At 67.2% G+C, this 113,919-nt stretch carries 95 protein-coding genes, 1 tRNA gene and 3 pseudogenes (2 of these 99 only partly in view); 52 read left to right on the top strand and 47 right to left on the bottom strand.

Annotated elements, in window-relative coordinates; genetic code table 11:
- A protein-coding gene (locus tag AC3FOF_RS11530) for a DASS family sodium-coupled anion symporter (protein WP_017228862.1) crosses the window boundary here: on the bottom strand, positions 1–1,133 show its 5' portion. Its footprint begins 388 nt before the window's first position; 1,133 of the gene's 1,521 nt are visible here — the first part of the coding sequence; the start codon lies at positions 1,131–1,133; its stop codon lies off the left edge, out of view.
- 404 nt (positions 1,134–1,537) lie between these two features.
- Between AC3FOF_RS11530 and AC3FOF_RS11525 the strand changes: the two genes are divergently transcribed.
- Positions 1,538–1,792 carry an RNA-binding protein gene (locus tag AC3FOF_RS11525; RefSeq protein ID WP_276266714.1) on the top strand — a complete coding sequence of 85 codons (255 nt, stop codon included), beginning with the start codon at positions 1,538–1,540 and terminating at the stop codon, positions 1,790–1,792.
- 160 nt (positions 1,793–1,952) lie between these two features.
- On the opposite strand, the gene AC3FOF_RS11520 is transcribed toward AC3FOF_RS11525, so the two are convergent.
- Both AC3FOF_RS11520 and AC3FOF_RS11515 read right to left on the bottom strand, forming a co-directional pair.
- Positions 1,953–3,656: an ATP-binding cassette domain-containing protein gene (locus AC3FOF_RS11520; protein WP_488726649.1), complete on the bottom strand. Its 1,704-nt coding sequence runs from the start codon at positions 3,654–3,656 to the stop codon at positions 1,953–1,955.
- Positions 3,657–3,667: 11 nt separating this feature from the next.
- Complete coding sequence (locus AC3FOF_RS11515; protein WP_488726648.1) at positions 3,668–3,910, bottom strand: lasso peptide biosynthesis B2 protein; 243 nt, start codon at positions 3,908–3,910, stop codon at positions 3,668–3,670.
- Between the two features lie 298 nt (positions 3,911–4,208).
- Here AC3FOF_RS11515 and AC3FOF_RS11510 point away from each other — a divergent pair, with 298 nt between their 5' ends.
- Entirely contained in the window at positions 4,209–5,030 is an 822-nt protein-coding gene (locus AC3FOF_RS11510) for a tyrosine-protein phosphatase (RefSeq protein ID WP_017228864.1), read from the top strand.
- 138 nt (positions 5,031–5,168) lie between these two features.
- Here AC3FOF_RS11510 and AC3FOF_RS11505 read toward each other — a convergent pair whose 3' ends face one another.
- From AC3FOF_RS11505 to AC3FOF_RS11495, 3 genes are all read right to left on the bottom strand, one after another.
- The gene (locus tag AC3FOF_RS11505) at positions 5,169–5,753 is read right to left on the bottom strand and encodes a cysteine hydrolase family protein (protein ID WP_488726647.1); all 585 of its coding nucleotides are present in this window, start codon (positions 5,751–5,753) and stop codon (positions 5,169–5,171) included.
- Positions 5,754–6,018: 265 nt separating this feature from the next.
- Entirely contained in the window at positions 6,019–7,257 is a 1,239-nt protein-coding gene (locus tag AC3FOF_RS11500) for an acetate/propionate family kinase (RefSeq protein ID WP_276266716.1), read from the bottom strand.
- Positions 7,258–7,294: 37 nt separating this feature from the next.
- Positions 7,295–8,236: a phosphate acetyltransferase gene (locus tag AC3FOF_RS11495; protein ID WP_488726646.1), complete on the bottom strand. Its 942-nt coding sequence runs from the start codon at positions 8,234–8,236 to the stop codon at positions 7,295–7,297.
- Between the two features lie 290 nt (positions 8,237–8,526).
- On the opposite strand from AC3FOF_RS11495, the gene AC3FOF_RS11490 reads away from it, so the two are divergent.
- The 4 genes from AC3FOF_RS11490 to AC3FOF_RS11475 all read left to right on the top strand — a co-directional run bounded on the left by AC3FOF_RS11490 (position 8,527) and on the right by AC3FOF_RS11475 (position 13,119).
- Positions 8,527–10,995 carry a DUF3141 domain-containing protein gene (locus AC3FOF_RS11490; protein WP_488726645.1) on the top strand — a complete coding sequence of 823 codons (2,469 nt, stop codon included), beginning with the start codon at positions 8,527–8,529 and terminating at the stop codon, positions 10,993–10,995.
- A 61-nt stretch (positions 10,996–11,056) separates the two neighbouring features.
- Complete coding sequence (gene fabI, locus AC3FOF_RS11485) at positions 11,057–11,836, top strand: enoyl-ACP reductase FabI (protein WP_035806265.1); 780 nt, start codon at positions 11,057–11,059, stop codon at positions 11,834–11,836.
- Between the two features lie 127 nt (positions 11,837–11,963).
- Positions 11,964–12,206 carry an RNA recognition motif domain-containing protein gene (locus AC3FOF_RS11480; protein WP_017224492.1) on the top strand — a complete coding sequence of 81 codons (243 nt, stop codon included), beginning with the start codon at positions 11,964–11,966 and terminating at the stop codon, positions 12,204–12,206.
- A gap of 109 nt (positions 12,207–12,315) precedes the next feature.
- Positions 12,316–13,119 carry a TOBE domain-containing protein gene (locus AC3FOF_RS11475; protein ID WP_488726644.1) on the top strand — a complete coding sequence of 268 codons (804 nt, stop codon included), beginning with the start codon at positions 12,316–12,318 and terminating at the stop codon, positions 13,117–13,119.
- A gap of 43 nt (positions 13,120–13,162) precedes the next feature.
- Here the strand turns inward: AC3FOF_RS11475 and AC3FOF_RS11470 are convergent, their stop codons facing one another.
- Positions 13,163–13,660, bottom strand: coding sequence for a GNAT family N-acetyltransferase (locus tag AC3FOF_RS11470; RefSeq protein WP_488726643.1), 498 nt, complete (start codon positions 13,658–13,660; stop codon positions 13,163–13,165).
- A gap of 134 nt (positions 13,661–13,794) precedes the next feature.
- Between AC3FOF_RS11470 and AC3FOF_RS11465 the strand changes: the two genes are divergently transcribed.
- The gene (locus tag AC3FOF_RS11465; RefSeq protein WP_035812910.1) at positions 13,795–14,319 is read left to right on the top strand and encodes a class IV adenylate cyclase; all 525 of its coding nucleotides are present in this window, start codon (positions 13,795–13,797) and stop codon (positions 14,317–14,319) included.
- 20 nt (positions 14,320–14,339) lie between these two features.
- Here AC3FOF_RS11465 and AC3FOF_RS11460 read toward each other — a convergent pair whose 3' ends face one another.
- The 3 genes from AC3FOF_RS11460 to modA all read right to left on the bottom strand — a co-directional run bounded on the left by AC3FOF_RS11460 (position 14,340) and on the right by modA (position 16,665).
- Complete coding sequence (locus tag AC3FOF_RS11460; protein WP_276266721.1) at positions 14,340–15,062, bottom strand: ATP-binding cassette domain-containing protein; 723 nt, start codon at positions 15,060–15,062, stop codon at positions 14,340–14,342.
- Positions 15,063–15,069: 7 nt separating this feature from the next.
- The gene (modB, locus tag AC3FOF_RS11455) at positions 15,070–15,741 is read right to left on the bottom strand and encodes a molybdate ABC transporter permease subunit (RefSeq protein WP_035812907.1); all 672 of its coding nucleotides are present in this window, start codon (positions 15,739–15,741) and stop codon (positions 15,070–15,072) included.
- Positions 15,742–15,849: 108 nt separating this feature from the next.
- Entirely contained in the window at positions 15,850–16,665 is an 816-nt protein-coding gene (modA, locus tag AC3FOF_RS11450; RefSeq protein ID WP_488726642.1) for a molybdate ABC transporter substrate-binding protein, read from the bottom strand.
- A gap of 241 nt (positions 16,666–16,906) precedes the next feature.
- Here modA and AC3FOF_RS11445 point away from each other — a divergent pair, with 241 nt between their 5' ends.
- Positions 16,907–19,042, top strand: a complete 2,136-nt coding sequence (locus AC3FOF_RS11445; RefSeq protein WP_488726641.1) for a bifunctional 2',3'-cyclic-nucleotide 2'-phosphodiesterase/3'-nucleotidase — start codon at positions 16,907–16,909, stop codon at positions 19,040–19,042.
- A gap of 7 nt (positions 19,043–19,049) precedes the next feature.
- The gene (locus AC3FOF_RS11440; protein ID WP_488726640.1) at positions 19,050–19,898 is read left to right on the top strand and encodes a tetratricopeptide repeat protein; all 849 of its coding nucleotides are present in this window, start codon (positions 19,050–19,052) and stop codon (positions 19,896–19,898) included.
- 117 nt (positions 19,899–20,015) lie between these two features.
- On the opposite strand, the gene AC3FOF_RS11435 is transcribed toward AC3FOF_RS11440, so the two are convergent.
- A complete protein-coding gene (locus AC3FOF_RS11435) occupies positions 20,016–20,210 on the bottom strand; it encodes a DUF1059 domain-containing protein (RefSeq protein ID WP_017226121.1) in 195 nt (64 codons plus the stop codon).
- 216 nt (positions 20,211–20,426) lie between these two features.
- Entirely contained in the window at positions 20,427–21,368 is a 942-nt protein-coding gene (locus tag AC3FOF_RS11430) for a 2-hydroxyacid dehydrogenase (protein ID WP_017226120.1), read from the bottom strand.
- Positions 21,369–21,718: 350 nt separating this feature from the next.
- Between AC3FOF_RS11430 and AC3FOF_RS11425 the strand changes: the two genes are divergently transcribed.
- Entirely contained in the window at positions 21,719–22,258 is a 540-nt protein-coding gene (locus AC3FOF_RS11425) for a nucleoside 2-deoxyribosyltransferase (RefSeq protein ID WP_276268359.1), read from the top strand.
- 40 nt (positions 22,259–22,298) lie between these two features.
- On the opposite strand, the gene AC3FOF_RS11420 is transcribed toward AC3FOF_RS11425, so the two are convergent.
- The 6 genes from AC3FOF_RS11420 to AC3FOF_RS11395 all read right to left on the bottom strand — a co-directional run bounded on the left by AC3FOF_RS11420 (position 22,299) and on the right by AC3FOF_RS11395 (position 28,635).
- The gene (locus AC3FOF_RS11420; RefSeq protein ID WP_488726664.1) at positions 22,299–22,961 is read right to left on the bottom strand and encodes a PqiC family protein; all 663 of its coding nucleotides are present in this window, start codon (positions 22,959–22,961) and stop codon (positions 22,299–22,301) included.
- Positions 22,961–24,604 (bottom strand): PqiB family protein, encoded by a 1,644-nt coding sequence (locus AC3FOF_RS11415; RefSeq protein WP_488726639.1) that lies wholly within the window; start codon positions 24,602–24,604, stop codon positions 22,961–22,963. Before AC3FOF_RS11415 ends, AC3FOF_RS11420 begins: the two co-directional genes overlap by 1 nt.
- Positions 24,591–25,337: a paraquat-inducible protein A gene (locus tag AC3FOF_RS11410; protein WP_276268356.1), complete on the bottom strand. Its 747-nt coding sequence runs from the start codon at positions 25,335–25,337 to the stop codon at positions 24,591–24,593. Before AC3FOF_RS11410 ends, AC3FOF_RS11415 begins: the two co-directional genes overlap by 14 nt.
- Positions 25,334–25,996, bottom strand: coding sequence for a paraquat-inducible protein A (locus AC3FOF_RS11405; RefSeq protein ID WP_276268355.1), 663 nt, complete (start codon positions 25,994–25,996; stop codon positions 25,334–25,336). Before AC3FOF_RS11405 ends, AC3FOF_RS11410 begins: the two co-directional genes overlap by 4 nt.
- On the bottom strand, positions 25,993–27,117 hold the full coding sequence (locus tag AC3FOF_RS11400) for an AI-2E family transporter (RefSeq protein WP_276268354.1): 1,125 nt from the start codon (positions 27,115–27,117) through the stop codon (positions 25,993–25,995). The genes AC3FOF_RS11405 and AC3FOF_RS11400 overlap by 4 nt, the downstream gene beginning before the upstream one ends.
- Before the next feature lie 348 nt (positions 27,118–27,465).
- Positions 27,466–28,635, bottom strand: a complete 1,170-nt coding sequence (locus AC3FOF_RS11395) for an HPP family protein (protein WP_488726638.1) — start codon at positions 28,633–28,635, stop codon at positions 27,466–27,468.
- A gap of 193 nt (positions 28,636–28,828) precedes the next feature.
- Between AC3FOF_RS11395 and AC3FOF_RS11390 the strand changes: the two genes are divergently transcribed.
- Positions 28,829–30,568, top strand: coding sequence for a chloride channel protein (locus tag AC3FOF_RS11390; RefSeq protein WP_488726637.1), 1,740 nt, complete (start codon positions 28,829–28,831; stop codon positions 30,566–30,568).
- A gap of 10 nt (positions 30,569–30,578) precedes the next feature.
- Here the strand turns inward: AC3FOF_RS11390 and AC3FOF_RS11385 are convergent, their stop codons facing one another.
- Positions 30,579–31,001, bottom strand: a complete 423-nt coding sequence (locus AC3FOF_RS11385) for an Lrp/AsnC family transcriptional regulator (protein WP_017226490.1) — start codon at positions 30,999–31,001, stop codon at positions 30,579–30,581.
- 193 nt (positions 31,002–31,194) lie between these two features.
- On the opposite strand from AC3FOF_RS11385, the gene AC3FOF_RS11380 reads away from it, so the two are divergent.
- Complete coding sequence (locus AC3FOF_RS11380) at positions 31,195–32,103, top strand: dimethylarginine dimethylaminohydrolase family protein (protein ID WP_488726636.1); 909 nt, start codon at positions 31,195–31,197, stop codon at positions 32,101–32,103.
- A 60-nt stretch (positions 32,104–32,163) separates the two neighbouring features.
- On the top strand, positions 32,164–33,243 hold the full coding sequence (ocd, locus tag AC3FOF_RS11375; RefSeq protein WP_276264191.1) for an ornithine cyclodeaminase: 1,080 nt from the start codon (positions 32,164–32,166) through the stop codon (positions 33,241–33,243).
- A gap of 225 nt (positions 33,244–33,468) precedes the next feature.
- Here the strand turns inward: ocd and AC3FOF_RS11370 are convergent, their stop codons facing one another.
- The 5 genes from AC3FOF_RS11370 to AC3FOF_RS11350 all read right to left on the bottom strand — a co-directional run bounded on the left by AC3FOF_RS11370 (position 33,469) and on the right by AC3FOF_RS11350 (position 43,582).
- Positions 33,469–34,074 carry a helix-turn-helix domain-containing protein gene (locus tag AC3FOF_RS11370; RefSeq protein ID WP_017226487.1) on the bottom strand — a complete coding sequence of 202 codons (606 nt, stop codon included), beginning with the start codon at positions 34,072–34,074 and terminating at the stop codon, positions 33,469–33,471.
- 773 nt (positions 34,075–34,847) lie between these two features.
- A complete protein-coding gene (locus AC3FOF_RS11365) occupies positions 34,848–36,176 on the bottom strand; it encodes a sigma-54-dependent transcriptional regulator (protein ID WP_488726635.1) in 1,329 nt (442 codons plus the stop codon).
- Entirely contained in the window at positions 36,166–38,067 is a 1,902-nt protein-coding gene (locus AC3FOF_RS11360) for a sensor histidine kinase (RefSeq protein WP_430869730.1), read from the bottom strand. Before AC3FOF_RS11360 ends, AC3FOF_RS11365 begins: the two co-directional genes overlap by 11 nt.
- A gap of 203 nt (positions 38,068–38,270) precedes the next feature.
- Positions 38,271–39,581, bottom strand: coding sequence for a dicarboxylate/amino acid:cation symporter (locus AC3FOF_RS11355; protein ID WP_276263737.1), 1,311 nt, complete (start codon positions 39,579–39,581; stop codon positions 38,271–38,273).
- Positions 39,582–40,198: 617 nt separating this feature from the next.
- The gene (locus AC3FOF_RS11350; RefSeq protein WP_488726634.1) at positions 40,199–43,582 is read right to left on the bottom strand and encodes a diguanylate cyclase; all 3,384 of its coding nucleotides are present in this window, start codon (positions 43,580–43,582) and stop codon (positions 40,199–40,201) included.
- A 494-nt stretch (positions 43,583–44,076) separates the two neighbouring features.
- On the opposite strand from AC3FOF_RS11350, the gene AC3FOF_RS11345 reads away from it, so the two are divergent.
- Complete coding sequence (locus tag AC3FOF_RS11345; protein ID WP_276263735.1) at positions 44,077–44,535, top strand: (2Fe-2S)-binding protein; 459 nt, start codon at positions 44,077–44,079, stop codon at positions 44,533–44,535.
- Between the two features lie 12 nt (positions 44,536–44,547).
- On the top strand, positions 44,548–46,803 hold the full coding sequence (locus AC3FOF_RS11340) for a xanthine dehydrogenase family protein molybdopterin-binding subunit (RefSeq protein WP_488726633.1): 2,256 nt from the start codon (positions 44,548–44,550) through the stop codon (positions 46,801–46,803).
- Positions 46,804–46,818: 15 nt separating this feature from the next.
- On the opposite strand, the gene AC3FOF_RS11335 is transcribed toward AC3FOF_RS11340, so the two are convergent.
- Together AC3FOF_RS11335 and AC3FOF_RS11330 are read right to left on the bottom strand one after the other, a co-directional pair.
- A complete protein-coding gene (locus AC3FOF_RS11335) occupies positions 46,819–47,706 on the bottom strand; it encodes an anti-sigma factor family protein (protein WP_488726632.1) in 888 nt (295 codons plus the stop codon).
- A complete protein-coding gene (locus tag AC3FOF_RS11330) occupies positions 47,693–48,391 on the bottom strand; it encodes an RNA polymerase sigma factor (protein ID WP_488726631.1) in 699 nt (232 codons plus the stop codon). Before AC3FOF_RS11330 ends, AC3FOF_RS11335 begins: the two co-directional genes overlap by 14 nt.
- Positions 48,392–48,564: 173 nt before the next feature.
- On the opposite strand from AC3FOF_RS11330, the gene AC3FOF_RS11325 reads away from it, so the two are divergent.
- From AC3FOF_RS11325 to AC3FOF_RS11315, 3 genes and pseudogenes are all read left to right on the top strand, one after another.
- Entirely contained in the window at positions 48,565–49,446 is an 882-nt protein-coding gene (locus AC3FOF_RS11325) for a metallophosphoesterase (RefSeq protein WP_017227193.1), read from the top strand.
- Between the two features lie 85 nt (positions 49,447–49,531).
- Positions 49,532–49,906, top strand: a complete 375-nt coding sequence (locus tag AC3FOF_RS11320) for a cytochrome c oxidase subunit II (RefSeq protein WP_017227192.1) — start codon at positions 49,532–49,534, stop codon at positions 49,904–49,906.
- 443 nt (positions 49,907–50,349) lie between these two features.
- Positions 50,350–51,347, top strand: a pseudogene (locus tag AC3FOF_RS11315) (IS256 family transposase).
- Between the two features lie 497 nt (positions 51,348–51,844).
- Here the strand turns inward: AC3FOF_RS11315 and AC3FOF_RS11310 are convergent.
- Genes AC3FOF_RS11310 through AC3FOF_RS11300 form a run of 3 tightly spaced genes read right to left on the bottom strand, consistent with a single transcriptional unit; the run spans position 51,845 to position 57,849 of the window.
- The gene (locus tag AC3FOF_RS11310; RefSeq protein ID WP_488726630.1) at positions 51,845–55,048 is read right to left on the bottom strand and encodes an efflux RND transporter permease subunit; all 3,204 of its coding nucleotides are present in this window, start codon (positions 55,046–55,048) and stop codon (positions 51,845–51,847) included.
- Positions 55,045–56,265: an efflux RND transporter periplasmic adaptor subunit gene (locus AC3FOF_RS11305; RefSeq protein WP_488726629.1), complete on the bottom strand. Its 1,221-nt coding sequence runs from the start codon at positions 56,263–56,265 to the stop codon at positions 55,045–55,047. The genes AC3FOF_RS11310 and AC3FOF_RS11305 overlap by 4 nt, the downstream gene beginning before the upstream one ends.
- A 33-nt stretch (positions 56,266–56,298) precedes the next feature.
- Positions 56,299–57,849 (bottom strand): efflux transporter outer membrane subunit, encoded by a 1,551-nt coding sequence (locus tag AC3FOF_RS11300; RefSeq protein WP_488726628.1) that lies wholly within the window; start codon positions 57,847–57,849, stop codon positions 56,299–56,301.
- A 641-nt stretch (positions 57,850–58,490) separates the two neighbouring features.
- Here AC3FOF_RS11300 and AC3FOF_RS11295 point away from each other — a divergent pair.
- Positions 58,491–58,775, top strand: a complete 285-nt coding sequence (locus AC3FOF_RS11295; protein WP_017225474.1) for a helix-turn-helix domain-containing protein — start codon at positions 58,491–58,493, stop codon at positions 58,773–58,775.
- A 226-nt stretch (positions 58,776–59,001) separates the two neighbouring features.
- Positions 59,002–59,610, top strand: a complete 609-nt coding sequence (locus tag AC3FOF_RS11290) for a 2OG-Fe(II) oxygenase (protein WP_488726627.1) — start codon at positions 59,002–59,004, stop codon at positions 59,608–59,610.
- A 98-nt stretch (positions 59,611–59,708) separates the two neighbouring features.
- Here AC3FOF_RS11290 and AC3FOF_RS11285 read toward each other — a convergent pair whose 3' ends face one another.
- Positions 59,709–59,987, bottom strand: coding sequence for a hypothetical protein (locus tag AC3FOF_RS11285; RefSeq protein WP_488726626.1), 279 nt, complete (start codon positions 59,985–59,987; stop codon positions 59,709–59,711).
- Between the two features lie 309 nt (positions 59,988–60,296).
- On the opposite strand from AC3FOF_RS11285, the gene AC3FOF_RS11280 reads away from it, so the two are divergent.
- Entirely contained in the window at positions 60,297–60,812 is a 516-nt protein-coding gene (locus tag AC3FOF_RS11280) for a hypothetical protein (protein ID WP_488726625.1), read from the top strand.
- Positions 60,813–60,902: 90 nt separating this feature from the next.
- Here AC3FOF_RS11280 and pstS read toward each other — a convergent pair whose 3' ends face one another.
- The gene (gene pstS / locus AC3FOF_RS11275) at positions 60,903–61,967 is read right to left on the bottom strand and encodes a phosphate ABC transporter substrate-binding protein PstS (protein WP_488726624.1); all 1,065 of its coding nucleotides are present in this window, start codon (positions 61,965–61,967) and stop codon (positions 60,903–60,905) included.
- A 1,687-nt stretch (positions 61,968–63,654) separates the two neighbouring features.
- Between pstS and groES the strand changes: the two genes are divergently transcribed.
- Together groES and groL are read left to right on the top strand one after the other, a co-directional pair.
- Positions 63,655–63,945: a co-chaperone GroES gene (gene groES / locus AC3FOF_RS11270; protein WP_017225479.1), complete on the top strand. Its 291-nt coding sequence runs from the start codon at positions 63,655–63,657 to the stop codon at positions 63,943–63,945.
- A gap of 41 nt (positions 63,946–63,986) precedes the next feature.
- Positions 63,987–65,630, top strand: coding sequence for a chaperonin GroEL (gene groL, locus AC3FOF_RS11265; RefSeq protein ID WP_017225480.1), 1,644 nt, complete (start codon positions 63,987–63,989; stop codon positions 65,628–65,630).
- A gap of 136 nt (positions 65,631–65,766) precedes the next feature.
- Here the strand turns inward: groL and AC3FOF_RS11260 are convergent, their stop codons facing one another.
- Positions 65,767–66,555, bottom strand: coding sequence for a metallophosphoesterase (locus tag AC3FOF_RS11260; RefSeq protein ID WP_017225481.1), 789 nt, complete (start codon positions 66,553–66,555; stop codon positions 65,767–65,769).
- A 555-nt stretch (positions 66,556–67,110) separates the two neighbouring features.
- Between AC3FOF_RS11260 and AC3FOF_RS11255 the strand changes: the two genes are divergently transcribed.
- The gene (locus AC3FOF_RS11255) at positions 67,111–68,121 is read left to right on the top strand and encodes a YjgN family protein (RefSeq protein ID WP_488726663.1); all 1,011 of its coding nucleotides are present in this window, start codon (positions 67,111–67,113) and stop codon (positions 68,119–68,121) included.
- Positions 68,122–68,152: 31 nt separating this feature from the next.
- Positions 68,153–69,307, top strand: a complete 1,155-nt coding sequence (locus AC3FOF_RS11250; protein WP_488726623.1) for a M48 family metallopeptidase — start codon at positions 68,153–68,155, stop codon at positions 69,305–69,307.
- Between the two features lie 33 nt (positions 69,308–69,340).
- Here the strand turns inward: AC3FOF_RS11250 and AC3FOF_RS11245 are convergent, their stop codons facing one another.
- A complete protein-coding gene (locus AC3FOF_RS11245) occupies positions 69,341–70,339 on the bottom strand; it encodes a LysR substrate-binding domain-containing protein (RefSeq protein ID WP_488726622.1) in 999 nt (332 codons plus the stop codon).
- 77 nt (positions 70,340–70,416) lie between these two features.
- Here AC3FOF_RS11245 and AC3FOF_RS11240 point away from each other — a divergent pair, with 77 nt between their 5' ends.
- The gene (locus AC3FOF_RS11240; protein ID WP_488726621.1) at positions 70,417–71,712 is read left to right on the top strand and encodes an MFS transporter; all 1,296 of its coding nucleotides are present in this window, start codon (positions 70,417–70,419) and stop codon (positions 71,710–71,712) included.
- Between the two features lie 11 nt (positions 71,713–71,723).
- Here the strand turns inward: AC3FOF_RS11240 and AC3FOF_RS11235 are convergent, their stop codons facing one another.
- Genes AC3FOF_RS11235 through AC3FOF_RS11225 form a run of 3 tightly spaced genes read right to left on the bottom strand, consistent with a single transcriptional unit; the run spans position 71,724 to position 73,758 of the window.
- Positions 71,724–72,227, bottom strand: coding sequence for a TPM domain-containing protein (locus AC3FOF_RS11235; RefSeq protein ID WP_017225027.1), 504 nt, complete (start codon positions 72,225–72,227; stop codon positions 71,724–71,726).
- 6 nt (positions 72,228–72,233) lie between these two features.
- Positions 72,234–73,100, bottom strand: a complete 867-nt coding sequence (locus AC3FOF_RS11230; protein WP_488726620.1) for a TPM domain-containing protein — start codon at positions 73,098–73,100, stop codon at positions 72,234–72,236.
- 34 nt (positions 73,101–73,134) lie between these two features.
- Complete coding sequence (locus AC3FOF_RS11225) at positions 73,135–73,758, bottom strand: LemA family protein (protein ID WP_017225688.1); 624 nt, start codon at positions 73,756–73,758, stop codon at positions 73,135–73,137.
- Positions 73,759–74,189: 431 nt separating this feature from the next.
- Between AC3FOF_RS11225 and dapA the strand changes: the two genes are divergently transcribed.
- Complete coding sequence (gene dapA, locus AC3FOF_RS11220) at positions 74,190–75,116, top strand: 4-hydroxy-tetrahydrodipicolinate synthase (RefSeq protein WP_488726619.1); 927 nt, start codon at positions 74,190–74,192, stop codon at positions 75,114–75,116.
- A gap of 41 nt (positions 75,117–75,157) precedes the next feature.
- On the opposite strand, the gene hemL is transcribed toward dapA, so the two are convergent.
- Positions 75,158–76,450 (bottom strand): glutamate-1-semialdehyde 2,1-aminomutase, encoded by a 1,293-nt coding sequence (gene hemL, locus AC3FOF_RS11215; protein WP_276265610.1) that lies wholly within the window; start codon positions 76,448–76,450, stop codon positions 75,158–75,160.
- A gap of 215 nt (positions 76,451–76,665) precedes the next feature.
- Here hemL and AC3FOF_RS11210 point away from each other — a divergent pair, with 215 nt between their 5' ends.
- From AC3FOF_RS11210 to AC3FOF_RS11185, 6 genes are all read left to right on the top strand, one after another.
- Complete coding sequence (locus AC3FOF_RS11210) at positions 76,666–76,836, top strand: rubredoxin (RefSeq protein WP_017225880.1); 171 nt, start codon at positions 76,666–76,668, stop codon at positions 76,834–76,836.
- 421 nt (positions 76,837–77,257) lie between these two features.
- On the top strand, positions 77,258–77,752 hold the full coding sequence (locus tag AC3FOF_RS11205; protein ID WP_035809521.1) for a response regulator: 495 nt from the start codon (positions 77,258–77,260) through the stop codon (positions 77,750–77,752).
- Positions 77,753–77,778: 26 nt separating this feature from the next.
- Complete coding sequence (locus tag AC3FOF_RS11200; RefSeq protein ID WP_017225882.1) at positions 77,779–78,147, top strand: response regulator; 369 nt, start codon at positions 77,779–77,781, stop codon at positions 78,145–78,147.
- A 52-nt stretch (positions 78,148–78,199) separates the two neighbouring features.
- Positions 78,200–78,769: a chemotaxis protein CheW gene (locus AC3FOF_RS11195; protein ID WP_276265611.1), complete on the top strand. Its 570-nt coding sequence runs from the start codon at positions 78,200–78,202 to the stop codon at positions 78,767–78,769.
- 91 nt (positions 78,770–78,860) lie between these two features.
- Positions 78,861–81,026 (top strand): methyl-accepting chemotaxis protein, encoded by a 2,166-nt coding sequence (locus tag AC3FOF_RS11190; RefSeq protein WP_017225884.1) that lies wholly within the window; start codon positions 78,861–78,863, stop codon positions 81,024–81,026.
- 97 nt (positions 81,027–81,123) lie between these two features.
- Positions 81,124–87,246, top strand: a complete 6,123-nt coding sequence (locus tag AC3FOF_RS11185; RefSeq protein WP_488726618.1) for a hybrid sensor histidine kinase/response regulator — start codon at positions 81,124–81,126, stop codon at positions 87,244–87,246.
- A 366-nt stretch (positions 87,247–87,612) separates the two neighbouring features.
- On the opposite strand, the gene AC3FOF_RS11180 is transcribed toward AC3FOF_RS11185, so the two are convergent.
- From AC3FOF_RS11180 to AC3FOF_RS11170, 3 genes are all read right to left on the bottom strand, one after another.
- The gene (locus AC3FOF_RS11180; protein ID WP_017228703.1) at positions 87,613–88,917 is read right to left on the bottom strand and encodes an MFS transporter; all 1,305 of its coding nucleotides are present in this window, start codon (positions 88,915–88,917) and stop codon (positions 87,613–87,615) included.
- Between the two features lie 184 nt (positions 88,918–89,101).
- Complete coding sequence (locus AC3FOF_RS11175; protein WP_017228704.1) at positions 89,102–89,344, bottom strand: hypothetical protein; 243 nt, start codon at positions 89,342–89,344, stop codon at positions 89,102–89,104.
- Positions 89,337–90,773 carry an aldehyde dehydrogenase family protein gene (locus tag AC3FOF_RS11170; RefSeq protein ID WP_276263793.1) on the bottom strand — a complete coding sequence of 479 codons (1,437 nt, stop codon included), beginning with the start codon at positions 90,771–90,773 and terminating at the stop codon, positions 89,337–89,339. The genes AC3FOF_RS11175 and AC3FOF_RS11170 overlap by 8 nt, the downstream gene beginning before the upstream one ends.
- A 188-nt stretch (positions 90,774–90,961) precedes the next feature.
- On the opposite strand from AC3FOF_RS11170, the gene ppa reads away from it, so the two are divergent.
- Both ppa and AC3FOF_RS11160 read left to right on the top strand, forming a co-directional pair.
- Positions 90,962–91,489 carry an inorganic diphosphatase gene (ppa, locus tag AC3FOF_RS11165; RefSeq protein ID WP_017228479.1) on the top strand — a complete coding sequence of 176 codons (528 nt, stop codon included), beginning with the start codon at positions 90,962–90,964 and terminating at the stop codon, positions 91,487–91,489.
- 214 nt (positions 91,490–91,703) lie between these two features.
- Positions 91,704–92,258 (top strand): cytochrome b, encoded by a 555-nt coding sequence (locus tag AC3FOF_RS11160; RefSeq protein ID WP_017228480.1) that lies wholly within the window; start codon positions 91,704–91,706, stop codon positions 92,256–92,258.
- A 15-nt stretch (positions 92,259–92,273) separates the two neighbouring features.
- On the opposite strand, the gene AC3FOF_RS11155 is transcribed toward AC3FOF_RS11160, so the two are convergent.
- Entirely contained in the window at positions 92,274–93,452 is a 1,179-nt protein-coding gene (locus AC3FOF_RS11155; protein ID WP_488726617.1) for a GNAT family N-acetyltransferase, read from the bottom strand.
- 280 nt (positions 93,453–93,732) lie between these two features.
- Between AC3FOF_RS11155 and glnK the strand changes: the two genes are divergently transcribed.
- Complete coding sequence (gene glnK, locus AC3FOF_RS11150) at positions 93,733–94,071, top strand: P-II family nitrogen regulator (RefSeq protein WP_006162803.1); 339 nt, start codon at positions 93,733–93,735, stop codon at positions 94,069–94,071.
- A 67-nt stretch (positions 94,072–94,138) separates the two neighbouring features.
- Here glnK and AC3FOF_RS11145 read toward each other — a convergent pair whose 3' ends face one another.
- The 3 genes from AC3FOF_RS11145 to trxB all read right to left on the bottom strand — a co-directional run bounded on the left by AC3FOF_RS11145 (position 94,139) and on the right by trxB (position 96,621).
- Entirely contained in the window at positions 94,139–94,780 is a 642-nt protein-coding gene (locus tag AC3FOF_RS11145) for a trimeric intracellular cation channel family protein (protein WP_017228481.1), read from the bottom strand.
- Between the two features lie 12 nt (positions 94,781–94,792).
- Positions 94,793–95,467, bottom strand: coding sequence for a Smr/MutS family protein (locus AC3FOF_RS11140; protein WP_017228482.1), 675 nt, complete (start codon positions 95,465–95,467; stop codon positions 94,793–94,795).
- Positions 95,468–95,673: 206 nt separating this feature from the next.
- A complete protein-coding gene (gene trxB, locus AC3FOF_RS11135) occupies positions 95,674–96,621 on the bottom strand; it encodes a thioredoxin-disulfide reductase (protein WP_017228483.1) in 948 nt (315 codons plus the stop codon).
- A gap of 168 nt (positions 96,622–96,789) precedes the next feature.
- On the opposite strand from trxB, the gene AC3FOF_RS11130 reads away from it, so the two are divergent.
- From AC3FOF_RS11130 to AC3FOF_RS11115, 4 genes are all read left to right on the top strand, one after another.
- A complete protein-coding gene (locus AC3FOF_RS11130; RefSeq protein WP_035813868.1) occupies positions 96,790–99,117 on the top strand; it encodes a DNA translocase FtsK in 2,328 nt (775 codons plus the stop codon).
- 132 nt (positions 99,118–99,249) lie between these two features.
- Positions 99,250–99,888, top strand: a complete 639-nt coding sequence (lolA, locus tag AC3FOF_RS11125) for an outer membrane lipoprotein chaperone LolA (RefSeq protein WP_017228485.1) — start codon at positions 99,250–99,252, stop codon at positions 99,886–99,888.
- An 8-nt stretch (positions 99,889–99,896) separates the two neighbouring features.
- Positions 99,897–100,322 (top strand): hypothetical protein, encoded by a 426-nt coding sequence (locus AC3FOF_RS11120; RefSeq protein WP_488726616.1) that lies wholly within the window; start codon positions 99,897–99,899, stop codon positions 100,320–100,322.
- Positions 100,323–100,571: 249 nt separating this feature from the next.
- Entirely contained in the window at positions 100,572–101,606 is a 1,035-nt protein-coding gene (locus tag AC3FOF_RS11115; protein WP_017228487.1) for a Fe(3+) ABC transporter substrate-binding protein, read from the top strand.
- 99 nt (positions 101,607–101,705) lie between these two features.
- On the opposite strand, the gene AC3FOF_RS11110 is transcribed toward AC3FOF_RS11115, so the two are convergent.
- Positions 101,706–102,359, bottom strand: a complete 654-nt coding sequence (locus tag AC3FOF_RS11110; protein ID WP_017228488.1) for a hypothetical protein — start codon at positions 102,357–102,359, stop codon at positions 101,706–101,708.
- A gap of 232 nt (positions 102,360–102,591) precedes the next feature.
- Entirely contained in the window at positions 102,592–104,244 is a 1,653-nt protein-coding gene (locus AC3FOF_RS11105; protein ID WP_488726615.1) for an ABC transporter permease, read from the bottom strand.
- A 212-nt stretch (positions 104,245–104,456) separates the two neighbouring features.
- Here AC3FOF_RS11105 and AC3FOF_RS11100 point away from each other — a divergent pair, with 212 nt between their 5' ends.
- The 5 genes from AC3FOF_RS11100 to AC3FOF_RS11080 all read left to right on the top strand — a co-directional run bounded on the left by AC3FOF_RS11100 (position 104,457) and on the right by AC3FOF_RS11080 (position 108,936).
- Positions 104,457–105,518 carry an ABC transporter ATP-binding protein gene (locus AC3FOF_RS11100; protein ID WP_488726614.1) on the top strand — a complete coding sequence of 354 codons (1,062 nt, stop codon included), beginning with the start codon at positions 104,457–104,459 and terminating at the stop codon, positions 105,516–105,518.
- Between the two features lie 138 nt (positions 105,519–105,656).
- Entirely contained in the window at positions 105,657–105,812 is a 156-nt protein-coding gene (locus AC3FOF_RS11095) for a hypothetical protein (protein ID WP_488726613.1), read from the top strand.
- A 127-nt stretch (positions 105,813–105,939) separates the two neighbouring features.
- Positions 105,940–107,304, top strand: a complete 1,365-nt coding sequence (locus tag AC3FOF_RS11090) for a replication-associated recombination protein A (protein ID WP_488726612.1) — start codon at positions 105,940–105,942, stop codon at positions 107,302–107,304.
- A gap of 159 nt (positions 107,305–107,463) precedes the next feature.
- Positions 107,464–108,768, top strand: coding sequence for a serine--tRNA ligase (gene serS, locus AC3FOF_RS11085; RefSeq protein WP_017230351.1), 1,305 nt, complete (start codon positions 107,464–107,466; stop codon positions 108,766–108,768).
- A gap of 78 nt (positions 108,769–108,846) precedes the next feature.
- Positions 108,847–108,936, top strand: a tRNA-Ser gene (locus AC3FOF_RS11080).
- Between the two features lie 350 nt (positions 108,937–109,286).
- On the opposite strand, the gene hpaH is transcribed toward AC3FOF_RS11080, so the two are convergent.
- Positions 109,287–110,096 (bottom strand): 2-oxo-hept-4-ene-1,7-dioate hydratase, encoded by an 810-nt coding sequence (gene hpaH / locus AC3FOF_RS11075; protein WP_276266120.1) that lies wholly within the window; start codon positions 110,094–110,096, stop codon positions 109,287–109,289.
- A 162-nt stretch (positions 110,097–110,258) separates the two neighbouring features.
- Between hpaH and AC3FOF_RS11070 the strand changes: the two genes are divergently transcribed.
- The 7 genes and pseudogenes from AC3FOF_RS11070 to AC3FOF_RS11040 all read left to right on the top strand — a co-directional run.
- The gene (locus AC3FOF_RS11070; RefSeq protein ID WP_488726611.1) at positions 110,259–110,738 is read left to right on the top strand and encodes a VOC family protein; all 480 of its coding nucleotides are present in this window, start codon (positions 110,259–110,261) and stop codon (positions 110,736–110,738) included.
- Between the two features lie 50 nt (positions 110,739–110,788).
- Positions 110,789–111,466, top strand: coding sequence for a flavin reductase family protein (locus AC3FOF_RS11065; RefSeq protein ID WP_488726610.1), 678 nt, complete (start codon positions 110,789–110,791; stop codon positions 111,464–111,466).
- Between the two features lie 39 nt (positions 111,467–111,505).
- A pseudogene (locus AC3FOF_RS11060) lies at positions 111,506–111,736 on the top strand (aldehyde dehydrogenase family protein); the annotation flags it as partial.
- A gap of 427 nt (positions 111,737–112,163) precedes the next feature.
- A complete protein-coding gene (locus AC3FOF_RS11055; protein ID WP_488726609.1) occupies positions 112,164–112,700 on the top strand; it encodes a MarR family winged helix-turn-helix transcriptional regulator in 537 nt (178 codons plus the stop codon).
- Positions 112,701–112,733: 33 nt separating this feature from the next.
- A pseudogene (locus tag AC3FOF_RS11050) lies at positions 112,734–113,143 on the top strand (lysophospholipid transporter LplT); the annotation flags it as partial.
- Between the two features lie 217 nt (positions 113,144–113,360).
- Positions 113,361–113,516, top strand: coding sequence for a hypothetical protein (locus AC3FOF_RS11045; RefSeq protein ID WP_017230345.1), 156 nt, complete (start codon positions 113,361–113,363; stop codon positions 113,514–113,516).
- A 106-nt stretch (positions 113,517–113,622) separates the two neighbouring features.
- Positions 113,623–113,919: the beginning of a DUF1653 domain-containing protein gene (locus AC3FOF_RS11040; RefSeq protein WP_488726608.1), read on the top strand. Its footprint extends 573 nt past the window's final position; only the first 297 of its 870 coding nucleotides appear in the window; its start codon is at positions 113,623–113,625; its stop codon lies off the right edge, out of view.

The raw sequence follows: 113,919 nt of genomic DNA, 5'->3' as shown, positions 1-113,919 counted from the left end.
CACTGGCCGGCCTGCGTAGTGAGCAGCGCGGTGCCCAGGCTGATGCCCACGCCGAACACGATCAGGGTACCCCACGGCGTGCGCTGCTGCATGGTCTTCCAGTCCATCACGCCGATGCGCGGCATCATCAGGATCACCAGGCCGACGAAGGTCACGGTGGCGGTATCGAACTGATGCAGCTTGCCCTCGGTGGCCCAGAACAGCAGCAGGCCGATGGATACCGCGGCAAGCCGTTTCTGCGGGCCGCTCATCGGGCCCAGCCCGGCCAGTTCGCGCTGCACGGCTTCCTTGCCGCCGGGGATGGCCTCGGTCTCGGCGGGCAGCAGGAAACGCACCAGGAAATACAGCACCACCGACATCGCGACGGCCCACGGCGCGCCGGCGATCAGCCATTGCAGCCAGGTGATGCGCTCGCCCAGCAGCTTGTCCATGAAGCCCGCCGTCAGCAGGTTCTGCGCGGCGGCGGTCTGGATGCCGACGTTCCAGATGCTGGTGGCCTGCGCCACCGTGATCATGATGCCGGCCGCGATGTTTGACTTCTTGTCGACACCGAAGGCGGCGATGATGCCCATCATGATCGGCACCACGCAGGCGCTGCGCGCCGTGGCGCTGGGCACCACCAGCGACAGCGCGATGGTGACCGCGATGCTGCCGATCAGGATGCGCCGGGTGCTGGTGCCGATGGCCGAGAGCGTGACCAGCGCGATGCGCCGGTCCAGCCCGGTCACGGTCATCGCGGCCGAGATGAACAGGGCGGCGGCGACCAGTGCCAGCGCGGTGTTGGAGAAGCCCGCCAGCGCCATGCCGAGTGCCCTGGAGGTACCGTACTGCGTGGCGGGATCGCCCACGGTTGGCGCGAAGCCGATCAGCGCTGCCATCAGCGAGGTGATCATGACCGCGCTGGCCTCGTAGGAGACGGCCTCGGTGATCCACACCACGATGGCGAAGGCGAGGATGGCCAGCATGCGATGGCCCGCCACCGGCAGGTCGGCGGGCACTGGCAGCCAGAGTATGCCGATCAGCACCACCACGGCGGCATAGAGCCCCCACGGTTGCGAAATTTTCGGTGTGGCCTGGCCCGCGGCGGCCGCGGCAGTGGGGACGGTCTGGGTCGGATTGCGCGGATCTGTCATCGCTTTCCCTTTGCTTGTCTTGTTGATGTTGGGGTCAACACGGGATGGCGGACGTCACGCGCGGGCAAGATCGGTAGCCTGCGGCTGGCTTGAGGGCGGTGTCGTTCGTCGGGCTTCCGTGAAGGCCTGGCCGATGCGCAGGCCGGCTCGTGGCCGGGCTGCCGAGTTCGACATGGGGAAATTATGGTGGCGGCCGGCGGCGCGTGTCGAGGCCGGATCCGGGGAACTTCTGACCAGGATCAAGGAGGGTGCGGGTGCGGGGAAATTCCCGGGGGTGCAAGGCGTCATACTTTCGGAATCCTCGCGCCGTACAGGTTTGCTGTCGGCGCATCGCGGGCCCGGGGCCGGGCAGTATGCGCATCGGCCCTGGACAGCGAGGCGATCTGAAATCATTGGAGCGCGTGATGAAGGTTTTGGTAAGAGGACTACGTGCCGGAGTCGGCGCAGCGCGGCTGCGCGAGGCCCTGGCCTCCTATGTGCGGGTGAAGGAGGTGGAGTTGATCGACGAGGGCGACGGCGCCCATCCCTGGGCCTGGGTCGACCTGGACCTCGACGATGTCGATCCGATGACGGTGTGGAAGCTGGTGGCGAACCTCGATCGCCGTTATATTGCCGGCTGCCATACGCGCTGGCATGTGCCGGCGTATCGCGCACGCTGAGGGGGGCGAATGCGCTGGCGCTTGTGTCCCCGGGTTGATCTGATTTAGATCTGCAGGGCCTAAAGGCGGAGTGGTGTCGGGGTCTTCGGCTTGGATGGGTTGGGACAGGTCTGTCTACATACGAGGCCGTCGCCATCGGGCGGCGGGAAGCTATCGCGGACTACGCTAGCCACGAAGCTTGCGTTTCGCGCGCCTCCTCCTCCCGGGATAGGAAAAGGACGCTATCCGCCATGTCGAATACCGCCTGCCGATGGCTGACTACGATCAACGTCTCGACCCGCTCGCGCAGCGCAGCCAGCACGCTTGTCTCGGTAGCATGATCCAGCGCCGAGGTTGGCTCATCAAGAATGATCGTTCGCACATCCCGCGCCAGCGCCCGGGCGATGGCAATACGCTGCCGCTCCCCGCCGGAAAGAAGAGGGTCGGCAGGCGAGATCTCGATATCGAGCGGCGATCCACTCGTATCCTGCTTGATGCCTCCGAGTCCCAGGGCATCCACAATTTCCATTAATCTTGCATCCGGAATGTCCACGGCGGATCCGTATGTCAGGTTGTCGCGCAGACTTCCTGAAATCACGACGGCATCCTGCGGGACCATTGCGACATGTGCAAAAACATCATCGGGCCCGATGTCGGAGAGCTTCACGCCAAGGAACCGTATTTCACCGCGTGTGACCGGCACCAGGCCCAGCATCGCCTGAAGCAGCGTCGTCTTGCCCACGCCGGACGGACCGCCGATAGCATGCATGCGCCCGGCATCGAAGCAATAGGTAATGCCCCGCGACGTCGCAGCAGGAAGATGAACGACGTTCAGTTCGAATACCGGATCGCGCGTCCGCGGAACAAGACCGTTGCCCTCCCTGTCATGCTCCTTGTCCATATACGCGAGCCCGACATTCAGTGCCGTATAGCTCTTCTTCAAATCGATTAGCGAGCCGGCGATCATCATGAATGGTGTGGTGAGCTGGGATATATATCCCACTACCATCACGAAATCCCCCACCGTTCTTTCCCCCGCAAGCGTCTCTCGTGTCATGTAGAGCGTAAACGCCGTAAGGATCAGGCCAATACACACCGTTTGCAGGCCCATCATGCAGCCCATCCGCAAGTGAGCGCGCGTCACGGTACGCACGTACGTGCCCATGCGGACTCTCGCTAGTGCCTCTTCCCTGACGTACGCATTGTTGTAGCGGATATCATCGAGCATGCGCATTCGTTCGCTCAGATGACTCGATATCGAATTCCGGGCCGCGAAGATATCCTGGTGAATCGATACCGTTCTGTTGGCCATGGAATACGCGACCAGGAACAGCACGACGATTGCCGCCGTAAACGCCGCTGCAAACGCCAGATCGATCCTGGACCACAGGATCAGATACACCACACACAGCTCGAACATAATCGGCAAGATGGCCCAGAAGACCGAAAAATTGATATACCCGAAGCTTTCACGCGCCCGCTCGATCTCCGAGAGCACGACACCCGCATCGAGTTGTTTCTGTTCGCTGCGTCGAAGACGGATCAGATGATGAAAAAGGCCCTGGTATAGCGCATCCTCGCACCTTGCCTGCAGCGCGGCCGAAGCCACCCCTTTTACCCAGATGAACACCTGTGTCGACGTCCAGGTTGCAGCATAAGCGCACGCCATGCCCATGATCATGGCCGGAACCCGTGCCTGCGCCGGAAGGCTGAGCATGTTGGTCAACTGCCCCAACAGGAATGGCACGGCGGTGTTTGCCATGCTGATGCTCAGAAAGAAGACAGACACCAGAAAGAAATGCAGGAGGTAGCGTGGATAGTATTTCCTGACTAGCTCGGTCGCGCGCACATATGGTGTCACCCATTGACTTGTGAAACTGTTCATCGGCTGTATTCCTATATAGAAACAATCGGCACGATTTTGCGTGCGAGGTACTGCAAGTCTCCAATGACTTTTCCATCGATCTCCACCCACGCATGCGCGAGGAAGTCATAGCGCTGCACGCCTATTTTGAATTCACCCCGGATGCCGGAGCGAAAAAGTAGCATGGCGAGCGCTATTGAAGATTCTAGGCATTCGACGCGTCCGGGAAAATACGTCGCAGCATGATGGATAGCCATTGCGTATGTCCGCGCCACTCCGCTTTTAGGTCCTGCAACCCCAAGTCAGGCCCATAAATTCGGCTAAACGTTATCAAAAATGGAAGCCTCGATCCTCGCTCTCCTTCGAACTTGGGCTTTCGCCCAGGGCATGGGGCATACAACGGGCCGGAGGAGGGGGAGCGTATCATTCCAGACGGTTTTGGCACATCCTGACAGCTTCGTCTAGCGCACCCAAGGTCTGCGCCCCTCTCCCGCTTGTGCGAGTGGGTCGCAGCACAGCGGTGGATCAAGCCATACGGAAGTTCGACGAATTCCAGGAACAGGACAGAGATCGATGCAATATTTGTTTGCGTGGCGCCGCCACGCCGTAGTGGGCGACGCGCCGTCGCTGGCGCCAGGCGCCGCCGGTCATGGCCAGGCACCGCTGGTGCTGGAGACCGTGGTCAATATCCGCGACCTGGGCGGCCTTGTCACCGCCGATGGCCGCCAGGTGCGCGCCGGCAAGCTGTTTCGCAGCGGCAATCCGGGCCTGGCCAGCGCCGCCGATATGGCGCGCCTGCGCGCGCTGCAACTGGACCTGGTGATCGACTTCCGCTCGTCTGGCGAAAAATCGCCGGCGGAGAGCGGCTTTGGCCAGGTCTTCCGCTGGGTGGCTTCGCCGGTGCTGGAAGGCAGCATGTCGATGGCGGAGCTGATGCCGCGCCTGCGCGGCGGCAGCGCGCCGGAGACGGAGGCCTTCATGCTGGAGGTCTACCGCGATTTTCCGCGCAGGTACCAGGCCGCCTTCGGCGGCTTCCTGAAGACCGCGGAGCAGGGCGGCAACCTGCTGTACCACTGCACCGCCGGCAAGGACCGCACCGGCTTTGCCTCGCTGCTGCTGCTCGGGGCGCTGGGGGTCGGGCGCGACGCCATCATGGCCAATTACCTGGATTCGAATCGCTGCAACCAGGGCTTCAACCGGCAGATGAGCGACCGGGCCGCGCAGTCCGGCGTCGACCCGGCGGTGATGTGGCCGCTGCTGGAGGTGAAAGCGTCCTATCTGGAGGCGTCCATGCACGCCATCGAGCAGGATTACGGCGGCATGGAAACCTATCTCGGCGACGTGCTGGGCGTGGATGCGGAGCGCCTGCGGCAGGCTTACCTGGTGCGAGCCTAGGCAGTGTCCCTGGCCACGGATTCGTTGCGCCGGCAGGCCGGCAAGCATGCGCCATGCGCCGTCGCGAATGCGCGCAAGGCGCCAGCCCTGCCGCGCGTCGTTCCCGGGCCCGCACGCCTTCCCGATCCGCCTGGTTCCTCAACGCTTTTCGGATTCAGGCCGCCGGGTCGCCGGGAGCGGCTGGAACAGGCAGTCCGCTGTGCTGGCCAGTCGCACGAACGGTCCGTTCAATACCAGGTTGTGATGCGCGGTGATCGCCCGCGCGGACAGGGCCGGCGTGTCCATGGTGGTATGCGCGTCGGCCACCAGCACGCCCCTGAAGCCGAGGTCGGCGACGGCGCGGCAGGTTGTGTCGATGCAGTACTCCGTTTTTACCCCGGCGATCACCAGCTCGGCCACGCCGGCGCCGGCGAGCCAGCCGGCCAGCCCGGTGCCGAAGAAGCAGTTGGGCCGGGTCTTGTCGAACACCGTGTCCTGCGCCGCATCCACCATCAGCCCGGGCAGTAGTTGCGTGAGCGCGCTTCCCGGCGCGATGGGCGATCCCTGCGGCCCGGTGTGCCGCGCCGCGAAGACCGGGGCGCCGGCCTGGCGGGCCTGACGAATCAGTGCGTTGATGTTGGCGAGTACGCGCTCGCCTTCATATGGCTGCTGCGGGCCGTTGAACATGCCGCATTGCATATCGACGATCAGAAGGGCGGACCGCCCTGCGCCTGGATCCTGCATGGTGTTTCTCCTGTGATGCCGGCGCTGGCGGAGAAACGGCAGGTCCCCATCCATTGCTGGCGGGGCCTTGGGGCAATACGCTGATGCTACTTCGACTCCGGGCTCGCGTACCGGCCGCACGACCCGCCGAAAGCGGTCGTGGTGGTAGCGGTGGTAGTGGCAGAGGCGGCCGGGCGCTCGATGAAGTGCATGCGGGCATCATGCAGCAGGCCATGCGGCGCGTCAACCTCCATCCGGCCATTGATGGCGGCCGCCTGCCGGCCTCTTAACGGGCTGCCTGCGCCGCCCCTGCCTGCTCGCGCAGGATCCGCGCGGTATTCAGCGCGATCATGCCTTCTTCGTCGGTGGGCAGCACCAGCACCGGCACGCGGCTGTTGTCGCGGCTGATGCGCTGGCGGTTCTCGCCGTTCGCGGCGGCGTCCAGGCTGATGCCGAACAGGTCCGCGAGCCGCGCGCAGATGCGCTCGCGCACCGGCGGCGAATTGGCGCCGATGCCGGCGGTGAACACCAGCGCATCGAGGCCGCCCAGCGTGGTGGCCAGCTTGCCGATTTCCTGCGCAGCGCGATAGGCGTAGAAATCGATGGCCAGGCGCGCGCGCGGCGCGTCGCTGGCCAGCAGGGCGCGCATATCGCTGCTGACGCCGGACAAGCCTTTCAGCCCCGACTCCTGATACAGCATGGTCTCGATATCCTTGCTGCTCATGCCTTGCTGCGACAGCCACAGGACGGCGCCGGCATCGATGGCGCCGCAGCGCGTGCCCATCGGCAGGCCGTCGAGCGCGGTCAGGCCCATGGTGGATTCGATGCTGCGTCCCTCGCGCATGGCGCACAGGCTGGCGCCGTTGCCCAGGTGGGCCACGATCACGCGGCCGGCGGCAAGATCGGGCGCGACCTGTTGCAGCCGGCGTGCGATGTATTCGTAGGACAGGCCGTGAAAACCGTAGCGGCGGATGCCGCGTTCGAAGTATTCGTAGGGCAGCGCCAGCAGTTGCGCCATCGCATCGTGGCTGGCGTGGAAGGCGGTGTCGAAGCAGGCCACCTGCAGCAGTGCCGGCGCGGCTTCGCGCACCGCGCGGATCGCCGTGAGATTGTGCGGCTGGTGCAGCGGCGCGAGTGGTACCAGCGCCTCCAGTTTGGCGATGACCTCGTCGTCGATCTTCACCGCTGCGGCATAGTCCGCGCCGCCGTGCACCACGCGATGGCCGATCGCCACCGGCGGCGTATCGCGCAGGCCGATGCTGAGCACCAGCCGGATCAGGCGGAAGGCGGCGTCGTGATCGGCCACCTGCGCCACCGGGAACCGTTCGTCGGCGACCGCACGGCCGTCGGCCATGCTCGCGGTGAGGCGGGGCGCCACGCCGATGCCTTCGATCTGGCCATGCGCGCTCAGTACCGGATTGATGTCGGTGTCGGCGTGCGCGGCCTCGGGCACGGCGTACACCGAGACCTTGACGCTGGATGAACCGGCATTGACGACGAGGATGGTGGGATGGACAACGCTCACGCTGGCAAGCCTCCTTCGGGGCGGGGGGATCGGACGCTCAGACGCCGGTGGCGGCCTGGGCGGTGCGGCGCGCATGCGCCACCAGTACGGCAATGGCGCAACTGCCGATGCGCGCGCGCACGCTGTCGGCGCGGCTGGTGAGGATGATCGGCACGCGCGCGCCCAGCACGATGCCGGCGGCTTCCGCGCCGGCCAGGAAGGTGAGCTGCTTGGCCAGCATGTTGCCGGATTCGAGATCGGGCACCAGCAGGATGTCGGGGTCGCCCGCCACCTCGGAGACGATGCCCTTGGTCACCGCCGCTTCGCGGCTGATGGCGTTGTCGAAGGCCAGCGGGCCGTCGAGGATGCCGCCTTCGATCTGGCCGCGCCGGCTCATCATGCACAGCGCCGCGGCGTCGATGGTGGAAGGGATTTTGTCGGTCACGGTTTCCACCGCCGACAGGATCGCCACCTTGGGGCTTTCGATGCTCAGCACGCGCAGCAGGTCGATCGCGTTGCGGCAGATATCGGCCTTGTCGTTGAGCGTGGGGAAGATGTTGACCGCGGCGTCGGTGATGAACAGCGGCTTGTGGTAGCTCGGCACGTCCATCGCGAACACATGCGAGAGGCGCCGGCCGGTGCGCAGGCCCGTGGCCGAGGCGGTGACCTCGTGCATCAGTTCGTCGGTGTGCAGGCTGCCCTTCATCAGCAGCTCGGCCTCGCCCGAGCGTATTGCCGCCACCGCGCGCGCGGCGGCGGCGTGACTGTGCGGCGCGTCGATCAGCACGCTGCCGCCGAGGTCGAGCGCGTTGGCGTCGGCAACCTGGCGGATCCGCGCCTCGGGCCCGATCAGCAGCGGCACGATCAGGCCAAGCCGCGCGGCCTGCAGCGCGCCGCCGAGCGAGGAGGCATCGCAGGGATGCGCCACGGCGGTGGGAATGGCTGCCAGTTCGGCGCAGCGGGCCAGCAGGACGGAGTACTTGTCGAGCGTCTTTGTCATCGGCTTTCCAGTGCGTCGGGAGGGGCGGCCGCAAGCAGCGTGCGGCACGCATGCTGCGTCGCGCAAAAAAACAAGGCCCAGTATAGGGCAAGTTTCCTGCAGAACGATGACGGCGCCGCCCCGGCTTGCGCCAGGTCATGCCGGTTGGGCGATCCCCTCCAATGCGGGTTGTCAATACGGAGCCTGGCTGGTAGATTAGCCTGTGCTGCAAGGCAGCAATTTCGTATGGCGGCTCGCGCCGCCACGGGAAATCGACTGCCTCCAACGCCATATCGTAGAGGGGAAGCCGAGTGAACGCACGAGTACCCGTCGCCCATGCCGGCAGCGCCGCCGCCGGCATGCCTGAGTTGGCCGTGAACGTCCCGCCGCTGTTGTCCGATGCGTGGTCCTACGCGCTGGATGCCTGGCAGCGCTCCATCCTGTTGCTCGATATCCTGCGCGAGCGCGGCAACCAGACCTTCGAGCACGAACGCGAGGGCATGCCGCCGGTGCTGGTGTTCGATCACGAGGTGCTGATCGACGGGCGCACGCTCGAGCAGCCCGCCAACTATGCCTTGCTGCGCATCCTGCCGCCGCCCGGCATGGTGACCGACGAGGCCAAGCGGCCTTTCGTGGTGATCGATCCGCGCGCCGGCCATGGCCCCGGCATCGGCGGCTTCAAGATCGACAGCGAGATCGGCATCGCGCTGCGCCGCGGCCACCCGTGCTACTTCGTCACCTTCTTCCCGGTACCGTGTCCCGGCCAGACCATCGAAAGCGTGGCGCGGGCCGAAGCCGTGTTCCTGGAGACCGTGGCCGGGCGTCACCCGCAGGCGCAGGGCAAGCCTTTCGTGATCGGCAATTGCCAGGGCGGCTGGGCGCTGATGATGCTGGCCGCGGCCGCACCCGAACTGGTCGGGCCGATCCTGCTGGCCGGCTCGCCGCTGGCTTACTGGTCGGGCGTGCGCGGGCGCAATCCGATGCGCTACAGCGGTGGCCTGCTGGGCGGCTCGTGGCTGTCGTCCCTGGCCGCCGATCTCGGCAACGGCCGCTTTGACGGGGCCTGGCTGGTGCAGAATTTCGAGCAGCTCAATCCGTCCAACACCTATTGGAAAAAACTCTACGAGGTTTATGCGCGGGTCGACACCGAGCGCGAGCGGTTCCTTGAGTTCGAGCGCTGGTGGGGCGGCCACTTCCTGCTCAACCGCGCCGAGATCGACTGGATCGTGCAGAACCTCTTCGTCGGCAACCATCTCACTGCAGGCGAGGTGCGCAGCGCGGACGGCAGCGTGGCGGTGGACCTGCGCAACGTGCGCTCGCCCATCGTGGTCTTCGCCTCCTGGGGGGACAACATCACGCCGCCGCAACAGGCGCTGAACTGGATTCCCGATCTCTACGCCAGCGTCGACGAGATCGTCGCCAACGAACAGGTGATCGTCTATTGCCTGCATGAGAAAGTCGGGCATCTTGGCATCTTCGTGTCGGCCGGCGTGGCCAATCGCGAACATACCGAACTGTTCTCCGCGCTCGACCTGATCGATGTGCTGCCGCCCGGCCTCTACGAAGCGCGCATCGAAGATATCGCACCCGGCACCTCGCATCTCGAGCTGATCGACGGGCGCTACCTGATGCGCTTCGAGCGCCGTACCATCGACGATATCCTCGCGCTGGACGACGGCCGCGACGACGAGCGCCCGTTCGAGGTGGTGCGCCGCGTGGCCGAGGTCAACCAGCGCCTGTACGATACGTTCGCGTCGCCGGTGGTGCAGGCGCTGTCCAATGAGCTGGGCGCGTACGCCATGCGGCAGATGCACCCGGCCCGCCTCGAGCGCTCGCTGGCGTCGGATGCGAATCCGTGGATGGCGTGGGTGGCCGCCTTTGCGCCGGCGGTGCGCGAGGCGCGCCAGCCGGTCGCGCAGGACAATCCCTTTGTCACGCTGGAACGCGCCGCGTCCGACTACATCGTGCGCACGCTGGATGCCTGGCGCGACCAGCGCGACGCGCTCTGCGAGCAGACCTTCGAGGCGCTGTACAAATCGCCCTGGTTGTCCGCGATGATGGGCTTCGCGCCCGGTGCCGAGCGGCGCGGGCCGCCGCCCGAGAACGCGGCACTGCGCAAGGAACTCGCGGCCAGGCGTATCCATGACGCCGAGGCGCAGATCGGGCAGGGCACGCCGCTGGATGCCTTCATGCGCATCGCTGCCTATGTCGCCGACGAAAACACCAGCATCGAGGAGCGGCCCTTCAACCTGATGCGGCAGATGGCGCGCGAGCACCTGGAGCAGCAGCCCGACATCGCCATGCTCAAGGATGCGGTGAGGCGGCAGAGCCTGATCGTCGGGCTCGACGCCGCGCGCGCCATTGCCGCGCTGCCGTTGCTGGTGCCGGACAGTGCGCTGCGCCATCGCATCATGATGGCCATCCATCGCATCATGACCGTGGCCGGACCGCTCGACGGCGGGCGCCTGGCGCGCTACCGCGAGGTGGCGCGAGTGCTGGGTACCGACCATACGGCGCGGGAGCCGGCCGCTGCCGCGGTGGCAACCGTGGCGGCGCCCACGGCCTTGCCTGCTGCGCCGGTCCCGGCCGGCACGCAGGCCGAAGCGCCTGCGGCACCGCGTGCCGGGCGCGAGCCGGAAGCGCCGCAAGCCAGCGCCTCCGCCACCCGGAGCAAAACCGCCGCGGCGAAGCGTGGCGGCGCCGGCAGGCCGGGCCTGGCGGAGAAGCCGGCAAGATCCGCCAAGGGCGCGGCGCGGCGCGGCGGCAAGACGGGGCGTTGATCACCGCATCCCGTGCCGTGGGGCGCACGCCGGCCAACCGCATTCGATGAGCGAGGATGTCATGGTGCAAGTACTGAATCCGCCCTTGCTGGGCGCGCGCGTGCTGGTGGTCGGCATTGCCAATGCGGACTCCATCGCCTGGGGCTGCGCACGCGCTTTTCGTGAACTCGGCGCCGAGCTGGCGATCACCTATCTCAACGACAAGGCTTACCCGCATGTCGCGCCGCTGGCCGAATCCGTCGGCGCCACCATCCTGATGCCGCTCGATGTGGAGGATCCCGCGCAGGAGCAGGCGCTGTTCGAGCGGATCACCGGGCAGTGGGGCGCGCTCGACGTGCTGGTGCATTCGGTGGCCTTCGCGCCCAAGGCGGATCTGCAGGGCGGCCTGCTGAATTCTTCGGCGGCCGGCTTCGCGCGGGCCATGGATGTCTCCTGCCATTCCTTCGTGCGGCTGGCGCGGCGCGCCGTGCCGCTGATGCGCGCGGGCGGCAGCCTGTTCGCCATGAGCTACGAGGGCGCCAACCGGGTGGTGCCGAACTACGACCTGATGGGGCCGGTCAAGGCCGCGCTGGAAGCCGCCTGCCGCTACCTGGCGCACGAACTGGGCCCGAGCGGCATTCGCGTGCACGCCATCTCGCCGGGACCGCTCAAGACCCGCGCCGCATCGGGCCTGAAGGATTTCGATCACCTGCTGGCCGAGGCCGCGGGCCGCGCGCCGCTGGGCGAGCTGGTCGATATCATGGATGTGGGGTTCGCCACCGCCTACCTCGCCACGCCTTATGCGCGCCGCATTTCCGGCAATACCGTTTATGTCGACGGCGGCGTGCATATCATGGCCTGAGGCCGCCGGCAGCACAAACGCGCCACGGCTTGCCACCAGGCCCGCCGCGCGGCGCCTACACTACCTACAGTGGATACCGGAGGCTGCCGCCCGCCGCGTGCGCGCTGCCTCATATCGGGAGCGAGACATGAAGGTACTCATCCGGGGGCTGCACCGCGATGTGACCGAAACGATGCTGCGCGACAAGCTGGCGCCCTATGCGCCGGTCAAATCCGTGGAACTGGTGCGCGAAGGCGATCCCGACCATCCGTGGGCCTGGGTCGACCTGGATGTCGATCCCTTCAGGGCGTGGCGTCTGCTGCGCCAGCTGGACCGGCAGTACTTCGCGGGCAGCATGATGCGCTGGTACATTCCTGCCCACCAGGGATGACGCGCCCGGGCTGCCGCCGCGTGGCCCTTGGGCTCCTTCGGCATTGCGCATTAAGATTAGCGGCATCTGTCACTTTGCTGCGCTGCCATGCGGCAGCGCTTTCTTCCGCATGCTAGAACTCGACGGCGCGATCTGGTTCCGCGCAGGCTCCCAGGACTGGGGCGGCGGCGAACGCATCGCCCTGCTAGCCGCGATCGGCGAGCACGGCTCGATCACGGCGGCGGCCAAGGCGGTCGGCCTCAGCTACAAGGGCGCCTGGGACGCCATCGACGCGATGAACAACAGCGCCGGGGAGCCCCTGGTGGTGCGCGCCGCCGGCGGCCGCGGCGGCGGCGGCACGGTGCTCACCGAGCGTGCCGTCAGCCTGATCCGCACCTATCGCGCGCTGGAGCGCGAACACCGGCTTTTTATCGCCCATCTCGCCACGCTCGGCCATCTCGGCGAGAGCGCGCAGGACGACCTTCACCTGATGCGGCGCTTCATGGTCAGGACCAGTGCCCGCAACAAGCTGTTCGGCAAGGTCGTGGCAATCCGCGCCGGCACTGTCAACGACGAGGTCGCGCTGGCGCTCGCGGGCGGCCAGCAGGTGGTCGCCACCATCACCCGTGAAAGCGTGGAGACGCTGGGCCTCGCGCCCGGTGCCGAAGCCTTCGCGCTGGTCAAGGCCTCGTCCGTGCTGCTCGGCCTGCCCGAGCCTGGGCTGCGGCTGTCCGCGCGCAACCAGTTGCCGGGCACCGTGACGCGCGTGCTGCCAGGCGCGGTCAACGCCGAGGTGGCGCTCGAACTGGACGGCGGTGGCACCGTGGTGGCGATCGTCACCAACGACAGCGTGACGGCGCTGGGACTGGCCGACGGCAGCCGCGCGCTGGCAATCTTCAAGGCATCGAGCGTGATTCTCGGCACCCTGGGTTGAGCGCTGCGCGCCGGGTATCGGGTTCAGGCGGCTTCAGGCGGGCTCAGGCGGGTGTCAGCGGCTTGCTCAGCAGTACCGTGGTGAAGCCGCTGTGCCAGCTTTCGTCGGGGTAGAATCCCACCTCGGCATAGCCGTGGCGCCGGTAGAAGGCGCGGCTCGCCTCGTTGAAGGTGTCGGTTTCGAGCCGGGCCTGGGCATGGCCCGCGACAGCCATCGCGGCTTCCGCGTGGGCCAGCAGCGCGCTGCCCAGCCCGAGGGACTGCCAGCGTGGCGACACGTGCAGCGCCCAGACAAAGTCGTTCTCCCAATCCACCATGCCGGCCACGGTGCCGGCCACGCAAGCCAGGTGGAATTCCGCCAGCCGGCTACGGACATAAGCGGCAATCTTGTCTTCCTGCTCGAAGCGGGCGATCGCATCGGCCGTGAGCTGTGGCTTCCACGTGGCGAGGTAGGTGTCGGTGAGGATGGTGGCAACGGCCGGCGCGTCGGACGGCCCGGCGCGCCGGATCTGGATCTGCGGGTTGGGGGGTGACGTGTTCATGCCCGCAAGCATAACCGGACGGGCGAATTCCGTGCGATGCGTTGCCGCGCAAGCAGAGCGCTGCCGTCCTGATCGATGTGAAGCGACATAACGCGAAATCAAGCGAAATCAAGCCCTTGCACCGGAGTATCGCCATGCCAAGAAACATAGAGATCAAGGCCCATATCAACAGTGTCGAATCGCTGCTGCCCCTGGCGGCGCCGTTGTCCGACCATGGCCCCGAGCAGATCCTGCAGGACGACACGTTCTTCGCCTGCCCCAACGGCCGGCTGAAGCTACGGGCGTTTCCTTCGGGCGAGGGGCAGCTGATTTTCTATGCGCGCGCGGACCAGGCCGGGCCCAAGGAGAGCCGCTACATCATTTCGCCCACCACGTCGCCCGACACCCTGCGCGCGGCATTGACGGCGGCCTGGGGCGAGAGCGGCCGGGTGCGCAAGGCGCGCACGCTGTTCCTGGTGGGCCGCACCCGCGTGCATCTCGACCGCGTGGAGGGGCTGGGGGATTTTCTCGAGCTGGAGGTGGTGCTGGCCGATGACGAACCCGCGCAGGCGGGCGTTGACGAGGCGCATGCGCTGCTGGCAAAGCTCGGCGTGACGGCAGGGCAGTTGATCGAAACCGCTTACGTGGACCTGCTGCGCGCGCGTACGGCGGCAGGCTGAGCGGCGCGCCGGTAGCGCCGTCAGACCGCTCGCGCGGAGACGGGAGCATATACCTGCGGATGCCCCTTGACGGGAGCGGAGCCGAAGATACGGCCCTCGCGGACTTCCAGCACGTGGTCGCCGAGCGCCTCCACATCGTCGGGGTCGTGCGAGATCACCAGCATCGGCACTTCCAGGCTGCTTTGCAGCGCGCGCAGTTCGGCGCGCATGCGCACGCGCAGCGCCGGGTCGAGTGCGGAAAATGGTTCGTCGAGCAGCACGATATCCGGCTGCGGCACCAGCGCGCGCGCCAGCGCGGCGCGCTGTTTCTGGCCACCGGAGAGCTCGGCCGGATAACTGCCGGCGATCGCGCCCAGGCCAAAGGCGTCGATCCAGCGCTGCGCTTCCGGATGGCTGGCGCTGCGGCGCGGATTGCGCCAGCCGCGCGCCAGCCCGAAGGCGATATTCTGCGCCACGGTCAGGTGCGGGAACAGGGCATAGTCCTGGAACAGGTAAGCCACGCGCCGCTCCTGCGGACGCACGTCGACGCGCGCCTCGCTATCGAACAGCGTGCGGCCGTTCAGCGCGATGTGGCCGCTGTCCGGTGTCAGCAAGCCCGCTATGGCGCGCAGCGTCAGGCTTTTGCCCGCGCCGGAAGGCCCGAACAAGGCGATGCGCTTGCTGGCCGAATCGAAGGCGATATCCAGCGCGAAATGGCGCTCGGCGCTGCCCAGGCGCTTGCGAACGGTGACTTGCATGCTCATGGCTGGCCTACCGTAGCTGTTTGCGGGTGGGTGGCACCAGCCGGCCGGCCGCCACCAGCAGCAGCACGCAGGTGAGCGAGGTAACCACCACCAGCAGGTTGGCGGTATTGTCGTCGCCGGCCTGCACGGCTTCGTAGATGGCTACCGACAAGGTCTGCGTGCGTCCCGGCAGGTTGCCTGCCACCATCAGCGTCGCGCCGAATTCGCCCAGCGCGCGGGCGAAGGCCAGCAGCACGCCGGCGATGATGCCGCGCGCCGCCAGCGGCAAGGTGACGCGAAAGAAGATGCCTGCCTCCGGCGTGCCGAGCACGCGCGCGGCATCCTCCAGCTGGGTGTCCACGCCTTCGAAGGCGGCGCGCGCCGACTTCAGCACCAGCGGGAAGGCCACGATGGTGGAGGCCAGCACCGCGCCCTGCCAGGTGAAGACCAGTTCGATGCCGAGCCGGCCGAGCCACTCGCCGAAGACGCCGCGGCGCCCGACCAGCACCAGCAGGTAGTAGCCGAGCACGGTGGGCGGCAGCACCAGCGGGAGTGTGAGCAGGGCATCCACCACGTCGCGCGCGGCCGAACGCCAGCGCGACAGCGCGAAGGCTGCGCCGACGCCGAGTACCGTATTGAGCACGGTGGCCCAGCCTGCCACCTTGAGCGACAGCGAGAGCGGTACCCAGACAGCTTCCAGGGTGTTCATCGGGATGGGCGCCTGCCGGCCAGGCCGGCCAGGCGCGGAAACGGGTTCAGGTTGGCGGCGCTGCGCGCAGGTTCGGGCGGCAGCGTTCGAGGCTCGGGATCAAGGCTTCAGGAAACCATACTTTGCCAGTACCGCCTGGCCTTCCGGCGACATCACGTAGCCAAGGAACGCCGCGGCTTCGGCGGGCTGCTTCGACTGCGCGGTGACGGCGATCGGATACGTGACCGGCTGGCGTGTCGGCACCCGCAGCGCCACCTTGACCTTCTCCGGCATGATGGCCGCATCGGTGGCGAACACGAAGCCGGCATCCACCTCGCCGCGCGCCACATAGTCCAGGCTCTGGCGCACGTTCTGCGCCATCACGCCCTTGGCGGATACCGCATCCCACACGCCCGCTGCTTCCAGGGCGCCCTTGGTATAGCGGCCCACCGGTACCGACGCCGGGTTGCCAAAGGCCACCCGCTTGAAGTCCGGCCGAGTCAGGTCCTGCAGCTTGTCCGCAACCAGCTTGCTGTCCGCGGGCAGGATCAGCGCCAGCTGGTTGGCGGCGAAATCGCGGCGCGTGGCGGCCTGCACCACGCGTTCGGCGACAGCCTTGTTCATCGCGTCCTGGTCGGCCGAGGCAAACACGTCGGCCGGCGCGCCATTGACGATCTGCTGCATCAGCACGTCGGAGGCGCCGAAATTGAGCACCACCTTGGTCTGCGGATGCGCGCGCTCGTAGGACTCGGCCAGCGACTTGAAGGCATTGGTCAGGCTCGCCGCGGCGGACACCACCAGGTCGGCGCCAAAGGCGGCCGGCGCGGACAGCGCCAGCGTGGCGGACAGCAGCAGGCCAGCCGCCAGCGAGACGGTCCGGCGGGCGCGGCGGGATTGGCGGGGCAGGGCAGGCAGCGAAGCGGTGATCGGTTGCATGGGCGTGGCGGAGCAAGGTTGGAAAGCGTGGCAGGCAAGCCGGTCAGCCTGCCAAATGCGCAATATATGACGGTATATAACGCGGCGTCAATGACACAGCTCGTCTGTTCAGCTTATCGCGACAGGTCATCCGAGTGATTTGCAGTCGTCATCTTAATGCAACGTAAACGTCACCTTGCTGCCATTTGCGCTCGGGACAATGTCCGGCTCCAGGCACAACAAGAAAGAAGGGAGCCACCAAATGAGCAGCCATCCGACCGGCGCCGTGCGAGCACGCACGGCATCCGCTTCGTCACCGATCTTCGCCGCATCCACTGTATCCACCGTCTCCGTCCTGGCCGCCGCCGTTGCCGCTACCGCGCTGCTTGCCGCCTGCGGCTCGGACGACAGTTCCGCCGGCGCCGGCGCCGGCACTGTCGCCACGCCCCAGGCCGGCGCCGTCTCGGCGGGCACCAAGGCGACGCTGGCCTTGCTGGAGACCACCGATCTGCACACCAATGTGCGCAGCTACGACTATTTCAAGCTGGCGGAGGACAAGTCCTTTGGCTTCGAACGCGTGGCCACCCTGATCAAGCAGGCGCGCGCCGAATTTCCCAACAACCTGCTGCTGGACAACGGCGACACCATCCAGGGCACCGCGCTGGCCGACTACCAGGCCCAGGTCAACCCGCTGAAGTGCGGCGACACGCTGGCCATGTACAAGGTGATGAACGCCGCCAGGTTCGACGGCGGCGGCATCGGCAACCACGAATTCAACTACGGCCTGGGCTACCTGAACCAGGTCACCGGCAACCGCTTCAACGTCGACGGCCTGCCTGACCCGAGCGTGCAGACGCCGTGCGCGGGCCCGGCCTTCCCGCAGGTGCTGGCCAACGTGTACAGCGTGCGCACGCGTGCTCCGCTGTTCCAGCCCTATACCATCATCACCCGCCAGATCGCCGCCACCGGCCCCGACGGCAAGACGGTCACGGTGCCGGTCAAGGTCGGCATCATCGGCTTCACGCCGCCGGCCATCATGAGCTGGGACAAGCGCTGGCTCGACGGCAAGGTCTACACGGTGGGCGTGAAGGAAGCCGCCGAGAAGTTCGTGCCGGAGATGCGCGCCAAGGGCGCCGACCTGGTAGTGGTGATCTCGCACGGCGGGCTCGACGCTTCCGCCTACTCGCCCACCATGGAGAACGGCAGCTGGCACCTGTCCAAGGTGGCCGGCGTGGATGCCATGCTGATCGGCCACTCGCACCAGGTTTTCCCGGATGCCACCAGCACGGTGGGGCAGTTCAACCTGCCGGGCGTGGACAAGGTGCGCGGCACGGTCAATGGCGTGCCTACGGTGATGGCCGACTACTGGGGCCGCCGTCTCGGCGTGATCAAGCTGCAACTGGCGCATGACGGGAACCGCTGGACGGTCGACAAGAGCGCCACCAAGGTGGAGACGCGCTCGGTGCAGAACGCCGACAAGAGCTTTGTGGCTCCAGATGCCAGCGTAGCGGCAGCGGTCGATGCGGAACACCAGGCGACCATCGCCTATGTGAAAACGCCGATCGGCACCACCGACTACCGCATGAATACCTACTTCGCCGACGTGGGCGATCCGGGTGCGATCCAGATCGTCAACCAGGCACAGGCCGCCTACGTGAAGGATTACATCGCGGCCAACCTGCCGTCGCTGGCCTCGCTGCCGGTGCTGTCGGTATCCGCGCCGTTCAAGAGCGGCTTCGGCGGCGGCAACGACTACACCGACGTGCTGTCCGGCAACCTGGCCATCAACAATGCGGCCGATCTCTACCTCTACCCCAACACCATCTATGCGGTGAAGGTCAGCGGCAGCGACGTCAAGGCCTGGCTGGAGACCGCGGCCAAACGCTTCAACCTGATCGATCCGGCCAAGACCACCGACCAGCCGCTGATCAGCGGCTTTCCCGGCTACAACTTCGACATGTTCACCACGCCCGACCTGCAGTATGAGATCGACGTGACGCAGGCCGAAGGCAGCCGCATCAAGAACCTGACCTACAAGGGCGTGCCGCTCGACGCCAGCCAGCAGTTCGTCGTCGCCACCAACAACTACCGCGCCAGCGGCGGCGGCAACTTCCCGGGCCTGGACGGCAGCAAGACGGTCTATGCCTCGCCCGACGCCAGCCGCGACGTGCTGATCGCCTACATCAAGAAGGCCGGCTCGATCACGCGGGCGGCCAACGGCGCGGCCCGCAGCTGGCGCTTTACCAAGGTGGCGACGGCCGGCAAGGTGGTGTTCGCCTCGGCCCCGGACCAGCTTGCGCAGGCACAGGCTGCCGGTCTCGCCAATATCGCGCTGGTGCAGGCCAATTACGACACCACCAAGAACCTGTCGCTGTACAGCGTCGACCTTAACCAGTAAGGCGGCCATGAGCACGTCGATCAGCACGTCAGCTAGCGCGGCAACGAAGGAAACGATGGCGCCGCCGCGCACCGCGCCGCGCCGCCGCCGCTTCCGCCTGCATCCCGTCCTGGCCGTCGCGCTGGTGGCGGTGGCGGTGGCGGCAGGCTGCGTGGGCGGCGCGTCGGCGTGGCGCGAGCATGCCAGCGCGCGCCGCGTGCAACTGGCCCAGTGGCAGACGCTCGCCGGCGCGGCCGGCGACGCGCGCGCCCTGGCCGCGCTGCGCGCGGCGGCACAGGGCGGTGAAGCCGCGGCGCAGGCCGCGCTGGGCGAGGCCCTGTGGCCGAGCGCGGATGCGGCGCTGCGCGCGGAGGGCGCCGGCTGGTTGCGCAAGGCCGCGGCGGCGGGGGATGCGCGCGCGCATTTCCTGCTGGGCAAGGCCGCTTTCCAGGGCGGCGTGGGCAGTGCAGGCGCACCCGACGCCGAAGCCGCCTGGCGCCATCTCACGCTTGCCGCCGAGGCTGGCAACACCGGCGCCGCGTATTACCTCGGCTTGCTGTACCGCGGTGGCTATGGCCGCGCACCCGATCCGGCGGCTGCCGCGCGCTGGTTCGGGGTGGCCGCCGAGGCTGGCGTGCCGCAGGCCATGTTCATGCTGGCCAATGCCTACCGCGAAGGCGCCGGCGTGCCACGTGACGAAGGGCGCGCCGTGGCCTGGTACGAGGAAGCGGCCGAACGCGAGCATCCGGAGTCGATCCAGGCGCTGGCGATGGCGTATCGCTATGGGGAATTGGGGTTGAAGCGGGATGAAGGGAGTTTCCGGGCGCATCTCGCGGAGACCGCGCACGCGCTGAAGCATCCCGCGCTGAGTCCCTGAGCCGGCAGCCGTCCCGTCCGGGGCGGTTGGCCGATATCGCGCGCTCTGGAAGCGGGCAAGGCGATGCCGGCGGTTGCCGGCATCGTTCAAGTCTCCCTGCCGGGCTGGTCCGCTCGCTCACGCAGGCGGCGGGGCGTCCTTGAAGGCGCCCTTGAGCATCTGGCGCAGCTCGGGACTGTCCTGATGCTTGTGCACCAGCACCGCATGCTGGACCGCGACCTCGATCAGCTCGTCTTCGCTGTCGGCGCTGATGGCCACACTGCACTTCGACTCGCTCGGAAATTCGCGGCAATCGATATATTTGCGTCCCATGCTTGCCTCCTGACGCGTAAGGTTTTTCGGGCAGGGTGCCACTTGCACCCCGGGCAGGCGCTTTCCCCATGCGGCGCCCGTGCGCGGCGATGTCCTCCGTCATCGGGGATCGGGATGAACGGCGCCGCCACGGTGGCGGGCGCCTGATCCAGTATAGGGCGCGCCTGAGTCCGCCGGCGTGCCGGAATCCACGGCGCTCGCCGGCTGTCGGCCGCATCAGGCCACTGGCGTGATCACCTTGCCGGTGCAGAGGAAGGCATCCAGGTTGTCGAACACCAGCCCGGCCATGGCCGCGCGGGTTTCATGCGTGCCGCTGGCCATGTGCGGCGCAAGGACGACATTGTCCAGCGCGAACAATGCCTCCGGCACCTGCGGCTCGGCGCGGAACACATCCAGCCCGGCGCCGCCCAGGCGGCCTTCGCGCAATGCCGCCACCAGCGCGGCCTCGTCCACCACGCTGCCGCGCGAGACATTGACCAGGATGCCCCGTGGGCCCAGCGCCTCGATGATGGCGGCAGAGACCAGCCCCTCGGTCTCGGGGCCGCCCACGCAGGTCACGGCCAGGAAATCGGCCCAGCCGGCCAGCGCCTTCAGGTCCGGCTCGTGGCGCCACGGCGCGGCTTCGCGCGGGCGGCGGTTATGGTAGGCGATCTCCATGCCGAAGCCGGTGGCGCGCTGCGCCACTTTCTCGCCGATGCGGCCAAGGCCCAGGATGCCCAGCTTCTTGCCGGACACGCGCGTGGTCAGCGGAAAGCTGTCCTTGCCCCATTGGCCGGCGCGCACGAAACGGTCGCCATGGGCGATGCCGCGCGCGGCGTCGAGCAGCAGGCCGAATGCGAGGTCGGCCACGCAGTCGTTGAGCACGTCGGGGGTGTTGCTGACCTGGATGCCGCGCGCACCGGCCGCGTCCAGCGCGATCGAGTCATAGCCCACCCCGAAGCTGACAACCGCTTCGAGCTTCGGCATTGCCGCGATGGCCTCGGCCGTGATGCCGTGGCGGGCGGACGTCACCACCACGCGGGCCTGCTGCGCATGCTCGCGCAGCCACGCCAGCCGGTCGGCCTGCTCCCACAGCGGAACGGCCTGGTACTGCTCCCGCAGGCGGGAATTGATCTGCGGCGCGAGGGGGCCGATCTGGACGAGCGAGACTTGGGACATGGAAGCGGCGAAGGAAAGAGTGTGGGGGAAAACGCGCGCAACGGCGCGGGGCCGGCCAGCCGCTACCGGTTCTTGCGCGGGACGGCGTTCAACGAGAGGGCAATCATAGCGCTTGCGCCGGGGCGTTGCAGCGCCTCCCGTGGACAGCGCGGGGCAGGCGGGCCGCCGATAAAACAACCCGGCCGCAGTCGGGCCCGCCTGCCGGATGGCCCTCGCGCGCAGAGGGGCGATCTGGCCAGGAGCCAGGGAAAGCGAAAGCAGCGGATTTGTCCAGCGCCCAATCCGTCGTCTTGGCTTCAAACAGATCGGCTATCCTCAACCACGCCAACGTCCGTTCCAAGATACCGAACATGAAAACCATCTACCTGGCCGGCTTCGACGTATTTCGCAAGGATGCCATCGCCCACGGCGAAACACTGAAGGCCCTCTGCGCCCGGCACGGCTTCCACGGCCTCTATCCCCTCGACAAAGCCGCCCCGGCCGGCCTGCCGGGCCCCGATACCGCCCGCTGGATCTACGAAGCCAATCTCAACCTGCTGCGCCGCGCCGACATGGTCATGGCCAACCTCGACGATTTCCGCGGGCCGGGCGAGCCGGATTCGGGGACGGCCTTCGAAGTGGGATTCGCGATTGCGCTGCAAAAGCCGGTATGGGGCTATTCCAGCGATCCCGGCACCTTGCTGGAGCGCGTCGCGGTGGCGCAGGGGGCAAACGGCGAAGCGCTCGATGCGCGCGGCTTCGTGGTGGAGGACTTCGGCCTGGGCAAGAACCTGATGCTGGCCTGTTCGGTAAAGCTGGTGGAGGGCGGCGCGCAGGCGTGCCTGGCGGCGATGGCGGAGGCCGAGCGGCGGCGCAGTTGCCGGGGCGCCTGCGCGCCGGCGGAGGATTGATGGCGGCGAGGGCGGGGCAAAGGCTCCGCTGCATTGCGTCTCAGCGGCGCAGCCCTTCCACCCCGGCCGCGATGTCGGCCGCCGCGCTTGCCACGATCTGGCGGTAGGCCGCCACCACGCCGTCGATGGCGCCCGGCGCGGGCAGTTCGGATTGCGTGCGGCCGGCGCTGACCTTGCCGTCGGGCAGGCGGCGCACGGTCCAGTTGATGACGGCGCCGGCGCGTTGGCCAACGTCGGCGTCGAGCCGGACCACCTCGGTGGTGATGCGGTACACGGGTTCCACGCCGGACAAGCCTTGCTGGTAGGTATCGACCGCGCCCAGCCTGGCCTGCAGTTGCTGGGAGAGTGCGTCGCGCAGTTCGTCCGGCAGGGGCGCGGACCAGCGCGCCAGGTCGATCAGCTTGAGTTCGCCGCTGTCCTTGCCGTCGCGCACCACCAGTTGCGGCCGATTGAGGCGTTCGGGCACGCGCACCGGTGCCACCTCGATCCATAGCGGCTGCGCCTGCGGCGGGCGGGCGGGGGCCGCGGCCTGGCCCGCCGCGGTATCGGGGCCTTGCGCCAGCGTGTAGTAACGCGGATCGGGCGAGGCGCAGCCGGCCAGCAGGACGGCCAGGAGCACGGCCGGCAGGGCCGCGGGCCGCGCCCGGCTGGCCAGGCGCGCCAGCGGGTGCGCGGAGGAAGGCGAAGGGATCTGGCGGTTCATCATTGTTTCTCCGTCTTGCCGCGCACCAGCGCTTCGGGATGGCGTTCGAGGTAGTCGGTCAGCGTGCGCAGCGATACCGCGGTGCGCGTGAGTTCCTGCATCATGCGGCGCGTGTCCTGCTGCAGCGGCGCATCCGAGGCGAGCGTGCCGTTGGCGGCATTCAGCGTCTTGCGCGCATCCTGCAGCGCCGCCGTCACCTGCGGCGCCACGTCGCCGTTGAGCTGGCTGACCAGTTTGTCGGCGCTGCTCATCATGGTGTTGAGCGTTGCCATCGAGGTGCGCAGGTCCTGGCCGATCTGCTCGAACGGCACCTTGTCGATCTTGCTGACAATCTCGCCGAGCTTGGCCTGGAGTTCATCAAAGGCCGCGGGCGTGGTCGCCAGCTCCGGAATCGGGCCCTCCGGGTTGACCTTGGCCGGCGGCGCCTTGGGGAAGAAATCGAGCGCCACATAGAGCTGGCCGGTCAGCAGGTTGCCGGTGCGCAGCTGGGCGCGCATGCCGCGCTTGATCAGGGTCTGCACGATACCGCGAGCGCGGTTGGCGTCCTCCAGGTCACGCTGGCGGAAGCCCATGCGCGAGGGATACAGTTCCACCACCACCGGCAGACGGAACGCTTTCTTTTCGCTCAGGTATTCGATGCCGATCGATCTGACCTGGCCCACCACCACGCCGCGGAAATCCACCGGCGCGCCGGGCGAGAGCCCACGCACCGACTGGTCGAAGTTGAGCACGGCCAGCGAGGGTGCCAGTTCCTCGGGTTCCTTCATCGCCTCGGTCTGGTCGCTGGCCAGCAGGAACTGGGTGTTCTCGTTAGCCGCGGCGGTCGCCTTGGAATCGTCGGGCGCCTGGAAGGCGACGCCACCCAGCAGCACCGTCACCAGCGACTGGGTATTGAGCTTGAAGCCGCCGGCGTCGAGCTTGATGTCCACGCCGCTGGCATGCCAGAAGCGGGTGTCGGGGGTGACCAGCCCGTCGTAGGGCTTGTTGACGAACACGCGCAGCGAGAGATCGCGCCCGTTCGGCTCCAGCTGGTAGGCCACCACCCGGCCGACCTGCACGCGGCGGTAGTACACCGGAGAGCCGATGTCGAGCGAGCCGAGATCGGCGGCGCGCAGCAAGAACTGCTTGCCGGACGCATCGGTGGTGACCGCCGGCGGTGCTTCGAGGCCGGTGAAGTTGCGCACGCGCTCGTCCGACTTGCCGGCGTCAACGCCGATATAGGCGCCGGACAGCAGCGTTTCCAGGCCGGAGATGCCGCTGGTGGCAAAGCGCGGGCGTACCACCCAGAAGCGCGTGTCCTTGGCCGAGAAGCTGGCCGCGTCCTGGGTCAGGTCGATTTTTGCGATCACGTGCGAACGGTCGGGCGCGAGGCGCACGGACTTGACCAGGCCGATGTCCACGTCCTTGTAGCGCACCGCTGTCTTGCCCGGTGTAAGGCCCTCGGCGGTGCGGAAGGACACCGTGATCTCGGGGCCGCGCTCGGTGAGCGTGCGGATCAGCAGCGACAGGCCGACCACCGCCGCCACGATCGGGATCAGCCACACCAGGGAGGGCAGCCAGCTCGCGCGCCGGCGCCGCTCCGGCGCGGGCGGCAGCGAGGACGGCGGCGGGGACGAGGGGGGGGACTGATCAAGGTCGGGCATCTTTTGCATCCAGCGAATCCCACAACAGGCGCGGGTCGAAACTTAATGAAGCCATCATGGTGAGCACCACCACGGAAGCAAAAGCCATGGCCCCGGCACCGGGGATGATGGTGGCGAGCGCGCCGGCCCGTACCAGCGAAGCCAGCAGCGCGACCACGAAAATATCGAGCATCGACCAGCGGCCGATCACTTCCACCAGTCCATACAGCCGGGTTTGCTGGCGTATCCGCCAGCGTGAGCGGAAGTGCACGGAGAGCAGCAGCAGCGTGAGGATCATCATCTTCAGCAGCGGCACCACGATGCTGGCGACCAGCACCACGATGGCGAGCAGGTTGGAGCCCGAGAGCCACAGGTAGATCACGCCCGACAGGATGGTGTCGCGCTGCGTGCCCAGGATGGACTGGGTCACCATCACCGGCAGCAGGTTGGCGGGGATATACAGGATGTAGGCCGCCAGCAGGAAGGCCCAGGTGCGGGTCAGGCTGTGCGGCTTGCGGTGGTGCAGCGTGGCGCCGCAGCGCGGGCAGGGCTCGCCCTCCAGCGCGCGCGGGCTGAGCGCGTCGCAGGCATGGCAGGACAGCAGCCCCATCGAAGTGGCGGTGGGTACCTGCGGCAGCGGCACGCGCTCGTCGTCGTCGGTCAGCTCCGCCACGACTTCGGAGGCCAGCCGGCGCGAGCGCGCCAGCGCGGAGGCGGCCTGCTTCGCGGTGGGCCTGGGCGCGGGCGTGCTCATCGGGGCGGCTCCTTTTCCAGGTACTGCCAGAGGTCGCGCGGGTCGAAGGACAGCATCGCGGCCAGCACCACCACCAGCGCGCCGAACGACCACAGCGCGATGCCCGGCAGCACCTGGGCCATGGTCGAGAGCTTGACCAGCGTGACCAGCACGCCGATCATGAAAACCTCGATCATGCCCCACGGCCGGGTCTGCCGGATGCCGCGCACGATGCGCTCGAAGCCCGGCGGCATGCGGCGCCGGGCCATCGGCACCAGCAGGTAAAGCATCATCAGCATCTCGCACAGGGGAAAGAGGATGGTGGTGCCGAACACCAGCATGGCCACCAGCGCCATGTGGTCGGCGTTGAGCGCCTGCACGGCGCCCCACAGCGTGGTCTCGGTGCGCACGCCCTTGAGATCCATCTCGACGATGGGATAGGCGTTGGACACCAGGAACAGGATCAGCGCGGTCACCACCAGCGGCAGCAGGCGGGTGTAGGCGCGCGTGCTCTCGCGGTAGAGCTGGCCCCCGCAGCGCAGGCACAGGGCGCGCTCGCCGTCGGCCAGTTCCGTGCGCTGGTAGACCGCATCGCAGTATTCGCAGGCCACCAGCCGGCTGAGTTCGGCGGGCGGGGCGGGCTCTGCCCGGAGCGGCTCGGGACGGCTGGCTTCGCTCATGCCTGGCCGGAACCCGCGACGTCCTCGGGGGTGGTGATGGGCCTGCCCTGGGCCAGCTCGCGAGGCGGATCGGAGGGATGCTGCGAGCCGATGGTCCAGTCGCGCAGCAGGGCATAGGCCACCGCCAGCAGCGTGGGACCGATGAACACGCCGAGGAAGCCGAAGGCCAGCGCGCCGCCGAACACGCCCAGCATCACCCAGATCAGCGGCATGTCGGTGCCCTTGCTGATCAGCAGGGGCTTGATGACGTTGTCGGCCATGCTGACCACGCCTACGCCCCACACCACCATGAAGATGGCCCAGCCGAGCGAGCCGGTGTGGTACAGCCACAGTGCGGCGGGAATCCATACCAGCGGCGGTCCCACCGGGATCACGGACAGGAAGAAGGTGACAAAGCCGAGGATGGCGGCCCCGGGCACGCCGGCGATCCAGAACCCGAGGCCGGCCAGCACGGCCTGCACGAATGCCGTGCCGAGCACGCCGTAGACCACGCCTTTGACGGTATTGCCGGCCAGCGCCAGCAGGTGGTCGGCGCGCTCGCCGGCAATGCGGCGCATGCCGGCACGCAGCCAGGCCACCGCGAATTCGCCGCCGGTATAGAAGAAGAACGCCAGCACGATCGACAGCGCCAGCTGGCCCAGCCCGGCGCCGATCGACAGTCCGGCGCCCAGCACCACATGGCCCACCGGCGCGATCAGCTTGCGCAGGTTGGCCACCATCTCCGAGTCGGCATGGATGACCTTGTCCCAGGAGCTTTGCAGGTAGGCGCCCGCATAGGGCAGGGTGCCCACCCAATCAGGCAGTTGCGGGGCGCCATGCTCGACGAAGCGGTCGACCAGGCCGGACAATTCGTCGATATGGGCGGAGATGCTGGTGCCGGCATAGACGAAGGGTCCCAGCACGGTCACCGCCGCCAGCAGCACGCAGATCATGGCGGCCAGGCTGCGCCGGTTGCCCAGCCAGCGCGCCAGCAGCGTATAGGGGTACCAGGAGCTGAAGGCCAGGATGGCGGCCCACAGCAGCGCGGTGGTGAAGGGTGCGAGAACCAGCAGCGAACCGCCGATCAGGACGATCAGCGCGAAGATGGCAGCGAGTTTTTCAATCAGTTGGCCGGAATTCATCGGGCGCATCTCCTAGACTGCCGCTGTGACATGAACGGCGACAATATATAGGAAAACGCGAGGGGTGCCGGACGCGGGCGGCCTCGGCGATGGACAAAATGCTGCACTGCGGCCCCTCGGGGGGCCTGGCCGGACTGCGAGCCGTCCCCGAACGTCCCCGGATGCCATGGCTCGGTGACATCTCCCGGCAGCGCGAGAAAGCGGTCCAGTGCCGGCCGGTGCCCGCGGGCACGGTGGCGCACAGATCCGCCGCCGGCCCTGGCTCGTCCAGGGCGACGAAGGCCATATCGTCGCGCAGGGCGCCCGGCAGCGTGCGCTGCAGCGCACTGACGCCCGCGCCGGCCAGGCTCAGCTTGCAGGCTGGGCCGTCGCCCCGGCCTGCACCGGCGGACCTTGCTGCAACAGTGCGGCGATCAGGTCGGACTGCGTGACGATGCCCAGCAGCCGGTGCTGCGCATCCACCACCGGCATCTGGTGCAGGCCGCGGTCGGAGATGGCGCGGGCCAGTTCCACCATGGGCTGTTCGGGCCGCGCCGTCACCACGCCGGTGTGCATCAGGTCGGCGGCGGTGCCGGCGCGCTGCCGGTCCTCTGTCCCGCCGCGAACGGCGAGCAGGTCCGGCAGGCTGAGCATGCCCAGCAGGCGGCGCTGCCCGTCCACCACCGGCAGCGACTGGACGCCGTGCCGCACCAGCAGCGCTCGCGCCTCGCTGCCGCTCTGGCCGGGTTGCACCGTCACCACGTCGCGCGACATGATGTCCGCGCAGCGCACGTCGCCGAAGCGGCGGCGATAGGCGCGCAATTGCGCGGCCACCAGGATTTCCTCGAGGTCGTCTTCCTCGATGTCGAGAAATTCGCCGCGCGCCTTCAGCACTTCGTCAAGGTCGGCCCGGTTGAAGCCGACCCGTTCGCTGGGCAGCGGATCGGCGGTGCGATGCGGGTTGGTGTGCTCGACCGGGCGGTGCGGATAGCGCCGCCGCATCAGGTTGTTGAACAGCAGCGCCACCAGCAGCAGCAGCATCGAATTGAGCGCGACCGGGAATACCACGAAGCCAAAGCCCAGCTGGCTCACGGCCGGCCCGCCGAACACCGCGGTGATCGCCACCGCGCCGCTGGGCGGGTGCACGCAGCGCAACTGGAACATGGCGGCGATGGCCAGCGCCACGGCGGCCGAAGCGGCCAGCCCCGGCGCGGGAATCCAGCGCGCGCAGGCCACCCCGATCAGCGCCGCTACCAGGTTGCCGCCGATGATGGACCACGGCTGGGCCAGCGGGCTGGCCGGCACGGCGAACAGCAGCACCGCGGATGCGCCCATCGGCGCCACGAACCATGGGTTGAAGCCGCCAAGCAGGTGGCGGCTGATCAATTCGGTGATCAGCAGGCCGAGGAGCGCGCCCAGGCAACTCTTGAAACGCTCGCGGCGGCCGGCGGTAATCGGGGTAGGGACGAAGGCGCGCAGCCATGCGCGCGCCCGTTCTGGCGTGAACTCGGCTAGGGAAGGGGCCTGGGATGGCGGCATGGTTCTGGGCTTGGTCAAAGGGGGCATGGGCGGCGAACGGTGGAGAAACACGCGAAAAGTGAGTATTCGTCACCTGGGTTTTTTCGCCGAAAGCCAGCGCGCAAATATATCATGACGTGATACATTTCGTTTCCCGCGGAAAACCCCTTGCCGCAATAGCGCGACATCCCGCGCTTCTTGCACGAGTCCCATCATGCACTTCGAGAAAAGCGACTACTCGGTCAACCGGCGGCTGCTGCTGCTGGCGGCGCTGGCGCCCCTGATCGGGGCCATCAGTACGGCGGCGGCAGTGCTGCTACTGAACCTGATCCGGTTCTTCACCAACCTGTTTTTTTACCAGACGCTGTCGCTGGCGGAACGCTCCCCGGCCCAGCATGCGCTGGGGGCGTGGGTCATCGCCGTACCGGTGATCGGTGGGCTGCTCGTCGGACTGATGGCGCGCTACGGCAGCGACAAGATCCGCGGCCACGGTATTCCGGAGGCCATCGAGGCGGTGTTGTTCGGCAAGAGCAGGATGTCGCCCCGGGTGGCGGTCCTCAAGCCACTCTCGTCGGGCATCGTGATCGGCAGCGGCGGGCCGTTCGGCGCCGAGGGGCCGATCATCATGACCGGTGGCTCGATCGCCTCGCTGCTCGCGCAGTATCTCCATCTCACCGCGGCCGAGCGCAAGACGCTGCTGGTGGCTGGCGCCTGCGCCGGCATGACGGCGATCTTCGGCACGCCGGTGGCGGCGGTGCTGCTGGCGGTCGAGCTGCTGCTGTTCGAACTGCGCCCGCGCAGCCTGCTGCCGGTGGCGCTGGCCTGCGCCGTGGCGGGCTTCCTGCGCGCGTGGGTGTTTGCCCCCGGCCCCTTGTTTGCGCTGCATACCGCGCCGGCCACGACCGCGGCACTGGGCTCGTGCGTGATCGCGGGCCTGCTTTGCGGCGTGCTGGGCGCCGTGTTGACACTGGCGCTGTATCGCACCGAGGACCAGTTCTCCAGGCTCAAGCTGCACTGGATGTGGTGGCCGGCGATCGGCGGGCTGGTGGTCGGCATCGGCGGCTTTTTCGAGCCGCGCGCGCTGGGCGTGGGCTATGACGTGATCGGCGACCTGCTCAACAACCGGCTGGCGCTGGAAGTGGCGGTGGCGTTGCTGACGGTCAAGGCGATCATCTGGGTCGCCGCGCTGGGTTCCGGGACTTCCGGTGGCGTACTGGCGCCGTTGCTGATGCTGGGCGCGGGGCTTGGCGTGGCGCTGGCGCCGCTGCTGCCCGGCGGCTCGCCACAGCTCTGGGCGCTGGTGTGCATGGCGGGCGTGCTGGGCAGTGTGCTTGGCGCGCCCCTGACCGCCATCGTGTTCGCCTTCGGCCTGACGCACGACAGCGACGCGCTGCTGCCGCTGCTGCTGACCACGGCGGTGGCGCACGGATTCACGGTGCTGACCATGAGGCGCTCGATCATGACCGAGAAGATCGCGCGCCGCGGGCTGCATATCTATCGCGAATACGGCGTCGATCCGCTGGAGCGCCAGCACGTTGGCGACCTGATGACCACCGCGGTGCTGAGCGTGGACGGCGAGCAGCCGGTCAGCGCGCTGTGGCCGCAGTACTTCGGCGAGCACGCGCCGCATCGCGGTTATCCCGTGGTGTGTGGCGCACGCGTGGTCGGCATGCTGGAGCGCAATGCCTTGCGCGGGCGCGAGGCTTCCCCGCAGGCCGGCCGCGCGCTGATGGCGCCGCTGCAGCCGCACCAGGTGCTGCTGCCCGCGCAGACCGCGCGCATCGCCGCCGGGCGCATGGCCGAGCTGGGCGTCAGCCGCCTGCCGGTGGTGGCTGACCTGGATTCCATGCGGCTGGTCGGCGTGGTCTCGCTGCGCGACTTGCTGCGCCCGAGCGGGCAGGTGCTGCATGAGGAAACGCGCCGCGAGCGTCTGCGCGGCGCGGCGGCAGCCTGAGGGCTTTCCTTCAGAGTTTGTAGCTGGACAGCAGGATGCTGGTTTCCGTCGCGGCGATGCCGTCGATCAGCCGGATGCGGTCCAGCGTACGGTCGAACGCCTCGAGCGTGTCCGCGCGCAGCTCGGCGATGATGTCCCAGCGCCCGTTGGTGGTGTGCAGCGCCTGCACGTTCGGTTCGCCGCGCAGCGCCTGCAGCACCGCGCGGGCCTTGTTGCCTTCCACCGCTATGGTCATCCACGCACGGATGCGATGCGCCTCGGCTTCCGGCTTGAGCCGCACCGTGTAGCCGACGATCAATCCCTCCTTTTCCAGTCTGTCGATGCGGTTCTGCACGGTGGCGCGCGATACGCGCAGCGCCTTGGCGAGTGCCGTGGCGGGCATGCGGGCGTTGTCGCGCAGCAGGGCGAGCAACTGTCGGTCGGTGTCGTCCATTGCAGGTCCTGTCGGGCGCAGGGATGCGCCCTGGTGATGTCGAAAGCGCAATTGGCGATTTGCCAGTCGTGCTTGGCATTTTGCCATGTGAGCCGCGCAAATTGCACAATCTGCTGTCTTTAGGTTAGCACGGCACTACGCCAGAATTCAGGCATTCACTGACCCCGTAGCCAACCACTCCAAAGGAGCCAGCGTGATCCACCAGCCCACCATCCTGCTTGTCGAGCCCACCCACTACGACGTGTCCTATAGCATCAACCCGTGGATGGATCCGGGCCTTTGGGCGAGCGATCCGCGCGGCATGCATCGCAATGCCGTGCGCGCTTTCGAGTCCCTGCGCTCGGCGTTGCGGGCGGCTGGCTTCGCGGTGGAAGTGGCGCCCGGCACCCTGGGCCAGCCTGACATGGTGTTCCCGGCCAACGCCGCCGTGGTGCTGGACGGCCACGCCGTGCTGGCACGCTTCCGCTATCCCGAGCGGGCGGGCGAGGAGGCGCCTTTCGCGCGCATCTTCGAGGGGCTGCGCGAGCGCGGCCTGATCGACTCCGTCAGCCTGCTGCCCGAGGGCTGCTACCAGGAAGGCGCCGGCGACTGTATCTGGGATGCCGTACGTGGCCACTTCTGGGCGGGCTTCGGGCCGCGTTCCTCGCGCGCAGCGGCCGATGTCATGGCCAGCGAGTTCGGGCGCGAGGTGGTGGCGCTGGAACTGGCTACCGAACAAAGCTATCACCTCGACGTGTGCTTCTGCCCGCTGTCCGGCGGCGAAATCCTCTACTACGCGCCCGCCTTCACGCCGCAGGCGCTGTGCACGCTGCGCGAGCGCGTGCCAGCCAGCCTGCGCATCGAGGCGAGCGAGGACGACCTGCGCCACTTCAGCGTGAATGCGGTCAACCTGCACGACCAGGTAGTGATGACGCGCACCACCCCGCACCTGCGCGCCGAACTGGGCCAGCGCGGCTATCAGCTGCGCGAGGTGGACCTGTCGCCGTTCATGCTGTCCGGTGGTGGCGCCTACTGCATGACGCTGCGTCTCGATCGCAGCAGCGCGGCGCGACAAGCGGCGGGTTCGTCCGACGGCGCCGCGCAGGCCGCGGTTGCCGCCTGAGGAGCGGACCCGAGGCCCGGCGAGAAAAAGAGAGAGCCGCAACATACCAGGGAGAACACCATGAAGGAGATCGCCATGACCCGCTTTCTGGATGCCGACGATGTGGCGGCGCTGGTGCGCGAGACGGGCGTTGCCAATGTGATCGTGCAGATGGCGCACCATATTCGCCAGGACTTCGTGCGCTGGGATGCGTTCGACAAATCGGCGCGGCTGGCCTCGCACTCTGCCGGCGGCGTGATCGAGCTCATGCCGGTGAGCGACGGCGTGCAGTACGCGTTCAAGTACGTCAACGGCCATCCCCGCAATGCGCAGAATGCCATGCCCACCGTGATGGCCTTCGGCGTGCTGGCCGAAGTGGCAAGCGGTTTTCCCTTGCTGCTGAGCGACCTGACCCTGGCCACCGCGCTGCGCACCGCTGCCACCTCCGCGCTGGCGGCACAGGCGCTGGCGCGGCCCGGGGCCGCCACCATGGCGCTGATCGGCAATGGCGCGCAGGCGGAGTTCCAGTCGCTGGGCTTCCATGCCATGCTGGGCATCCGCGAGATCCGCGCCTACGATATCGATCCGGCCGCGAGCGCACGGCTGGCGCGCAACCTGGCCGGTGTGACCGGGCTCAAGGTGGTGGTAGTGGACTCGGTGCGGGCCGCGGTGCAGGGTGCGGATATCCTCAGCACGGTGACTGCCGACAAGACGCGCGCCACCATCCTGACCCCGGACCTGGTGCCGTCCGGCGTGCATATCAATGCGGTGGGCGGGGATTGCCCGGGCAAGACAGAGCTGCATGCGGACATCCTGCGCCACGCGCGCATCGTGGTGGAGTACGCACCGCAGACCCGCATCGAAGGCGAAATCCAGCAATTGCCGCCGGATACACCGGTCACCGAGCTTTGGGAAATCCTGTCGGGCCGCGCGCCAGGGCAGGACGGTAGCGGGCGGGTTACGGTGTTCGATTCGGTGGGGTTTGCGCTGGAGGACTACGCTGCGCTGCGCTGGCTCCATGCGGCGGCGCATGCGCGCCATCGCGGCAGCCATGTGGAGCTGGTGGCGACGCCGCCGGATCCGCGCAATCTCTACGGCTGGATGATGGATGCGGGCGTGGCGCCGCATGCCGAGCGGGAACCGCTGGCAGCGCTGGCCTGAGCGCTGGTTTTGCCGCAGTGCGGGCGTTCCATGCAATGACGCCGCAGTTGTGCTGGCACAACTGCGGCGTACAAGCGCGCGGATGTCGGCGGAGGCGGTGCCCGCGGGTGGCGGGCGCGTCGGACCGGACGGCCGGGTGACGGCCGGGCAGTTGACTGCCGATGAAACTGTGTGTGCGCGGCTTATGAAACGTTGGCGGACGGCCTGGGCACGCCGGAGGTCGGGTCAGCCAGCGGCGGCGCCGCGGCTCATCATCAGCTGCGCGCGCAGGAAGCCTTTGACTTCTTCCAGGGACGGGGTCTTCAGGAAGACCATGATGCCCCAGTGCTGCAGGGCATCGGCTACGCCGTCATACGCTTGCCGGTTGGTGATCACGGCGAAGATGACATTCTGGCGGGCAAAGAAATTCTGCAGCTTCTCGATGGTGGCCGATTCGGCGTCGCTGAGTTCTTCGACGTAGTACAGCACCACCCGCGGATGCGAGCTGACGGAAGTAATGATGGTATCCACGACGTCCTCCACCACCACGCTTTTGAGAGGCAGGCCCCATTTGCCCAGTTGCGCGTGGATGCGCTGGGCTTCCTGATGATTCGGGTGGAATACCACCAGGTCGAGTTCGTGCACCGAGGGCACTTCCTGGCCGACCCGGGTGGCCAGCAGCCGATGCACGGTCTCCTTGTGTATGCGGCGATGCCCGCCATTTGTCTTCCAGGCACCGAGTTCGCCGCGCTCCACCATTTTCTGCACGGTGCCTAGCGACACGTTGAGCAGCTTCGCGGCGGTTCGCGTGCTGTAGTAAGGCTTCTCAGCCAGTTCAGAATCCAGTTTCATCCGTTCACCCGTTAACTAAAAACACACCGCGGCTTGATACGCAGTGGCAGCGCGCGCACATCGCACCGATTGGACCCCCGGTTCCGCCGACGCTCGCCATGTTGGCGGTCGTCCGCTGGCACTCTTGCACCTTCTGCGCAGCATGCCCCGAGATCGGGGAGAGAGCCATGTAGCTCCTTGTCTCGCATTGGTGTGATCTTTGTCACAAGTGCCTTTTCTTCCCTACAGGAGAAGGACCGGTCCCGAATAATATGCGTTATCGAACACAATTCACCATGCCAGATGGCAAATATTTCGAGATTGCTCTGAACGCTCCCAGTTATGTGTTTAAACGCATATTGTCGTCTTTTGGCAGACACGCAAATCAGGGAATTTATTGCAAACATTGCAGACATCCGAGCCCCATCATGGGGCGGCCACGCGGATGCCAATAGACTGGACAGCCATGTGTGCCGTGGGTTCCCGCGCCGTCCGTTCCCATCCGGGCGGGCATTATTGCGGCGGCTAGGGGAATTCCCGATGCCGGTTCAGCGCGTCGCATATCCGGGGCGCCAGGATTTGCCTGACGCGCTTAAATGTCAAAATTGTTCTGTATCAAAAATGCGCTGGCTGGTGCGCTGTGGCAATTGCAGCCGCGCGGCCCGGGAGCGAGAGGCGTGAGGCAAGCGAGGTTGCCATGGTCGCACGGCGCGCGTGCCGCCTTTGTGCGGCAACTCGCATAGGGGCGGGAAGAGGAGGCGCTCGGGGGGGGCGGTGGGCGGCCCCGCCCAGGCTCAGAGCTTGTACTTGCGCACCTTGTCGAACAAGGTGGTCTTGGCGATGCCGAGCGCTTCGCTCGCGCGGCTCAGGTTGCCCTCGTGCCTGCGCATGGCGTCGGCGATCAGCGCGCGTTCGAACTGCTCCACCGCCTGCGCCAGCGGTAACGCAGCAGGCTCCGCCGTACCTTGGTCCGGGTTGCAGCCCAGCCCCAGCACGTGACGTTCCGCCAGGTTGCGCAGTTCGCGCACATTGCCCGGCCAGGGATAGGCCATCAGCGCGGCCAGCTCGGTCGGGGTGGCGGGCAGCGCCTCGCGCTCGAAGCGCAGCGCGGCCTGGGCGACGAAATGTTCGAACAAAGGTGGCACGTCCTCGCGGCGCTCGCGCAGCGGCGGCAGCTCCAGGGTGACCACGTTGAGGCGGTAGTAGAGGTCGGCGCGGAATTGGCCGGCCTGGGAAAGCGCTTTCAGGTCCGCTTTGGTGGCGGCCACCACGCGGGTATTGACCGCCACCGGGGTATTGGAGCCCAGCCGCTCGACCACGCGTTCCTGCAACACCCGCAGCAGCTTGATCTGCATCTGCATTGGCATGCTCTCGATTTCGTCGAGAAACAGCGTGCCGCCCTCGGCATGCTCGATCTTGCCGATGCGGCGCCTTGCCGCGCCGGTGAACGAACCGGCTTCGTGGCCAAAGATCTCGCTCTCGAACAACTGCTCGGGCAGGCCGCCGCAGTTGATGGGGACGAAATGGCGCGCACGGCGCGAGCTGGCTTCGTGCAGGCAGCGCGCCACCAGTTCCTTGCCGGTGCCGGTCTCGCCGTGGATCAGCACGTTGGCCGCGGTATCGGCCAGGTCGGCGATCAGTTTGCGCAGCCGTTCGATGGCCGGCGAATGGCCGATCAGGCGCGCATCCAGCGTATCGCGTCCGGCCAGTTTCCTGCGCAGCTCGGCGACTTCCAGCACCAGGCGGCGCTTTTCCAGGGCGCGCTGCGTCACCTCGACCAGCCGCTCGGGCGAAAACGGCTTCTCGATGAAGTGATACGCGCCTGCCTTCATCGCCTGCACGGCCAGGTTGACGTCGCCGTGGCCCGTGACCATCACCACCTGCAGCCCGTCGTCGCGCACCCTGAGCTCGTGCAGCAGCGCCATGCCGTCGATGCCCGGCAGGCGGATGTCGCTGATCACCACGCCGGGAAAGCAACTGCCGACTTCGCGCAGCGCGGCTTCCGCGCTGCCCACGGCGCGCGTGGCGATGCCTTCCAGCCGCAGCGCCTGCTCGCAGCCCAGGCGTACGTCGGGATCGTCCTCGACGATCAGTACCGTCAGATCGCTTGTGCTAGGCGCCATGTCCATTTACCTTTTCTGTTTCCTGACGGGCCAGCGGTAGCGCCAGCGTAAAGCAGGCGCCGCCGTCGGGGTGGTTGCTCGCGTCGAGGCTGCCGCCGATCTCGTCCAGGATGCCGGCCGACAGCGTCAGGCCAAGGCCGAGTCCCTGGCCCGTGGGCTTGGTGGTGAAGAAAGGCTCGAACAGGCGCGCGAAGGCTTCCTCGGACAGCCCGGGGCCGCTATCGCGGATGGTCAGGCGCACGTTGCCGCCTGTCAGGTGGGTGCGCAGTTCCAGCCGCGGTCCGGTGCTGCCGGACAGCGCGTCGAGCGCATTGCCGATCAGGTTGACCAGCACCTGCTCCAGCCGGTTGGGGTCGCATGCCACCACCAGGCCGGGGTCGATTTGCCGGACCAGTTCCGGACGCACCTCCTGCAGGCGCGTGTCGAGCAGGAACAGGGCGTTGTCCAGCGCGTCGTCCAGCGGCGCGGTGCGGCTGCCGTTGCCGGGCTTGCGTGCAAATGACTTGAGCGCGCCGGTGATGCGCCCCATGCGCTCCACCAGCCCGATGATGGTGCCGAGGTTGGCCTGCGCGGTGGCATTGTCGCCGCGCGCCAGGAACTTCTGGGTATTGCCGGAGAGTGTGCGCAGGGCCGCCAGGGGCTGGTTGAGCTCGTGGGCGATGCCGGTCGACATCTGGCCCACGGCGGCCAGCTTGCCGGCCTGCAGCAGGCCGTCCTGGGCCTGGCGCAGCGTGGCTTCGGCGCGGATGCGCTCGCCGATCTCCGCCTGCAGCTGCTGGTTGGCGGCGGACAGGTCGGCGGTGCGTTCGGCCACCTTGCGTTCGAGTTCGCCGTTGGCGGCTTCCAGCGCGGCGCGCGCGGCCAGCCGCTCGCTCGCGATGCGCCGGCGTACGTTCCAGGCAGCCGCCAGCAGCAGCAGGAATGCCGTCAGCACGCCCGCCAGCGCGGCCGTGTTGAGCGCGGCCACGCGGGCCTGGGAGGTATTGGTGAGCAGCGTCAAGTGCCAGTCGGTGCCGACCAGCTCGGCGTTCTGCGCCAGCATGGGGGGGCCGCGCCGCAGGCGCACCAGCGTGTCGCTGTCGGATAGCTTGCGCACCGTCGTCAGTTCCAGCTGCGGCAGCGGCGCGCGGTTGTACTGCAGGTTGCGCAGCAGCCGTTCGCGCAGCTCAGGCGCGAGCGGCTTGAGCGTGGTCAGCTTCAGGGAGGGATCGGAGGCCAGGATCACCACGCCGTTCTCGTCGGTCAGCAGCATCTGGGTGTCGGCGCCCTGCCAGCGGTTCTCCAGGGGCTCCAGGCCGACCTTGACCACCGCCACGCCGCCCGGCTTGTTGCGGTCACCGAGCGGCGCGGAGAGGTAGTAGCCGGCCTCGCTGCGCGTCGTGCCGACCCCGTAGAAGCGGCCCAACTGGCCTTCCATGGCGTCGGCAAAGTAAGGGCGGAAGAGGAGGTCTTCGCCCATGTAGCTGTCGGGGCGTTGCCAGTTGCTGGTGGCGAGCACGCGGCCACTGGCATTGAGCACGTAGATGGTGCGCGTGCCGGCGCGGGCGTTGAGCGCGGCCAGGTACTGGTTGGCGGCCTCGACCCGTGCCCGGTCTTCCGGGTGGGCCAGCAGCGCGGCGATCTTGTCGTCCAGCGAGAGCAGGCTGGGCACGTAGTCGTAGCGCGCCAGCTCGCTCGACAGGGCCTGTCCATACAGGTGCAGCTGCACCTGGCCTCGCTCGCCTTGGTGCGTCAGGGCGTTGTCGTAGCTGTAGCGGTAGCCCAGCGAGCCTGCCAGTCCGACCAGCACCGCCAGTGCCAGCATGGCCAGCAGGGGCACCCACTGGCGCAGGCGGCCTGGGCGGCTGGGGGAGTCGTGCGGGGTACCTTGGGTATCGAGCGGGCCGGTCATGGGGCGGGCGGAGTGCGCAAAGCGAAGAGGGATATCGAGCGCGGGCAATCAATCCGACGGGTTAAGGCTGGGGCGCGGGCAAAAAAGTGCGGTGGCGGCGCCCGCGGCGAGCCGTTGTTTTACCATATTGCGCAATCCGGGCGCCGGAAAGCAAAAAGGCCCGGCCACCTGATCGGTGGCCGGGCCTTGGCGCGCTGGCAGTATTACTTGCGGGCCAGGACCTGAACGGGTGTCAGGTCACGGTTGCCGTCGGCAGCGGGGTCATCCGCTTCTTCGGGCACCGGCGCGCCGATGGCGCCCTCGCTTTTGGCGACGACGGTCGTGGCAATGGCATTGCCAAGCACATTGGTAACGGTACGGCCCATGTCCAGGATGTGGTCGATGCCCAGCACCAGCAGGATGCCGGCTTCAGGCAGGCCGAACATCGGCAGCACCGCGGCGACCACCACCAGCGAGGCGCGCGGCACGCCGGCGATGCCCTTGCTGGTGACCAGCAGCACCAGCAGCATCGTGATCTGCTGCGACAGTGACAGGTGGATGCCGTACACCTGCGCGACGAACAGCGCGGCGAAGGAGGTGTACATGATCGAGCCGTCCAGGTTGAAGGAGTAGCCCAGCGGCAGCACGAAGCCGGTGATGCGCTCCTTGACGCCGAAGCGGGTCAGTTGCTCGATCACCTTGGGATAGGCCGACTCGCTGCTGGCGGTGGCGAAACCGATCATCAGCGGCGCGCGCACCATCTTGAGCAGGCGGAACACGTCGCGGCCGAGGAAGAAGTAGCCACCCGCGATCAGCGCCACCCACAGCAGCGCCAGCGACAGGTAGACCGCACCCAGCAGTTTGGCGTACACGGTCAGCACGCCCAGGCCTTCAGCGGTGATCACCGCGGCAACCGCGCCGAACACGCCCACCGGGGCGAAGGCCATCACGTAGTTGGTGACCTTCAGCATGACTTGGCCAAGCCCCTCGATGGCGGCCAGCACGGGTTTGCCAACGCCGTCCTTGAGGGTGCCGAGCGCAAAGCCGAAGAACAGCGAGAACACCACGATCTGCAGGATCTCATTGGTGGCCATCGCCTCGACGAAGCTCTTGGGGAACATATGCGCGATGAAGTCGCGCAGGTTCAGCGCCCCGGTCTTCAGGTTGGAGGCGGCATCGGCCGAGGGCAGCGGCAGGTTCATCCCTTCGCCCGGGCGCAGCACGTTGGCCATCAGCAGGCCCAGCAGCAGCGAGGTGATGGACGCGGCGATGAACCATGCCATCGCCTTCATGCCGATACGGCCGACGGCCTTGCCGTCGCCCATGCTGGCGATGCCGCCGACCAGGGTGGCGAACACCAGCGGCCCGATGATCATCTTGATCATGCGCAGGAACACGTCGGTCAGGATGGACAGGTGGTCGGCGATGGATTTCGCGGCGGCGGGGTCCGGCGCATAGTGGTGGGCTGCCGTGCCGGCCAGCACGCCAAGCAGCATCGCAATGAAAATCAGGGTAGGCAGTCGGTTCAGTTTCATCAGAGTCGGGGCCGATGCGCCCGGCCAGTGGCCGGGCGGGTTTTGCGGTAGGGCAGGCTGGCAGCCTTCTGGCATGGCGCTGCGGTTTGGGGGGGCAGCACCATGCGGCCACAGCCGCGAGAGTCAGCGAATCGGGGTGTTCGGGTAGTCAGGAAATCCGAACATCAGCCGAGCAGCGGGCGGTGTGCCCGGCACCCGCCGCAGGGGCGGGCAAAGATGGCAAGGCGGGGTCGATCATTGTTTCCTCCATTGTTTTCGGTGCGGGCCGGCGGCAGGGAGCCGGCCGTCACCTGTATTGCCGCTTGGGGCGGGCGCATACATTGCACGAGGTGTGCCAGCCAAGGAGGGTTTTTGGCAGGTGCTAAGTCACTGAATAAAAAGGGGAAATAAATGTGCCTCCGGCGCACGGTTCGGATTTCCGTAAATGCGCGGGTGGCCGGCGTTCGGATTTCCGAATGCTGGTGGGGCGAATGCGGGGCATGTGCGAGCCCGGCTGCAGGCGAGTGGCGTGCGCAACACGCCGTGCCGGGCACATGCCGTTGCGCCACGGCGGCGGCCAGATGCTCCATTCGGTACCCGGGCGACGTGCGCGTGCGGCGCCGCCGGAGCCCGGGGCTTCAGCCGTTATCCACCGGCTGGGTCGGGCAGCTTTCCAGGAAGTGCTCCAGCGGCATCGGCCGCCCGATCACATAGCCCTGGGCGTAGTCCACGCCGATGGCGCGCAGGGTCAGCAGGGTCTGCTCGTCTTCCACGGACTCGGCCACCGTGAGGATGCCCAGGCGATGGCCGATATCGTTGATCGAGCTGACGATCTCGCGGTCCACCGCGCTGGCGGCCAGGTGGCGGATAAAGCTGCCGTCGATCTTCAGGTAGTCGACCGGGAATTGCTTGAGATAGGAGAACGAGGAGAGCCCGGCGCCGAAGTCGTCGAGCGCCACGGTACAGCCGGCGCTGCGCATTTCGGTCACCAGGCGGTTGGCTGCCGCCATATTGTTGATCAGCGCGGTTTCGGTGATTTCCAGCTGGATACGGCTGGCCGGCAGCACGGATTCATGCAGCTCGGCGTGCAGGAACGGCAGCAGGAACGGTTCGCCCAGCGAATTGGCCGACAGGTTGATGGCCACCGTGAGCATGGGCACGGCGCTCAGGCGCGCGCCGAATTCGCGCAGCACATGGTGGATCACCCAGCGGTCCACATGACCCATCAGGTCGTAGCGTTCGGCGGCGGGGATGAAGGCGCCCGGCATCACCAGCTTGCCTTGCTCGTCGACCATGCGGACCAGGATTTCGATATGGCGGCTGGGACCTGGGTGGTCTTGCAGCGCGCGGATCTCCTGCGCGAACAGGCGGAAGCGGTTTTCTTCCAGGGCGGAGCGGATCCCCGCGGCTACCTGCAGTTCCTGGTGGTGGCGCTGGGCATCGCTTTCATCGCGCCGGTACACCGAGACGCGGCTGCGTCCCGCTGCCTTGGCCGCATAGCAGGCCACGTCGGCGCGGCTCATCAACTCGCCGACCGGCGGCGTTTCGTGGTCGATGGCGGTGATGCCGATGCTGGCGCCGACATCGTAGACACGTCCTTCCCATGGAAAGCGCTGGCTGCGGATGGCGTCGATCACCTTCTGGCACACGCGCTCGGCCTGGTCCACGGTGCAGTCCTTGAGCAGCAGCGCGAACTCGTCGCCGCCCAGGCGCGCGAGCAGGTCGCCCGGCCGCACGTGGTGGCGGATCACATGCCCCAGCTCGCGCAGCAGCACATCGCCGGCCGCGTGGCCGGCGGTGTCGTTGACGATCTTGAAGCGGTCCAGGTCGATGAAGCACAGTGCGTGATGCTGGCGCTGCAGGCGCGCTGCCTCGCAGGCCTCGCGCAGCCGCTTCTCGAACCAGATGCGGTTGGGCAGGCCGGTCAGCGCGTCGTGCGAGGCCGAGTGGGCCAGCTCGCGCTGCAGCGCGCGGGCGCTGGTGATGTCCTGGAACACCAGCACCGCACCGATGACCTCGCCGGAGGCGGTGCGCACCGGCGCCGCGGAGTCCTGCACGTCATGGCGGTCGCCGGTCAGGCTTTGCAGCACCGCGCCGTCCTGCAGGTAGACCGGGCGCAAGGTTTGCAGGCACTGCGCCACCGGGCTGGGGATGGGCTCGTTGGTGTGTTCGTCGACAATGCGGAAAATATGCTCGAGCAACTGGCCGGCGGCGGTCTGCATGGTCCAGCCGGTCAGCTGCTCGGCGATCGGGTTCATGAAGGTCACGCCCATGGCGGCGTCGGTGCAGATCACCGCGTCGCCGATCGAGCGCAGCGTGATTTGCAGGCGCTCTTTTTCCTCGAACAACGCATCGGTGAGCCGGTGCTGTTCGGTGATGTCCCAGTTGGTGCCGATCATGGTCAGCGCGGTGCCGTCGCCCTGGCGCATCACCATCGCCATGGCGCGGATGTGGCGCACTTCTCCGTCGGCGCGCTGGATGCGGTATTGGGTGTCGAAGGGGCGGGTGCCGCGCACCGCCGCGCGCATCTCGGCGCGTGCCCGCTCGACGTCGTCCGGATGCACCATGCCGATCCAGCGCTGGATGTCCGGCGTGCCCTGCCCGGGCGCGATGCCGTGCAGCGCGTGCATGCGCGCGTCCCACTCGATGGCGCCGCCGGCAATGTTCCACTCCCAGATTCCCACGCCGCCGGCCTCGACCGCGAGGCGGGTCCGGCGCGCTAGCGCCTCGAGCTTTTCCTGCGCGGTCTTGCGTTCGTCGATGTCCTCCACCTGCGAGATGAAATGCAGCGGCGCGCCGCTGTGCTCGTCGCGCACCAGGGAGACCGCAAGCAAGGCCCAGCGATAGCGGCCGTCCTTGTGGCGGTAGCGTTTTTCGATGCGGTAGGACTCGATCTCTCCGGCCAGCAGGCGCTCGACCTGGTGCAGGTCGGGGGCCAGGTCGTCGGGGTGGGTGATCAGCGGGTAGGGCAGGTCGGCCAGCTCGGCGGCGTCGTAGCCGAACAGGTCGCAGATGGCACGGTTGACCTGCAGCCAGTGGCCGTCGAGCCCGACCAGCGCCATGCCGATCGCCGAGTGCTCCATGGCCTGGCGAAAGCGCCGCTCGCTGCCGCGCAGTTCGCTGCGATCGCGCCGGTTCTGCTCCAGCAGGAAGGCGATGCTGACCGGGAAGACCATGATCAGCGCGGTCGACAACTGGATCGATTGGAGCAGGAAGGGTTCGCCAGTGCCCATCCCGAGCGATGCCGCGGCCAGGCCCAGCGCCACCACGGCGCAGATCGCCAGCAGCGTCAGCAGGGCGGTGGCGAAAGGGTTGGTCAGCAGCGCTGCGAGCACCAGGGGGAGCGACATCACCACGAACGGCTCTTTGCTCTTGTAGAGTGCCACCGTGCCGACCGCCAGGCTCAGCAGCAGCAGCGCGGCCAGGCGGGGCAGCCGCGCAGGACGGAAGGTGTCGGCGACGCGCTCGCGCGTGATCGACACCATCAGCGGCAACAGCATCACGATGCCCATCGAGTCCGCTGTCCACCAGGTCCACCAGACCGGGCCGAAGCTGCGATGGAAAGCCGTGGAGAGGGTGGCAGCGCCGATCGTCGCGCCCACCGCCGGTCCCAGCATGCCGGCCGCGCCCAGCGTCAGCCCGAAGCGCGCCAGCGGCCCCGGCAGGGACAGGGTGGCGCCGCTGGTCATGGTGCGCACCAGCCACGCCGAGAAGGCGATCTCGGTCACATTGCCCAGCGACAGCGCCAGCGCGACGGCTGCGGCGTCGCCCATCGCCGCGTTGGCCGCCACCCCCGCCACCAGCATGCCCGCCAGCAGCCAGGGCGCGTTGCGGCGCTGCTCGTGCAGCAGGATGCCGAGACCGAAAGCATTGGCCAGCCATAACATGGCCACATTGCCCGGATAACGCGACAGGGCGAGTCCGGCCAATGCCAGCAGGAAGAAGCCAAGAGCGGCCAGCAAGACGCGCTGCCAGTGCGGGCAGGGGATGGTCAAGGGGCGGACTTCCAAATCTGGCGTCATGTTGCGTCAGCCTGCAGCTGCGTTTCTGAAAGGGTGCAATGAGGGCGACGGCCTGGCGGCGCGGCAAGTTGCATGCATGGCCCAGCCTAATCGGTCAATATAGCGGCGATATGCCCAAAGCACGAGGCGAGAACACGGGATGTGGGCCCGCTATTCGCACTGGCGCCGGTCGCCGTTTTACGGTATGCGCACGGCGTTGCCCATTGCGGCGCCGGCTCCGGGGGCGGCGGCAGGCGCCATGCGGTCCGGTTCCCGTGCTCGCTTCAGGCAATCTCCCTGCTTAGGTGGGGTAAGGCGGCGGATGTGGCTCGGACACTGACCGGCGCCCCGGGGCTGCACGGGCGCGCCGTTTTTGCACTATCCTCACAAGGTTTTACGGCGTCCGCGGGCGGTATCGGCGGGCGTCGCTCGGCAGGCCGCCGCCGGCGCGGCGCGGCGAACCGCTGCACCATGCCGGGGCGGACCAGGGCAAACAGACCCAAGGAGCTCCCCCCATGACCACCCTAGATATCAACGGCAAGCCGCTGCAGGTAGACGTTGATCCCTCCACGCCGCTGCTGTGGGCGCTGCGCGACAACCTCGGCATGACCGGCACCAAGTTCGGCTGCGGCATGGCCGCGTGCGGGGCCTGCACGGTACATATCAACGGCCAGGCCACGCGCAGCTGCGTGACGCCGATCTCGGCGGCGCAAGGCGCGCGCATCACCACCATCGAGGGCGTCGCCGGCGACAAGATCGGCCGCGCGGTGCTCGATGCCTGGATCCAGCACGACGTGGCGCAGTGCGGCTACTGCCAGAACGGCCAGGTCATGAGCGCGGTAGGACTGCTGCGCAGCAAGAAACATCCCACCGACGCCGACATCGACCAGGCCATGGCGGGCAACCTGTGCCGCTGCGGCACCTACCAGCGCATCCGCGCGGCCATCAAGGACGCGGCGCGCGCGCTGGCTTAAGGGGACCACACCATGCGAATCAGACAACTCGAAGCACTGGCGGGCGGCCCTCGCCGGCGCGATGGCGAGGGCAGTGAAACCGGCGGCATCGCCGCGCTGGACCGCCGCGGTTTTCTCAAGCTGACCGGCCTTGCCGGCGGCGGGCTGGCGCTGGGCATCCTGCCCGTGCCGGCCGCATTCGCGCAGGAAGGCGCGGCGCCCAAGGCGCCGCCTTCGCCGCCCCAGGCTTTCCTGGTCATCGCGCCGGACAACACCGTGACCGTGGCCGTCAACCGGCTTGAGTTCGGCCAGGGCGTGCATACGGCGCTGCCGATGGCATTGGCCGAAGAACTCGACGTCGACTGGCGCAATGTGTGCGCCATGCTGGCGCCGGCCGGCGATGCATACAAGGACCCCGCCTTCGGCATGCAGATCACAGGGGGCTCCACCGCCCTCAATCATTCCTTCCAGCAATACCGCGAGCTTGGCGCGCGTGCCCGCGCCATGCTGGTGGCCGCGGCCGCGCAGCAATGGCAGGTCGATCCGGCGAGCTGCCAGGTGGCGCAGGGCGTGGTCACCTCCGGCAGCCACCGCGCCACCTTCGGCGAACTCGCGCAGGCGGCCATGGCGCTGCCGGTGCCGCAGCAGGTCACGCTGAAGAGCCCGGCGCAATTCAAGCTGATCGGCAAGCCCACGCGGCGCCTGGACGCGCGCGGCAAGCTGGAGGCAACCACCGCCTTCGGCATCGATACCCGTCTCAAGGACATGGTGGTGGCCGTGGTGGCGCGCCCGCCGCGCTTCGGCGGCAAGGTGAAATCCTTCAATGCCGACAAGGCGCGCGCGATCAAGGGGGTGGCCGACGTGATGCTGGTGCCGGTCGATCGTGGTGGCACCGGCGTGGCCGTGGTGGCCGACGGCTACTGGCCCGCCAAGCAGGGCCGCGACGCGCTGGAGATCGTGTGGGAGGACGCCGGCTCCACCGTCTCGACCAAGGCGCTCTTCGAGCAGTACAGGACGCTCGCCGCGCAGCCCGGCACGGTGGCGCTCAAGGCGGATCTCGGCGCCATGTCCGCAGCCGCGCGCACCATCGAAGCGGACTATCAGTTTCCCTACCTCGCGCATGCGCCGATGGAGCCGTTGAACTGCACCATGCAGGCCGAGGTGGCGGGCAAGAAGGCGCAGGCCGTGCAGGTGTGGGTGGGCTCGCAGTTCCAGACCGTGGACCAGGCCGCGATCGGGCGCGTGCTCGGGCTGCCGCCCGGCAAGGTCGTACTCAACACCATGATGGCGGGCGGTGGCTTCGGCCGGCGCGCGGTGCCCACGTCCGACTACCTGGTCGAGGCCGCCAATGTGCTGCTGGCCTGGATCAAGAATGGCCACGATGAGCCGCTCAAGGTGATGTGGAGCCGCGAGGACGATATCCGGGGCGGCTACTACCGGCCGCTGCACGTGCACCGCGCGCGCATCGGCATCGACGCCAAGGGGCAGGTGCTGGGTTGGCAGCACACCATCGTCGGCCAGTCCATTCTCAAGGGCACGCCCTTCGAAGCCTTCATGGTCAAGGGCGGCGTGGATTCGACCATGACCGAGGGCATCGTGCAGAACGATTACGGTCTTCCGCTGCAACTGTCGGTGCACCACCCGGATGTGGACGTACCGGTGCTGTGGTGGCGCTCGGTGGGCAATACGCACACCGCTTTCGTCAAGGAGACGCTGGTCGACGAGATCGCGGTCAACGCGCGCCAGGACCCGGTGGCCTATCGCCTCTCGCGCCTGGATGCGGCGAAGCATGCGCGCCATCGCGCGGCCCTGCAGCTTGCGGTGGCGAAATCCGGCTACGGCAAGCGCAAGCTGCCCAAGGGCCAGGCCTGGGGCGTGGCGGTGCACGAGTCGTTCGACACCGTGGTGGCCTACGTGGTCGAGGTATCGCTGGAGAAGAACGAGCCGCGCGTGCATCGCGTGACGGCCGGCGTGCATGCCAACCGCGTGGTCAACCCGATGTCGGCCGAAGCGCAGGTGCAGGGCGCGTGCGTGTTCGGGCTGGCGATGACGCGTCCGGGCTTTGCCATCGAGATCGAGAATGGCGTGGTGAAGAACAGCAATTTCCCCGACTATCCGCCGCCGCGCATCAATGAGGCGCCGGTGGTCAACGTGTTCTTCGTTCCCTCCGAGGACCCGCCCACCGGGCTGGGCGAACCCGGCGTGCCGGCCATTGCGCCCGCGGTGGCCAACGCGCTGTTCACGCTGACCGGCAAGCGCCAGCGCCAGCTCCCCTTCGTGCTGGCCTGAGCGGCGGCGCGGGACTCAGGGCGCGCGGCTGTCGCCGGCCGCGCGCCAGGCCTGGGTGAAATGCAACAGGTCTTCGGCGGAGGCATCGGTGACGGCTGCGTAGCGCATGCCGCCGGCCTGCCAGCTGGCGAGCTGGTAGCCATGGCGCGCCTCGATCTGCGGCGGCGCGCTGTTGCCGGCGGCGCTGGTCTTGCTGTCGGGTCTGTCGTCGGTCCCCAGCGGCAGCACGAAGACATCGATGGGATGCTGGTTGTGGCGGTAGACCAGCACTGCCACCGGCCGCCCGTGCACATAGTCGAGCCGCCCCCCGGTCAGCGGAAAGCCCTGCGCGGCCAGGTCCCGCACTGACGGCGCGTAGTCGATCCGGCCATTGAACCAGGGTTTGACGGTGTGGCGGTCCGACGAGACCACGTCGATCGCGTGGCCGGAGAGTAGCGCGCGCACATGGCTGCTGACCATTTCGCCGTCCACGCTCTGCTCCGTGCCATCGCTCAGCGCGTACTGGGCCACGCCGATGCCGAGCGTCGCCACCGTCAGCGCGGCCATGGCGGCATTGGCCGCCGGGCTCCATTCGAAATAGCGCTGCATCCGCTGCCACCGCGGGGCCCCCCCGGGGCGCCCGGGGGCGTGGGGCGGGGGGGGGGCGCGGGCCCCCCCCGCCACCACCGGGCCAGGCGTCTGCTCCTGGTCCAGCGCGGCGCCCAGCCGCGCGCGCAAGGCCGGGCCGGCGCGATGGTAGGGCGCATTCGCACGCAACGCCGCGCGCAGTTCGTGCACGTGTGCAAGCTCGGCGGTACAACCCGGGCATTGCGACAGGTGCCGCTCAAGGCGCAAGGTATCGCCCGCACCGAGTTCGCCGTCGGCGCAGGCTTGCAGCAGCAGGCGGGCGTCATTGCAGTTCATGGCCTGTCTCCCCGGCAGGACGCGACGAGGTTCCGCTGTTGCCCGTTACCGTCGCTGTCCTGCCTGTGTCGGGCACGGTGGAACGGGGGCTTGCCGCGCCGTCATTGCCGCCGGCGCGGGCGCCGGTGGCGTGCATCCCCTCCTGGCGCAGGGCGAGTACTGCCTGCGCCAGCAGCTTCCGCGCGCGCGCCAGCCGGGACATCACGGTGCCCAGCGGAATATCGGCAATGGCGGCGATGTCCCGATATGGCAGATCCTCCAGTTCGCGCAGCACCAGCACCTCGCGGAAGGCCGCCGGCAAGCGCTCCAGCGCGAGGTGCAGCAGGCGGACATCGTCGGCGCGCAGCAGCCATTGTTCGGGGCTATCGCCGTGGCCGTCCTGCCAGCCGGGCAGGGGCGCGCCGTCGTGGTGCGCATCGTCGTAGCCGGCGCTGTCGCCCTGGCCTGGCTGCTGCCGCTTGCGCCAGGCGGAAAACCACGTGTTGCGCACGATCGCCAGCAGCCAGGCGCGTGGCTGGTCGCCGCGGAAACTGTCGAAAAAACAGAAGGCCCGCAGGCAGGCTTCCTGCACCACGTCGTCCGCCTCGACGGCGCTGCCCGAAAGCCAGCGCGCCAGGTTGTAGGCGGCGTCGAGATGCGGGAGCACCAGCTCGTCGAAACGGCGGCGCCGGTCGGCTGCGTTCACATCACTCCTTGGGCTTGGCGCTGGGGGTGGTTCCATCCGCGTATACCGGGGCTGCGTCGAGTTTATTCCCGATTCCTCCGCCAACCACGAAAAAAATTTTCCTTCCCCGCCGGGAATAAGCGCGCCGTCGCCCAGGTATTACAGACATCCCCCCGGCAATCTATGGAGCCACCATGACACGAGCCTGGAAGCGGCGCGATTTCCTCAACCTAGCCGCCTGCGCCGGCGGCGCGGTCTTTGCCTCGGCCCTGCCCGGATGGGCCGCCGGGCGCGACGAAACCTTTTACTTCGTGCAACTGTCGGATGCGCACTGGGGTTTCCAGGGTCCGCCCAACCCCGACGCGCGCGGCACCTTGCCCAAGGCGGTGGCGGCGGTCAATGCACTGGCGGAGCCGCCGGATTTCCTGATGTTCACCGGCGACCTCACCCAGACCACCGACGATCCCGCCGAGCGGCGCCGCCGCATGCGCGAGTTCAAGTCGATCATTGCCGATCTCAAGGTTCCCGTGGTGCACCTGATGCCGGGCGAGCACGATGCCGGCCTGGACGAAGGCGCTGCCTACCGCGAACTGTTCGGGCCTACCCACTATGTATTCGACCACAAGGGGGTGCACTTCATCGTGCTTGACAACGTGTCCGATCCCGCCGGGCGGGTCGGCGCGACGCAACTCGACTGGCTTGCCGCCGACCTTGCGCAGCAGCCGCAGTCGGCCCGCATCGTGGTGTTCACGCACCGTCCGCTGTTCGATCTCTATCCGCAATGGGACTGGGCCACGCGCGATGGAGCCCAGGTGATCGAGCGCCTGATGCCGCATCCTAACGTGACCGTGTTCTATGGCCACATCCATCAGGAGCATCACCACATGACCGGGCATATCGCCCACCATGCCGCGCGTTCTCTGATGTTCCCGTTGCCGGTCGCGGGCTCGCAGGCGCAGCGTTTGCCGTTGCCGTGGGACCCGGCCCATCCATACCGGGGCCTGGGCTGGCGCGAGGTGGAGGCAAAGGTCGCAGCGGGCGAATTCGGCATCGCGGAGAAGCCGGTCACAGGTTGAGCCGGTGCCCGCGGCCTGGCGATTGACGGTTCACGGTTGAGCGATGGCGGTAGCCACCGTGCAATGCAAACACAAGGAGTAGGCTATGGCAGCAGTATCCCGGGAAGGAATCAGCCGCAGGCGCGCACTGTACTGCCTGCTCGCCCTGGCGGGCGGCGCGCCGCTATTGCGCAGCGCCGCCGCCGCCCCGCGCGTGATCAAGGTGCACGCGCGCAAATTCATCTTCACGCCCAACCACATCGCACTGCGCGTCGGCGAGCCGGTGGTGTTCGAGCTGACAGCGCAGGATGTGATCATGGGGTTCAGCGTGCCGGACTTCGGGATTCGCGCGGACCTGCCGCCGGGGCAGGTGGTGCGCGTTGCCGCGACACCCAAGACGGCGGGTACGTTTGCGTTTTTATGCGATATTTTTTGTGGATCGGGGCATGAGACTATGAATGGGGTGATGGAGGTGACATAGGGTATTTCTGGCCGTTTCAGGGACCTGAATCAGGTCTGCAGGGCCTAAAGGCGGAGTGGTGTCAGGCTCTTGGGCACATGGAGGTGTCACTTTTCTTTACTCGTAAAGAAAAGTAACCAAAAGAAAGCGACCCCTTGCAGGGGGGCTGGCTTATCAGGATCGGGAACGTTGCGGATTCGTGGTGGGCGCGGCGGTTCTAATAAACTGCTGGCGCTACCGGCGCGAACGGCATTGCCAATGCGGATGGCACTGGTTTCAGTATAGCGCCCCTGATGGCAATGGCCCGTGGTGGCTCACGCATCTGCCGTTACCGGCGCGAATGGCTACTGTCTCCCGATCCTTGCGGTTTCGTCGTGGGCGCGGTGGCCCCCCGGCTTGAGGCGAATACGTGCCTGTCGGAAATTTTGTGTTTAGGGCATAACATGTCGCCCAAGGAGCATGTCATGCCACGCAAAACCAAGACCAGCCAGGCTGCCGGCCGTGAGCTGCCGGCCATTCCCGAGGACTTGATCGCCCATTTTGTAAAGAGCCCCATGACCGCCGAAGCGGTTCAGGAGGCCTCGATGGCGTTCAAGAAGGCCCTGATCGAGCGGGCCCTGGGCGCCGAACTGGGCCATCATCTAGGCTACCCTCCGGGCGCTGGGCGCCCGGCCGGCATAGCCAACCAACGCAACGGCAAGAGCGCCAAGACCGTCCTGACCGAGGACGGCCCGCTGCGGGTAGAGATCCCGCGCGATCGTGACGGCAGCTTTGATCCGATCCTGATTCCCAAGCACGAGCGGCGCTTCACCGGCTTCGACGACAAGATCATCGCCATGTATGCCCGGGGCATGACCGTGCGCGAGATCCAGGCATTTCTGGCCGAGCAATACGGTACCGAGGTCTCGCCCGAGTTCATCAGTTCAGTGACCGATTCACCGACGGCCTCAAGGGCATGGAGCAGGCCCTGAATGCGGTGTTCCCGAACACGACGCTGCAGACCTGCATCGTGCATCTGATCCGGAACAGCCTGGAGTACGTCAGCTGGAAGGAGCGTCGGGCCGTGGCGGCGGTGCTCAAGCCCGTCTACACCGCACCCAATGTGGAGGCGGCGCTGGCCGAGCTGGCGGCCTTCGAGCAAGGAGAGTGGGGCAAGCGGTACGCACCGATCGCCGCGTCCTGGCGTCGGGCCTGGGACCAGGTGATCCCGTTCTTTATGTTCCCGCCGGCGATCCGCAAGATCATCTACACGACCAATGCCATTGAGAGCATCAATGCGCAACTGCGCAAGATCATCAAGACGCGGGGCCACTTCCCCAGCGACGAGGCAGCAACCAAGCTGCTATGGCTAGCGCTGCGCAACATCACCGGGAAATGGGGTAGTTCAACGCATGACTGGAAGGCTGCCATGAACCAGTTTGCAATCCTCTACGAAGAGCGCTTCACCCATCCGCATCATTGAGATAATGCTGGCTCACCGCTCCAATTGGCGGTGAGCCTTTACCTGCCCTGCACACAAAAAAACTGACAGGCCCTGGAGACGAGCATCCCAAATTTGGGGCCACCGCGCCCACGACGAAACCCGTGCCGTTCACGATCGAGTGGCCATATAAACCGGTAACGGCAGATGCATGAAAGGGTAAGCGAGTTCGTCATTCAGGGGTCATACAATGAAACCACTCTCATTCGCAGCGGCAATGCCGTTCGTGCCGGTAGCGCCAGCAGTTTATTAGAACCGCCGCGCCCACCATGAATCCGCAAAGCCAGCAAGCCCGACACGCCAGCCTCCTGCAAGGATCGCTTTCTTTTGGTTACTTTTCTTTACGAGTAAAGAAAAGTGACACCTACATGTGCCCAAGAGCCCGACACCACTCCGCCTTTAGGCCCTGCAGACCTGAATCAGGTCCCTACAGCCGCCCGACAGCCCGACAAACCAAATCAACCATCCGATCCAATCCCTCAATCCCCTTCCCCCGCCGCCAACCCCCGCCGACGCTCCCGTTCGGTCTCGCTAAGCGCCGCATGCTCCCGCTCCTCGCGGCGGGCCTGCCGCCGCGCCTTGCGCTGCATATACCAGTAATGCGCCCGGTCCAGGTAGAGATACACCACCGGCGTGGTGAACAGCGTCAGCATCTGCGACAACACCAGCCCCCCAACCATCGCGAAACCCAGCGGCCTGCGCAGCTCGGAACCCGCGCCGTGCCCCAGCATCAGCGGCAGGCCGGAGAGCAGCGCGCACATGGTGGTCATCATGATGGGACGGAAGCGCAGCAGGCAGGCCTGGTAGATCGCTTCTTCCGGCTTCATGCCGCGGTCGCGTTCGGCAGTGAGCGCGAAGTCCACCATCATGATGCCGTTCTTCTTGACGATGCCGATCAGCAGGATGATGCCGATCAGCGCGATCACGCTGAGGTCATAGCCGCCTGCGAGCAGGATCAGCAGCGCGCCCACCCCGGCGGAGGGGAGGGTGGAGAGGATGGTGAGCGGGTGGATGTAGCTCTCATACAAGAGGCCCAGCACGATATACACGGCGATCAACGCGGCGGCGATGAGGTAGGGCTGCGACGCCAGCGAGGCGCCGAAGGCCTGGGCCGTGCCCTGGAACGCGCCGGAGAGCGTTTGCGGGCGCCCCATGCCCGCCAGCGTGGTGTTGATCGCCTTGACGGCATCGCCCAGCGCCACGCCCTGGGCCAGGTTGAAGGAGATGGTGACGGCGGGGAACTGCCCCTGGTGACTGATCGACAGATAGGCCGTGCTGTCGGTATCGATCTTGACGAAAGTGGACAGCGGGACCTGTTCGCCGGTCAGCGGCGAGGTGATGTACAGCCTATTGAACAGGCGCGGGTCTTCCTGCAGCGCCGGCGTGGCTTCCAGGATCACGTGGTAGCTGTTGATCTGCGTGAAGTACTGCGCCACCTGGCGCTGGCCGATCGCGTCGTACAGCGTGGCGTCGATCAGGGCCGGCGTAATGCCGAAGCTGGAGGCGCGCGCGCGGTCGATGGTCAGGCGCGCGGCGGCGGCGGCGTTCTGCTGGTCGGACGCCACGTCGCGCAGCTCGCGCAGTTTGCTCAGGCGTTCGAGGATGCGCGGCGCCCACTGGTTCAGTTCGTCGAGGTTGGAGTCCATCAGCGTGTACTGGTACTGCGTGCGCGACAGCCGCCCGCCCACGTTGATGTCCTGGCCGGCCTGCAGGAACAGGTTGGCGCCTTGCACCTGGGCCAGCTTCGGACGCAGCCGGGCGATCACCTGGTCGGCGCTGGCGGTGCGGCCCTCGTCCTTGGGCTTGAGGCTGATGAAGAAATTGCCGGTATTGAGGGTGTTCTGCCCGGCGCTCATGCCCACCGCCGCGACGTCGGGATCGGCGCGCACGATATCCGCCAGCTGCACCATGCGCTCGTTCATCGACCGGAAGGAGGCATCCTGGGCGGATTCCGCGATGCCGAACATGAAGCCGGTATCCTGTTGCGGGAAGAAGCCCTTGGGGATGTAGACAAAGAGCGCCACGGTGACGGCCACGGTGCCGATAAACGTGCACAGCGTAAAGAACTGATGGCGCATCACCACGTCCAGCGCGCGCTTGTAGCCCGCCAGCATGGCGTCGAAGCCATGCTCGAACCACTGGTAGATGCGCCCGTGATGGTGGCCGCGCGGCGGGGTCAGGTAGAGCGAGCACAGCATCGGCGTCAGCGTCAGCGAGACCAGCACCGACACCACGATGGTGAGCGTGACGGTGACGGCGAACTCGCGGAACAGCCGCCCGACGATACCGCCCATCAGCAGCAGCGGGATGAACACCGCCACCAGGGAGACCGAGATCGACACGATGGTGAAGCTGATCTCGCCGGCGCCCTTGAGCGCGGCTTCCATCGGCGACATGCCGTCTTCCACGTGGCGATAGATGTTCTCCAGCATCACGATGGCGTCATCCACCACGAAGCCGACCGCGATGGTCAGCGCCATCAGCGAGAGGTTGTCGCGGCTGTACCCGAGCAGGTACATGCCGCCGGCGGTGCCCATCAGGGCCAGCGGCACGGTGACGCTGGGAATCACGGTAGCCGCAACGTTGCGCAGGAACACGAAGATGATCATCACCACCAGCGCGATGGTCAGCACCAGCGTGAACTCCACGTCCGCCACCGAGGCGCGGATGGTCTGGGTGCGGTCCGCCAGCGTATTGACGCTGATGGTCGGCGGGATCGCGGCCTGCAGCTTGGGCAGGGCGGCGCGGATGCGGTCCACCGTTTCGATCACATTGGCGCCCGGCTGCTTGGTGACGGCCAGGATGATGGCGCGGCCATTGTGGAAGGTGTTGCCCGCCGGCGCGGCCGCGCCGGCAAAGCCCCAGCCCGCCAGCTTGGCGTTCTCCGGGCCGTCCACCGCCACGCCGACGTCGCGCACGCGCACCGGCGCGCCGTTGCGGTAGGCCAGCACCATGTCGTTCCAGGCAGACGCCTTGGTGACCTGGTCATTGGTGTAGACGTTGAAGGCCTTGGTGCGGCCATCGGTACTGCCGGTGGGCTGGTTGACCGTGGTGGTGGCAATCACGTTGCGCACGTCTTCCAGGCTCATGCCCATGGCAGAGAGTTTCTGCGGGTCCACCTGGACGCGCACGGATGGCTTCTGCTGGCCGCCGATATTGACCAGCCCCACGCCGGAAATCTGCGAGATCTGCTGCGCCAGCACGTTGTCGGCGTAGTCGTTGATCTCGGTCAGCGGCAGGGTGTCGGACTGCACCGCCAGCACCAGGATCGGCGAGTCGGCCGGGTTGATCTTGCGGAACGTGGGCGGGGTCGGCAGGTTGCCGGGCAACTGGCCGCTGGCAGCATTGATGGCGGCCTGCACGTCCACCGCTGCGGCATCGATGCTGCGGTTGAGGTCGAACTGCAGCGTGATCTGGGCGTTGCCCTGCGCGCTGGTCGAGGTCATCTGCGTCAGCCCGCTGATCAGCGAGAACTGGCGCTCCAGCGGCTGCGCCACGTTCGACGCCATGGTTTCCGGACTGGCGCCGGGCAGGTTCGCCGACACCTGGATGGTGGGGAAATCCACCTGCGGCAGCGGGGCGATGGGCAGCAGCGGCCACGCCGCTACGCCGACCAGCAGCACGGCCAGCGCCAGCAGCGAGGTGCCGATCGGGCGCTTGATAAAGGTTGCTGAAATGCTCATGGCCGTGCGTTCCCGGCGCTGCTTTGTGCGGCGGGGGCCGGTGCGGCTCCGGAGCTCGCCGCCGCGGTGGCCGCCGGCGCTGCCTCGCTCACGCGCGTACCCGGCTTGAGCTTGTACTGCCCGTCCACCACCACCCGCTCGTCGGCCGCCAGGCCCTTGGCCACGATGGCCTTGGCGTCCTGGATCTCCGCTACCTCAATCGCGCGGGAGGCGACGGTATGGTCCGGCTGCACCACATAGACATAGGTGCCGGTCTGGCTGCGCTGCACGGCCGAGGCCGGAATCGTCAGCGCCTGGTCGCGCTCGCCCAGCACCAGGCGCGCGTTGACGTACTGGCCCGGCCATAGGGTATGCGTCGGATTGGGAAAACGGCCCTTGAGCTGGATGGTGCCGGAAGTTGTGTCGATGGTGTTGTTCAGCAGGATCAGCCCGCCGCGCCCGAGCACCGTGCTGCTGCCGCGCTCGCTGGCCTCGACCGCCAGCGGCGCGTGGCTGGCCTGCATGGCGCGGTTGATGCGCTGGAATTCGCCGTCGGGCAGCGTGAACACCACGTCGATAGGGTCGATCTGGCGTATTACCACCAGCCCGTTGGCATCCGCCGCGTGCACGATATTGCCCGGGTCGACCAGGCGTGCGCCAACGCGCCCGGCCAGCGGCGCCGTGATGGTGGTGTAGTCGAGTTGCACGCGGGCGACGTTGATCAGGGCCTCGTCGGTCTTCACCGCGGCGGCCAGCTGGGCCACCTGCGCGCGCTGGGTGTCCAGGGTTTGCTGGGTGGTGGCGTTTTCCTTGATCAGACCCTCGTAGCGCTGCAGGTCCAGCCGGGCGTTGGCGAGCTGTGCTTCGTCGCGCGCCTTCTGCGCCATGGCCTGCTGCAACTGCGCCTGGAAGGTGCGCGGGTCGATCTGCGCAAGCAACTGGCCGGCCTTGACGTCCTGGCCTTCGACAAAGCCCACCCGGTCGAGTTGGCCGTCCACGCGCGCTTTGACCGTCACCGTGGCCATGGCTTGCACGGTGCCCACGCCGGACAGGCCGATGGGTACGTTTTCGCGCTTTACCAGCGCGCTGGAAACCGAGACCGCAGGCACCGGGGGCTGGGCCGGGCGCGGCGCCTGCATGCGCCTGAGCGGGCCGGTGGCGAACCAGGCCAGGGCGGCCAGCACAAGCACGGCGAGGCCGATCAGGACGGGATTGCGGCGGGAGGACGGGGTCGCCATGGAAAGCCTTGGTAAATGGTCTGCCGATGCAAATCAGGGTTGGACTGGGACGCCCCGGCCACCGATGCCGGCAGCGGAGGGCGGACTGGGCATGGCGGGCATCGCAAGCTCGGCGGTTGGCGAGGCGGCAGGGCCCGGGGTGCCGGCGCGGCCGGCGACAGCCAGCGCATCGCTGTGCCAGCCGCCGCCGATCGCCTTGATCAGCGCGACGCTGGCGGCCAGCTCCCGGCCACGCAGCTGGATAGCGGTTCGCTCGTTAGACAGTGAGAGAGCCTGGGCTGTTACCACCGAAAGATAAGATGCGGTGCCGGCCCGGTACTGCGCCAGGCTCACGCGTTCGGCTACGCGGGCGGCTTCCACCGCGTGGTCCTGAACCACCACTTCCTCGTCGAGCACATGCAGCGCCGAGAGGTTGTCCTCCACCTCCTGCAGGCCACCGAGCACTGTTTGCCGATAGCTGGCCACGGCCGCGTCGTAGGCCGCCACGGCCTGGTCATTCTGCGCGTTGCGCAGGCCGCCGTCGAAAATGGTGCCGGCCAGTGCCGCGCCCAGCGCCCATACCCGGCCGGGCGGACCGAACCAGTTGGCAAGGCTGCCGCTGCTGCCACCTCCCATCGCCGATAACACCAGCGACGGATAGTATGCGGCGCGCGTTACGCCGATATTGGCATTGGCTGCCGCCATGCGGCGCTCGGCGCCGGCGATGTCGGGGCGGCGTTCCAGCAGCGCCGAGGGCAGCCCCGGCGGCACGGCCAGCGGGCGCATCGTGAACGCCTCGGGCGCCAGCGTGAACTCGGCCGGGGCGCGCCCCAGCAGTACCGCGATGGCGTGCTCGAGCTGGCTGCGCTGCACATCGAGATCGATCGCCTGTGCCTGCGCCGCGTTCAGCGTCACCTGGGCCAGCGCGACGTCGCCCTCGGTCGCCACGCCCGCGCGGAACTGGCTCTGGGTCAGCTTTAGCGAGGTCTGGTAGGCGGCGATGGTACGGGTATAGAGATCCTTGAGCACGTCGGTCACGCGCAACTGGATGTAGTCCTGCACCAGCTCGCCCTGGATGGTCAGGCGGGCGCCGGCAAGGTCGGCGGCACTGGCCTGCGCGTTGTCGCGTGCCGCTTCGATGCTGCGCCGCACCTGCCCCCACAGATCGACTTCCCAACTAGCGTCGAGATTGGCTACGTGCGTGTTCGACACCGCCTGGACGCCCAGCGTATTGGTGTGGGCGCGCCCCACCGATACGTTGGCGCCAAGCGTTGGGAACAAGCCCGCGCGTGCCGCCTGGGCCAGCGCGCGTGCTTGCCTGTATTGGGCCTCGGCCTGGCGCAGGGTCTGGTTGGCGGCATTGGCTTGCGCAACGAGCGCATCGAGGCGGGGGTCGCCAAAGCCGGACCACCACGCCTGGCTAAGGTCCACCGGGCGCGGTTCCGCTATCTTCCATTGGTGATCGTCGGGCACGGCTTCGCGGTAGGCCGCCGGCGTGTCGGCCGGGGGGCGTTTGTAGTCGGGCCCGACCGCGCAGCCAAGTAGCCAGGCGCAGGCAAGCGCGGTGCAGAGCAGGCGTGGCGAGAACAGGCACGTCGCGTTCATGGGTGGGAGGGACTGGCGATGGTCATGCTGGACCTTCTTGGAGCGATGCCGGTTTTGCGGGTTGATGCGGGTTGATGCGCGGGCCGGCGGGGCGAGCGGCCGCACATGTCCGGCGCCGGCGTGGCGCCGGCCTGTTCTACCGCTAGCATAGTGCGGCGCGGGAAGCTGTGTAATGCACCGTGCATTACGGCGTATTTCAATTGTTTACGCCGTCGCGCGCCTTTTTTCGGCATTCTCGGCGCAGCGGCGTTCGCAAGTGGTGCGTGGAATACACCGGCGGCGCTGACGGCTGGCGGTGTGTGCATGACTGTTACGGTATCTTGCCGCGACGGTCGGCGAAATACGTCGCTTGCCAGGAGCAAGCGCAGCCGTGATGCGGCAGACTGGCTTGCTGGCCGGGAAGGACTGCGGCGGCGGCGCTGGCGAGACCGCTGCCAGCCGGGTCGCGATGCCCGTCCGGCCAGTTGCCGCCTGTTGTAATCCCGTGTAATTGTGCGCGGGCCAGCCCTCGCGGGTTGCATTTGCCCTGCCTGCCGCGTAGAAAGTAGGTGTCAGGCGGTCGCGGCGGGTGAACCGTGGCATCTCAACGGCCCCGCTGGTACATATAACGACATTAGGACGACAAGCAGGAAGATGTAGCCATGGAGACCGATCAAGCGAGCACCCTGACCTACGCACTGATGGCAGTGCCTGCGCGCGCGGCGATCTGCCGCGCGCTGCTGGAGGCCGGCGAAGCCGGCATGCCGGCCTTCGACCTGGCCGCCATTGCCGGACTGAGCCTGCCGCGCGCCAGCCATTATTTCAAGGAGCTGATGCAGGCGGATGTGCTGTCGCTCAGCATCCGGGACCGGCAGGTGATCTACGTGCTCAAGGCCCGCCGCGCCGTGAGCCTGGCGCTGGCGTATCTCGACGGCGGCGGAATGTAGCCGGTCGCTGGCTGCACGCCGGGCTCTTGCGCTATCTTGCGGGCACGGCCATGCGCTGGGACGCCGCGTCGCGACAGGCGCACATTCCTGGCCCCCGGCGCGCTCTCCCTGCGCCATGTGGATGCCATGTCATGCCATGCTATTGCCCGGCATTCGCTTCGCGCGATCGCCACGCTCTTTGCCTCTTGTCCTGTTGTTTGTTGTCCCGTATTGAAATCAGGTATCAATGTCTGCTTTGGAAACCTTGTTTGCCGCCCTGGAAGAGCAGGGCTGGGCTGTCTCCGACGAACTCGTCGACCCCGCCCTGGTGGCGCGGCTATATCGCGACAGCCGTGCTGCCTGGGAGGGCGGCTTGTTTCATCAGGCCCGGATAGGCCGGGGCCAGGAAGCCGCCCGCGATCCGGACATCCGCGGTGATTCGATCCTGTGGCTGGACGATGCGCCTGTCGCCGGGGCCACGCAGGACTTCCAGGCCTGGGCGGCCGGGTTCCGGCAGGCCTTGAATGCCCGGTATTATCTTGGCCTGAAGCGCGAGGAGTTTCACTTCTCGCACTATCCGGTGGGCACTGCCTACAAGAAGCACCTGGACCAGCACCGGGCGACCGAGCACCGCAAAATCTCGCTGGTGCTTTATCTGAACCCGGAGTGGGAGCCGCACGATGGCGGCGAACTTGTGCTGTATCCGCCGGATGGCCAGGCCACCGCATTGCGCCAGGTGCTGCCGCAATGCGCGCGGCTGGCAGTGTTTCGCAGCGACCTGATCCCGCATGAAGTGCTGCCTTGCCGGCGGACCCGCTGGGCGCTGACCGGCTGGTTCCGCACCGATCCGGCCTAGGCGCTGCCTCGGGGCGTTTCAGATCCGTTCCGGATGATGCCGGCGCCGGTGGGCCTGCTCGCGCTGGCTTGGCTTGGCATGCGGATACCGGGCCGAATTCACGCCCCGGCCGGCGGGAAAACCGCGTCGCGACGCGTTGGCGCGTCGGCAAGGAAATCGGCGACGACGGCTTCGGCAAGCAAGGCTTCCTGCTCCATGCCCTCCCTCCGGTACTCCAGTGCGACACCATTCATCAGGTCGACGAAGGAGGTGCGGCCATGCGCGGTCTTGAGCGGGCAATAGGTGGCGGCGAGGGTGCAATCGACCAGGACGTGTGCAACGGCATTGCGCAACGCGTCAATGGCGCTGGGCAGGGCTGCGGTATCGGGGGTGGTCATGGGACGCTCCTTCGTGACCGTGAACGGGAGGGCTCGGGCTGGTGTCGCGCGCGGGATGGAGGATCTACCGGCATTTGCCCCAGCATGGACACCGGTATCTGCCGGCCCGCCCTTCGGCTTTCCCTTTGCGTGCCAGGCGGCTGCTCTCTTGCATGGTAGTGCGCGCCGTGCGGCAGCGAAAGGCGCGCCGCCTGCCGCTGCGGCCATCGCCTCGTTGACCGCCTCCCGGCCTCGCTGGCGTGCTGCCAGTTGCGCGGAATAAACGATATATACTGTATTTGCCTGAAAACAATGCTCCGCGGAGGATATATGGCAACGGGTTCAAATCGGAAGGCACGCACTGCCGCCCCGGTCGCGGCAAACGGCGAAGCCGGCGCGCCGGCGACCACGGTGGTGAAGACGACGAAGCCGGCGAAAGCCGCGAAGGCCGAGAGGGCCCGGAAGCCTGAAGCGGCTGACAAGGCCGGCGGTCCCGCTGTGAAGTCCAAAGCCTCGAGCGGGGCAACGAAAGGCGCCGCCGCGAAGCCGGGGAAGGCGCCGCGGGAGAACGGCGCGGACAACGGCGGCCAAGGGGGTGGCAAGAAGAAAGTGGTGCGCGACAGCTTCACCATGCCCGAATGGGATTATCGAAAGCTGGCGGAACTCAAGCGCCGGTGCCTGAACGGCGGAGCGCATGTGAAGAAGAGCGAGTTGCTCAGGGCCGGCCTCAAGCTGCTGGAAGCCCTGCCCGAGAAGAAGCTGCTGGCGGCCGTGGGCGGAGTCGAAACCGTGAAGACCGGACGCCCGTCGAAGCGCAAAGCGCGCGAAGCCAGTCCCGCGCAATAGCAATAGCGCCGGCGCCGGACCGACCCTTGCCGCATGGGGCGGCCGGGCGGGCCTTGCCGCTGCCGGTCCTTTCGCCGGGCGCCCGGACTGCTATTGCCGGGGAGCCTGTGCGCCGATGCTCTGCAAGCCGATGGCCGCGCCATGGACATCGGTGATGCGCGCCAGTTCGCGATAGGCGTTGGCCTGGACCCGCTCCGGGAGCGGGACAAACTTTGCGTCGCGGGCGAGATCGTCGCCGTGGAGGTAGCCCCAGGTGATGAATTTCAATGCGTCAAGCGTGCGCGTGCCGGTCTTGCTCACCGCCGGGATTGCGATGAAGGTGCCCATGGTGATAGGCCAGGTGTCAGCGCCGGGCTGGTTGATCAGGCTGGCGGTGAAGTCGCCCTTCCGGTTCCAGTCGCTGTGGAGGACCGCCTCGCGGAATCCGCCGACCTGCGCCGATACGAATCGCCCCGCGGCATTGCGCAGCTGGACGGCGTTCAGGTTGCCTTCCAGTACATAGTTGTAATCCACATAGCCGATTGCGCCGGCCACGTTCTGTACCGCCTTGACCACTTCCGCGCTGCCCCGCACGGCGGTGAAGCCCGCAGGCCAGGGCAGGGTGGACCGCGCACCAAAGGCGGTCTTCCATTCGCCGCTGACTGCGCTCAGGTAGTCGCTGAAGTGATAGGTCGTGCCGGAGCCGTCGGCGCGCACCACCGGCCTGATCGGCAGCTTCGGAAGCGTGACGCCCGGATTCAGCGCGCGGATCTCGGGCGCATCCCAGTATTCCAGTTTCCCCTGGAAAATGCCTGCCAGCAGTTCGCCGGTCAGTTTCAGCCTCCCCGGCGGGAGCGCGGGGAGGTTGACTACCGGCACCGCCGCCGTCACCACGGACGGGACAAAGACCAGGCCCGCCTTTTTCGCTTCTGGCTCGGGCATGGGCACATCCGATGCGCCGAAATCGACCTGTCCCTCGCGAATGCGCCTGATGCCTTCGCCCGAGCCCACTGCATCGTACTTGATGGCTGCGCCGGTGGCGTTCTTGTAGGCTGCGGCCCATACGCGATAGACCGGCGCTGCGGCGGTCGAACCGGCGCCAAGGATGTCGGCCGAGGCACCGCCGGCGAAGCAGCCGGTCAACACCAGGGTGGCGAATACGAGGTTTTTGGACATGGGCATGAGCAGGAGGGCGAGAGCATGTTGGGCGAGCGCGATTGTATAAGCCCTGCACGCGATTCGCGGCAGCATCCCGCTCGCGCGCTTCGTGAATAGTTGATGACAGTCTCAACCATTGGCCTCGGGCGGTCGTTAAGATGGCTACGCAATCTTCATCTTGACGCGGATGGCTTGAGCACGGCGAGGCACACGCACCGGAAGGTGTCTTGCGTGATGCACAGCCGTCCGCTGCCGAGTGTTTCCACCGAATCTTGCCGGCGGCATCGTCAATCGCTGTATGAGCCTCTTCAGGTCGCTTTTCTGGTGCCCGTTATCGGTATTCGCCATCGTTACGGTACCCGTTGCCGAATCCCCGCGGGAAGCGGCCCCGGGCGGGGCGCCGTTGCCGCCGTCCTATGAGATCACGACCGCGCGCCAGGGAACCGGCATCGTGGCAGGCAAGTCCGCCCCGCTATCCGGCTGAGCCGGCGTGCTCGCCTGAGTCTCTCCGAGGTTCGGGAATGCGGGGCGGGAGGGCGTTCATGCCGCGCTGCATGATTTCCGGATTTTAGCCTTCCTGGCTCAAGATGCGGTATGGCGCATATAATTAATTGTGCGACGCAGCAGTCGATGTGAGACTCGGAAAGCTTGGCTTGCCAGGGACGACGGGCAAGCTCGCCATGGTGCGCAGGATCAGGGCCATGCGCCCGCGGGCCCGAGTGGATATTGCTGCTGTATCCAGGGTCCTGCAGGTGAATTCCCGTCGGGGCCCATCAGGCAGCCATCCATCCTGATCATTCAAAGAATCATGGCTGCGTCGAGCAATCATGATGAGGTGCGCAAATGTTGCCGTGCGATCGATGCAAAGGCCAAGCCGGCAGGCCAGGACACCTGCCGCCCCACCCGGATCTTGAAAAAGCGCCGGACCTGTCCCCGCGTGAAGGCGCAACCGCGCACGCCTACCAGTGCAGGAAGTGCGGCCACATGCTGGTGCTGCAAAGCCCCGGCCGGGATATGCCAGATTTCTGGGTGCTGGGGGATGGCGCGTTCCCGGCGGACACCTGACAGCGCCAGGCCAAACAAAAAGAGCCATCAGCATGATGGCTCCTATCCCCGCGATCCAGCGCCGGCTGCAGATCCCAACCCTGGCATTCTCAGATGCGCATGGGATAGGCAGGGTCTGCAGGTGGCCCCTCGGGATCCCGTCACGCCTACCCCTTGCAGGGCGCCGTGGGCATTGGCATTCCAGACTTATCAGCCCGATCCCGGTGCAAGGCTGACTATATCCGCGTATTGTTTCGCGCGGAAGACACCCAAGTGCCAAGGGGAGCACACCGTCGTTGTGCCGCTGGTGCCCGGCTGCAGGTGCCGGCACGCTGGCGCAGCCCGCGTGATAGGGCCGCAGCGGGAAGGGGTCTCTTTCTCTGCCTGCACCGGCATTTTCCTTCTCGCGCCGCCCCGTTGTTTCGACATCCGGGGTGCTCCGAATCCACCGTCGGGCCCGGTGCTGGCAACGAATATCGATGTTAGAGGGTAAACACGTATCAAGTTGCCGACTTGAAAACGTAAACCCCCGTCCCTATAATTAGCACTCGTTGGGCATGAGTGCTAACAGACCTCGCCTAGCGTACTAATTCTGCTGGCCGTCAGTGCTGGCGGCCAATTTTGTGAACCTAAAATCACTTTTTTGTACCAAGGAGTCCGTATGAATCTGCGTCCTTTGCACGACCGCGTGATCGTGAAGCGTCTGGACAATGAAACCAAGACCGCTTCCGGCATCGTGATTCCCGACAACGCTGCCGAAAAGCCTGATCAAGGTGAAGTGCTGGCCGTGGGCCCCGGCAAGAAGGATGACAAGGGTGCTTCGATCGCGCTCGACGTCAAGGTGGGTGACCGCGTGCTGTTCGGCAAGTATGCCGGCCAGGCCGTGAAGGTGGATGGCCAGGAACTGCTGGTCATGCGCGAAGAAGACATCATGGCCGTGGTGAACAAGTAATCCACGCACCCCGACTCGTACAGATTTAGGAGATTCAGAACATGGCAGCTAAAGACGTAGTATTCGGCGACGCCGCCCGCGCCAAGATGGTCGAAGGCGTGAACATTCTCGCCAACGCAGTGAAGGTTACCCTGGGCCCGAAGGGTCGCAACGTCGTGCTGGAGCGCAGCTTCGGCGGCCCGACCGTGACCAAGGACGGTGTGTCCGTGGCCAAGGAAATCGAGCTGAAGGACAAGCTGCAGAACATGGGCGCGCAAATGGTCAAGGAAGTGGCTTCCAAGACCAGCGACAACGCCGGTGACGGTACCACCACCGCAACCGTGCTGGCCCAGTCGATCGTGCGCGAAGGCATGAAGTACGTTGCCGCCGGCATGAACCCGATGGACCTGAAGCGTGGCATCGACAAGGCTGTGGTGAATGCGGTCGAAGAGCTGAAGAAGCTGACCAAGACCACCACCACCAGCAAGGAAATCGCCCAGGTCGGCTCGATCTCCGCCAACAGCGACGAAGTGATCGGCAAGCTGATCGCCGAAGCGATGGACAAGGTCGGCAAGGAAGGCGTGATCACCGTGGAAGACGGCAAGTCGCTGGCCGACGAGCTGGAAGTCGTGGAAGGCATGCAGTTCGACCGCGGCTACCTGTCGCCGTACTTCATCAACAACCAGGAAAAGCAGGTTGTTGCCCTGGAGAACCCGTTCGTCCTGCTGTTCGACAAGAAGATCTCGAACATCCGCGATCTGCTGCCGGTGCTGGAACAAGTGGCCAAGTCGGGCCGCCCGCTGCTGATCATCGCTGAAGACGTCGAAGGCGAAGCCCTGGCGACCCTGGTGGTGAACAACATCCGTGGCATCCTGAAGACCGCCGCCGTCAAGGCTCCGGGCTTCGGCGACCGCCGCAAGGCCATGCTGGAAGACATCGCCATCCTGACCGGCGGTGCAGTGATCGCCGAAGAAATCGGCCTGACGCTGGAAAAGGCAACCCTGCAGGAACTGGGTCAAGCCAAGCGCATCGAAATCGGCAAGGAAAACACCATCATCATCGACGGCGCCGGCGACGCAGCCTCGATCGAAGCACGCGTGAAGCAAATCCGTGCCCAGATCGAAGAAGCGACCTCGGACTACGACCGTGAAAAGCTGCAGGAACGCGTGGCCAAGCTGGCCGGCGGCGTTGCAGTGATCAAGGTTGGCGCTGCCACCGAAGTCGAAATGAAGGAAAAGAAGGCACGTGTGGAAGATGCACTCCACGCAACCCGTGCAGCCGTGGAAGAAGGTATCGTCCCCGGCGGCGGTGTGGCCCTGCTGCGCGCTCGCGCTGCCATCGCTGGCCTGACCGGCGACAACGCCGACCAGAACGCGGGCATCAAGATCGTGCTGCGCGCCATGGAAGAGCCGCTGCGCCAGATCGTGCTGAACGCTGGTGAAGAAGCTTCGGTCGTGGTGGCCAAGGTCATCGACGGCAAGGGCAACTTCGGCTACAACGCCGCCAGCGGCGAGTACGGTGACCTGGTGGAAATGGGCGTGCTGGACCCGACCAAGGTGACCCGCACCGCGCTGCAGAACGCTGCATCGGTCGCTTCGCTGATGCTGACCACGGATTGCGCCGTGGCAGAACTGCCGAAGGACGAATCGGCTCCGGCAATGCCGGGCGGCATGGGCGGCATGGGCGGTATGGACGGCATGATGTAAATCTGCCGGGCCGCCGGTCACGCGGCCTGCCATACCCGCATCACCCGCATCACCCGTAGTAGCAAAAACCCCCGCTGGCGCGAGCCGGCGGGGGTTTTTGTTTTCCTATCCGTATCCGTGCCTGGCAGGGCCTGGCTCAGAGTTCTACCGTGTAGCGCCAGTCGAAGGCGGGGTTTTCCAGTTCGCCGCTCTTGCGATGCACATATCCTCGCGGGTTGCAAACCACGCGCGCGTTGTCGAGCCGATAGTCGAAGCCGGTGTGGGTGTGGCCATGGATCCAAAGGTCGGCCTGCGCGACCAGATCGGGTCGGCGCGAGATAAAGCCGCTCGAGACCAGGTCGTGGGAGAAGCGCGGGTCCAGGCTGCCAAGATCGGGGGCGTGGTGGGTCACCACCACCGTCTTGCCGGCGAAGGGCGTGGCGAGCTGCGCCGCCAGCCAGTCACTGGCCGCCTGGTGCCGCGCCAGCGCGTCGGCTGTGGTGAACCGGCGCTTGCGGCCGTCTCCGTCCGCGATCTCGATCAGGCGATGGTCGATCATGACACCGGCGCAGGCGAGCATCGATGCCTCGCGCCGGTCGGCGCCGAAGAGAGCATAGTCCGTCCACCAGGTGGTGCCGATCACGCGTACCGGTTCGCCGGCCGGATTGTCAAAATGCGCGACGGCTCCGTTCAGGACGTGCACGTTAGGCGCAGCCCGTGCTGCTTCCGTCATCAGCGCATCGACCTGCTCGAAGGAGCTTTCGTAGTACTCATGGTTGCCGGGCACGTAGACCACCGGCCCGGGAAAGTTGCGCGCAGCCCAGTCCACGCCGGCGCGGCCGTTGGCGATATCGCCGGCCAGCACCACCAGATCGGCGGCGCATGCCGGCAACGATGCCGGCATGTGGTGCTCGAGGTGCAGGTCACTGAGGATGCGAAGCTTCATCGGATGTCTCCATGCGGTCTGCGCCGCCTGCGCAGGGGCGCGTCGTTGGTCTGCATGGATTCTACCCAATCGGTATTGTTCCGCCCGGCCCGGCCCTTGCCGCGTTCTCCCCGTGCGGCGCGTTGCTCCGCCACGACCACGCAGCATGCATGAAGCGGGTCCGAAGCGGGGCGGCTTCCCAGCCTTCCTCGGGCAGCCCACGTCTTGCGAGCGTTTTGCCCGATTGTTCCAGCTTCTTGGTCCACAAGTCCTGAAGGGGCGGATGTTGGCTGGTTCACATTGGGCTGGAGGAGGCTCGGCTTGTTGGATGGGGCCAGAACTTTCTTAAAATGCCGCCGCCTACGATCGATTTGCTTGCATTTTTGATACATTGCTCGCGGAAGTGGAGCGAAAGCGATATCGTCGCGCATTGCACTGATCATCGGCCGAGCGGGAACGCCGCCAAATTGCAGTCTTCAGGGGATAAACACAATGCAACAAGAAGATAACAACACCTTCCTGGCGCCACCGCTCGCAACGCCCGCGGTGCCGGCCGCTGCCGCGTCGCCGCGTCCGATGCGTTTCGAGTTCATCGGTTCGGGTTCGGAGTATTTCCGCATCTGGATCGTCAATGCGCTGCTGACTATCGTCACGCTGGGCATTTACTCTGCGTGGGCCAAGGTGCGCACGATGCAGTACTTTTATCGCAACACCCGCTTGGACGGTGCCAGCTTCGACTACCACGGCCGGGCTACGGCCATCCTCAAGGGGCGCGCCATTGTCTTCGGCATGGCCATGCTGTTCCAGCTCAGCAGCCATGTCTCGCTGTTGCTGGCGCTCGCCCTGGGGCTGGCCCTCGCGGCAGTGTTTCCGCTATTGTTGGTGCGCTCGCTGCGTTTCCGCATGGCCAACTCGAGCTACCGTGGCTTGCGCTTCGCCTTCACGGGCGGCGATGCCCAGGCCTACAAGGTGTTCCTGCTGTGGCCGGTGCTGACGGTGCTCACGCTGTATGCGCTGGCGCCGCTGGCGCACCAGCGCTTCAAGCAGTACCAGCATGACAACACCCGTTTTGGCACGGCACCGTTCGGCATCAGTGCGACTGCGGGCGGCTTCTACGGCGTCTACCTGCGCGCCTTCGGCATGATGGTGGCGGTGGTGGCATTGACGGCGCTGGCCGGCAGCCTGCTGGGGGCACAGATGAGCGCGGGTGTCGCCTCGCCGTCCGCAGCCTCCGCCGTTGCCGCCGTGATCGGCTTCTATATCGCGCTGCTGGCAGTCGGCCCCTTCTTCATGGCAAGGCTGCAGAACCTGGTGTGGAACCACACCACGCTGGCACCGCACGCCTTTCGCAGCGAGGTCAAGGCGAGCCGCCTGCTTTTCATCTTCGTGACCAATATGATCGCCAATGTGCTGACGCTGGGACTGTTCCTGCCGTTCGCGCGGGTGCGCTCGATGCGTTACCGCATCGAATCCATGACCATGCTGGCTGCGGCGCCGCTGGATGCCTTCGTGGCTGGCGAAACGCAGCAGGTCGGTGCGCTCGGCGATGCCGCGGTGGACTGGTACGACATCGATATCGCACTCTGAGCGTGCCGGTCACTTCCATATCGAGGCCCTGATGCAGGATCTTCCCGAAGCCGTCCCAGCCCATCCCGCTGCGGTCGCCGCCACTTATTTCGACGGCCGCTCGTCGCGTGCCCACGCCGTCAAGCTGTCCATCGAAGGCCGCGACGCGGTGCTGCGCGAAGCCAACGGCGGGGTGCTGCGCCGCGCGCCGCTGGCGTCGCTGCGCGTCTCCGAGCGGGTCAAGCGCGCGCCGCGCCTGGTGACCTTTGCCGACGGCGCCTTCTGCGAGGTGAGCGATCACGCCGGCTTTGCCGGGCTGCTGGCCGCCGGCGGCCACCGCGAGGGCTGGGTGGTGCGGGCGCAGAACAGCTGGCGCCTGGCGGCGCTGTCGGTGCTGGGCCTGGTCGCGGTGCTGGTGCTGGGGTACTTCGTGGTACTGCCGTGGGGCGCCGGCATGGTGGCGCGCAGCGTGCCGCCGGCGCTGGAGGCACGGCTTGGCGACGCCACCTTGAGCAGTCTCGACAATGGCCTGCTCCAGCCCTCGGCGCTGCCGCGGGCGCAGCAGGAGCGCATTCGCGCCGACTTCGCGGCACTGGCGCGCCCGCCCGATCCGGGTCACCGCTACCTCATCCTGTTCCGCCAGGGCGGCCGCCTCGGGGCCAACGCGCTGGCGTTGCCGGGCGGCACCATCGTGGTCACCGACGAGCTGGTGAAGCTGGCCGGGTCCGGCCCCGGCCTGATGGGTGTGCTGGCCCACGAGGCGGGGCATGTGGCCCAGCGCCATGGCTTGCAGCAGATACTGCAGGCCTCGGCGGTGGGCGCGCTGGCCGCTTATTTCTTCGGCGATTATTCCAGTGTGCTGGCAGGGGTGCCGGCCGCCATCCTGACGCTGCGCTATTCGCGCGACCACGAGCGCGCGGCGGATGCCTATGCGGTGGAGGTCATGCAGCGCAACCATTTGCCGGTGTCGGCCTTCGCCGATGTGCTGGAAGCGCTGGAGGCTGCTCACCAGCAGCCGGACGACCCGGCCGCCAAGGCTCCCCCAGGGCAGGAAGCCGGCGCCTCGGCCGCGCCGGGCGAGCGGGAGACCAAGCGGGAGCGGCGCGGCCGCCGTGCCGCGGAGGACGAAGACGAGAGCGGGAGTTTCTTCTCGACCCATCCGCTGACGCGCGAGCGCATCGAGGCGCTGCGCGCGGCGGGCCGCTAGCGGACCGCAGGCGCCCGTCAGCGCACCGCAGGGTCAGGTGCCGGTCTCCGAGATCGCCACCTGGCCTTGCAACCAGCCGTGGAACTGCTGGATCGCCTTCTCGCGGGGACTGTTTTCGCGCCAGGTGACCCAGTAGTGCAGGCTGGACGGAATGCGCGTGGTGCCGATCTGCACCAGCTCGCCGCTGGCAATGTAGTCGCGGGCCAGCTGCAGGCGCGCGGTGGCCACGCCAAGCCCTGCCACTGCCGACTGCAGCATCATGCCCGCATCCTGGAAGATCGGCCCGCGCTCGGGTTCGGCGCCGGGCAGGCCGGCGCTTTCCAGCCAGTCCCGCCAGGGCCGCAGGGCGAAGCGCAGCATCGGCATGCGCGGCAGGTCGTCCATCGTGAAACCGGGGTAGCGTGCCAGCAACGCCGGGCTGGCCACCGCGATCACGTGGTCCTCGATCAGGTTATGGCAGGCAAAGCCGGGCAGGTCGACACGCTGGTGCCAGATGCCCACGTCCACCGAATAGGGATCGGGCGGGGAGATCTCGGTGTGCAGGCGCAGGTGCAGGTCGAGCCCGGGCAGGGCTTCGTGCAGGCTCGGCAGGCGGCGGATCAGCCAGGCATTGGCGAGGTCGGCCATGACGCTGACTTCCAGCCGTACCACTTGCGGGGCGCCGCCATTGCTGGCCTCGCGCAGGCCATCCTCCAGCTCGCCGAGCCCGTCGCGTATCCGCTCCGCCAGCCGCGCGCCCACATTGGTGGGCACCATCAGGTGGCCGGCGCGCTGGAACAGCTTGCTGCCGAGCTTGTCTTCCAGTGCGCGGATATGGTGGCTGATGGCGCTGTGGGTCAGGGCGAGTTCCTCCGCGGCACGCGAGAAGCTGCGGTGGCGGGCGGCGGCTTCAAGGGCGCGCAGCGCCTGCAGCGCGGGCAGGTGCGGGAGGCGATGCGGGTGGGCTGGTTCTGCCGGCCCGGCCGGCTCAGTCGGTTCAGCCGGTTCGGCGTGAAGGCCGGCGCCGGAGCGCTTAGGGTGTCGGAGGGTCATTGCCGTCAAATTCTACTCACAATTGCGGCAGGTATCTTTCGTTGGTGTCGCGCACCGGGACTGGCGACAATGCGAACATGACTTCAGCCAATACGCCTTCCTCCCCAGCAACGCCGTCCTTGCCCGCGCCACGGGCCGGCGAGCCTTCGCATGCCGCCGCGCGCTGGCGCGTGCTCTGCATTTTCTCGCTCGGCTTCCTGGTTTCCTATATTTTCCGGGGCGTCAATCTCGGCTTCGCGCCGCACCTGATCCGCGAGATGGGCCTGGGCGCTGCCGATCTGGGCGTGCTGACCAGCTTTTATTTCCTTGGCTTTGCCTGTGCGCAATTGCCGGCCGGGCTGTTGCTCGACCGCTTCGGTCCACGCCGTACCGAGGCCGTGCTGCTGCTGGTGGCGGTGGCCGGCGCGCTGGTGTTTGCCTCGGCGGCCAATATGGCGGCGCTGGCGGCGGGCCGCCTGCTGATCGGCGTGGGCGTTTCGGTCTGCCTGGGCGCGGCCATCCAGGCGCTCTCGATCTGGTTTCCGCTCTCGCGCATGCCCTTGCTCAACGGTGTGGTGATGGCCATCGGCGGGCTGGGTGCCGTGGCGGTGGGCGCGCCGCTGGGTTGGCTGCTGTCCTGGACGGACTGGCGCTCGGTCAGCTACGGCCTCGCCGCGGTGACGCTGGCGATGGCGGGCCTGCTGTGGTTCGGTGCGCCGGAAGCCGGGCGTGCCGGCAAGCAAAGCCTGCGCGAGCAGTTGCGCGGCACGGTGCAGGTATTCCGCAATGCGCGCTTCCTGCGGGTGGTGCCGCTCACGTTGCTCAACCAGGGCATCTTCCTGTCGGTGCAGACCTTGTGGGTTGGGGCCTTCCTGCGCGATGTGGGCGGGCACACGCCGGAGCAGAGCGCGCGGCTGGTGTCGGTGATCGGCTTTGCCATGATGGGTGGCTGCGTATGCGCCGGCTGGGCGGCGCGCCATCTCGAGCGTGCCGGCGTGAGCCTGTACGCCTTCGCCGGTGCCGGCATGTGCGGTTTCATCGGCATCCAGTGCCTGATCATGGCCGGCGTGCCGCTGCCGCCAGTCCTGCTCTGGGCGGCGTACGGGGTGTTCGGTTCGAGCGGCATCCTGGCTTATGCGGTGCTGGCGCGCAGCTTTCCCGATGCCCTGATCGGGCGCGCCACCACGGCGCTGACGCTGACGGTCTTCCTTTCCACCTTCGCCTGCCAGATCGGCATCGGCATGGTGCTGGATCTCTGGCCGGCCGATGCGGGCCGGTATCCGAAGGCGGCGCACCTGGCGGTATGGACCGGGCTGGTGGCGCTGCAGGTGCTGGCCGCGCTGTGGTACCTGTTGGGGGCGCGCGGCGGCAAGGCCGTGGCCCAGCCCGCGTGATATGCAGGCGGCTACAGGATGACCGGCCGGTCGTCGAGTTCGTTGGGGTTGGGCCCGTCGCCCGCCGGAAAGTGCGCGGCCAGTTGACGGTGGATCTTGTCCACCGCGGCCAGTACGGGCTTGACCGACAGCTCGCGTGCCAGCCCGGCCGCGAGTTCGCCACAGATCGCGCGCCAGGTTTCCGGGCCCACGCGGGCGTCGATGCCGCGATCGGCCAGCAATTCCACCGCATGGTCGGCCAGGTTGATATAGAGCAGCACCCCGGTATGGCCTTCGGTATTCCACACCTCCAGCGTCCCGAACAGGGCACGCGCCCGGGCGCGCGGGCTGACGCCCGCTAAAGCCATTGCCACCGGCAGGCTGGATTCGATCACCACCCGGACTTCGCCGCGATGCTGCTGCTCGCCGGCGCGGACCGCCTGCTGCAATTGCTGCTGGGCCTCGGCGGGGAAGTGCCGGCTGGCGGCACCGGGACGGGTGCCGAGATGGCGCAGGGCGCGTTTGAAATGGGGCATGCGTCGTTACCAGTTGCCGGAGGCGCCGCCTCCGTCGAAGCCACCGCCGCCACCCCCGCCGAAGCCGCCTCCGCTATCGCCGCCGCCAAAGCCGCCACCGCCGCCGCGGCCCCAGCCGCCACCGCCAAGGCCGCCAAGGGTGCCGCCCAGTCCGCCGGCTGCCGAATCCCAGCCGCGCCCGCGCGTCACGATCTGCCTGCTGCCCGAGCGGCGTGCCGCGGAGATAAAGAAGAACAGGATGATGGCGAGCGGGAACAGCACCGGCAGCCAGCCGGTCCACGAATCCTGCCGGGCGGCCTTGCCGCCGGCCTGCGGGCCGGGCAGGGCTTCCTTGTCGATGGTGGCCTGGATGGCCGAGACCCCCGCGGCTATGCCGCCGTAGAAGTCGTTCTGGCGGAAGTGCGGCGCCATCACGTCCTGCAGGATGCGCTTGGACATGGCGTCGGTCAGCGATCCCTGCACGCCGCGGCCCACTTCCAGGCGCATCTTGCGCAGGCCCGCGGGGTTGTCCTTGGCGATCAGCAGGATGACGCCGTCGTCGATGCCCTTGCGGCCCGCGCGCCAGGCATCGGCCACGCGGATGCTGTAGGCATCGATCGGCTCGGGCTCGGTGGTGGGCACCATCAGCACGAAAATCTGGCTGCCGCGCTGCTGCTCGTATTCGGCCAGCACATTCTCCAGCGCACTGCGCTGGCTGGCGCTGAGCGTGCCGGTGAGGTCGGTTACCCGTTGCGTGAGCGGCGGCACCGGTACGAAGCCGTCGCCGGCAGCCATGGCCGGCGGCGCGAACAGTGCGCCCAGCCATAGCAACAACGCCAGCGCGGCGGTCAGCCATCCGCTGTGTCCGGGGAGGTGCCGCCTGTGCAGGCGCATGGCTAGCCGCATATCCGTGGATCCCTGCCGCCTGTCAGAACTTCACCGTCGGCGGCGCCGAAATGGCCTTCTCGTTCTCCACCGTGAACGACGGCTTGACCGGATACTTGAAGATCATCGCCGTCAGGTTGGTGGGGAAGCTGCGCGCCAGGATGTTGTAGTCGCGCACGGCGGCGATATAGCGCTGGCGTGCCACCGTGATGCGGTTCTCGGTGCCTTCGAGCTGCGATTGCAGGTCGCGGAAGGAGGCGTCGGCCTTGAGTTGCGGGTAGTTCTCCGACACCGCCAGCAGGCGCGACAGCGCGCTGCTCAGCTCGCCCTGGGCTTGCTGGAAGCGCTTGAAGGCTTCCGGGTCGTTGAGGGTTTCGGGCGTGACCTGGATGCTGGTGGCCGCGGCGCGCGCGCGGGTCACGGCTTCCAGCGTCTCGCGCTCATGCGTGGCATAGCCCTTGACGGTATTGACCAGGTTGGGAATCAGGTCGGCGCGGCGCTGGTATTGGTTGATCACCTCGCCCCAGGCCGCCTTGACGGCCTCGTCCTTGGCCTGGAAGTCGTTGTATCCGCAGGCCGACAGCAGGCTGGCGCACAAGGCCAGCAAGAGCCAGCGCAAGACGGACCGCGCGGACCGCGGCGAGGACAGGGAAAGGAATGCGCGCATCGAAAGACTCCGGAAATCCAAGAGACCTCAGTGTAGCGCAGGGCCAGGCGGTGCAATCAAAATGACCATGGGTGGCTTGACGGCGGCATGCCCGGCCCGGTAGATTGCACCTTTACCGTGATTGCCGCGGATCGCCCCTCTGGCGGTCACCGTGCCGGATCACGGTCAAATCCAATTCTTCCATGCGCCGCTTGCCCGCCATTTCCGTACCGAACTCCGCTGCCTCGCAGCGGCAGGTGCCGGCGCGCGCCAAAGCCAAAAAACAGCCGCTCGTCTGACCGGGGCGCTGTTCCGTCAGATGAGCGACGGAACGGCACCTGCGAACAGGGGCGAGGCCAGGTTCATACTCTCCCATTGCCCTGCGCGGGCCTGGCTGCCACCCGGCGCACTTCTGCACGGTTTTCCTGACCGGTCGTATCAGGAGTGTTTCGATGCAGCAAGAGCAACAATCTCAGCAATCTCAGCAATCTCAATCAGTCTTCTCGGGAATCTGGCTGCCGCTGGTCACGCCTTTTGCCGGCGGCGCCGTCGATCATGCCGCGTTGGCCCGCCTGGTGGCCCGCTATGCCGGCAGCGGCATCGCCGGCTTCGTGGTGTGCGGCAGCACCGGCGAGGCGGCCGCCCTCGACGAGGATGAGCAACTGGCCGTGCTCGATGCCGTGCTGGCCGGCGCCGGCGCGCTACCGGTGATGATGGGCGTGTCGGGCAGCAACGTCAGGCAGGTGCAGGCGCGCGTGCGCCGCCTCGCCGACAGGCCGCTGGCGGGGCTGCTGGCTCCGGCGCCGTACTATGTGCGGCCTTCGCAGGCGGGCCTGCTGGACTACTTCCGCGGCCTGGCCGACAGCGCGGCCGCGCCGCTGGTCCTGTACGACATTCCCTACCGCACCGGTGTGAAGATCGAGCCCGAAACCATGCTTGCGCTGGCGGCGCATCCGAATATTCGCGCCATCAAGGATTGCGGCGGGGATTACCACGGCACGCAGGCCGCGATTGCCGACGGGCGCCTGGCCGTGCTGGCGGGCGAGGACCACCAGTTGCTGGGCACGCTGTGCCTGGGTGGCGCGGGCGCCATCATCGCCTCGGCCCACCTGTATCCGGAACTGTTCGTGGCCCTCGCGCGGGCGGCGGCACAGCAGCGGCTGGAACTGGCGCGGCGCATCTTCCACACGCTGATGCCGATGATCCGGCAGTTTTTCTCCGAGCCCAACCCGGGACCGCTCAAGGCGATGCTGGCGCGCCAGGGATGGCTGCGCAACGAGCTGCGCGCACCCATGACGCCCGCCAGCGAGGCCCTGGAGGCTGCGCTGGCGCAGGCTTGCGAGCAGATCGAGGCGGCTGCGCCGGGCCTGCTCGGCTAGGGCCGCGATCCGCCCCCGGGAGGGGCGTTCGCGGCCGGCCCTCAGTTGGCCGCGAACGCCTTGCGGGCGGCGTCGATGGTGGTGGCCAGGATGGCGTCGTCGTGCTGGGCCGAGACGAAACCAGCCTCGTAGGCGGACGGCGCCAGGTACACGCCGGCGTCCAGCATGGCGTGGAAGAAGCGGTTGAAGCGCGCCGTATCGCTTTGCGTGACTTCGGCGAAGCTGGCCGGCACGCCGTCGCGGAAATACAGGCCGAACATGCCGCCGATGGCGTCCGCCGCGAACGGCACGCCGGCTTCGCGCGCCACCGCGGCGAGGCCGTCGGCCAGCTTGCGGGTCTGCGCGGCGAGGCGGTCGTGGAAGCCCGGCGCCTGGATCAGCTTGAGGGTGGTCAGCCCGGCCGCCACCGCCAGCGGGTTGCCCGACAGCGTGCCGGCCTGGTACACGCCGCCTAGCGGCGCCAGGCAGGCCATGATGTCGCGCCGGCCGCCAAAGGCCGCGGCCGGCATGCCGCCGCCGATCACCTTGCCCAGGCATGTCATGTCCGGGGTGATGCCGTAGTGCGCCTGCGCGCCGCCGAGCGCCACGCGGAAGCCGGTCATCACCTCGTCGAAGATCAGCACCGCGCCGTACTTTGTGCACAGCGAGCGCATGGCCTGCAGGAAGGCATCGCTGGCGCGCACCAGGTTCATATTGCCGGCCACCGGCTCCACGATCACCGCGGCGATCTCGTCGGCGTGCTTGATAAAGGCCTGCTCCAGCTGTTCGACGTTGTTGTACTCCAGCACCATGGTGTGCTTGGTCACGTCGGCGGGCACGCCGGCCGAGGAGGGCGCGTTCTTGGTGGTGTCGGCGAAGGTCAGCAGGCCGGACCCTGCCTTGACCAGCAGGCTGTCGGCATGGCCGTGGTAGCAGCCCTCGAACTTCACGATCAGGTCGCGCCTGGTAAAGCCGCGCGCCAGGCGCAGCGCGCTCATGGTGGCCTCGGTGCCGGAGGAGACCAGCCGCACTTGCTCGATCGACGGCACCAGCTTGCAGATTTCCTCGGCCATCTCGATCTCGGCTTCGGTCGGCGCACCGAAGGAGAAGCTGTGGGCCGAGGTCTCTTGCACCGCGCGCACCACGTCGGGGTGCGCGTGGCCGACGATCATCGGGCCCCATGAGCCGATATAGTCGATGTAGCGCTGGCCATCGGCATCCCACATATAGGCGCCTTCGGCGCGCGTGATGAAGCGGGGCGTGCCGCCCACCGAGCGGAAGGCGCGCACGGGGGAATTGACGCCACCCGGAATGGTTTGCTGTGCGCGGTCGAAGAGCTGCTGGTTACGAGACATGGCTTTGCGTGAAATCAAAAGCGGGAGAAACGCGTTCTATCAAGCAGCAAGTTAGGTGCAAAATGCCGGCAAAACAGCTGCAATGCGAGGCATTTGCGCGGTAACGTGCGTGAACACGGCGTATTTGGCCCGAATCGTGCTTACCCGGCTGGCGCCGGCGGCGCCGATTCGGTACCATCTGGCCCTGAATTTTAATGGAGAGTGACTGTACCGTTATGGAATACAAGACCTGGATGTGCCTGATCTGCGGGTGGATTTACGACGAAGCCGCCGGTGCGCCCGAAGACGGCATTGCCCCCGGCACCAAATGGGAAGACGTGCCCATCAACTGGACCTGCCCGGAATGTGGCGCGCGCAAGGAAGATTTCGAGATGGTGGCGCTCTGAAGCCATGACGGGCGTCACGCGCAGTATCGCGTTGCCGCCTGGAGCCGCAGCCGCCGGGTTTCGAGCCAGGCAGGCGTGACGCGGCGATGACGGACGCCGCTCGGGCCGGTCAGCCCGCCGCGCCGCGTCGCGTCAATGCGACAGATCGCCCGGGGCTGCCCGAGATTCCGGATTGACGGCCCCACGGCGACTTGTCACACTCTGTTTCAAATTTGAAAGTCCACCCTTTGGGGGGGGATGACGGCAGGCGCGGGCACCACGCGCCGCCGTTTGCCGTGCCGGGGCCACCGCGCCGGCGTGTTTTCGGGAAATCAGATCGTTTTGTTTCGGGGTCCGTCGGCGCAGCGAGTCTGCGGCGAGCGGAAGTTCTCAAGTGAATGCCGGCACTTTCCCAGGGAAGCACGCCGGTCGCGGGAACGAGATGCGGGTCGCTCAACTACAAGAAAGCATTCGGGTCAACGCCGAGGTCAGCGGCGCGGTCGCAACTGGCTCAGCCGCCGGCGGCGCTCCCATGCCTGCGCGCCGCAAGGTGCTCGTGATCGACGATTCCAGCACGATCCGCCGCACCGCGGAGATCTTCCTGTCGCAGGCCGGTTGCCAGGTGATGCTGGCGGAAGACGGCTTCGAGGCACTTGCCAAGGTCGGCGACATGCATCCGGACCTGGTGTTCTGCGACATCCTGATGCCGCGCCTGGACGGCTACCAGACCTGCGCCCTGATCAAGAAAAGCCCTCGCTTCCATGCCATCCCGGTCATCATGCTGTCCTCCCGCGACGGCGTGTTCGACCGCTCGCGCGGCCGCCTGGTCGGCGCGCAAGACCATCTAGCCAAGCCGTTTACCCGCGAGTCGCTGTTGCAGGCAGTCGATGCCTGCCTGCCACGTGCCGCCGCCTCGGGCGGCCCCTTGCCGGCTTGAGCGCAAATCAAGGAATACCCACCACTATGACTATCAGCAAAATCCTTATCGTCGATGACTCTCCGACCGAAGCGCTGTTCATGTCCGACCTGCTTGGCAAGAAGGGCTTCAAGGTTTCGGTGGCCGGCAATAGCGAGCAGGCCTTCACCCGTCTCGAGAAGGAAGCCTTCGACCTGATCCTGATGGACGTGGTGATGCCGGGCCAGAACGGCTACCAGGCCACCCGCGCGATCAAGCGCGACGACCGTTTCAAGGATATCCCCGTCATCATGTGCACCAGCAAGGGCCTGGACACCGACCGCATTTGGGGCATGCGCCAGGGCGCGGCCGACTACATCGTCAAGCCGGTCGATGGCGACGAACTGCTGAACAAGATCGCGGCGCTGGCCCACTGAGCCGGGCCAGGCCGCCAACCGACTGTCTCCTTCCTTCTCAACGGACCCGACCATGACCGCGCCGCGCCAGGACCTTCGCGCCCGACAGACCCGGTTGCAGGACTACCAGGCCATGCTGGCACGCCGCTTGCGCGAGGCGCGCAACCTGCCGGCGGTGGACAGCTACCTGGGCCTGCTGGTGGGCCAGCGGCACTGGCTGTTGCCGTTGCCGGAGACCGGCGAGGTGCTGGAGATGCGTCAGCCCAGCCGCGTGCCCCTGACCCAGCACTGGTACACGGGATTGGTGAACGCGCGCGGCAGCCTGCTTGGCGTGATCGATTTCGGCCTGTTCTGTGGCGAGGGCGCCACCCCGCTGCAGCCGGGCAGCAAGATCGTGGTGCTGTCGCGCCAGGTGGAGCGTGCCTGCGGCATTCTTGCGACGCGCGTGATTGGCCTGCGTCATGCGGGCGACCTCGCCTTGCCGGCCGTGCCGGCCGGCGCGGAGCCGGCCCGGCAGGACCCCGCGCCGGAGTGGGAGGGCGCCCGTTTTGCCGATCGCGACGGGCGCGACTGGCAGGTGCTCGACGTGCGCCGGCTGCTGGCGTCGCCCGCGTTCCTGCAAGTGGGCAGGCAGGCCGCCTGAGCCTCCCTATCGGGACAGGCGCGGACACAAGTCGGCACATGCGGGCAGGCGCGCGGCAAATCGAACTCGAAAAATAACGGAAGAGGGTGCTATGGGTTTCAAGATGTTCAGCCTGGGTCGCCAGGCGCAGACGGCCGGTGCCGCCGAACCGGCGGTGGACGCCAACGCGCCGGCTGCCGCAAGCACTCCGTCCCGGCGGCTCTCGGACAGGCTTTCCCGCATTCCGTTCGCCAGCCAGCAGCGTGCCCTTACCGTGGGGGTGGTGGTGTCGCTGGCGGCCCTGCTGGCATCGGTGTATTTCGATAACCGCGAAGCCAACAACGGCGCGGCGCAGATCGAGATCGCCGGCGACATGCTGATGCACTCCCAGCGCCTGGCCAAGGCGGTGCCGGTGGCGCTGCTGGGCAATGCGCAGGCCTTTACGCAGTTGCGCCAGTCCAAGGGCGAACTCGCCGGCGACTTGCAGGCCCTGCAAAACGGCAGCGCCGAGAAGCAGGTGCGTGCCACCGGCGCCAGCGCCGCGCCGCTGCTGGAGAAAGCCATGGAGTCCTGGCAGCGCACCGAAAAGAGCGCCGGCGACGTACTGGCCCAGCAGCCCACCCTGACCACCATCGGCCAGACCCTGCAGATCTTCAACGCCTCCAACCCCGAGCTGCTGGAAAGCGCCGAGCAGGTGGCGGCCATCAAGCTGCAGAGCGGCGCCAACGCCCGCGAGGTGGCCGCCTCGGCGCAGTTGGTGATGTTGACGCAGCGCCTGGGCAAGAACCTCAACGAGTTCCTGGCCGGCGAAGGCGTCAACCCGGAAACCGCGTTCCTGCTGGGCAAGGACACCAACACCTTCCACGAAACCCTGGATGGCCTGTTAAACGGCAGCGAGGCGCTGCGGCTGTCGGCAGCCGGTGATGCGGAGACCCGCAGCTACCTGGAGCAACTGTCGCAGCGTTTCGACGCGGTGCAGAAGACCACCCAGACCATCCTGCAGAACCTGCCGGGCCTGATCGCCGCCAAGCGTGCCCAGCAGCAGATCTTCAATGACAATGAGGCGTTGCGCGGCGAGCTGTCCGCGCTGCAGGCCGCCTATGCCGAAGGCGCGCGCGTGCGGCCGCTGACGCTCGGCGCCACCATCGTCTCGGCCGTGCTCACGCTGGTCTTCCTGGGCGGGCTGGCAGCGCTCTACCTGCGCGACTCGCGCGCCCGGGCGCTCGAAGCCGAGGCCCGCGAACGCGAGGCCGAAGCCCGCCGCCTGGATGAAAAGCGCAACAACGACGCCACCCAGAAGGCCATTCTGCAGTTGATGAACGAACTGCAGGACATCGCCGACGGCGACCTGACCAGGCAGGCCACCGTGACCGAGGACATTACCGGCGCCATTGCCGACTCGGTGAACTACACCGTGGAAGAACTGCGCGAACTGGTGGGCCGGGTGCAGCAGACCGCCGGCGAGGTGACGCAGGCATCCAGCCAGGTGCAGGACACCTCGACCGAACTGGTCGCGGCGTCCGAGGAACAATCGCGCCAGATCCGCCAGACCGGCGAATCGGTGGTGGAAATGGCCGACCGCATCACGCAGGTATCGCGCGGCGCGGCGGAATCCGCCAACGTGGCGCGCGCCTCGCTGGCCGCGGCCGAGCAGGGCCAGCACGCGGTGCAGAACGCCATCGTCGGCATGAACGACATCCGCGAGCAGATCCAGGACACCGCCAAGCGTATCAAGCGCCTGGGCGAGTCGTCGCAGGAGATCGGTGAGATCGTCGAGCTGATTTCCGACATCACTGAGCAGACCAATGTGCTGGCGCTGAACGCCGCCATCCAGGCCGCGTCGGCCGGCGAGGCCGGGCGCGGCTTTTCGGTGGTGGCGGAAGAAGTGCAGCGCCTGGCCGAGCGCTCCGGCGAGGCAACCAAGCAGATCGGCGCGCTGATCCGCACCATCCAGACCGATACCCAGGACGCGGTGCACGCCATGGAGCGCAGCACGCAGGGCGTGGTGGAAGGCGCCAAGCTGTCCGATAATGCCGGCGCCGCGCTGGTGGAGATCGGCCGCGTGTCGCGCCAGCTGGCCGAACTGATCGAACAGATTTCGCAGACCACCTCGCATGAGGCAGGACTGGCTACCGCGGTGGCGCGCAATATCGAAGGGATCCTGCAGGTCACGGAACAAACTTCGTCCGGCACGCGCCAGACCGCACTCTCGGTGCGCCAGCTGACGCTGCTGACCGAAGAGCTGCGCAACTCCGTGCTGCGCTTCAAGATCGCCTGAGGGGTTACGTTACGGGGCAGCCCTGGCGTGCTACGCGAGCCCGCGCGGATGCGGGCCACGGACCGGCGCCACCGCATTGGACGCATTGGAAGCAGTCATGTCATTGAATTTCCCCGTCTCGCGCGAGGATGCCGGCTCGGACCCGGCCACCCAGGATCCACCGGCGCCCGGCCTGCCCGCGGCGCCATCCGCCGCGCCGGCCGGGAAGGGCGCCGCCCCGGTGGCGCGCGATCTTTCCGTGCTGGCCTGGCTGGCGCCGAGCCTGCGTGCCGCGCTGGACGATGCCGCGGCCGAACTGGGCCATTACGTCGATGAAGTGCAGCAGGCACCCGAAGCGCTGGGCGCGCGCGATACCACCTCGCTGCGCCTGGCGGGCCAGCATCTGCACCAGGCCGCCGGCGCCGTGCATATCGTCGGCCTGCGCGGCATCGATCCGTATTGCCAGGCGCTGCGCCGCCTGCTGGAAGGCATCGACGCCGGCGCGGTGGCAGCCGACGCCGGCACCCTGGCCGCCTTCCGCGCGGGCGTGCAGGCGCTGGCCGAGTACGTCGACGACCTGATGGCCGGCGACGAGGAAGACCCGGTCCGCCTCTTCTGCTCCTATGCCGACGTGCTGGGGCGGCTGGGCGAGGACCGCATGCACCCCGCCGACCTGTGGGTCGACGAACTGCAGATGCTGCCCGGCATCCTGCTGCCGATGCGCATGGCTCCGACCGTCACGCGCGCGCGCCAGCGCTTCGAAGCCGCCTTGCTCAAGGCGCTGCGCTTGCCGGTGCCGTGCCACGAGCCGAGCCTGCTGCACGAGGCCTATCTGCCGCTGGAATCCGCGCTGGAAGACGTCCGCGCCAGCGAACAGGAACTGCGCCGCGCCACCGACCACCCGGATCGCGGCGTGTGGCATGTGCTGGCGCTGGTGTTTGGCGCGCTGGCGCATGGCCTGCTGCAGTCGGACCTGCTGGCCAAGCGGCTGGCCGCCCGCGCCCACCTGCTGCTGCGCCAGTACCTGCAAGGGCAGGTGCGGGTGCCCCAGGCCCTGCTGAACGACGCCGTCTATCTGCTGGTCACGGTCAACCGGGCACCGTCTGGCGACCAGCCTGAGAGCGCGGCCCTGCTGGTGCTGCGCTCCGCCATCCGCGAGTGCCTGCAAGCTTTCCGCATCGATGCGGCGCATGCGGCGGCACACGCCGATTACCGCATGCGTTACTACGGCTGGCTCGACCCCATCGACACGCGCAACCTGCAGCAGGCCGCGGCTGCTCTCGAACGGGTGGCCGGTGCCGGCCCCGGGCATGGCGAGTGGCAGGACGCGCTGGCGGCGCTGGCCGAGGCCGCGCAGCCACTGGCCCAGCCGGCCCTGCTGCGCTGCCTGGATGCTGCCGCCCACGCGGTCCTGCCGGTCCGCGCGGCCGAGTGCGGCGATGCCGGCGACGACGATACCTCCGGCACCGGCGCGATCGCGCTCTTCCTCGGCCAGGCGCTGGCCTTGCCCTGGCGCGTGCATGGCAGTACCGGCCATGCCGCGGCGGCCGAGTTCGCGCGCCGCTGCGATGAACTGACGGCCTATCTCGGCGCGCGCCAGCGCGGCGAGCAGGCGGCGCTGGCGCCGCGCTGGCTGGCGCAGATGGTCGGCCAGGCGCGTGCGCAACGCTTGCGCGAGGCGGCGGTCGCGCAGCTGCGCGGCCACCTCGACAGCGGGGAGGCCTGGCTCGATGCCTATGACCGCGACGCCGCCCGCGCGGAAGGGGCCGTGCATCTGCGCGATGCCGAGCGCGCGTTCGCGGCGCTTGCTGCCACGCTGGAGCCACTGCGCGAGGCTGGCGCATTGCCCGAGCCGCTGTTCGCCGATGCGCAGGCCATCGCGGCAGTCCTGCAGCGCGTGACGCTGTCGCTCGAATTCCTGGCCACCGCATGCGACGGCGATATGGCGAGCGAACGCGCCACTCGGCTTGCCGCGATTGCCGGCGAACTGGGTGCCGTGCACGGCTTTATCGATGCGCTGGCATTTGGCCGGGGCGCATCGGCGGATGCGCCGGACGACGCCGTCGCTGCCGCGGAACCCGTGCAGCAGGGCGGCGCGATGCCGCACGCGACCTTGCTTGCCAATGCGCGCGCGGCCGCCAGCGAAGCGGTGCGTCATCCGGCTGGCGCCGACGCGCCCGAGGTGAAGGCGCTGCGCGCTGCGCTGCAGGCGATGCATGAGCAGGCCGCCATCGACGATGCTGCCAGCCCGCGCCGTCAGGCAGACGAAGCCATCACCCAGCTCAATGCCTGGCTGGCCGGATCCCAGGGCGCGGCCGAACGGCTGGTGGTGGCGCTGGCCGACGCGCTGCCGGCCGTCGTGCCGGGTGCCCATGCTCCGGCGCTGCCTGCCGCGACCGATACCGCCGCCATCGATGCCGAACTGCTCGACATCTTCCTGACCGAAGCGGCCGAAGTGCTGCGCGAGGTGGCCAATGATCTCGCCGGCGGCCTGCCGGTGCTTGCCGATGCCGATACCGTCAGCCGCCTGCGTCGTGCCTTCCATACGCTCAAGGGGTCGAGCCGGATGGTTGGCCTGCATCGCTACGGCGAGGCGGCCTGGGCCATCGAGCAGGTGATGAATCTGTGGATCGCCGAGGCACGCGCGCCGGCGCCGGTCCTGCTCGACCTGCTGCTGCGCGCGCATGGCGAGCTCTCCGGATGGGCGGGCGCGCTGCACGCCGACCCGCTGGCCGCTCACGATGCCGCGGGCTTGCTGGCCGCAGCCCAGTCGGTGCGCGCGGGCGAGCCGGCGGTACCGGCCCGGGTAGCCGATGAAGGCAGCATGCAGCCGCCGGCCGCAAGGCCTGAAGATGGGATGGCCCAGCCCCTGGAAGGGCAGGCGCCGGAAGTGGAGGCGGAAACGGAGGACGGGCAGGAACCGGAAACGGTGCGTCTCCCTGCGCCGGCAATCGCCGAGCCAGCCGAGCCAGCCGAGGCCGGCGAAGCGGCGTTCGCCGGCGCCGATGCCAAGGTGATTCCGTTCCGCTTCGCCAGCACGGCGGCGGAGGAGGACGATCACTTCAAGCTGATCGGCCCGATACGCATCAGCCTGCCGCTCTACAACGTCTATCTGCAGGAAGCCGACGACCTGATCCGCCAGTTTGCCACCGATGTCTCCGAGTGGCGCCACGAGGGCCATCCCTGCCCGAGCGAACTGGCGCTGCGCGTGGCGCATACCTTGCAGGGCAGCGCATCGACGGTCGGGCTGGAGCCGGTGCGGGCCGTCGCCGAGGCACTCGAGCGCCTGATGCTGCAGCTCGGCACGCATCCGGTGGCGATGCATCCCGGCGATTTCCGCCTGCTGGAGCAGGCGGTGGAGCGCGTGCGCGGCATGCTGCACCAGTTTGCTGCCGGTATCTGGCCAGCTGCCGACGAGGGGCTCTGCCGCAGTCTCGCCGAACTGGGCGAGCGCGCCATGGTGCGGCCGCGGCTGGCGATGCCGGCCGTGCCTGAATTGCCGCCGGAAGCGGAAGATGCGCCGGTCGCGCTGTTGTTCGGCAAGCTGCCGCCGGCGGCCAATGCCGGCTCGCTCCACGATGCGGGTATCGCGGCGCCGGCCGGGGCGGGCATGCCCGTGTCGCATCCGGTCCGCGATAGCGGCGCGGTCGCCGGCAGCATCGGCGGCGCTTATGCTGCCGTGCCGGCGCAAGCCAGCGCGGTCGTGCTGCCGCTTGCGTCCGGGGCGCAGGATGCCGCGGAGCAGTCCCTCGATCCGGCCCTGGTTGACATCTTCCTGGAAGAAGCGCACGGCAGCCTGCCCGAACTGGGCAAGCTGCTGCGCGGCTGGGAGGCTGCGTCCGGCGACGGCCGGCATGCCAGCCATGCCGGCCTGATCCTGCGCGCACTGCATACGCTCAAGGGCAGTGCGCGCATGGCCGGTGCGATGGCGCTCGGCCAGGCCGCCCACGAAATGGAAAGCCTGCTCGATGCCGGTGTACGCGCCGATCACGTCGGGCCGACGCTGTTCGTGCGCTTGTACGCCTGGTACGACCGCATCCTGGCACATAGCGAGGCGCTGCAGGGCGGGCGCCTGCTGCCGGTGGACGACCCCGACCGGATCAACGCGCTGACCGGCTTGCACGATGCGTCCGAGGCACTGCCTGCGCCGGCCGATGCGTCCGCCGCCGCGGCACCCGCGCAGCGCGTGCAGCAAAGTGGCGAGGCCGGCGTGGTGCCGCTGGTACGCACCGATGTCCAGCCCTGGCCGCAGGCCGGCGCGGTGCGATCGGCCGCTGAAGTGCCGGCTCCCGCCACCGATGCCGGCGAACGCCAGCGCGCGCTGGTACGGGTCCAGGCCCGCACGCTCGACACCCTGATCACCGATGCCGGCGAAGTCGGCGCATCGCGCGCGCGGCTGGAGAGCGAGCTGGATGCGCTGCGCAGCTACCTCGGCGAACTCAACGACAACGTGGCGCGCTTGCGCGGCCAGCTGCGTGAAATAGAGATCCAGGCCGAGTCGCAGATGGCCTCGCGCATTGCCGATGTCCAGCACAAGCAAGAGTTCGATCCGCTAGAGTTCGACCGTTTTACGCGCTTCCAGGAACTGACGCGGATGATGGCCGAGTCGGTCAACGACGTGGCAACCGTGGAGCAGAACCTGCAGCGCGGATTCGACCGCGCCAGCGGCGATCTCGACGCGCAGGCCCGCTTGACGCGCGGCCTGCAACGCAGCCTGATGCAGGCGCGCATGGTGCAGTTCGACGCGCTGGCCGAACGCCTGTACCGCGTGGCGCGCCAGGCCGCCAGCGAAACCGGCAAGGAAGTGCGGCTGCTGATCAAGGGCGGTACCGTGGAGGTCGACCGCTCGGTGCTGGACCGCATGGCCGGCCCGATCGAGCACCTGATCCGCAACGCGGTGGCGCACGGCATCGAAGCCGTCGAGGCCCGCCGCGCCGCGGGCAAGCCCGCCATCGGCGCGCTGACGCTCGAAGTGCAGCAGGAAGGCAATGAAGTGGTGCTGCATTTCGTCGACGACGGTGGCGGCCTCGACCTGGCGCGCATTCGCGCGCGCGCCATCGAGCGCCAGTTGCTGGCGCCCGGGGACGAAGCGGGCGAAGCACGGCTGACCGAGCTGATTTTCGCGCCCGGCTTCAGCACCGCCGATACCGTGTCCGAGCTGGCCGGGCGCGGTGTGGGCATGGATGTGGTGCGCGCCGAGACGGTGGCGCTGGGCGGGCGTATCGCGCTGGCCACGCAAGCCGGACAGGGCACCCGCTTTACCGTGCACCTGCCGTTGACCACGGCCATCACGCAGGTGCTGCTGGTCACGCTGGGCGGGCGGCCGTTCGCTATTCCCAGCGGCATGATCGACCAGGTCCAGCAACTACGTTCGCAGAGCCTGCTCGAGGCCTACAACCGGGGCCGCCTCGACACGCCCGGCGCCGACGTGCCGTTCCACTACCTCGGTGCGCTGCTGGAAGAATCGGCGTCGATTGCCGCAGGCAGGAAGTACTCGCCGGTGGTGGTGGTGCGTAGCGGCGCCGAGCGCATCGCCGTGCATGTGGACGAGGTGATCGGCAACCGGGAAGTGGTGGTCAAGCACATCGGGCCGCACCTGGCGCGCCTTGAAGGCATCGCCGGCGCCACCACCATGGGCGATGGCGAGATCGTACTGATCTATAACCCGGTGGTGCTGGCCCAGCGCTTCATGCGCGAACGCGGCGAGGCGGCGCGTCCGCAACTCGCCGATCTCCAGCACCTGACGCATTCGCCGGTGCTGGGCGCGGTGGCGGAACTGGGGGCGGGCGGGGCGGCGCCGGTGGCGGGCCTGGGCACGCAGCCCACCGTCATGGTGGTCGACGATTCGCTGACCGTGCGCAAGGTCACGCACCGCTTGCTGACGCGCGCCGGCTACCAGGTGGTGCTGGCACGCGACGGCGTGGACGCGCTGCGGCAACTGCAGGAGGTGATGCCGGACGCCATGCTGGTCGATATCGAGATGCCGCATATGGACGGCTTCGACCTCACCCGCAACGTGCGGGCGGACAGCCGCACATCGCATATGCCGCTGGTGATGATCACCTCGCGCACGGCGGAGAAACATCGCCGCTACGCCGCCGAGATCGGCGTCAACGTCTACCTGGGCAAGCCGTATAACGAAGATGAACTGCTCACCACGCTGCACCATCTGCTGGGCGAGCGCGCCGCGGGCACGGCGGGATCGGTGGCGCAGATGCTGGGGGAGGATACGGGGAATTGATTCCGGGGGGCTTCGGGAATGCGGGTCAAAACCGGCAGGATGCGCCTGGGGCGCCGGCTGTGTCAGACGGTGGTTAGAGTCAAAAGCCGTTTCACCTCCCCGGTGGGGAGCCGTATCGCCGCGGCTCGCTTCGCATCGCCGTGGGTGTGGCCCGCCCCTCGGGCGGGCCACACGGTTATGCCGAACCGTTGACCGGTTGCCTCGCTGCCATTTCGGGCTTTCGGATTTCGAATGCCGGGGCATTCGTGCGAGACATGCATCCGACAGTGCTGCCGTTCGCCTCCCGCTGTGTCGCTCGCTTCTCCCGCCAGCGAGAGAGGCCGGGGAGGAGGGAGGGCGCTGGCTGTGCCGCTTGCCCTCGCACGCCTACTTGTTCACCATCCGCGCCGGCACCGACAACGTCAGCGCCGCCCCCACTACCAGGCAAGCCGCCAGCAGGTACATGCCGGAATCCGTGCTCTGTGTCAGGTCCTTGAGCCAGCCCACCGCATACGGGCTGATAAAACCGGCCAGGTTGCCCAGCGAGTTGATCAGCGCGATACCCGCCGCCGCGCCGGTGCCCGCGAGAAATGCCGTGGGCAAACTCCAGAACAGCGGCAACGTGGTCAGGATGCCGATGGTGGCCAGCGTTAATCCGAGCAGTGCCAGCACTGTGTTGCTGTGCCATTGCACCGACAGCACCAGCCCAAGCGCGCCCGCCAGCGCAGGAACGGCGATATGCCAGCGCCGCTCGCGCGTGCGGTCGGCGCTGTAGGCCACCAGTATCATGCCGGCCACCGCGCAGCCATAGGGAATGGCGGTGAGCAGGCCGATGTCCAGCGGGCTCTTCACGCCGGTCTGCTTGATGATCGTGGGCAGCCAGAAGCTGACGCCGTACAGGCCCATCACGAAGCAGAAGTAGATCGAGCTCATCAGCCAGACGCGCGGGCTGGTCAGCACCTGGCTGACCGGCGCGTCTTCCTTGTGCATGTCCTCGCTGGCGATATTGCGCTGGAGCAGGGCTTTCTCTTCGTCGTTCAGCCACTTGGCGTGGACGATGCGGTCGTCGAGGTAGGCCAGCACCAGCAGTCCCACCAGCACGGACGGGATGCCCTCGATCAGGAACATCCATTGCCAGCCCGACCAGCCGTTATGGCCGTCGAAGGTCTGCATCACCCAGCCCGACAGGGGGCCGCCGATCACGCCGGCCAGCGCGACCGCGGTCATGAAATAGGTGGTGGTGCGCCCGCGCCGGTGCGACGGGTACCAGTAGGTCAGGTAGAGGATGATGCCGGGGAAGAAGCCCGCCTCGGCGATGCCGAGCAAAAAGCGCAGCACATAGAACATGGTTGGCGTGGTGACGAACATCATCGCCGCCGAGATCAGCCCCCAGGTGATCATGATGCGGGCAATCCAGATGCGCGCGCCCACCTTGTGCAGGATCACGTTGCTGGGCACTTCGAACAGGAAGTAGCCGATGAAGAAGATCCCCGCACCCAGGCCGTAGACGGTCTCGCTGAACTTGAGATCGTTCAGCATCTGCAGCTTGGCGAAGCCCACGTTGACCCGGTCCAGGTAGGCCACCACGTAGCACAGCAGCAGGAAGGGCACCAGGCGCCAGGTCACCTTGCGGTAGGTGGCGTCCTCGAAGCCGGGATCGGCGGCGCCGGCGTGTACTGCGGTTGTTGTCATGCTGTCTCCTCTGGGATTTTCTCTCTCTGGTTGCACGATACCGCTGGGCGGGGGGCGCCGCGCAACTACATGCGGCGCCCCCCGGTAAATCCGATAAATCCGATCCCGGCGCCGCGGATCGCATGCGGCCTGGCGGGCAGGCCTGCCTGCTGCCGCGGTGCCGGAATCATTTTGCAGGCGTCTCTCAGTGGGCGAAGGGCCCACGCCCGCGCAAGGCGTTTGCGGTCATCATCACGGCCAGCAGGAAGGGCAGGGCCACATACAGGCACCAGTGCACGCGGTCGCCGACCGAGTCGCCCCATTTGCGTTTGAAGACCTGCAGGCGCGGCATGGCCGAGGGGTTGGTGGCGCGTTTGTTTCTGACGTGCCACGCCATCCAGAAAAAGAAGATGGCGAAGGCGACCGACAGGAAGTTGATGTTACCCATGTTGTATTGCGATGGTTTTCAGTGTTGTGAATCCGTACAGGGCCTCGAAGCCCTTCTCGCGGCCGTAGCCTGACTGCCCGGTGCCGCCGAAGGGCAGTTCCACCCCGCCGCCGGCACCGTAGTTGTTGATGAAGACCTGGCCCGCGCGCAGCTTGTGCGCCATCCGTAGCTGGCGCGCGCCGTCGCGAGTCCAGACCCCGGCAACCAGGCCGTAGGGCGTGCCGTTGGCCAGCGCGACGGCTTCGGCTTCGGTATCGAAGGGCGTGGCCGCCAGCAGCGGGCCGAACACTTCTTCCTGCGCCAGCCGGTGTGTCGGCGGCACGTCGCGGAACAGCATCGGCACCTGGTAATAGCCGGCCTCGGGCGCCTCCGCCACGATCTGGCCCTGCGCCATGGCGACGATGCCGGCGTGCTGCGCGTCGGAGACGAAATCCCATACGCGCTGCTGCTGCTTGCGGCTGATCAGCGGACCGCATTCCAGGTCCAGCCCGGACGGGCCCACGCGCAACGACTCGAACACCGTGGCAAGCCGGTCGAGCACGGCGTCGTAGAGCGGGCGTTCCACCAGCACGCGGCTGCCCGCCGAGCAGGTCTGGCCGGCGTTCTGCACGATGCCGTTGACGATCACCGGCACCAGCGCCTCGAGGTCGGCATCGGCGAACACGATCTGGGGCGATTTGCCGCCCAGCTCCAGCGTCACCGGCACGTGGTTCTCGGCCGCCATCTGCGCCACCTGTTTGCCGGTCTGCGCAGACCCGGTAAAGGAGATGTGGTTGATGCCGGGGTGGCGCGCCAGCGCGGCGCCGGCTTCATGGCCGTAGCCGGTGACGATATTGAGCGCGCCTTCGGGCAGGCCGGCCTCGGCCGCCAGCTCGGCCACGCGCAGCAGCGACAGGCAGGCATCCTCGGCGGGCTTGACCACGCAGGCGTTGCCGGTGGCCAGCGCCGCGCCGACGCTGCGCCCGAAGATCTGCAGCGGGTAGTTCCACGGGATGATGTGGCCGGTCACGCCATGCGGCTCGCGCACCGTCAGCACGGTGTAGCCGGGCTGGTAGGGAATGGTCTGGCCGTGCAGCTTGTCGGCCGCGCCGGCATAGAACTCGAAATAGCGCGCCACGGCGCGCGCGTCGGCGGTGGCCTGGCGCAAGGGCTTGCCGGTGTCGCGCGCTTCCAGCGCGGCGAGTTCGGCTTCGTGTTCGATCAGCGTTACCGCCACGCGGTTGAGCAGGCGCACGCGCTCGGCGGGCGCCATCGCGCCCCATTCGCCTTCGGCCGCCTGGCGGGCGGCGTAGACTGCCACATTGATATCGACCGCGTTGCCGCGGGCGATTTCGGCGAAAGGCTCGCCGCTGGACGGGTCGAATACCTTGATGCGCATGCCGGAGTCCGGCGCGATCAGGCGGTTGGCAACGAAGTGCTGGGCGTGCATTGGAATGGCTCCGGGGGTGCGACTGCCACGGTTGTGGCGGGCAGTGCGCCTGTCGATGCGTCTGTCGGACAATTCGCCATTATCACTCACCGCGCGAGACCTGCAAGGCACGCGAACGTCAGGCCCGGGTCAGCTTCGAACCGCTATAATGCCCGCCATCCACAAACACAGGCATCTGGAGAACAAGCATGAGCTTCAACCTCGTCTCCCCCGGCAAGGACATTCCGAACGATTTCAACGTCATCATCGAAATCTCCGCCCAGAGTGATCCGGTGAAGTACGAAGCCGACAAGGAGACCGGCCTGCTCTTCGTCGACCGCTTCATCGGCACCGGCATGCGTTATCCCGCCAACTACGGCTTCATTCCCCAGACCCTGTCCGGTGACGGCGACCCGGTCGACGTGCTGGTGCTGTCGCCGTTCCCGATCCTGGCCGGCGCCGTCGTACGCTGCCGCGCGCTGGGCATGCTGAAGATGACCGACGAGTCGGGCGTGGATGCCAAGCTGGTCGCCGTACCGCTGGACAAGCTGTCGCCGGCCACCGCCTTCATGAAGGGCCTGTCCGACGTGCCGCAGAACCTGCTGGACCAGATCAAGCACTTCTTTGAGAACTACAAGGCACTCGAGGCAGGCAAGTGGGTCAAGGTCGAAGGCTGGGCCGGCATCGAGGAAGCGCATAAGGAAATCACCGACGGCGTGGCGAACTACAAGAAGTAAGCGTCAGCCCGTACAGCGCCGCTCGCCACCCCCGGGTGGCGAGCTGAAGGTCAGCCACGGCTGTTTCCCGCGCCTTGCTGAACCGAAGCTGAACCAACCCCGCCCAGGCGGGGTTTTTTGTTGCGCGGAATATGATGGAGGCCAAAGACACCGTGAATCCGCTGGGTTAAGCTTGCGGCACAGAACAACTCGGCAGGATGACTGCCAATTCCCCATGTTCGCGACTTCCTCCAAGCCATCCACCCTGGTTCGCTATGCCGGTCCGGCGGTGTTTTTCCACTGGGCGGTAGTGCTGCTGATCGCCATCGCGTATGCCGCGATCGAACTCAAGGGATTCCTTCCCAAGGGCAGCGCCGAGCGGACCTTGTCGATGTCGGTGCACACGTGGGCCGGCGCGCTGGTGCTGGTGCTGGCGGTGCCGCGGCTGTTGTGGCGCCTGGTACGTGGCGCCCCGGCGCCAGAACCCGGCCCGGGCTGGATGCAATGGCTCGGCAGTGCCATGCATCTTTTGCTTTATCTGTTCATCTTCGTGCAGCCCGTGCTGGGCCTGCTGGCCCTCAACGCGGGCGGCCACCTTGTGACGGTGCCGGGGCTCGGCGTCGAGCTGCCGTCGCTGGTGGCGGCCAGCCGGGACCTGAAGGAAACCCTCGAGGACATCCACGGCACGCTGGGCACGGCCTTTTACACGGTGATCGGCCTGCATGCCGTCGCCGCGCTGTTCCACCACTACATGCTGGGCGACAACACGCTGCGGCGCATGTGGCGCTGATGCGCCCGGCCGGTCCTAGCCGCGGGCGAACGGCGTGCGGTCGTTGAGTTCGTCCAGGTAGGCATCGATGCCCTGGCGCTCGCGCTCCAGGAAGCGCTCGACGGCGTCGGCGAAGGCGGGATGCGCCAGCCAGTGGGCCGAGCGCGTCGCCACCGGCAGGAATCCACGGGCCATCTTGTGCTCGCCCTGGGCGCCGCCCTCGAAGGTGCGGATGCCCTGGGCGATGCAGAATTCCAGCGGCTGGTAATAGGCCGTCTCGAAATGCAGGCAGGGGTGGTGCTCGAGCGCGCCCCAGTAGCGCCCGAACAGGGTGCTGCGCGCCGGATCGGCATCATAGACCACCAGCGAGGCCGCGATCGGCTGGCCGGCCCGCTCGGCCACGACCAGCAGCAGGTTCTCGGGCATGGCGGCGCCGATGCGCTGGAAGAAGTCCAGATTCAGGTAGGGCGTGGAATGGTGTTCGCGGTAGGTCTGGCGATAGCAGCGGTGGAAGAAGCGCCAGTCTGCCTCGCCGATCTCCGCGCCGCGGAGCTGGCGCAAGCCGATGCCGGCCTCCGCCACGCGGCGCCGCTCCGCCCGGATGTTCTTGCGTTTCTTTTGCGACAGCGTGGCGAGGAAGGCCTCGAAGCTGTCATAGCCGGGATTGGTCCAGTGGAACTGCACGCCACGGCGTATCAGCATGCCGGCGTCTTCCATCTGCGCGGCTTCGCCCTGATCGGGAAAGAGCACATGCAGCGAGGACAACTGGCTCTGCTCCGCCAGGGCCAGCGCGCATTGCAGCAGGTGGCGGCGTGCGTGCTCGTTCTCAGCCAGCAGCCGCGCGCCCTGGACCGGCGTGAAGGGAATCGCGGACAGCAGCTTCGGGTAATAGGGCAGATGGTGCTGGGCATAGGCGTCGGCCCACGCCCAGTCGAAGACGTATTCCCCATAGGAGTGCGATTTCGCATACAGTGGCATGGCCGCCGCCAGGCGCTCGCCCTGGCCTGCGGCACCGGCGTCGCGCGCCGCCCACAGCGTCAGGTAGCGCGGGCTCCAGCCGGTTTCGTCGCAGGCGCTGCCGCTGGCGTGCAGGGCATGCAGGAAGGCGTGCCGCAGGAACGGCGTGGCGCCCGGCTGGGCAGCCACCAGCGCATCCCAGTCGGGCGCCGGCAACTCGGCCAGATCGAAAACGATCTGCGTGCGATAATTCTCCATCCGCCAGGGTTCCTGTTCGCCTTTTGCCGAAGCCGCCGCCGGGGTGGTTGCGGCAGGGTGTTCCGGTCCCGGCTTGCAAGATTCAGGTTGCATCAAGCTAGATTGACTTAGATTGACTCATCGTTTGTCCACCGGCCGAGTCTACCGGAAACGGACGGGTGCTGCACCGCGTCACCAGGGCCCTTTGCGCGGCCCGCCGGCCGTGGCGCGGCAGCCAACCCGGCGGGCGGACGGGCAGGCTAAAATCCTTCACTAACCAACGACTATACAAGGGGCCAACATGAAGCAGATTACCGCCATCATCAAACCGTTCAAGCTGGACGAAGTACGCGAGGCGCTGGCTGACGTGGGCGTGACCGGGCTGACGGTGACCGAGGTGAAGGGCTTTGGCCGCCAGAAGGGGCATACCGAGCTGTATCGCGGTGCCGAGTATGTGGTCGATTTCCTGCCCAAGATCAAGATCGAGGTCGTCGTGGCCGAGAACCAGCTCGATACCGTGCTCGACGCCATCGTCAAGGCCGCGCACACCGGCAAGATCGGCGACGGCAAGATCTTCGTCACCGAGATCGAGCGCGTGATCCGCATCCGTACCGGCGAACAGGACGAAGCCGCAGTCTGACGCCGGCGGGCAACCCCGGCGCTGCCGCGCACGGGGTGCCAGGATTGCCCGTGGCCGCCTGCCTGGCTCAGCTGGGCAGCTTCCAGTCGAAGCGCACCGATAGCAGGCGCGTCGCCACGATGGTGACGGCGCCCGCGAGCAGGGCCAGTTCCTGCTCGGCCTGCAGCCAGGTCAGGCCAACATAGACCCAGCAGCCGACGAAGGCGCAGGTCGCATAAGGCGAGCGGTCGCGCAGGATCATCGGTACCTCGTTGCACAGCACGTCGCGCACCACGCCGCCGAACACCGACGAGATGATGCCCATCATGACCGCCACGGTCGGCGTCATCTGCGCCACCAGCGCGAGCGAGGTCCCGGTGACCGAGAACAGGCCGAGGCCGATCGCATCGGCTCCGATCATGACGCGCTCCGACGCCACCCGGCTGACCACGCGGAGCACGAACGAGGCCCCCAGCGACATCGCGAAGATCAGGATCACGTAGCCCTCGTGGTCGACCCAGTAGAAGGGCCGGCGATCCAGCAGCACATCGCGCACCGTGCCGCCGCCGAAGGCCGTGGCAAACGCCACCACGAAGGTCCCCACGGCATCGAAACGCTGCTTGCGCGCATCGACCACGCCGGAGATGGCGAAGGCGAGCACGCCCGTGATTTCCATGACGTGCAGGATCAGGGGCAACCGCCCCATCAGGAGATCGAGCGGCAAATGCATGGTTGCGCGCGTTCAGGCGTGCGGCTGGCGCAGCAATACCATCAGCGCCCCGGCGCCGCCCTCGGCGCCACGCGCCTGCACGAAGGCCAGCACTTCCTCCTTCTGTACCAGCCAGCTGCGCACCTTGCCCTTGAGCACCGGTGTCTTGTCCGGGGAGCCGTTGCCCTTGCCGTGGATCACGCGCACGCAGCGCACGCCGCGCTTGACCGAACGCCGTACGAACTCGGCCAGCGCCTCGCGTGCTTCTTCGCTGCGCAGGCCGTGCAGGTCGATCTTGTCCTGCGGCACCCATTCGCCGCGGCGCAGCTTCTTGACCACGTCCATGCCGATGCCGGGACGGCGGAACGACAACGTCTCATCGGTGTCCAGCAGGTTCTCGACGTCGAATTCGTCGGAAAGCGACGCCGCCAGCACTGCCTTGTCGTCGAGCTGGGTTTGCACCGGTACGGGCGCGGGATGCCTGGGCGGGGGGGCGACGCGGTTGCGGTCGCGCAGCGTGTTGACGTTGCCCACGCTGCTGCGGAAGACGTCGGCTTCCTCGCGCGCGCGTTGCGCGGCGGCTTCGGCCTCGCGGCGTTCGGCTTCGCGCCGCTCGGTATCGGCCTTGAGGGAGTCGCGCAGGCCGGACAGGTCGGTCAGGCCGAAGCGCTTGGGCGGGCTGGCGGGCTTTTTGGCGCCGTGCGTCATGAGGGTCTCGTCTCTGGGGTGCTCGGCGTGATTATAGGGTGGGGCGCAGGGGAGGGGTACCGCGGGCGCGGCCCGGATAGTTTGCGTGGCATCATGCCAGGCACCGGGGCGGTGCCCTGCCAGCGCCGGTGATGCTGTTGCGCAGCATCACCGGCATCGGGCCGCGTGCGGGAAGGGCGTGGCCCGACCCTTGCCGCGCCATTGCCTTACTGCAGCGCCTCCACAAAGCGCTGCGCATCCAGTGCCGCCATGCAGCCGGTGCCGGCGCTGGTGATGGCCTGGCGGTAGATGTGGTCCTGCACGTCGCCGGCGGCGAACACGCCCGGAATGCTGGTGGCGGTGGCATCGCCGGCCAGGCCGGTCTTGGTCACGATATAACCGTTGTGCATGTCGAGCTGGCCGGCGAACAGGTCGGTATTGGGCTTGTGGCCGATGGCGATGAACACGCCCGCCAGCTTGATTTCTTCGGCCTTGTCGCCCTGGGCATCGCGCACCTTGATGCCGGTCACGCCCGAATCGTCGCCCACCACCTCATCCAGCACGGTGTTGTAGCGGATTTCGATGCGCCCTTCCTTCACGCGCTGGAGCAGGCGGTCGACCAGGATCGGCTCGGCGCGGAACTTGTCGCGGCGGTGGATCAGGGTGACCTTGCTGGCGATATGCGACAGGTAGAGTGCTTCTTCCACCGCGGTATTGCCGCCGCCGACCACCGCCACTTCCTGGTTCTTGTAGAAGAAACCGTCGCAGGTGGCGCAGGCCGACACGCCGCGGCCCATGAACAGTTCTTCCGACGGCAGGCCGAGGTACTGGGCCGAGGCGCCGGTGGCGATGATCAGCGAGTCGCAGGTGTACTCGCCGGCATCGCCGACCAGGCGGATCGGGCGCTCGGTCAGCTTGGCGGTATGGATGTGATCGAAGATGATTTCGGTGTTGAAGCGCTCGGCATGCTCCAGGAAACGCTGCATCAGCTCAGGGCCCTGCACGCCGTTGGCATCGGCTGGCCAGTTCTCCACGTCGGTGGTGGTCATCAGCTGGCCACCCTGGGCCAGGCCGGTGATCAGCACCGGCTGGAGGTTGGCGCGGGCCGCGTAGACGGCGGCGGTATAGCCGGCGGGGCCGGAACCGAGAATCAGCACTTTTGCGTGTTTGGCCATGATGCTTTCCTGTGGCTGGTGCGCCTTGATGCGCACTAGCGTGAATCGAAACCAGCATTATAAGTGGACCGGCGTTTGCTCACTGTTGCAAATTCCAATGGGAGCGATAGCCCCGCCCAAGGTTAAAATGACCGGCACTACAACCCCAGACCGCGACCCCGACCAGGCATGGCCCGAGCTTCTACCACAACACGTACCGATCCTTCCGCCTTGCCCTCCCGCATCGGCAAGCTGCTGGGCGAGGTGCGCTGGTTCCTGTTGCTGGCTGTCACACTGGCCTTCCTCTGCATCCTGGCCAGCTACAGCAAGGCGGACCCCGGCTGGTCGCACGCCAACCAGGTGGCCGACATCCACAACCTGGGCGGCCGCGTCGGCGCCTGGCTGGCCGACGTGCTGTTCTTCATCTTCGGCTTTTCCGCCTACTGGTGGGCGGTGCTGCTGGTGCGGCGCTGCTGGCGCGGCTGGCGCGCACTGACCGCCGAACTGCCCGAACGTACCAGCGAGGCGCGCCAGGGGCTGGTGGTGAGCTGGATCGGCTTCGGCCTGTCGCTGACTGCCAGCATGGGCCTGGAAGCCATTCGCATGTATCCGCTGCGCTCGGCGCTGCCGCGCGCTCCCGGCGGCGTGCTGGGCGACCTGCTGGGCGGGTGGATGCAGATGGCGCTGGGTTTCACCGGCGCCACCTTGCTGCTGCTGCTGACCCTGGCGATCGGCCTGTCGCTGTTCTTCCACTTTTCCTGGCTGTCGGTGGCCGAGCACGTGGGCGGTTTCGTCGAGAACCTCTTCCTCGGTTTCAAGGCGCGCCGCGAGAGCAAGCAGGACCGCATCATCGGCGAGGCGGCCAAGGTGGTGCGCACCGAAACCGTGGAAGTGCAGCGGGTCAAGATCGAGGAGGCGGCGCCGGTGCAGATCGTGCGGCCCCAGGCCGTGCCCAAGCACGAGCGGGTGGAGCGCGAGAAGCAGCAGCCGCTGTTCGCCGATATCCAGGATTCCGACCTGCCGCCGCTGGCGCTGCTGGACCCGATTCCGGCGCACCAGGAAACCGTCAGCGCGGAAACCCTGGAATTCACCTCGCGCCTGATCGAGAAGAAACTCAAGGACTTCGGTGTCGAGGTCAAGGTGGTGGCGGCCTATCCGGGCCCGGTCATCACCCGCTACGAAATCGAGCCGGCCACCGGCGTCAAGGGCAGCCAGGTGGTCAACCTGGCGCGCGACCTGGCGCGGTCCCTGTCGCTGGTCTCCATCCGCGTGGTGGAAACCATTCCGGGCAAGGTCTACATGGGGCTGGAACTGCCCAATCCCAAGCGCCAGACGGTGCGGCTGTCGGAAATCCTCGGCTCGCAGGTCTACAACGAGAGCGCGTCCAGCCTCACCATGGCGCTGGGCAAGGACATCGCCGGCAAGCCGATGGTGGCGGATCTCGCCAAGATGCCGCACTGCATGGTGGCCGGCACCACCGGTTCCGGCAAGTCGGTGGGCATCAACGCCATGATCCTGTCGCTGCTGTACAAGGCCAAGGCCGAACAGGTGCGGCTGATCCTGATCGATCCCAAGATGCTCGAGATGAGCGTCTACGAAGGCATCCCGCACCTGCTGTGCCCGGTGGTGACCGATATGCGCCAGGCCGGCAACGCCCTGAACTGGGCGGTCGGCGAGATGGAGCGGCGCTACAAGCTGATGAGCAAGCTGGGTGTGCGCAACCTGGCCGGCTACAACAAGAAGATCGACGAAGCCGCCGCGCGCGAGGAGAAGATACCCAACCCCTTCAGCCTGACCCCGGACGCGCCCGAGCCGCTCGAGAAGGTGCCGATGATCGTGATCGTCATCGACGAGCTGGCCGACCTGATGATGGTGGTGGGCAAGAAGGTGGAAGAGCTGATCGCGCGCATCGCGCAGAAGGCGCGCGCCGCCGGCATCCACCTGGTGCTGGCCACGCAGCGGCCGTCGGTCGACGTCATTACCGGCCTGATCAAGGCCAATGTGCCGACCCGCATCGCCTTCCAGGTCAGCAGCAAGATCGATTCGCGCACCATCCTCGACCAGCAGGGCGCGGAGGCGCTGCTGGGCATGGGCGACATGCTCTACCTGGCGCCTGGCACCGGCCTGCCGATCCGCGTCCACGGTGCCTTCGTCTCCGATGACGAAGTGCACCGCGTGGTCGAGAAACTCAAGGAAGGCGGCGAGACCAACTATATCGAGGGCATCCTCGAAGGCGGCGTGGCCGAGGGCGACATGGGCAGCGACGGCATGGGCGGTGGCGCCGGCATCGGTGGCGGTGGCGGCGAGGCCGATCCACTCTACGACCAGGCCGTCGAGGTGGTCCTGAAGAACCGCCGCGCATCGATTTCCCTGGTGCAGCGACACCTGCGCATCGGCTACAACCGCGCCGCGCGGCTGCTCGAGGATATGGAAAAGGCGGGGCTGGTATCCGCCATGTCCGGCAACGGCAACCGCGACATCCTGAGCCCGGCCGGCCCCACCCGCGAGGAAGAATGAGCGGCGGCGCGTAACATGCTGTTACGCGCGAAGCACATGGTTGCGGAATCCTGCACCCGCCCGCCGCTCTAACCGGACAGGCAGCGCAGCCGCCCTGGCGGCTGCGCCCCTCCACCCAGCAAGGAAAAACCCATGCGAAACCGCATTATCGTGTCGGCATGTGCCGCGGTGGCCATGCTGTCGCTGGCGGCACCCGCGGCCATGGCAGCCGCCACCGACCAGCTCCAGTCCTTCGTGGCCAGCGTCAAGAGCGCCCGGGGCGAGTTCACCCAGCGCCAGGTCAAGGGACAGGGCGATAGCCTCAAGGTGGCTGGCACCTCCAGCGGCACCTTCGCCTTCTCGCGCCCGGGCAAGTTCACCTGGCGCTACATCAAGCCTTACGACCAGCTGCTGCAGGCCGACGGGCAGACGCTGTACATCTATGACAAGGACCTGAACCAGGTGACCGAGCGCAAGCTCGACGGCGCGCTGGGCTCCAGCCCGGCCGCGATCCTGTTCGGCAGCAATGACCTCGAGAAGAATTTCGTGGTCAAGAACGGCCCCGTGCGCGATGGCGTGGAGTGGCTCGAGCTGACCCCCAAGGCGAAGGACACCCAGTTCGAGCGCATCGGCATCGGCTTCAAGGGCGGTAACCTGGAGGCGATGGAACTGCGCGACGCGTTTGGCAATACCACCCTGCTGACCTTCACCGCGATGCAGAAGAATCCCGCGCTTCCCGCCGACACCTTCCGTTTCACGGTGCCCAAGGGCGCCGATGTGATGAAGCAATGAGGCCGCCCATGCACCTCGCTCCCATACGCCAGAGGGCCCGGCGCGCCGGCCGCGCTTCTGTTGTCCTTGCCGCGGCCGTGCTGCTCGCCGCCTGTGCGGGCCAGACCGGCGCCAGCCGGCATTTCGACGTGGATGCCTTCCTGCGCGCCTCCGATACGGCCTTGCCGGAGGTGCTTGCCAATCCGGATTTCCTGGCCGCCACCAAGGCTCCCGCCAACGATTGCGCCGTGCTGCTGCAATCGGTCGGCAGCGGTGTGCTGCAAGACTTGCCGCCGGCCGGCAGCGGCCGCGGGCCCGCCTGGCTGCTGCATCCGGCCGGCTCCCCCGGCAAGGTGTGGCTGGTGCTCGGCAAAGCCGGTGGAGAGCGGACCTGCCATGGTCCGCTGCCGGCCGATGCCATGAAGACCCTGGCGGACCGCGCCGCCGGCGATTGATCGCAATGCGATGGCCGGGGGGGGGGGCGAGCGCACGTGGCCCGGCGGCGCCCGCGCCGCATTCATGTCCCCGTTATCCCGGTGTGCTGTTTTAATCGTTTTTGCGATTCCCGTGTGGCGGCACGAAAAATAACAGTGTTGTAACTTGACCTCCGAAACGGGAATGATTATTGTTCCCTTCTTGTGCTGCCGAGATGCCGCGATGGCGTCTTCGGGGCTGATCAGAAAAATCCTTGAGGGGGGAGAGTCATGACCGTATTCCGTCACCTGCTGCCGCGTGCCGCCGCGCTTGCCGTGCTGGCGCTGCCGCTCGCCGCGGCTGCCCAGGAAAAGGTGCTGAACCTTTACACCGCGCGCCATTACCAGACCGACGAAGCGCTCTACGCCAATTTCACGAAGCAGACCGGCATCAGGATCAACCGCATCGAAGGCCAGGAGGACCCGCTGCTGGAGCGGATCAGGAGCGAGGGCGCCAACAGCCCGGCCGACGTGTTCATCACCGTCGACATCGGCCGCCTGTGGCGGGCCCAGCAGGCGGGCGTGTTCGCGCCGCTCAAGTCGGGCGTGCTGGACTCGCGCATTCCCGCCAACTACCGCGATCCCAACGGCGAGTGGTTCGGCTTCTCGGCGCGGGCGCGCGTGATCGCCTACAACAAGGCGGCGGTCAAGCCCGGCGATATCAAGGGCTATGAAGACCTCGCCGATCCGAAGTGGAAAGGCAAGCTGTGCATCCGCTCCAGCGGGCACGTCTACAACCTGTCGCTGATGTCCAGCCTGATCGCCCACGATGGCGAGGCCAAGACCGAGCAATGGGCGCGCGGCGTGGTGGCCAACCTGGCGCGCGCGCCCAAGGGCGGCGATACCGACCAGCTCAAGGCGGTGGCTGCTGGCGAGTGCGACATCGCGGTCGCCAATACGTACTACATTGCCCGCATCTTCAAGTCGGCCAAGCCCGAGGACAAGGCGTTGGCGGACAAGCTCGGCATCCTGTGGCCCAACCAGGCCAGCCAGGGCGTGCACATGAACATCTCCGGCGGCGGCATGCTCAAGCACGCGCCCAACAAGGAGTCGGCCCGCAAGTTCCTGGAATACCTGGCGAGTGATGACGCGCAGCGCTATTTTGCCGACGGCAACAACGAGTGGCCGGTGGTGGAAAGCGTGAAGATCAGCAATCCGGCGCTGGAAGCCATGGGCAGCTTCAAGGCGGACAAGATCAATATCGCGGAGTTGGGCAAGTACCAGCCGCAGGCGCAAAAGCTGGCGGACAAGGCTGGCTACAAGTAAGCGCGGTCCGGTCCGCGGAATGCCATTGATCGCGCTTGCCGAGGCGCCACGGCAAGCGGAGCCGATGGCTTTTTTCCAGCATGGCGGCGCTCGCCGCCGCTATGGCTTGGGCGCGCTCCCTGGCTTGGCGCCGGCCATCGGAGAAGCCTTGTTCCCCCCGGCTTCGAGGAGCTTGAAACGCATCTTTGCGCCCCGCTCCTTGTGGCGCTCGAACATCAGCTTGAGTGTTTCGCGCCGGCGCATGTGCGTGTGGCCCACTGTGCCGCTGGCATAGGGCAGCTTGGCGACGACGCCCTTGGCGGTCTGGCGGGCCAGCAGCACATCGAGCGTCTGCCGTGCGCGCACCTGGGCCTGCAGCAGGGCATCGGACGGATTGGCGCGGGCGCGCGCCTGGTCATAGGGCAGCATCACCGGGCCGGCCAACTGGCGCAGCATGGCGCGGATCTGCGGGCTGTCCAGGTCCGCTTCGTGCAGGATCCAGGCGGCGTCGTGCCGCAGCCATGGATCCGGATCCAGCAGCTTGCGCAGCAGGGCCTGCGTCAGGTCGGTCTGGCGATAGCCGTGCGCGCGCCGCACCGCGTTGAGTGCGATGCGCCTGACATGGGCATTCTCGTGGTCGAAAAGATCCGCCACCAGGCGCTCGACCATGCCGGGTTTTTCCAGCTGTTCCGCCAATTGGCCCGCAAGGGCGATTTCTTCCACCGCGCTGATCCGGTCCTGCCGGCTCATCCGGTTCAGCTTGAATACGAGCATTCGATAACGAAGCTGCATAACACTCCCTGGAGACGCTGCGAACGAATGCCGGGCGAGGTTGCGTCCGGCACAGTCAAGATGCGGCGCGAAGCGGGCCCGCGGCGGGGGGCGGGCCGGTCTGGCACGCGCGCATCGGGGCGTGCGTGCGGGGGCGCAGCTTCGGGCTAGGGATATATCGGCAGCCGGCGGGAAAACTTTAGGGCTAAAAAATGCCGCCGCGCGGTCTTGCGCGCTACCGCCGCGCATCCCGCCGGATCGAACGCGACAGCAGGATGACCGGCAGCAGCCCCACGGCGACGATCACCAGCGACGCCGTGGCAGCTTCGGCCAGGCGCTCGTCCGAGGCCAGGTTGTAGGCCTGCACGGCCAGCGTATCGAAGTTGAACGGCCGCATCACGAAGGTGGCGGGCAATTCCTTCATGACGTCGACGAAGACGATCAGCGCAGCAGTCAGCAGGCTGCCGCGCAGCATGGGCAGATGCACGCGCCGCAGCGTGGCGGCGGGGCCGTGGCCCAGGCTGCGCGCTGCGGCGTCCATGCCTGGCGTGATCTTGCCCAGGCCGGCGTTGACGGTTTGCAGCGCTACGCCGAGAAAGCGCACCAGGTAGGCATAGACCAGCGCGGCGACGCCGCCGGTCAGCAGCAGCCCGACCGACAATCCCATGTGCTGTTGCAGCCAGGACGACAGGACATTGTCCAGCCGCGCCACCGGCACCAGCACCCCCACCGCGACCACCGAGCCGGGCAGCGCATAGCCCATCCCGCATACCCGCGTCAGCGCGCGCAGCAGCCAGCCCCGGCCTGCCGCCATGCCGCGCCCGGCGTAGCCGATCACCAGCGCTGCCAGCACGGCCACCAGCGCGGTGACGCTGGCCAGCAGGAAGCTGTTGCGCACCAGCCCGATGAAGCGCGGGCCAAACTGCGCGTCGCCCTCGGACAGCGCCATCTTGCACAGCATCAGCGCCGGGACGGCAAAACCCAGCAGCACGGGCAGCGCGCACGCCAGCAGCGCCAGCGCGGCCCGCCAGCCGTGCAGGCGGTAGGCCGGGGCGCGGCGCTGGCCGCCATGCACGCGCGCGCGTCCCCGGCTGGCACGCTCCGCCAGCAGGATGCCGATCACGAACACCAGCATGCAGGCCGACAACTGGGCCGCGGCGTTCTTGTCGCCCAGCGAGAACCAGGCGCGGTAGATGCCGGTGGAGAAGGTCGGGATGCCGAAGTAGGCCACGGTGCCGAAATCGGCCAGCGTCTCCATCAGCGCCAGCGCCGTGCCGGCCACGATGCCGGGGCGCGCCAGCGGCAGCATCACGCGCCAGACGCTGCCCCAGGTGCCATGGCCCAGCAGGCGCGCCGCCTCCAGCGTGTTCAGGGTCTGCTGCAGGAAGGCCGCGCGCGCGGTCAGGTAGACATAGGGATACAGCACCAGCGTGAACAGCACGATGGCGCCGCCCAGCGAGCGGATATCGGGGAACCAGTACTCGCGGGCGCGCCAGCCGGTCACCTCGCGCAGCCAGCTTTGCACCGGGCCGGCGAACTGCAGCGCGTCCGTATAGGCGTAGGCGATCACGTAGGCCGGCATCGCCAGCGGCAGCACCAGCGCCCATTCCAGCCAGGCACGTCCGGCAAAGCGGTAGGTGCTGACCAGCCAGGCGGTGGGCACGCCAAGCACCAGCACGCCGGCACATACGCCCGCGAGCAGCCAGAGCGTATTGCCGACGTACTCCGCCAGCACCGTATCGGCAAGGTGGCGCCAGGTGTCGCCGCTGGGCGCGAGCAGGCTGCCGGCCACTTGCGCAATCGGCAGCGCGATCAACAGCGCGGCGAGGCCGGCGACCAGGGCCAGCGGGGGCAAACTGCGGGTACGGCTTGGGCGAAGCAGGCTCATGCGGTGGTGGCTGGAACGTCTGGGTGAGGGTGCTGGAGCGCCGGAGCGCCGCAGCACGTTAGCCGGCCGCGTGCGTTGGTCCGCGTGCGCCGGCAGGCATGCACAGCATTCTAGCAACGGGTGGCAGCGGGCCGGCGGCGGCGCGCGACACGCACGGGCCGGCTCTCCCTATAATGCTGGCCATGCGAGGCTATCCCCATTCCAGTCCGTCCATGCAAACGCGATCCGATACGCTGATCGAGGTCGATCGCATCCATCATGGCTTTGGCAGCCAGTCCGTCGTCAACGGCCTGTCCTTCACCCTGGCGCGCGGCAGCATCGCCTGCCTGCTCGGCCCCAGCGGCTGCGGCAAGACCACCGTGCTGCGCGCCATCGCCGGCTTCGAGCCGCTGCGCGAAGGCCGTATCCTGCTGGACGGGGCGGTGATGTCGTCGCCGGGCTTCGCCGTGGCGCCCGAGCATCGGCGCATCGGCATGGTGTTCCAGGACTACGCCCTGTTCCCGCACCTCAGCGTGGCCGACAACGTCGGCTTCGGGCTGCATGCCGCGCGCCGTGGCGAGCGCGCCGCGCGGGTCGGGGAAATGCTGGCGCTGGTGGGCCTGGCTGGCAGCGGTGGCAAGTTCCCGCATGAACTGTCCGGCGGCCAGCAACAGCGGGTGGCGCTGGCACGCGCCCTGGCGCCGCGTCCGGAGCTGCTGCTGCTCGACGAACCGTTCTCGAATCTCGACGTCGACCTGCGCGAGCGCTTGAGCCTGGAAGTCCGCGCCATCCTCAAGGCGCAAGGCACCACCGCCATCCTGGTCACGCATGATCAGTACGAGGCCTTTGCCATGGCCGATGAAATCGGCGTGATGCACGCCGGGGCGATCGAGCAGTGGGATAGCGCCCACAATCTCTATCACCGCCCGGCCACGCGCGTCGTCGCGGATTTCATCGGCCAGGGTGTGCTGATGCCGGGCCGCCTCGAAAGCCCGCACGCGGTCGCACTGGAACTCGGCACGCTGCACAGCCGCGAAGCGCTGGGCATGCCGCCCGCCACCGTCGACGTCGACGTGCTGATCCGTCCCGACGATATCGTCCATGACGATGCGAGCCCGCTGCGGGCAGAGATACTCAACAAGGCCTTCCGGGGCGCCGAGATCCTGTACACGCTGCGCCTGGCCGGCGGCGGGCGCGTGCTGTCGCTGGTGCCCTCGCACCATGATCACGCCGTCGGCGAGCACATCGGCATTCGCGTCGAAGTCGACGATGTGGTGGCGTTCGGGCGCGGCTGAGCGCACGCCGGCGCTGGCAGCCTGATTGCCTTTTTCCTACCGGCCTGTTTCGGAGGACCAAGGCCGTATCGCCACGGTTTCACATGCCTTCATTATTGCAAGACCCCCAAGCACAGCCGCTCTGTTTGCTTCCCTGAAATGCGGCCCCAGCTGTTGCGCAGCGGCCTGCCGCTCGCCCTCCCTGCCTGCGGCGCCGCGCCCGCGGGAGCGGTGACGGCATGGCGCAACCGTGCGGGCGGCGAGCGTGCCGGCGTGCTGGACGCCTTCATGCGCAACGAGCGCGCCGCGCAGTAGGGCGGCAGCGCGGGCCCGCCCGCCCGGCCCGGCCCGGCCCGGCCCGCGCGATGGTCTACACTGTCGGGTTCCGAGGCGCAGCGGATCGCTCCGTGCGCGCCTGCCCCGACATAAAGGCCTGATTACCGTGGCGGACACGCTGTTTTCCGAACCTCCTGATCGTTCCCAACAACCCCTGGCCGAGCGCCTGCGTCCGCGCAATATCGACGAGGTGATCGGCCAGCAACACCTGCTTGGCGCCGGCAAGCCGCTGCGGGTGGCGTTCGCGTCCGGCGAGCCGCACTCCATGATCCTGTGGGGCCCGCCGGGCGTGGGCAAGACCACGCTGGCGCGGCTGATGGCGAACGCCTTCGACGCCGAGTTCATCGCGCTGTCGGCGGTGCTGTCGGGCGTCAAGGACATCCGCGAAGCGGTGGAGCGCGCCGAGCAATACCGCGCCCATGGCCGCCGCACGCTGGTCTTCGTGGACGAGGTGCATCGCTTCAACAAGAGCCAGCAGGATGCCTTCCTGCCGCACGTGGAAAGCGGCCTGTTCACCTTTATCGGCGCCACCACCGAGAACCCGTCCTTCGAGGTCAACGGCGCCTTGCTGTCGCGCGCCGCGGTGTACGTGCTCAAGAGCCTGGACGACGCCGAGCTGACCCAGCTGGCGCGGCGTGCCAGCGAGGAGCTGGGCGGCCTGCAATGGGAAGACGAGGCGCTGCAGCTGACCGTGGCCTCGGCCGACGGCGATGGCCGCAAGCTGCTCAACAATATCGAGATCGTGGCGCGCGCCGCGCGCAACGCCGGTGCCGCCGCCATCGATACCGCGCTGCTCGGCAGCGCGCTGTCGGAGAACCTGCGCCGCTTCGACAAGGGGGGCGACGCTTTCTACGACCAGATCAGCGCGCTGCATAAATCGGTGCGCGGCTCCGACCCCGACGCCACGCTGTACTGGTTCTGCCGCATGCTCGACGGCGGCGCCGATCCGCGCTACCTGGCGCGCCGCATCGTGCGCATGGCCTGGGAAGACATCGGCCTGGCCGACCCGCGTGCCGCCCGCATCACGCTCGATGCCGCCGAGACCTACGAGCGGCTGGGCTCGCCCGAGGGCGAACTCGCGCTGGCGCAGGCCCTGATCTACCTGGCGGTGGCGCCCAAGTCCAATGCGGGCTACAACGCCTACAACGCCGCGCGCGCCTTCGTGGCGAAAGACAAGTCGCGCGGCGTGCCGGTGCACCTGCGCAATGCCCCGACCAGGCTGATGAAGGAACTGGGCTACGGCCACGCCTACCGCTACGCGCACGACGAGCCCGAGGCCTATGCCGCCGGCGAGCATTACTTCCCCGACGACCTCAAGCGCCAGGGCTGGTACCAGCCCACACCACGCGGGCTGGAAGGCAAGATCGGCGACAAACTGCGCCACCTGCGGGATCTCGATGCGCAATGGCATCGCCAGCAGGGCGGCAAGGGCGCGGGGAAGGGCGGCGGCGGGGACGACGGCGCGAAGTAGCGCACCCCGGCTGCGCCGGCCGCGGGCGTTTGCCCAGACAGCGGCCGATCCATTGCTCTGTTCCTCACCCGCCTTATCGGCGCCCATCCCGCCCGGTGCAGTAAAATGGCCGGTCCGCCGGCATCTCGCCGGCCCATGCACCTCCCCCTCACACGCAACATGCTAGACATCCAGCTGTTCCGCAAAGACATCGACGCCGTGGCGCAACGCCTTGCCACGCGCGGATTCCAACTCGACGTAGCGGCCTTCCAGGCACTCGAAGCCGAGCGCAAGCAACTGCAGACCCAGACCGAGGAACTGCAGGCGCGCCGCAACAGCCTCTCGAAGCAGATCGGCATGCTCAAGGGCAAGGGCGAGGACGCCTCGGCGGTGATGGCCGAAGTCGGCGGCATCGGCGATGCGCTCAAGGCCTCGGCCGTTCGCCTGGACGAGATCCAGGCCCAGCTCTCCGAGACCATGCTGGCCATTCCCAACCTGCCGCATGAAAGCGTGCCGGTGGGCCGCGACGAAAACGAGAACGTGGAAGTGCGCCGCGTCGGCACGCCGCGCAGCTTCGACTTCGAGGTCAAGGATCACGTCGACGTGGGCGAACGCCTCGGGCTGGATTTCGACACCGCGAGCAAGGTCACGGGTTCGCGCTTCGCCATGCTGCGCGGCGGCATTGCGCGCATGCACCGGGCGCTGGTGCAGCTGATGCTCGACACCCACACGCTCGAGCACGGCTACACCGAGATGTACGTGCCCTATATCGTCAATGCCGCGTCGATGCGCGGCACCGGCCAGTTGCCCAAGTTCGAGGAAGACCTGTTCAAGGTGCCGCGCAAGGTCGGCAGCGAAGAGGGCGAGCGCACCGAGAATTTCTACCTGATCCCCACCGCCGAGGTGCCGCTGACCAATATCGTGCGCGACGCCATCGTGGCCGGCGACGAGCTGCCGCTGCGTTTCGTCGCCCATACGCCTTGCTTCCGTTCCGAAGCCGGCTCCTACGGCCGCGACACGCGCGGCATGATCCGCCAGCATCAGTTCGACAAGGTCGAGCTCGTGCAGGTGGTGCCGCCCGAGCAATCGTTCGACGCGCTGGAGCAGCTTACCGGCCACGCCGAAGCCATCCTGAAGAAGCTGGACCTGCCGTTCCGCACCATCGTGCTGTGCACCGGCGACATGGGCTTCGGCAGCACCAAGACCTATGACCTGGAGGTGTGGATTCCCGCGCAGAACACCTACCGCGAGATCAGTTCCTGCTCCAACATGGGCGACTTCCAGGCGCGCCGCATGCAGGCCCGCTTCCGCACGGGACAGGGCAAGCCCGAGCTGCTGCACACGCTCAACGGCTCCGGCCTGGCCGTGGGCCGCACCCTGGTGGCGATTCTCGAGAACTACCAGAACGCAGACGGTTCGCTGACGGTGCCGGCCGCGCTGCAGCCTTATCTGGGCGGCCTGACGCGGCTCGAGCCCGAGGCGTAAATTTTCGACCAAGGGGCTTGCGGTCGCATCAAGGTTTCCTCTATAATCTTGTTCTTCGCGACAAGCGACCCAGTTACCGGAGAGGTGGCAGAGTGGTCGAATGTACCTGACTCGAAATCAGGCGTACCGGCGACGGTACCGTGGGTTCGAATCCCACCCTCTCCGCCAGCAGTACGCAAAACCCCACGATTCCCACGGAGTCGTGGGGTTTTTGCTTTGGGGCAATCCATTGCAATGGCTTGTCGAACGGCTTCTCGGGGACGTAACTCGGGGGCATCATTCAGCGCCGGCCCCGGATGACGCTCGCCTCCTCATTCTGGTTGCGCCTTCATCGGGCGGGCCTGGGCAGGGGAGGCTTCAGGCTCGCCGGATCCTTTTCGCCGGTACGCCAACCTTGCCTTGCGTCCGCCCACTCCGATTGGCGTCGGAGTGCGGATCGATACCGCACGGGCGCGCACAGCGAAGGTGGCAAGGGTGCGATGACGCCACGGCCGCAAGCTACCGAAAATAGTCGGGGCCTAGGCCATGTGGAAAGACAAGCTTCCCAGTCTGCCGAAATCGGCATGCACGACGTCACCTGCGGCGAGCAGCAAGGGGCGCGTAAATGATCCCGACAGGACGATGTCCCCCGCGGACAGTTTGTGCCCTTCCCTGGCCAGACGGTTTGCCAGCCACGCCACCCCGTTGGCAGGGTGGTTCAGCACGCCCGCCGCAATTCCCGTCTCCTCCATAAGCCCGTTGCGGCTAAGCAAGGCCCCGCACCAGCGGAGATCCAGGGAGCCTGGTCGGATCGGATTGCCACCGAGCATCAGGGCGGCATTGGCGGCGTTGTCGGCGATGGTATCCCGGACCCGGCGTGTTCTGCCGGTGACAGGGTCGACGCGCTGGATACGCGCATCGATGAATTCGAGCGCCGGGATGACATAGGCGGTGGCGTCCAGCACCTGGCAGGCACCGATGCCGGGGCCGCAAAGGTCGCGCTCGAGCACGAACGCCAGTTCGACCTCCACGCGCGGCTCGATGAAGCGGCTGGCAAGGACCGCGGCGTTTTCAGGCAGCAGCATGTCATCCAATAACACGCCGAAATCCGGTTCGTCGATTCCAACTGCTGCCTGCATCGCACGGGAGGTCAGGCCGACCTTGGCGCCAATTGGCCGGCGGCCCGAGGCGCGTTTGAGCGCGATCCAGGCACTCTGTATCGCATAGCTGTCATCAACAGTCATCCCTGGATAGCTCGCTGAGAGCTGCGGAATCTGCTGGTGGCTCGCCTCGGCCATCTCGAGTTGTTCGGCGATATGTTGGATGGTGCTTGGATCAAAGGTGCGCATGAAATCTCCTTGAACTGCGTCAACGCCAGTGGACATCGACAACTGGAATGTACTTCGCTTGACATATAGTACGTGTACCGTATCATATATCGAAGGCGGCGCTGAATGCAAAGTCAGGTGGCGCCGATTCCTGCCAGTTCACTTTCGACAGAGGAGCCAAACATGGCTATTGAGATTCTCGAGCTTCATCATCACGCGGTACGTATGCCCATCGACAAGGTCGAAGCCATGGGCGCTTTCTATGGCGGCGTACTCGGTCTGGACACGGATGCCGGGCGCTGGAGCATTCCCGGCATTCCCGGCTACTTTCTTGACATGGGTAATGACTGCCAGATCCACCTGCTCGGCAGCGACGGTCCTTCGCCCTATGCACAGGGACCTGGCAAGGATCCGGTCGAAAACCACGTTGCGCTGGCGGTGCGCGATATCCTCGCGACGGAGGCGGAGTTGCTGCGCATGAATGTGGACTTCTGGAAACTCGACAACGTGGCGGCCCCAGAGTTGAAACAGCTGTTCCTGCGGGATCCGGTGGGCAATCTGATCGAGCTGCATCAGATTGGCCGCTGCCGCTGCAAGCGCAGCGACCGTGCATTCGCCGACGCGCGTGCCGCTGCCGGGGCTACCCCAACGACGAAATCCTGAGTTTTCCCAGGCACCCCATTCTTTAGGGTTGAGTCCCAATGTACATAGACATGCAAGCACTCGACGGCGCTGCGCGGCAGAAGTTGCTGTCCACTGTCATCGTGCCCAGGCCGATCGCCTGGATCTCCTCCATGGATGAGGCTGGGGCGATCAATGTCGCGCCGTTCTCATTCTTCAATCTGTTGTCGGGCGACCCGCCCATCTTCTGTGTCGGCATCGGAATCCGCGATGGCATGCCGAAAGACACTGCCAGGAACATTCGCGCGCGCGGTGAGTTCACCGTGAATCTGGTGTCGACGGCGCTTGCCCGTCGCATGAACGTCACGGCGGTCGATTTTCCGGCGCATGTGAATGAAGCTGTGGAGGCTGACCTGGCTCTCGTTCCCGGGACCAGGATTTCAACACCGCGGGTCACCATGAGCCCGGCTTCATTTGAATGCAGCGTGCGCAACCTGCTCGACATCGACGGCGGGCGCACCGTAGTGGTCGCCGACATCGTGGCGATGCACGTGGCTGACGAGGCCGTCCTGGACGCCGAGCGGCTCTATCTCGATACGCCTCGTATGGACTTGCTGAGTCGGCTCCACAACCCCGGCTGGTATTGCCGTCCTGGCCCGGCTTTTCAGATGCCCCAGTTGAGCTCGCAGCAGTGGGACGACATCAAACGTAGCGGAAAAGCCGAGGAATATCTCCGCGGTGAACCGGCAACGGCGTCATGCACGGGATGAACTCGGAAGCAAGCCGCCTTTGCACGGGCAGCCGCCGCTACCCGCGACCTGGGACGGGTGCGGCGGGTCGCAGGCGCCATCGAAGCGGGAATGATCGGCATCAACGAGACCGCGATCTCGACGGAAGTTGCGCCATTTGGTGGCATCAAGGAGTCGGGACAGGGAAGGGAAGGCTCCCGTCACGGCTTGGATGATTACCTGGAGATCAAATACCTCTGCATGGGGGGCTTGGCCAGCCGCCCCGAATCCAGCGCTGGCGGGCACGCATAGCAGTTCCGCGCCGGCAGCGCATTCCGTTGCACCCTGTTTTCAAGACTTGGAGAAAGAAGTGAAATCTTATGTCAATCGATACCTTTGCGCTTGCGCGACACTCTGCATATCCGGCATGTTCGTGAATGCCATGACGCCGGCGTACGCAGCTGAGCTGCCCGGCAACGCCGCTTGCGTTGCAAAGGCCTACGCGAGCAACTCGGCCGAAGCGCGCCCACGCGACCCATTTTCGGATGGCGCCAGGGGCATCGACAGAGTCGGTAGCGCCTGCGCGTATGGGCATATTGCCGATAGGCGAGACGCCTTCGCGGACGGAGCATAGGCCCGGCGTCCCGATATGGGAGTTTCCATGCGGAGTCTGATACGATTAACACACAATATGCCACCCGTACCAGATTCCTCAGCACGCGGCCGCCCGCCCAACCCTATGACGAACGAGATCCACACCACCCATCGCGTCGAAGCCAAACAAGCCATCGCACCCCATTTGAAACTGCTTGCTGCCACCGCGGAGCGGGGCACCAGCCGAAAGAAGGCTGCGGCTGGCCTGATGTTGCTTTGGCTGAGCGACGACGTGATGGGCGTGGCCAACGCAAAGTTGCGCGAACATGGCATCACCGAGAACAAGCTGGACGTGTTGATACTGTTTTCGCTGGCCGAGCGCGGGCTGCTGGATGTCGGGCCGCTCACGCCCTCGGTGATTGCGGACTATTTTGGCGTGACCCGTTCCTCGGCCACCGGTCTGCTGGACTGGCTGGAGGCGCGTGCCCTGCTTGCACGCGAACATCGCAAGGACGATAGACGCAGCCTTGAGTTGGCACTGACCGATGAAGGCAGGATGCTGCTGAATCAGGCCTTGCCGACCTTCTGGCGCGCTTGTGCTCATCTTACCCGCGAGTTGAGCGAAGAGGATTGCCAGGCGCTCGAGGCAATTCTGTCCAAAGTCTGGCATGGCATCAAATGATGATGGTTGGTCTCGTCGAGGCCTTCGAGCGCGGTGCTCACTCTGATGGCCTTCTGCACCAAGGGCATCATACCCGACGTCATGCTTGATGCGCCGGGGCTGCACATGCCGCTCTATGTGGCGACCGCCTATCTCTTCCTGGCGGTGGTGGGCGGGATGTCCGGTTATTTCGTGGTGCCGATGAACGCCCTGCTGCAGCACCGCGGCCACGTGCCGCTCTCCGCAGGCCACTCGATCGCCGTGCAGAACTTCAATGGGAATGTCTCAGTCCTGCTGACGTTAACCCTGTACGCGCTGCTGATTAAGCTCAATGCACCATCGGCATAGTGATCGTCGGCCTCGGTCTGTTCGTCTGCACCGGCATGCTACTGGTGATGCGACAGCATCGCTACAACGTACGGACGTTCAATTCGCTGGCGATGCTTAGCGAAGACAACCACCACGCATCCATCCATGGGGTACCCGCGCAGGCGAGGAGCCCACTGATAAACAAAGCTGCTACGGCGTCACCGCACCGAGCATCCATCCGCAACGGGTGAGTTCGCCGTCGCAAGCCATCAAGGCGTGGCGGGCCTATTTTTGACCTGCCGTGCATCGCGCGCTGGCCGCACTATATTGAGTAAGTGGCAACCGCCACGTCGACCAGAATGGAGGCCCCAGATGAGTCGGAACGCTCACTCCAATTCGAAGCGCCCATCGCCGAATATCCGGATCGAGAAACGGCACAGCAAGGAGAGCGAGGTGCAGGAGGTTTCTCACAAGGACCCGAAGATGGCTGAGCCCGGCGCGATGCGCCAGCGCACGCACCGCAAGTAATCCAGCCAGTCCCGCCCCGGCGCGGGGCTGGCACGCCAGGCCCCGCGCAGTCGGTGGACTATCTCGATGCACTATCATGACGCTGCTCCGTTTCGAACAGCCACTCATGACACAGCATTATTCCCAGCCTTCCACCCAAGCCCCGGCCAGCGCCGGCTCGCCGGACGATTACCTGCCAGGCATGCCATACCGCCACTACAAGGGCGGTGCCTATGCCATCGCCGGGCTCGGGCGCATCGAGTCCGACCTGTCGCAGGTGGTGGTCTACGAGGCGCTGCGGGACCGGTCCCAGCTGTGGGTCCGGCCACTGGATGTCTTCAGCCAAAGCGTGGATACGCCGCAGGGCCCGCAGCCGCGCTTCGCGCCGGACTGGCCCGCCGCGCTGGACTGCCTGGACTTCCTG

This window comes from Cupriavidus sp. 96C5-1, from assembly GCF_057798855.1.
This window is presented reverse-complemented; position numbering and strand designations above follow the sequence as displayed.

Bases quoted from the DNA above. Each gene is read 5' to 3' on its own strand.
- AC3FOF_RS11525 (WP_276266714.1), top strand. From the start codon at position 1,538: ATGAAGGTTTTGGTAAGAGGACTACGTGCCGGAGTCGGCGCAGCGCGG.
- AC3FOF_RS11520 (WP_488726649.1), bottom strand. From the start codon at position 3,656: ATGAACAGTTTCACAAGTCAATGGGTGACACCATATGTGCGCGCGACC.
- AC3FOF_RS11510 (WP_017228864.1), top strand. From the start codon at position 4,209: ATGCAATATTTGTTTGCGTGGCGCCGCCACGCCGTAGTGGGCGACGCG.
- AC3FOF_RS11505 (WP_488726647.1), bottom strand. From the start codon at position 5,753: ATGCAGGATCCAGGCGCAGGGCGGTCCGCCCTTCTGATCGTCGATATG.
- AC3FOF_RS11495 (WP_488726646.1), bottom strand. From the start codon at position 8,236: ATGACAAAGACGCTCGACAAGTACTCCGTCCTGCTGGCCCGCTGCGCC.
- fabI (WP_035806265.1), top strand. From the start codon at position 11,057: ATGGTGCAAGTACTGAATCCGCCCTTGCTGGGCGCGCGCGTGCTGGTG.
- AC3FOF_RS11480 (WP_017224492.1), top strand. From the start codon at position 11,964: ATGAAGGTACTCATCCGGGGGCTGCACCGCGATGTGACCGAAACGATG.
- AC3FOF_RS11475 (WP_488726644.1), top strand. From the start codon at position 12,316: ATGCTAGAACTCGACGGCGCGATCTGGTTCCGCGCAGGCTCCCAGGAC.
- AC3FOF_RS11470 (WP_488726643.1), bottom strand. From the start codon at position 13,660: ATGAACACGTCACCCCCCAACCCGCAGATCCAGATCCGGCGCGCCGGG.
- AC3FOF_RS11465 (WP_035812910.1), top strand. From the start codon at position 13,795: ATGCCAAGAAACATAGAGATCAAGGCCCATATCAACAGTGTCGAATCG.
- AC3FOF_RS11460 (WP_276266721.1), bottom strand. From the start codon at position 15,062: ATGAGCATGCAAGTCACCGTTCGCAAGCGCCTGGGCAGCGCCGAGCGC.
- modA (WP_488726642.1), bottom strand. From the start codon at position 16,665: ATGCAACCGATCACCGCTTCGCTGCCTGCCCTGCCCCGCCAATCCCGC.
- AC3FOF_RS11445 (WP_488726641.1), top strand. From the start codon at position 16,907: ATGAGCAGCCATCCGACCGGCGCCGTGCGAGCACGCACGGCATCCGCT.
- AC3FOF_RS11440 (WP_488726640.1), top strand. From the start codon at position 19,050: ATGAGCACGTCGATCAGCACGTCAGCTAGCGCGGCAACGAAGGAAACG.
- AC3FOF_RS11435 (WP_017226121.1), bottom strand. From the start codon at position 20,210: ATGGGACGCAAATATATCGATTGCCGCGAATTTCCGAGCGAGTCGAAG.
- AC3FOF_RS11430 (WP_017226120.1), bottom strand. From the start codon at position 21,368: ATGTCCCAAGTCTCGCTCGTCCAGATCGGCCCCCTCGCGCCGCAGATC.
- AC3FOF_RS11425 (WP_276268359.1), top strand. From the start codon at position 21,719: ATGAAAACCATCTACCTGGCCGGCTTCGACGTATTTCGCAAGGATGCC.
- AC3FOF_RS11420 (WP_488726664.1), bottom strand. From the start codon at position 22,961: ATGAACCGCCAGATCCCTTCGCCTTCCTCCGCGCACCCGCTGGCGCGC.
- AC3FOF_RS11415 (WP_488726639.1), bottom strand. From the start codon at position 24,604: ATGCCCGACCTTGATCAGTCCCCCCCCTCGTCCCCGCCGCCGTCCTCG.
- AC3FOF_RS11410 (WP_276268356.1), bottom strand. From the start codon at position 25,337: ATGAGCACGCCCGCGCCCAGGCCCACCGCGAAGCAGGCCGCCTCCGCG.
- AC3FOF_RS11405 (WP_276268355.1), bottom strand. From the start codon at position 25,996: ATGAGCGAAGCCAGCCGTCCCGAGCCGCTCCGGGCAGAGCCCGCCCCG.
- AC3FOF_RS11400 (WP_276268354.1), bottom strand. From the start codon at position 27,117: ATGAATTCCGGCCAACTGATTGAAAAACTCGCTGCCATCTTCGCGCTG.
- AC3FOF_RS11395 (WP_488726638.1), bottom strand. From the start codon at position 28,635: ATGCCGCCATCCCAGGCCCCTTCCCTAGCCGAGTTCACGCCAGAACGG.
- AC3FOF_RS11390 (WP_488726637.1), top strand. From the start codon at position 28,829: ATGCACTTCGAGAAAAGCGACTACTCGGTCAACCGGCGGCTGCTGCTG.
- AC3FOF_RS11385 (WP_017226490.1), bottom strand. From the start codon at position 31,001: ATGGACGACACCGACCGACAGTTGCTCGCCCTGCTGCGCGACAACGCC.
- ocd (WP_276264191.1), top strand. From the start codon at position 32,164: ATGAAGGAGATCGCCATGACCCGCTTTCTGGATGCCGACGATGTGGCG.
- AC3FOF_RS11370 (WP_017226487.1), bottom strand. From the start codon at position 34,074: ATGAAACTGGATTCTGAACTGGCTGAGAAGCCTTACTACAGCACGCGA.
- AC3FOF_RS11365 (WP_488726635.1), bottom strand. From the start codon at position 36,176: ATGGCGCCTAGCACAAGCGATCTGACGGTACTGATCGTCGAGGACGAT.
- AC3FOF_RS11360 (WP_430869730.1), bottom strand. From the start codon at position 38,067: ATGACCGGCCCGCTCGATACCCAAGGTACCCCGCACGACTCCCCCAGC.
- AC3FOF_RS11355 (WP_276263737.1), bottom strand. From the start codon at position 39,581: ATGAAACTGAACCGACTGCCTACCCTGATTTTCATTGCGATGCTGCTT.
- AC3FOF_RS11350 (WP_488726634.1), bottom strand. From the start codon at position 43,582: ATGACGCCAGATTTGGAAGTCCGCCCCTTGACCATCCCCTGCCCGCAC.
- AC3FOF_RS11345 (WP_276263735.1), top strand. From the start codon at position 44,077: ATGACCACCCTAGATATCAACGGCAAGCCGCTGCAGGTAGACGTTGAT.
- AC3FOF_RS11340 (WP_488726633.1), top strand. From the start codon at position 44,548: ATGCGAATCAGACAACTCGAAGCACTGGCGGGCGGCCCTCGCCGGCGC.
- AC3FOF_RS11335 (WP_488726632.1), bottom strand. From the start codon at position 47,706: ATGAACTGCAATGACGCCCGCCTGCTGCTGCAAGCCTGCGCCGACGGC.
- AC3FOF_RS11325 (WP_017227193.1), top strand. From the start codon at position 48,565: ATGACACGAGCCTGGAAGCGGCGCGATTTCCTCAACCTAGCCGCCTGC.
- AC3FOF_RS11320 (WP_017227192.1), top strand. From the start codon at position 49,532: ATGGCAGCAGTATCCCGGGAAGGAATCAGCCGCAGGCGCGCACTGTAC.
- AC3FOF_RS11310 (WP_488726630.1), bottom strand. From the start codon at position 55,048: ATGAGCATTTCAGCAACCTTTATCAAGCGCCCGATCGGCACCTCGCTG.
- AC3FOF_RS11305 (WP_488726629.1), bottom strand. From the start codon at position 56,265: ATGGCGACCCCGTCCTCCCGCCGCAATCCCGTCCTGATCGGCCTCGCC.
- AC3FOF_RS11300 (WP_488726628.1), bottom strand. From the start codon at position 57,849: ATGAACGCGACGTGCCTGTTCTCGCCACGCCTGCTCTGCACCGCGCTT.
- AC3FOF_RS11295 (WP_017225474.1), top strand. From the start codon at position 58,491: ATGGAGACCGATCAAGCGAGCACCCTGACCTACGCACTGATGGCAGTG.
- AC3FOF_RS11290 (WP_488726627.1), top strand. From the start codon at position 59,002: ATGTCTGCTTTGGAAACCTTGTTTGCCGCCCTGGAAGAGCAGGGCTGG.
- AC3FOF_RS11285 (WP_488726626.1), bottom strand. From the start codon at position 59,987: ATGACCACCCCCGATACCGCAGCCCTGCCCAGCGCCATTGACGCGTTG.
- AC3FOF_RS11280 (WP_488726625.1), top strand. From the start codon at position 60,297: ATGGCAACGGGTTCAAATCGGAAGGCACGCACTGCCGCCCCGGTCGCG.
- pstS (WP_488726624.1), bottom strand. From the start codon at position 61,967: ATGTCCAAAAACCTCGTATTCGCCACCCTGGTGTTGACCGGCTGCTTC.
- groES (WP_017225479.1), top strand. From the start codon at position 63,655: ATGAATCTGCGTCCTTTGCACGACCGCGTGATCGTGAAGCGTCTGGAC.
- groL (WP_017225480.1), top strand. From the start codon at position 63,987: ATGGCAGCTAAAGACGTAGTATTCGGCGACGCCGCCCGCGCCAAGATG.
- AC3FOF_RS11260 (WP_017225481.1), bottom strand. From the start codon at position 66,555: ATGAAGCTTCGCATCCTCAGTGACCTGCACCTCGAGCACCACATGCCG.
- AC3FOF_RS11255 (WP_488726663.1), top strand. From the start codon at position 67,111: ATGCGTTTCGAGTTCATCGGTTCGGGTTCGGAGTATTTCCGCATCTGG.
- AC3FOF_RS11250 (WP_488726623.1), top strand. From the start codon at position 68,153: ATGCAGGATCTTCCCGAAGCCGTCCCAGCCCATCCCGCTGCGGTCGCC.
- AC3FOF_RS11245 (WP_488726622.1), bottom strand. From the start codon at position 70,339: ATGACCCTCCGACACCCTAAGCGCTCCGGCGCCGGCCTTCACGCCGAA.
- AC3FOF_RS11240 (WP_488726621.1), top strand. From the start codon at position 70,417: ATGACTTCAGCCAATACGCCTTCCTCCCCAGCAACGCCGTCCTTGCCC.
- AC3FOF_RS11235 (WP_017225027.1), bottom strand. From the start codon at position 72,227: ATGCCCCATTTCAAACGCGCCCTGCGCCATCTCGGCACCCGTCCCGGT.
- AC3FOF_RS11230 (WP_488726620.1), bottom strand. From the start codon at position 73,100: ATGCGCCTGCACAGGCGGCACCTCCCCGGACACAGCGGATGGCTGACC.
- AC3FOF_RS11225 (WP_017225688.1), bottom strand. From the start codon at position 73,758: ATGCGCGCATTCCTTTCCCTGTCCTCGCCGCGGTCCGCGCGGTCCGTC.
- dapA (WP_488726619.1), top strand. From the start codon at position 74,190: ATGCAGCAAGAGCAACAATCTCAGCAATCTCAGCAATCTCAATCAGTC.
- hemL (WP_276265610.1), bottom strand. From the start codon at position 76,450: ATGTCTCGTAACCAGCAGCTCTTCGACCGCGCACAGCAAACCATTCCG.
- AC3FOF_RS11210 (WP_017225880.1), top strand. From the start codon at position 76,666: ATGGAATACAAGACCTGGATGTGCCTGATCTGCGGGTGGATTTACGAC.
- AC3FOF_RS11205 (WP_035809521.1), top strand. From the start codon at position 77,258: ATGCGGGTCGCTCAACTACAAGAAAGCATTCGGGTCAACGCCGAGGTC.
- AC3FOF_RS11200 (WP_017225882.1), top strand. From the start codon at position 77,779: ATGACTATCAGCAAAATCCTTATCGTCGATGACTCTCCGACCGAAGCG.
- AC3FOF_RS11195 (WP_276265611.1), top strand. From the start codon at position 78,200: ATGACCGCGCCGCGCCAGGACCTTCGCGCCCGACAGACCCGGTTGCAG.
- AC3FOF_RS11190 (WP_017225884.1), top strand. From the start codon at position 78,861: ATGGGTTTCAAGATGTTCAGCCTGGGTCGCCAGGCGCAGACGGCCGGT.
- AC3FOF_RS11185 (WP_488726618.1), top strand. From the start codon at position 81,124: ATGTCATTGAATTTCCCCGTCTCGCGCGAGGATGCCGGCTCGGACCCG.
- AC3FOF_RS11180 (WP_017228703.1), bottom strand. From the start codon at position 88,917: ATGACAACAACCGCAGTACACGCCGGCGCCGCCGATCCCGGCTTCGAG.
- AC3FOF_RS11175 (WP_017228704.1), bottom strand. From the start codon at position 89,344: ATGGGTAACATCAACTTCCTGTCGGTCGCCTTCGCCATCTTCTTTTTC.
- AC3FOF_RS11170 (WP_276263793.1), bottom strand. From the start codon at position 90,773: ATGCACGCCCAGCACTTCGTTGCCAACCGCCTGATCGCGCCGGACTCC.
- ppa (WP_017228479.1), top strand. From the start codon at position 90,962: ATGAGCTTCAACCTCGTCTCCCCCGGCAAGGACATTCCGAACGATTTC.
- AC3FOF_RS11160 (WP_017228480.1), top strand. From the start codon at position 91,704: ATGTTCGCGACTTCCTCCAAGCCATCCACCCTGGTTCGCTATGCCGGT.
- AC3FOF_RS11155 (WP_488726617.1), bottom strand. From the start codon at position 93,452: ATGGAGAATTATCGCACGCAGATCGTTTTCGATCTGGCCGAGTTGCCG.
- glnK (WP_006162803.1), top strand. From the start codon at position 93,733: ATGAAGCAGATTACCGCCATCATCAAACCGTTCAAGCTGGACGAAGTA.
- AC3FOF_RS11145 (WP_017228481.1), bottom strand. From the start codon at position 94,780: ATGCATTTGCCGCTCGATCTCCTGATGGGGCGGTTGCCCCTGATCCTG.
- AC3FOF_RS11140 (WP_017228482.1), bottom strand. From the start codon at position 95,467: ATGACGCACGGCGCCAAAAAGCCCGCCAGCCCGCCCAAGCGCTTCGGC.
- trxB (WP_017228483.1), bottom strand. From the start codon at position 96,621: ATGGCCAAACACGCAAAAGTGCTGATTCTCGGTTCCGGCCCCGCCGGC.
- AC3FOF_RS11130 (WP_035813868.1), top strand. From the start codon at position 96,790: ATGGCCCGAGCTTCTACCACAACACGTACCGATCCTTCCGCCTTGCCC.
- lolA (WP_017228485.1), top strand. From the start codon at position 99,250: ATGCGAAACCGCATTATCGTGTCGGCATGTGCCGCGGTGGCCATGCTG.
- AC3FOF_RS11120 (WP_488726616.1), top strand. From the start codon at position 99,897: ATGCACCTCGCTCCCATACGCCAGAGGGCCCGGCGCGCCGGCCGCGCT.
- AC3FOF_RS11115 (WP_017228487.1), top strand. From the start codon at position 100,572: ATGACCGTATTCCGTCACCTGCTGCCGCGTGCCGCCGCGCTTGCCGTG.
- AC3FOF_RS11110 (WP_017228488.1), bottom strand. From the start codon at position 102,359: ATGCTCGTATTCAAGCTGAACCGGATGAGCCGGCAGGACCGGATCAGC.
- AC3FOF_RS11105 (WP_488726615.1), bottom strand. From the start codon at position 104,244: ATGAGCCTGCTTCGCCCAAGCCGTACCCGCAGTTTGCCCCCGCTGGCC.
- AC3FOF_RS11100 (WP_488726614.1), top strand. From the start codon at position 104,457: ATGCAAACGCGATCCGATACGCTGATCGAGGTCGATCGCATCCATCAT.
- AC3FOF_RS11095 (WP_488726613.1), top strand. From the start codon at position 105,657: ATGCGGCCCCAGCTGTTGCGCAGCGGCCTGCCGCTCGCCCTCCCTGCC.
- serS (WP_017230351.1), top strand. From the start codon at position 107,464: ATGCTAGACATCCAGCTGTTCCGCAAAGACATCGACGCCGTGGCGCAA.
- hpaH (WP_276266120.1), bottom strand. From the start codon at position 110,096: ATGCGCACCTTTGATCCAAGCACCATCCAACATATCGCCGAACAACTC.
- AC3FOF_RS11070 (WP_488726611.1), top strand. From the start codon at position 110,259: ATGGCTATTGAGATTCTCGAGCTTCATCATCACGCGGTACGTATGCCC.
- AC3FOF_RS11065 (WP_488726610.1), top strand. From the start codon at position 110,789: ATGCAAGCACTCGACGGCGCTGCGCGGCAGAAGTTGCTGTCCACTGTC.
- AC3FOF_RS11055 (WP_488726609.1), top strand. From the start codon at position 112,164: ATGACGAACGAGATCCACACCACCCATCGCGTCGAAGCCAAACAAGCC.
- AC3FOF_RS11045 (WP_017230345.1), top strand. From the start codon at position 113,361: ATGAGTCGGAACGCTCACTCCAATTCGAAGCGCCCATCGCCGAATATC.